Annotated in this window: 123 protein-coding genes, 1 riboswitch and 1 other annotated feature (2 of these 125 only partly in view); of the genes, 9 read left to right on the top strand and 114 right to left on the bottom strand. The window is 46.6% G+C overall.

Annotated features, from left to right (window positions below):
* The 13 genes from dinG to ACT89M_RS17730 form a co-directional block, all read right to left on the bottom strand.
* Positions 1 to 1,555, bottom strand: partial view of an ATP-dependent DNA helicase DinG gene (dinG, locus tag ACT89M_RS17670; protein ID WP_154890601.1) — the 5' portion only. 1,307 nt of this gene lie to the left of the window's left edge; only the first 1,555 of its 2,862 coding nucleotides appear in the window; its start codon is at positions 1,553 to 1,555; its stop codon lies off the left edge, out of view.
* A gap of 200 nt (positions 1,556 to 1,755) precedes the next feature.
* Complete coding sequence (locus ACT89M_RS17675) at positions 1,756 to 2,376, bottom strand: tetratricopeptide repeat protein (protein WP_487344768.1); 621 nt, start codon at positions 2,374 to 2,376, stop codon at positions 1,756 to 1,758.
* 116 nt (positions 2,377 to 2,492) lie between these two features.
* Complete coding sequence (gene panD / locus ACT89M_RS17680) at positions 2,493 to 2,876, bottom strand: aspartate 1-decarboxylase (protein WP_090917154.1); 384 nt, start codon at positions 2,874 to 2,876, stop codon at positions 2,493 to 2,495.
* Entirely contained in the window at positions 2,869 to 3,771 is a 903-nt protein-coding gene (panC, locus tag ACT89M_RS17685; RefSeq protein ID WP_090917156.1) for a pantoate--beta-alanine ligase, read from the bottom strand. The genes panD and panC overlap by 8 nt, the downstream gene beginning before the upstream one ends.
* A complete protein-coding gene (panB, locus tag ACT89M_RS17690) occupies positions 3,771 to 4,643 on the bottom strand; it encodes a 3-methyl-2-oxobutanoate hydroxymethyltransferase (protein WP_154890603.1) in 873 nt (290 codons plus the stop codon). The genes panC and panB overlap by 1 nt, the downstream gene beginning before the upstream one ends.
* A gap of 353 nt (positions 4,644 to 4,996) precedes the next feature.
* Positions 4,997 to 5,974 carry a biotin--[acetyl-CoA-carboxylase] ligase gene (locus tag ACT89M_RS17695; RefSeq protein ID WP_154890604.1) on the bottom strand — a complete coding sequence of 326 codons (978 nt, stop codon included), beginning with the start codon at positions 5,972 to 5,974 and terminating at the stop codon, positions 4,997 to 4,999.
* The gene (locus tag ACT89M_RS17700) at positions 5,961 to 7,259 is read right to left on the bottom strand and encodes a CCA tRNA nucleotidyltransferase (RefSeq protein WP_308723386.1); all 1,299 of its coding nucleotides are present in this window, start codon (positions 7,257 to 7,259) and stop codon (positions 5,961 to 5,963) included. The genes ACT89M_RS17695 and ACT89M_RS17700 overlap by 14 nt, the downstream gene beginning before the upstream one ends.
* Positions 7,260 to 7,300: 41 nt before the next feature.
* The gene (gene bshA, locus ACT89M_RS17705; protein ID WP_090917164.1) at positions 7,301 to 8,461 is read right to left on the bottom strand and encodes an N-acetyl-alpha-D-glucosaminyl L-malate synthase BshA; all 1,161 of its coding nucleotides are present in this window, start codon (positions 8,459 to 8,461) and stop codon (positions 7,301 to 7,303) included.
* Between the two features lie 339 nt (positions 8,462 to 8,800).
* A complete protein-coding gene (gene bshB1, locus ACT89M_RS17710) occupies positions 8,801 to 9,490 on the bottom strand; it encodes a bacillithiol biosynthesis deacetylase BshB1 (RefSeq protein ID WP_090917166.1) in 690 nt (229 codons plus the stop codon).
* Positions 9,487 to 9,927: a methylglyoxal synthase gene (gene mgsA / locus ACT89M_RS17715; protein WP_090917168.1), complete on the bottom strand. Its 441-nt coding sequence runs from the start codon at positions 9,925 to 9,927 to the stop codon at positions 9,487 to 9,489. Before mgsA ends, bshB1 begins: the two co-directional genes overlap by 4 nt.
* An 18-nt stretch (positions 9,928 to 9,945) precedes the next feature.
* Positions 9,946 to 10,749 carry a 4-hydroxy-tetrahydrodipicolinate reductase gene (gene dapB, locus ACT89M_RS17720; protein WP_090917170.1) on the bottom strand — a complete coding sequence of 268 codons (804 nt, stop codon included), beginning with the start codon at positions 10,747 to 10,749 and terminating at the stop codon, positions 9,946 to 9,948.
* A 100-nt stretch (positions 10,750 to 10,849) separates the two neighbouring features.
* Complete coding sequence (locus ACT89M_RS17725) at positions 10,850 to 11,374, bottom strand: tetratricopeptide repeat protein (protein WP_154890606.1); 525 nt, start codon at positions 11,372 to 11,374, stop codon at positions 10,850 to 10,852.
* 50 nt (positions 11,375 to 11,424) lie between these two features.
* Positions 11,425 to 11,754 carry a nucleotide pyrophosphohydrolase gene (locus ACT89M_RS17730; RefSeq protein WP_090917174.1) on the bottom strand — a complete coding sequence of 110 codons (330 nt, stop codon included), beginning with the start codon at positions 11,752 to 11,754 and terminating at the stop codon, positions 11,425 to 11,427.
* A 195-nt stretch (positions 11,755 to 11,949) separates the two neighbouring features.
* Between ACT89M_RS17730 and ACT89M_RS17735 the strand changes: the two genes are divergently transcribed.
* On the top strand, positions 11,950 to 12,819 hold the full coding sequence (locus ACT89M_RS17735; protein ID WP_253493399.1) for a YitT family protein: 870 nt from the start codon (positions 11,950 to 11,952) through the stop codon (positions 12,817 to 12,819).
* Positions 12,820 to 12,961: 142 nt separating this feature from the next.
* Here the strand turns inward: ACT89M_RS17735 and ACT89M_RS17740 are convergent, their stop codons facing one another.
* From ACT89M_RS17740 to mtrB, 32 genes are all read right to left on the bottom strand, one after another.
* The gene (locus tag ACT89M_RS17740) at positions 12,962 to 13,831 is read right to left on the bottom strand and encodes a sporulation protein YpjB (protein WP_308723387.1); all 870 of its coding nucleotides are present in this window, start codon (positions 13,829 to 13,831) and stop codon (positions 12,962 to 12,964) included.
* A 66-nt stretch (positions 13,832 to 13,897) separates the two neighbouring features.
* The gene (locus ACT89M_RS17745; protein WP_154890609.1) at positions 13,898 to 14,524 is read right to left on the bottom strand and encodes a DUF1405 domain-containing protein; all 627 of its coding nucleotides are present in this window, start codon (positions 14,522 to 14,524) and stop codon (positions 13,898 to 13,900) included.
* 128 nt (positions 14,525 to 14,652) lie between these two features.
* A complete protein-coding gene (locus ACT89M_RS17750; RefSeq protein ID WP_154890610.1) occupies positions 14,653 to 15,540 on the bottom strand; it encodes a menaquinol-cytochrome c reductase cytochrome b/c subunit in 888 nt (295 codons plus the stop codon).
* 22 nt (positions 15,541 to 15,562) lie between these two features.
* Positions 15,563 to 16,234: a menaquinol-cytochrome c reductase cytochrome b subunit gene (qcrB, locus tag ACT89M_RS17755; protein WP_017687726.1), complete on the bottom strand. Its 672-nt coding sequence runs from the start codon at positions 16,232 to 16,234 to the stop codon at positions 15,563 to 15,565.
* A gap of 15 nt (positions 16,235 to 16,249) precedes the next feature.
* Entirely contained in the window at positions 16,250 to 16,792 is a 543-nt protein-coding gene (locus ACT89M_RS17760; protein ID WP_090917182.1) for a QcrA and Rieske domain-containing protein, read from the bottom strand.
* A gap of 193 nt (positions 16,793 to 16,985) precedes the next feature.
* Positions 16,986 to 17,408, bottom strand: coding sequence for a DUF2487 family protein (locus tag ACT89M_RS17765; RefSeq protein ID WP_154890611.1), 423 nt, complete (start codon positions 17,406 to 17,408; stop codon positions 16,986 to 16,988).
* Positions 17,409 to 17,582: 174 nt separating this feature from the next.
* A complete protein-coding gene (locus ACT89M_RS17770; protein WP_090917186.1) occupies positions 17,583 to 17,762 on the bottom strand; it encodes an IDEAL domain-containing protein in 180 nt (59 codons plus the stop codon).
* Between the two features lie 23 nt (positions 17,763 to 17,785).
* Positions 17,786 to 18,292 (bottom strand): gamma carbonic anhydrase family protein, encoded by a 507-nt coding sequence (locus ACT89M_RS17775; RefSeq protein WP_090917188.1) that lies wholly within the window; start codon positions 18,290 to 18,292, stop codon positions 17,786 to 17,788.
* A 44-nt stretch (positions 18,293 to 18,336) separates the two neighbouring features.
* Positions 18,337 to 19,455: a hypothetical protein gene (locus ACT89M_RS17780; protein ID WP_154890612.1), complete on the bottom strand. Its 1,119-nt coding sequence runs from the start codon at positions 19,453 to 19,455 to the stop codon at positions 18,337 to 18,339.
* A gap of 235 nt (positions 19,456 to 19,690) precedes the next feature.
* Positions 19,691 to 20,293: a histidine phosphatase family protein gene (locus ACT89M_RS17785; RefSeq protein ID WP_308723398.1), complete on the bottom strand. Its 603-nt coding sequence runs from the start codon at positions 20,291 to 20,293 to the stop codon at positions 19,691 to 19,693.
* A gap of 44 nt (positions 20,294 to 20,337) precedes the next feature.
* Complete coding sequence (locus ACT89M_RS17790; protein WP_090917192.1) at positions 20,338 to 20,973, bottom strand: anti-sigma factor family protein; 636 nt, start codon at positions 20,971 to 20,973, stop codon at positions 20,338 to 20,340.
* A complete protein-coding gene (locus ACT89M_RS17795) occupies positions 20,970 to 21,563 on the bottom strand; it encodes an RNA polymerase sigma factor (RefSeq protein ID WP_090917194.1) in 594 nt (197 codons plus the stop codon). The genes ACT89M_RS17790 and ACT89M_RS17795 overlap by 4 nt, the downstream gene beginning before the upstream one ends.
* Positions 21,564 to 22,240: 677 nt before the next feature.
* Entirely contained in the window at positions 22,241 to 23,335 is a 1,095-nt protein-coding gene (locus ACT89M_RS17800; RefSeq protein ID WP_154890613.1) for a prephenate dehydrogenase, read from the bottom strand.
* 26 nt (positions 23,336 to 23,361) lie between these two features.
* Positions 23,362 to 24,462: a histidinol-phosphate transaminase gene (gene hisC / locus ACT89M_RS17805; RefSeq protein WP_487344769.1), complete on the bottom strand. Its 1,101-nt coding sequence runs from the start codon at positions 24,460 to 24,462 to the stop codon at positions 23,362 to 23,364.
* Between the two features lie 64 nt (positions 24,463 to 24,526).
* Positions 24,527 to 25,333 (bottom strand): tryptophan synthase subunit alpha, encoded by an 807-nt coding sequence (gene trpA / locus ACT89M_RS17810; RefSeq protein WP_308723388.1) that lies wholly within the window; start codon positions 25,331 to 25,333, stop codon positions 24,527 to 24,529.
* Complete coding sequence (gene trpB, locus ACT89M_RS17815; RefSeq protein WP_145331732.1) at positions 25,333 to 26,529, bottom strand: tryptophan synthase subunit beta; 1,197 nt, start codon at positions 26,527 to 26,529, stop codon at positions 25,333 to 25,335. The genes trpA and trpB overlap by 1 nt, the downstream gene beginning before the upstream one ends.
* Positions 26,526 to 27,209 (bottom strand): phosphoribosylanthranilate isomerase, encoded by a 684-nt coding sequence (locus tag ACT89M_RS17820; protein WP_154958040.1) that lies wholly within the window; start codon positions 27,207 to 27,209, stop codon positions 26,526 to 26,528. Before ACT89M_RS17820 ends, trpB begins: the two co-directional genes overlap by 4 nt.
* A 53-nt stretch (positions 27,210 to 27,262) precedes the next feature.
* A complete protein-coding gene (gene trpC / locus ACT89M_RS17825; protein ID WP_308723389.1) occupies positions 27,263 to 28,051 on the bottom strand; it encodes an indole-3-glycerol phosphate synthase TrpC in 789 nt (262 codons plus the stop codon).
* Positions 28,041 to 29,081, bottom strand: coding sequence for an anthranilate phosphoribosyltransferase (gene trpD, locus ACT89M_RS17830; RefSeq protein ID WP_154958041.1), 1,041 nt, complete (start codon positions 29,079 to 29,081; stop codon positions 28,041 to 28,043). Before trpD ends, trpC begins: the two co-directional genes overlap by 11 nt.
* Before the next feature lie 68 nt (positions 29,082 to 29,149).
* Positions 29,150 to 30,718 carry an anthranilate synthase component I gene (gene trpE, locus ACT89M_RS17835; RefSeq protein WP_090917209.1) on the bottom strand — a complete coding sequence of 523 codons (1,569 nt, stop codon included), beginning with the start codon at positions 30,716 to 30,718 and terminating at the stop codon, positions 29,150 to 29,152.
* Positions 30,719 to 31,238: 520 nt separating this feature from the next.
* Positions 31,239 to 31,607, bottom strand: coding sequence for a chorismate mutase (gene aroH / locus ACT89M_RS17840; RefSeq protein WP_154957578.1), 369 nt, complete (start codon positions 31,605 to 31,607; stop codon positions 31,239 to 31,241).
* A gap of 4 nt (positions 31,608 to 31,611) precedes the next feature.
* Positions 31,612 to 32,706 carry a 3-dehydroquinate synthase gene (gene aroB / locus ACT89M_RS17845; protein ID WP_221788185.1) on the bottom strand — a complete coding sequence of 365 codons (1,095 nt, stop codon included), beginning with the start codon at positions 32,704 to 32,706 and terminating at the stop codon, positions 31,612 to 31,614.
* Between the two features lies 1 nt (position 32,707).
* Positions 32,708 to 33,877, bottom strand: coding sequence for a chorismate synthase (gene aroC / locus ACT89M_RS17850; protein ID WP_308723390.1), 1,170 nt, complete (start codon positions 33,875 to 33,877; stop codon positions 32,708 to 32,710).
* Positions 33,878 to 34,045: 168 nt separating this feature from the next.
* The gene (locus ACT89M_RS17855; RefSeq protein ID WP_090917215.1) at positions 34,046 to 34,837 is read right to left on the bottom strand and encodes a CheR family methyltransferase; all 792 of its coding nucleotides are present in this window, start codon (positions 34,835 to 34,837) and stop codon (positions 34,046 to 34,048) included.
* A gap of 24 nt (positions 34,838 to 34,861) precedes the next feature.
* Positions 34,862 to 35,305: a nucleoside-diphosphate kinase gene (ndk, locus tag ACT89M_RS17860; protein WP_154890621.1), complete on the bottom strand. Its 444-nt coding sequence runs from the start codon at positions 35,303 to 35,305 to the stop codon at positions 34,862 to 34,864.
* Between the two features lie 136 nt (positions 35,306 to 35,441).
* Positions 35,442 to 36,416, bottom strand: a complete 975-nt coding sequence (locus ACT89M_RS17865) for a polyprenyl synthetase family protein (RefSeq protein ID WP_090917219.1) — start codon at positions 36,414 to 36,416, stop codon at positions 35,442 to 35,444.
* Between the two features lie 351 nt (positions 36,417 to 36,767).
* Positions 36,768 to 37,388 (bottom strand): UbiX family flavin prenyltransferase, encoded by a 621-nt coding sequence (locus ACT89M_RS17870; RefSeq protein ID WP_154957582.1) that lies wholly within the window; start codon positions 37,386 to 37,388, stop codon positions 36,768 to 36,770.
* Positions 37,388 to 38,254: a UbiA-like polyprenyltransferase gene (locus ACT89M_RS17875; protein ID WP_090917224.1), complete on the bottom strand. Its 867-nt coding sequence runs from the start codon at positions 38,252 to 38,254 to the stop codon at positions 37,388 to 37,390. The genes ACT89M_RS17870 and ACT89M_RS17875 overlap by 1 nt, the downstream gene beginning before the upstream one ends.
* Positions 38,247 to 38,975 carry a demethylmenaquinone methyltransferase gene (locus tag ACT89M_RS17880; RefSeq protein WP_090917226.1) on the bottom strand — a complete coding sequence of 243 codons (729 nt, stop codon included), beginning with the start codon at positions 38,973 to 38,975 and terminating at the stop codon, positions 38,247 to 38,249. Before ACT89M_RS17880 ends, ACT89M_RS17875 begins: the two co-directional genes overlap by 8 nt.
* 15 nt (positions 38,976 to 38,990) lie before the next feature.
* Entirely contained in the window at positions 38,991 to 39,854 is an 864-nt protein-coding gene (locus ACT89M_RS17885; protein ID WP_154957583.1) for a heptaprenyl diphosphate synthase component 1, read from the bottom strand.
* Positions 39,855 to 39,961: 107 nt separating this feature from the next.
* Positions 39,962 to 40,507: a hypothetical protein gene (locus tag ACT89M_RS17890; protein WP_154890623.1), complete on the bottom strand. Its 546-nt coding sequence runs from the start codon at positions 40,505 to 40,507 to the stop codon at positions 39,962 to 39,964.
* Between the two features lie 142 nt (positions 40,508 to 40,649).
* On the bottom strand, positions 40,650 to 40,871 hold the full coding sequence (mtrB, locus tag ACT89M_RS17895; RefSeq protein WP_090917232.1) for a trp RNA-binding attenuation protein MtrB: 222 nt from the start codon (positions 40,869 to 40,871) through the stop codon (positions 40,650 to 40,652).
* A 144-nt stretch (positions 40,872 to 41,015) separates the two neighbouring features.
* On the opposite strand from mtrB, the gene ACT89M_RS17900 reads away from it, so the two are divergent.
* A complete protein-coding gene (locus ACT89M_RS17900; protein WP_167375654.1) occupies positions 41,016 to 41,168 on the top strand; it encodes a hypothetical protein in 153 nt (50 codons plus the stop codon).
* Positions 41,169 to 41,260: 92 nt separating this feature from the next.
* Here the strand turns inward: ACT89M_RS17900 and ACT89M_RS17905 are convergent, their stop codons facing one another.
* The 22 genes from ACT89M_RS17905 to ACT89M_RS18010 all read right to left on the bottom strand — a co-directional run bounded on the left by ACT89M_RS17905 (position 41,261) and on the right by ACT89M_RS18010 (position 61,140).
* Entirely contained in the window at positions 41,261 to 41,533 is a 273-nt protein-coding gene (locus ACT89M_RS17905; RefSeq protein ID WP_090917341.1) for an HU family DNA-binding protein, read from the bottom strand.
* A gap of 216 nt (positions 41,534 to 41,749) precedes the next feature.
* On the bottom strand, positions 41,750 to 42,736 hold the full coding sequence (locus tag ACT89M_RS17910; protein ID WP_090917234.1) for an ABC transporter permease: 987 nt from the start codon (positions 42,734 to 42,736) through the stop codon (positions 41,750 to 41,752).
* Positions 42,733 to 44,250, bottom strand: a complete 1,518-nt coding sequence (locus ACT89M_RS17915; protein ID WP_154890624.1) for a sugar ABC transporter ATP-binding protein — start codon at positions 44,248 to 44,250, stop codon at positions 42,733 to 42,735. Before ACT89M_RS17915 ends, ACT89M_RS17910 begins: the two co-directional genes overlap by 4 nt.
* A 77-nt stretch (positions 44,251 to 44,327) precedes the next feature.
* Entirely contained in the window at positions 44,328 to 45,425 is a 1,098-nt protein-coding gene (locus ACT89M_RS17920) for a sugar ABC transporter substrate-binding protein (RefSeq protein WP_308723391.1), read from the bottom strand.
* 219 nt (positions 45,426 to 45,644) lie between these two features.
* Positions 45,645 to 47,123 carry a stage IV sporulation protein A gene (gene spoIVA / locus ACT89M_RS17925; protein WP_090917242.1) on the bottom strand — a complete coding sequence of 493 codons (1,479 nt, stop codon included), beginning with the start codon at positions 47,121 to 47,123 and terminating at the stop codon, positions 45,645 to 45,647.
* Positions 47,124 to 47,591: 468 nt separating this feature from the next.
* Positions 47,592 to 48,401: a hypothetical protein gene (locus ACT89M_RS17930; RefSeq protein ID WP_253493331.1), complete on the bottom strand. Its 810-nt coding sequence runs from the start codon at positions 48,399 to 48,401 to the stop codon at positions 47,592 to 47,594.
* 58 nt (positions 48,402 to 48,459) lie between these two features.
* Positions 48,460 to 48,813 carry a 2Fe-2S iron-sulfur cluster-binding protein gene (locus tag ACT89M_RS17935; RefSeq protein WP_154958043.1) on the bottom strand — a complete coding sequence of 118 codons (354 nt, stop codon included), beginning with the start codon at positions 48,811 to 48,813 and terminating at the stop codon, positions 48,460 to 48,462.
* The gene (locus tag ACT89M_RS17940) at positions 48,813 to 49,448 is read right to left on the bottom strand and encodes a hypothetical protein (RefSeq protein ID WP_308723392.1); all 636 of its coding nucleotides are present in this window, start codon (positions 49,446 to 49,448) and stop codon (positions 48,813 to 48,815) included. The genes ACT89M_RS17935 and ACT89M_RS17940 overlap by 1 nt, the downstream gene beginning before the upstream one ends.
* Positions 49,449 to 49,533: 85 nt before the next feature.
* Positions 49,534 to 49,713 (bottom strand): DUF2768 family protein, encoded by a 180-nt coding sequence (locus ACT89M_RS17945; RefSeq protein ID WP_090917248.1) that lies wholly within the window; start codon positions 49,711 to 49,713, stop codon positions 49,534 to 49,536.
* Positions 49,714 to 49,883: 170 nt separating this feature from the next.
* Positions 49,884 to 50,159 carry a stage VI sporulation protein F gene (locus ACT89M_RS17950; RefSeq protein ID WP_090917250.1) on the bottom strand — a complete coding sequence of 92 codons (276 nt, stop codon included), beginning with the start codon at positions 50,157 to 50,159 and terminating at the stop codon, positions 49,884 to 49,886.
* Between the two features lie 114 nt (positions 50,160 to 50,273).
* Positions 50,274 to 51,314: an NAD(P)H-dependent glycerol-3-phosphate dehydrogenase gene (locus ACT89M_RS17955; RefSeq protein ID WP_090917252.1), complete on the bottom strand. Its 1,041-nt coding sequence runs from the start codon at positions 51,312 to 51,314 to the stop codon at positions 50,274 to 50,276.
* Positions 51,307 to 51,930, bottom strand: a complete 624-nt coding sequence (gene plsY, locus ACT89M_RS17960) for a glycerol-3-phosphate 1-O-acyltransferase PlsY (RefSeq protein ID WP_090917254.1) — start codon at positions 51,928 to 51,930, stop codon at positions 51,307 to 51,309. Before plsY ends, ACT89M_RS17955 begins: the two co-directional genes overlap by 8 nt.
* A gap of 11 nt (positions 51,931 to 51,941) precedes the next feature.
* The gene (gene der / locus ACT89M_RS17965) at positions 51,942 to 53,264 is read right to left on the bottom strand and encodes a ribosome biogenesis GTPase Der (protein WP_090917256.1); all 1,323 of its coding nucleotides are present in this window, start codon (positions 53,262 to 53,264) and stop codon (positions 51,942 to 51,944) included.
* Positions 53,265 to 53,458: 194 nt separating this feature from the next.
* Complete coding sequence (gene rpsA, locus ACT89M_RS17970) at positions 53,459 to 54,673, bottom strand: 30S ribosomal protein S1 (protein ID WP_090917258.1); 1,215 nt, start codon at positions 54,671 to 54,673, stop codon at positions 53,459 to 53,461.
* 136 nt (positions 54,674 to 54,809) lie between these two features.
* Positions 54,810 to 55,397, bottom strand: a complete 588-nt coding sequence (locus tag ACT89M_RS17975; protein ID WP_145331754.1) for a lysophospholipid acyltransferase family protein — start codon at positions 55,395 to 55,397, stop codon at positions 54,810 to 54,812.
* The gene (gene cmk, locus ACT89M_RS17980; RefSeq protein WP_090917262.1) at positions 55,394 to 56,098 is read right to left on the bottom strand and encodes a (d)CMP kinase; all 705 of its coding nucleotides are present in this window, start codon (positions 56,096 to 56,098) and stop codon (positions 55,394 to 55,396) included. Before cmk ends, ACT89M_RS17975 begins: the two co-directional genes overlap by 4 nt.
* Before the next feature lie 103 nt (positions 56,099 to 56,201).
* Positions 56,202 to 56,381 (bottom strand): hypothetical protein, encoded by a 180-nt coding sequence (locus ACT89M_RS17985; protein WP_186812259.1) that lies wholly within the window; start codon positions 56,379 to 56,381, stop codon positions 56,202 to 56,204.
* Between the two features lie 108 nt (positions 56,382 to 56,489).
* A complete protein-coding gene (locus ACT89M_RS17990) occupies positions 56,490 to 57,143 on the bottom strand; it encodes a flagellar brake protein (RefSeq protein WP_154890629.1) in 654 nt (217 codons plus the stop codon).
* A gap of 149 nt (positions 57,144 to 57,292) precedes the next feature.
* On the bottom strand, positions 57,293 to 58,639 hold the full coding sequence (gene ypeB, locus ACT89M_RS17995) for a germination protein YpeB (protein WP_341181026.1): 1,347 nt from the start codon (positions 58,637 to 58,639) through the stop codon (positions 57,293 to 57,295).
* Positions 58,640 to 59,257: 618 nt separating this feature from the next.
* Positions 59,258 to 59,944 carry a glutamic-type intramembrane protease PrsW gene (prsW, locus tag ACT89M_RS18000; protein ID WP_154957591.1) on the bottom strand — a complete coding sequence of 229 codons (687 nt, stop codon included), beginning with the start codon at positions 59,942 to 59,944 and terminating at the stop codon, positions 59,258 to 59,260.
* 42 nt (positions 59,945 to 59,986) lie between these two features.
* A complete protein-coding gene (locus ACT89M_RS18005; RefSeq protein WP_090917274.1) occupies positions 59,987 to 60,601 on the bottom strand; it encodes a genetic competence negative regulator in 615 nt (204 codons plus the stop codon).
* 188 nt (positions 60,602 to 60,789) lie between these two features.
* Positions 60,790 to 61,140, bottom strand: coding sequence for a hypothetical protein (locus ACT89M_RS18010; protein WP_154957592.1), 351 nt, complete (start codon positions 61,138 to 61,140; stop codon positions 60,790 to 60,792).
* 94 nt (positions 61,141 to 61,234) lie between these two features.
* Here ACT89M_RS18010 and ACT89M_RS18015 point away from each other — a divergent pair, with 94 nt between their 5' ends.
* Positions 61,235 to 62,149, top strand: coding sequence for a polysaccharide deacetylase family protein (locus tag ACT89M_RS18015; RefSeq protein WP_154957593.1), 915 nt, complete (start codon positions 61,235 to 61,237; stop codon positions 62,147 to 62,149).
* Between the two features lie 65 nt (positions 62,150 to 62,214).
* Here the strand turns inward: ACT89M_RS18015 and ACT89M_RS18020 are convergent, their stop codons facing one another.
* The 3 genes from ACT89M_RS18020 to ACT89M_RS18030 are packed head-to-tail and all read right to left on the bottom strand — an operon-like array spanning position 62,215 to position 64,075.
* The gene (locus tag ACT89M_RS18020; protein WP_308723394.1) at positions 62,215 to 62,976 is read right to left on the bottom strand and encodes a metallophosphoesterase; all 762 of its coding nucleotides are present in this window, start codon (positions 62,974 to 62,976) and stop codon (positions 62,215 to 62,217) included.
* A gap of 56 nt (positions 62,977 to 63,032) precedes the next feature.
* A complete protein-coding gene (locus tag ACT89M_RS18025; protein WP_308723395.1) occupies positions 63,033 to 63,485 on the bottom strand; it encodes a hypothetical protein in 453 nt (150 codons plus the stop codon).
* The gene (locus ACT89M_RS18030; RefSeq protein ID WP_090917285.1) at positions 63,482 to 64,075 is read right to left on the bottom strand and encodes a type II CAAX endopeptidase family protein; all 594 of its coding nucleotides are present in this window, start codon (positions 64,073 to 64,075) and stop codon (positions 63,482 to 63,484) included. The genes ACT89M_RS18025 and ACT89M_RS18030 overlap by 4 nt, the downstream gene beginning before the upstream one ends.
* Positions 64,076 to 64,404: 329 nt before the next feature.
* Positions 64,405 to 64,635, top strand: a binding site (T-box leader).
* Between the two features lie 203 nt (positions 64,636 to 64,838).
* On the opposite strand from ACT89M_RS18030, the gene serA reads away from it, so the two are divergent.
* Positions 64,839 to 66,434, top strand: coding sequence for a phosphoglycerate dehydrogenase (gene serA / locus ACT89M_RS18035; RefSeq protein ID WP_090917287.1), 1,596 nt, complete (start codon positions 64,839 to 64,841; stop codon positions 66,432 to 66,434).
* A 79-nt stretch (positions 66,435 to 66,513) separates the two neighbouring features.
* Here serA and ACT89M_RS18040 read toward each other — a convergent pair whose 3' ends face one another.
* From ACT89M_RS18040 to ACT89M_RS18160, 25 genes are all read right to left on the bottom strand, one after another.
* Entirely contained in the window at positions 66,514 to 71,424 is a 4,911-nt protein-coding gene (locus ACT89M_RS18040) for a BclA C-terminal domain-containing protein (protein ID WP_487344770.1), read from the bottom strand.
* 194 nt (positions 71,425 to 71,618) lie between these two features.
* The gene (locus ACT89M_RS18045; RefSeq protein ID WP_308723171.1) at positions 71,619 to 73,016 is read right to left on the bottom strand and encodes an ATP-binding protein; all 1,398 of its coding nucleotides are present in this window, start codon (positions 73,014 to 73,016) and stop codon (positions 71,619 to 71,621) included.
* Positions 73,017 to 73,071: 55 nt separating this feature from the next.
* Positions 73,072 to 73,788: a response regulator transcription factor gene (locus ACT89M_RS18050; RefSeq protein ID WP_110894386.1), complete on the bottom strand. Its 717-nt coding sequence runs from the start codon at positions 73,786 to 73,788 to the stop codon at positions 73,072 to 73,074.
* Positions 73,789 to 73,927: 139 nt separating this feature from the next.
* A complete protein-coding gene (gene ccsA, locus ACT89M_RS18055) occupies positions 73,928 to 75,190 on the bottom strand; it encodes a cytochrome c biogenesis protein CcsA (protein WP_154888521.1) in 1,263 nt (420 codons plus the stop codon).
* The gene (gene resB / locus ACT89M_RS18060; RefSeq protein WP_154888519.1) at positions 75,187 to 76,860 is read right to left on the bottom strand and encodes a cytochrome c biogenesis protein ResB; all 1,674 of its coding nucleotides are present in this window, start codon (positions 76,858 to 76,860) and stop codon (positions 75,187 to 75,189) included. The genes ccsA and resB overlap by 4 nt, the downstream gene beginning before the upstream one ends.
* Before the next feature lie 14 nt (positions 76,861 to 76,874).
* Positions 76,875 to 77,402 carry a redoxin family protein gene (locus ACT89M_RS18065; RefSeq protein WP_145413182.1) on the bottom strand — a complete coding sequence of 176 codons (528 nt, stop codon included), beginning with the start codon at positions 77,400 to 77,402 and terminating at the stop codon, positions 76,875 to 76,877.
* Between the two features lie 134 nt (positions 77,403 to 77,536).
* Positions 77,537 to 78,286 carry a pseudouridine synthase gene (locus ACT89M_RS18070; protein ID WP_154888517.1) on the bottom strand — a complete coding sequence of 250 codons (750 nt, stop codon included), beginning with the start codon at positions 78,284 to 78,286 and terminating at the stop codon, positions 77,537 to 77,539.
* A 222-nt stretch (positions 78,287 to 78,508) separates the two neighbouring features.
* Entirely contained in the window at positions 78,509 to 79,327 is an 819-nt protein-coding gene (locus ACT89M_RS18075; protein ID WP_308723115.1) for a S1 family peptidase, read from the bottom strand.
* 63 nt (positions 79,328 to 79,390) lie between these two features.
* On the bottom strand, positions 79,391 to 79,924 hold the full coding sequence (locus tag ACT89M_RS18080) for a spore maturation protein (protein ID WP_090922318.1): 534 nt from the start codon (positions 79,922 to 79,924) through the stop codon (positions 79,391 to 79,393).
* A 6-nt stretch (positions 79,925 to 79,930) separates the two neighbouring features.
* Positions 79,931 to 80,557, bottom strand: a complete 627-nt coding sequence (locus ACT89M_RS18085) for a nucleoside recognition domain-containing protein (RefSeq protein ID WP_090922320.1) — start codon at positions 80,555 to 80,557, stop codon at positions 79,931 to 79,933.
* Positions 80,558 to 80,618: 61 nt separating this feature from the next.
* Positions 80,619 to 81,806, bottom strand: a complete 1,188-nt coding sequence (locus ACT89M_RS18090; protein WP_308723116.1) for a D-alanyl-D-alanine carboxypeptidase family protein — start codon at positions 81,804 to 81,806, stop codon at positions 80,619 to 80,621.
* Between the two features lie 138 nt (positions 81,807 to 81,944).
* Entirely contained in the window at positions 81,945 to 82,418 is a 474-nt protein-coding gene (gene ytfJ, locus ACT89M_RS18095) for a GerW family sporulation protein (protein WP_090922394.1), read from the bottom strand.
* 231 nt (positions 82,419 to 82,649) lie between these two features.
* On the bottom strand, positions 82,650 to 83,387 hold the full coding sequence (locus tag ACT89M_RS18100) for a DUF2953 domain-containing protein (RefSeq protein ID WP_487344771.1): 738 nt from the start codon (positions 83,385 to 83,387) through the stop codon (positions 82,650 to 82,652).
* Between the two features lie 231 nt (positions 83,388 to 83,618).
* Complete coding sequence (scpB, locus tag ACT89M_RS18105; protein WP_308723117.1) at positions 83,619 to 84,311, bottom strand: SMC-Scp complex subunit ScpB; 693 nt, start codon at positions 84,309 to 84,311, stop codon at positions 83,619 to 83,621.
* Positions 84,280 to 85,080 carry a segregation and condensation protein A gene (locus ACT89M_RS18110; RefSeq protein WP_308723118.1) on the bottom strand — a complete coding sequence of 267 codons (801 nt, stop codon included), beginning with the start codon at positions 85,078 to 85,080 and terminating at the stop codon, positions 84,280 to 84,282. Before ACT89M_RS18110 ends, scpB begins: the two co-directional genes overlap by 32 nt.
* 103 nt (positions 85,081 to 85,183) lie before the next feature.
* Positions 85,184 to 85,651 carry a 6,7-dimethyl-8-ribityllumazine synthase gene (gene ribH / locus ACT89M_RS18115; protein WP_090922403.1) on the bottom strand — a complete coding sequence of 156 codons (468 nt, stop codon included), beginning with the start codon at positions 85,649 to 85,651 and terminating at the stop codon, positions 85,184 to 85,186.
* A gap of 102 nt (positions 85,652 to 85,753) precedes the next feature.
* Positions 85,754 to 86,995, bottom strand: a complete 1,242-nt coding sequence (locus ACT89M_RS18120) for a bifunctional 3,4-dihydroxy-2-butanone-4-phosphate synthase/GTP cyclohydrolase II (RefSeq protein WP_308723119.1) — start codon at positions 86,993 to 86,995, stop codon at positions 85,754 to 85,756.
* A gap of 52 nt (positions 86,996 to 87,047) precedes the next feature.
* Positions 87,048 to 87,716, bottom strand: coding sequence for a riboflavin synthase (gene ribE / locus ACT89M_RS18125; RefSeq protein WP_090922407.1), 669 nt, complete (start codon positions 87,714 to 87,716; stop codon positions 87,048 to 87,050).
* Positions 87,717 to 87,728: 12 nt separating this feature from the next.
* Positions 87,729 to 88,832: a bifunctional diaminohydroxyphosphoribosylaminopyrimidine deaminase/5-amino-6-(5-phosphoribosylamino)uracil reductase RibD gene (ribD, locus tag ACT89M_RS18130; protein ID WP_090922409.1), complete on the bottom strand. Its 1,104-nt coding sequence runs from the start codon at positions 88,830 to 88,832 to the stop codon at positions 87,729 to 87,731.
* 344 nt (positions 88,833 to 89,176) lie between these two features.
* Positions 89,177 to 89,339: riboswitch (FMN riboswitch) on the bottom strand.
* A gap of 152 nt (positions 89,340 to 89,491) precedes the next feature.
* Positions 89,492 to 90,817, bottom strand: coding sequence for a hypothetical protein (locus tag ACT89M_RS18135; protein ID WP_308723120.1), 1,326 nt, complete (start codon positions 90,815 to 90,817; stop codon positions 89,492 to 89,494).
* A gap of 267 nt (positions 90,818 to 91,084) precedes the next feature.
* A complete protein-coding gene (locus ACT89M_RS18140) occupies positions 91,085 to 91,516 on the bottom strand; it encodes a peptidylprolyl isomerase (protein WP_154957640.1) in 432 nt (143 codons plus the stop codon).
* Between the two features lie 247 nt (positions 91,517 to 91,763).
* Entirely contained in the window at positions 91,764 to 93,095 is a 1,332-nt protein-coding gene (lysA, locus tag ACT89M_RS18145; protein ID WP_308723121.1) for a diaminopimelate decarboxylase, read from the bottom strand.
* Positions 93,096 to 93,198: 103 nt separating this feature from the next.
* Positions 93,199 to 94,872, bottom strand: a complete 1,674-nt coding sequence (locus ACT89M_RS18150) for a spore germination protein (RefSeq protein WP_373323283.1) — start codon at positions 94,870 to 94,872, stop codon at positions 93,199 to 93,201.
* A 24-nt stretch (positions 94,873 to 94,896) separates the two neighbouring features.
* Positions 94,897 to 95,319: a stage V sporulation protein AB gene (locus ACT89M_RS18155; RefSeq protein WP_308723122.1), complete on the bottom strand. Its 423-nt coding sequence runs from the start codon at positions 95,317 to 95,319 to the stop codon at positions 94,897 to 94,899.
* Complete coding sequence (locus ACT89M_RS18160; protein WP_253493265.1) at positions 95,306 to 95,962, bottom strand: stage V sporulation protein AA; 657 nt, start codon at positions 95,960 to 95,962, stop codon at positions 95,306 to 95,308. Before ACT89M_RS18160 ends, ACT89M_RS18155 begins: the two co-directional genes overlap by 14 nt.
* 68 nt (positions 95,963 to 96,030) lie before the next feature.
* Here ACT89M_RS18160 and ACT89M_RS18165 point away from each other — a divergent pair, with 68 nt between their 5' ends.
* Entirely contained in the window at positions 96,031 to 96,375 is a 345-nt protein-coding gene (locus ACT89M_RS18165) for a hypothetical protein (protein ID WP_308723123.1), read from the top strand.
* 573 nt (positions 96,376 to 96,948) lie between these two features.
* Here ACT89M_RS18165 and ACT89M_RS18170 read toward each other — a convergent pair.
* Positions 96,949 to 97,815 carry a helix-turn-helix domain-containing protein gene (locus tag ACT89M_RS18170; protein WP_373323284.1) on the bottom strand — a complete coding sequence of 289 codons (867 nt, stop codon included), beginning with the start codon at positions 97,813 to 97,815 and terminating at the stop codon, positions 96,949 to 96,951.
* Between the two features lie 149 nt (positions 97,816 to 97,964).
* On the opposite strand from ACT89M_RS18170, the gene ACT89M_RS18175 reads away from it, so the two are divergent.
* Positions 97,965 to 98,888, top strand: a complete 924-nt coding sequence (locus tag ACT89M_RS18175; RefSeq protein ID WP_373323285.1) for an EamA family transporter — start codon at positions 97,965 to 97,967, stop codon at positions 98,886 to 98,888.
* A gap of 120 nt (positions 98,889 to 99,008) precedes the next feature.
* Here ACT89M_RS18175 and sigF read toward each other — a convergent pair whose 3' ends face one another.
* The 4 genes from sigF to ACT89M_RS18195 form a co-directional block, all read right to left on the bottom strand.
* Positions 99,009 to 99,764 (bottom strand): RNA polymerase sporulation sigma factor SigF, encoded by a 756-nt coding sequence (gene sigF, locus ACT89M_RS18180; protein ID WP_090922432.1) that lies wholly within the window; start codon positions 99,762 to 99,764, stop codon positions 99,009 to 99,011.
* A 14-nt stretch (positions 99,765 to 99,778) separates the two neighbouring features.
* Positions 99,779 to 100,234 (bottom strand): anti-sigma F factor, encoded by a 456-nt coding sequence (gene spoIIAB, locus ACT89M_RS18185; RefSeq protein WP_090922434.1) that lies wholly within the window; start codon positions 100,232 to 100,234, stop codon positions 99,779 to 99,781.
* On the bottom strand, positions 100,231 to 100,584 hold the full coding sequence (gene spoIIAA, locus ACT89M_RS18190; RefSeq protein ID WP_090922436.1) for an anti-sigma F factor antagonist: 354 nt from the start codon (positions 100,582 to 100,584) through the stop codon (positions 100,231 to 100,233). Before spoIIAA ends, spoIIAB begins: the two co-directional genes overlap by 4 nt.
* Before the next feature lie 142 nt (positions 100,585 to 100,726).
* Positions 100,727 to 101,848 carry a D-alanyl-D-alanine carboxypeptidase family protein gene (locus tag ACT89M_RS18195; protein WP_276539828.1) on the bottom strand — a complete coding sequence of 374 codons (1,122 nt, stop codon included), beginning with the start codon at positions 101,846 to 101,848 and terminating at the stop codon, positions 100,727 to 100,729.
* 472 nt (positions 101,849 to 102,320) lie between these two features.
* Between ACT89M_RS18195 and ACT89M_RS18200 the strand changes: the two genes are divergently transcribed.
* Positions 102,321 to 102,872, top strand: coding sequence for a glutathione peroxidase (locus ACT89M_RS18200; protein ID WP_154888488.1), 552 nt, complete (start codon positions 102,321 to 102,323; stop codon positions 102,870 to 102,872).
* 132 nt (positions 102,873 to 103,004) lie between these two features.
* On the opposite strand, the gene ACT89M_RS18205 is transcribed toward ACT89M_RS18200, so the two are convergent.
* The 8 genes from ACT89M_RS18205 to ACT89M_RS18240 form a co-directional block, all read right to left on the bottom strand.
* On the bottom strand, positions 103,005 to 103,829 hold the full coding sequence (locus ACT89M_RS18205; protein ID WP_090922442.1) for a purine-nucleoside phosphorylase: 825 nt from the start codon (positions 103,827 to 103,829) through the stop codon (positions 103,005 to 103,007).
* A 183-nt stretch (positions 103,830 to 104,012) separates the two neighbouring features.
* Complete coding sequence (locus ACT89M_RS18210) at positions 104,013 to 104,903, bottom strand: tyrosine recombinase (RefSeq protein ID WP_154888486.1); 891 nt, start codon at positions 104,901 to 104,903, stop codon at positions 104,013 to 104,015.
* Positions 104,904 to 104,995: 92 nt separating this feature from the next.
* A complete protein-coding gene (locus tag ACT89M_RS18215) occupies positions 104,996 to 105,238 on the bottom strand; it encodes a DUF4227 family protein (protein ID WP_090922446.1) in 243 nt (80 codons plus the stop codon).
* A gap of 22 nt (positions 105,239 to 105,260) precedes the next feature.
* On the bottom strand, positions 105,261 to 105,410 hold the full coding sequence (locus ACT89M_RS18220; RefSeq protein ID WP_186809624.1) for a hypothetical protein: 150 nt from the start codon (positions 105,408 to 105,410) through the stop codon (positions 105,261 to 105,263).
* Complete coding sequence (gene fur / locus ACT89M_RS18225) at positions 105,400 to 105,867, bottom strand: ferric iron uptake transcriptional regulator (protein WP_090922447.1); 468 nt, start codon at positions 105,865 to 105,867, stop codon at positions 105,400 to 105,402. The genes ACT89M_RS18220 and fur overlap by 11 nt, the downstream gene beginning before the upstream one ends.
* A 107-nt stretch (positions 105,868 to 105,974) precedes the next feature.
* Positions 105,975 to 106,604: a stage II sporulation protein M gene (gene spoIIM / locus ACT89M_RS18230; protein WP_090922449.1), complete on the bottom strand. Its 630-nt coding sequence runs from the start codon at positions 106,602 to 106,604 to the stop codon at positions 105,975 to 105,977.
* A 160-nt stretch (positions 106,605 to 106,764) separates the two neighbouring features.
* Complete coding sequence (locus ACT89M_RS18235) at positions 106,765 to 107,991, bottom strand: endonuclease Q family protein (RefSeq protein ID WP_154983694.1); 1,227 nt, start codon at positions 107,989 to 107,991, stop codon at positions 106,765 to 106,767.
* 2 nt (positions 107,992 to 107,993) lie between these two features.
* A complete protein-coding gene (locus ACT89M_RS18240) occupies positions 107,994 to 108,587 on the bottom strand; it encodes an NUDIX domain-containing protein (RefSeq protein WP_090922453.1) in 594 nt (197 codons plus the stop codon).
* 156 nt (positions 108,588 to 108,743) lie between these two features.
* Between ACT89M_RS18240 and ACT89M_RS18245 the strand changes: the two genes are divergently transcribed.
* Positions 108,744 to 108,881, top strand: a complete 138-nt coding sequence (locus ACT89M_RS18245) for a Z-ring formation inhibitor MciZ (protein WP_154888482.1) — start codon at positions 108,744 to 108,746, stop codon at positions 108,879 to 108,881.
* A 118-nt stretch (positions 108,882 to 108,999) separates the two neighbouring features.
* Here the strand turns inward: ACT89M_RS18245 and ACT89M_RS18250 are convergent, their stop codons facing one another.
* Positions 109,000 to 110,139, bottom strand: coding sequence for a M20/M25/M40 family metallo-hydrolase (locus ACT89M_RS18250; protein WP_090922456.1), 1,140 nt, complete (start codon positions 110,137 to 110,139; stop codon positions 109,000 to 109,002).
* Between the two features lie 81 nt (positions 110,140 to 110,220).
* Between ACT89M_RS18250 and prli42 the strand changes: the two genes are divergently transcribed.
* A complete protein-coding gene (gene prli42, locus ACT89M_RS18255; protein ID WP_090922458.1) occupies positions 110,221 to 110,322 on the top strand; it encodes a stressosome-associated protein Prli42 in 102 nt (33 codons plus the stop codon).
* A 33-nt stretch (positions 110,323 to 110,355) separates the two neighbouring features.
* Here the strand turns inward: prli42 and lipB are convergent, their stop codons facing one another.
* From lipB to lpdA, 5 genes are all read right to left on the bottom strand, one after another.
* A complete protein-coding gene (lipB, locus tag ACT89M_RS18260; protein WP_154888478.1) occupies positions 110,356 to 111,063 on the bottom strand; it encodes a lipoyl(octanoyl) transferase LipB in 708 nt (235 codons plus the stop codon).
* A gap of 117 nt (positions 111,064 to 111,180) precedes the next feature.
* On the bottom strand, positions 111,181 to 112,656 hold the full coding sequence (locus tag ACT89M_RS18265; RefSeq protein ID WP_154888475.1) for a dihydrolipoamide acetyltransferase family protein: 1,476 nt from the start codon (positions 112,654 to 112,656) through the stop codon (positions 111,181 to 111,183).
* Positions 112,657 to 112,693: 37 nt separating this feature from the next.
* A complete protein-coding gene (locus tag ACT89M_RS18270; RefSeq protein ID WP_090922464.1) occupies positions 112,694 to 113,680 on the bottom strand; it encodes an alpha-ketoacid dehydrogenase subunit beta in 987 nt (328 codons plus the stop codon).
* 2 nt (positions 113,681 to 113,682) lie between these two features.
* Complete coding sequence (locus ACT89M_RS18275; RefSeq protein WP_154888473.1) at positions 113,683 to 114,711, bottom strand: thiamine pyrophosphate-dependent dehydrogenase E1 component subunit alpha; 1,029 nt, start codon at positions 114,709 to 114,711, stop codon at positions 113,683 to 113,685.
* A gap of 142 nt (positions 114,712 to 114,853) precedes the next feature.
* Positions 114,854 to 115,343, bottom strand: partial view of a dihydrolipoyl dehydrogenase gene (lpdA, locus tag ACT89M_RS18280; protein ID WP_154888471.1) — the 3' end only. Its footprint extends 935 nt past the window's final position; 490 of the gene's 1,425 nt are visible here — the last part of the coding sequence; its start codon lies off the right edge, out of view; its stop codon occupies positions 114,854 to 114,856.

A 115,343-nucleotide genomic window follows, 5' to 3' on the forward strand; every position in this document is an offset into this window, starting at 1 on the left:
TCTCGTGCCCTGACAACTGAGAGCGAAGCATGGGAAGCTGACCATTACGACTATCTTTGAACAAACGGGTCAGTGTGTGTACGAGCGTAAAATACTTCATGTGAAGCCCCAAATGTTTACCCGCTACATCTTCAAGATGGTGCGCTTCATCAATGACCAGACTTTCATAAGCTGGCAACAGCTGATGAGCAGCCTTCACGTCTGTAAACAGTTTGGAGTGATTGGTAATCACAATATCAGAAAGTCCCGCCTCATGTTTCGCACGATGATAGAAGCACTTGCGGAACCACGGACAGGATCTACCGAGACAAGACTCGGACTCGCTCTGCACCGTTTCCCAGAAATCTCCTCCGCGTGCACTGAGGTTCAATTCTTCATCGTCACCCGTTTCGGTTTGTGTGAGCCACACAATCATCTGTGCTGCCGTGAAGTAGTCCTCTTTCGGCGTAGCAAATTCACGTTTGTTGATTTTGTGCTCGAATTTGCGTAGACAGAGATAATGGCCTCTCCCCTTGAACACGGAAGCTTTGAACGGAAAAGGAACTACCTGCGTCAGCATCGGAATATCCCGTTCGCGCAGTTGTTCTTGCAAGTTAATGGTGTGAGTGCTTACCATCACCTTCTGTTCTTGTTTTACACTTTCATAAATAGCAGGTAACAAATATCCCAGGGATTTCCCTGTTCCCGTTCCGGCTTCCAGCAAAAGATGTTTCTCTTCATCCAGTGCCTGCCGTACGCTGCCAAACATCTGTGTCTGTGCTTCACGCTCTTCATAATGATCCAGTGTCTCTTTGAGGTTGGCGCGCACCTGATCCATAAACTGATCAAAGGTCACACCGTCCAGCGGATTCGCTTCTCTTTCATCCCGAGGAGCTCCAATTTCCGTCCAGTCACTAACGTTAAGCGCCAGCTGACGGTAATAGGTATGCCCATCCAGGTCCTGAATCGGTTCTGCTTCCTTCTCCGCACGTAGTCCGTCGAAAAACCATCCCAGATCACTGTCTTCTGGTGCAAACAGGTCGCTAAGCCGCTGAATTGTAATTAACGGCAGCTCTCTAAGTTCATCGAGACATTTGAGCAAAACATGAGCTGTTGCCAGTGCATCACTGTCAGCCTGATGAGGCCGGTCATGTTCAAATCCAAATTCGGCTGATACATAACCAAGCTGGTATGAACCCAGCGACGGAAAAGTTATTTTCAAGAAATCAATCGTATCCAGAATACGACCTGTAAACGGTAAATATCCACATCGATCAAGTGCATTCTGTAAAAAATGAAAATCGAATGCTACGTTATGGCCCACCAGAACCACATCGTCAAGAAGCGGTACCATCTCCATCATCATCTCTTCAAGAGATGGAGCATCCGCGACATCTTCTTCTGTAATTCCGGTCAACCCAGTGATGAATGGCGGAATTGGAACACCCGGATTTACATAAGAACTATATATTTGAGTTATGCTGAAGTCATGGTCTATGATGGCAAGTCCGGCCTGTATGATCTCACCGTCGGACTGCGTGCCGGTTGTTTCGAAATCCAAAACGGCAAATTTCATTGCAATATACGATCCCTTCCATTCCAGTCTATGTTACAGCATAGCAAAAAAAAGGACATTTGAAAATTAACTGACAAAAAAGCGGTGTTTCCGCCGCTATGTCAAAGGAGGAAACACCGTTCTTTTGTTGCCACATGTCTTTTTCAATTCAGGGCAATTTGGGCATGTCTTGAAACAGACTGAAGTGCAAGTGCAGATTTTCAGACACACCCTAGCTGGTTTGCGAATTGCAGTTTACCTCTGTTCAGCCTGCAAACTTCCATGTTGTACAGAGGTTCGGTCAACGTCGGGTCATACTGAAGGGCCTGTGCGAACAGGGAGCATGCTGCTTCTGGATTGGAGAGCTTCGCTTGGATACAGCCCAGAGCATTACATACAAGGCCTTTGAGTCTTGCTGATCCCTTAAGTAGCATAATTTGCTGTAAATGGGTTTCAGACTCATAAATCTGCTCCAGACTTAAGTGTGCGAGTGCCAGATAAAAACGGGCTAAGGCACTATCCGGGTAATCGTTCACAACCCGTAAGAATTGATCAATAGCCTGCGGATACATTTGTAGCTTAAAATATCCTTGGCCGCGGCTGAAGCATTCAAGATGAAGTTCAGGCAAAGCTGTCACTGCTTCCTGCTCCGGCTCAAGTGAAGCCGGTTTGTCCAGCTCCCTTTCCCGAATCTGACTCATCTTTTCTTCAAACATTAGCCATTCATCCAGCATCCCGTCACTCATTCGTTTGAGCAAATTCCATTTTTGTTGCAGCTCCTGTTTGTTCAGACCTTCAGCGGAAGGATAGCTCTTGATAATTTCATCTAACATGTCGTTCATTTCGGCGAAAACATGCTGGAACATCGATGCATCCCCACCCTTGGAAAATGAATTAGTGCAGTGACCTGTACTCATTTTTTGCTGGATGGGCCGATTTCATTCCCCTTCCCAGTCGATTACAAGATCGTGGCGTGAACTTCTTTCTTCATCGTCTGAACCGGTTTGTTCTGACTGTCCACAAACACCACAGTAGGTTTATGCGTATTCGCTTCTTCCTGTGACATCATGGCATAAGAAATGATAATGACTGTATCTCCAGGCTGTACAAGACGAGCGGCAGCACCGTTCAGACAGATGACGCCACTGCCGCGAGGTCCTGGAATTACATAAGTCTCCAGCCTTGCTCCGTTGTTATTGTTCACAATTTGCACTTTTTCATTTTCCATTAAATCCGAAGTTTCCATAAGGTCTTCATCAATGGTAATGCTACCCACATAGTTCAAGTTGGCTTCCGTTACCGTAGCACGGTGAATCTTGGATTTCATTAGAGTTCTAAACATGGGACAGCACCTCCATTTTTTGAATACGTATATTATCAATCAATCTTGTTTTCCCAAATTTCACGGCTAGTGCAATTAGCAGATCATCATATGCATTCAATTCCTCTTGGTCTGCAAGAGGCTCCAGACTTGGAAAAGCCTGAATCTCGGCATAATCAATGACAGCATGCGCAGATTTGCCAATATGTTCATGAAGCAGACGACGAATGTCTTTCGCTGTAACGGCTGTTCCAATCTCCACCGACTCCTGTGCGGCTCGCAGTGCCTGAGACAAGACCAAAGCTTCCTGACGTAGCTCTGCGCTCAAATAGACATTACGGGAGCTGAGCGCCAAACCGTCCTGCTCACGAACAATAGGACAAGGGATAATGTCCACTGGCATATTCAGATCATGTACCATTTGCTCAATAACGGCCACCTGCTGTGCATCCTTCATCCCAAAAAAGGCTTTCTGCGGTTGCACGATGTTAAACAGCTTCGATACTACGGTAGTCACTCCGTTAAAATGTCCTGGCCGGGATGCGCCACATAAGCGCTCTGTAATCCCGGATACTGCAATCGTCGTTTGCGTCGGCTGGGGATACATCTCTTCCACCGAGGGAATAAATACGATATCTACCCCTTCAGCACGAGCCGTTTCAAGATCGCGCTGTTCATCCCGCGGATAACTTTCAAAGTCTTCATTCGGGCCAAACTGTATCGGATTAACAAAGATGCTTAGAACAACGATGTGGCTCTGTTCTCTCGCTGCTTTCATCAGACTGGCATGGCCTTGATGAAGGTATCCCATGGTGGGCACCAGTCCAACGATCGTTTCTTCGGAATGGATCGCTTGCTTTTTTCGCATCAAGCTTAGTTCCCGTCTTAACTCTGTGATCGTGCGTATGACTTTCATCAGCGAATTTCCACCTTTTCTTTACGTTGTCCATACAATCCATCCAGCACGCCATCCGCTGCACTGAAAACATGCTCTTCGGCCGGGAAGGAGCGATCTTTCACTTCTTTTACATACGTTTCAATACTGCTGCGAATCACACTTCCTACATCACCATAGGTTTTGACAAATCGTTTAGGCGTGTATGGTGAAGCATATTGAACCACATCATGAAAAACGAGCACTTGACCGTCACATCCCCGCCCTGCACCAATGCCAATGGTCGGGATCGACAATTCCTTCGAGATTGCCTCGGCCACTTCTTCCGTCACGAGCTCGAGCACGATGCCGAAAGCCCCTGCGGCTTCAAGCGCTTTGGCTTCATCCATCAGACGTCTGGCATCTGCTGCATCCTTGCCCTGAATCCGGTAACCACCGATCTGATTCACCGATTGTGGTGTCAATCCAATATGTCCGAGCACAGGCACACCTGCTTGCACAACAGCCTTGACTGTCTCTGCAATCTCAATGCCGCCTTCCATTTTGACCGCATGAGCATGACCTTCCTGCATCAACCGGCGAACACCTCTCAATGTTTCATCAACGCTACCGTGATACGTCATAAAAGGCATATCTGTAACGATAAACGTGTGTTCCGCTCCACGCACAACCGACCGAGTGTGGTAGACCATATCATCAATCGTGACTGGCAAAGTTGAGTTATAACCAAGGACAACATTACCTAGAGAGTCGCCCACTAAAATCATGTCAATGCCGGCTTCTTCGGCGAGCAGAGCAGTTGGATAGTCATAAGCTGTAATCATGCTAAGCGGGATGCCGTCTTGCTTGTATTTTTTCATCTTCACAATGTTTAATGCTTGTTTGTTTGCCATTTGTCTTGTACCCCTCTCACCTTTTCAATTAAACGCAACAAAAAAACCTTTTAGTTTTCCACTAAAAAGTCCCGAAAAGTCAAAAAAGAGTCACTTGCGATCGTCCCTTCTGTCTCGGTCCTCTTCGGCTCAGAGCAGAATCCAACAACACATTTGTTCTTATTCCATTTTTTCCTTGCTATTGCTGTCCTACTTGTCTACGTAAAACGCATCAAGCAGAACTAAGGTTAATGCTCATCGGAGTGCAGCTCGGTCTTTACAGCCCGATACCGCCTCACGAAAACAGTATACCAAAGTTCTGCTCAAAGTTCACGTCTTATGTTCGAGATCATTCAAGAGTTTTCGACAAAATATCAGCTTTTCCAAGTCACTTCGCCAGATATGATCAGTTCGCGTACCCCATCCTGCTTCTCAACTACCAGTGCTCCCGAAGAGTCCAGCCCTACAGCTGTTCCCTCAATCACACCGTGAGGATTGGTAACAGTCACCTTTCGATTTAACGAAACGGACAACGCTTCCCATAGTGAAGATATAACTCCAAATCCCTCTTTTTGATATAAAAAATAAAGATGTTCCATTTCCGTTAAAATAGCGGCTGCCAGCCCCGTCCGATCAATAGCTTGCCCTGTTTCAATCTGAATCGAGGTGGCAATCTGTTGCAAGTCTTCCGGATAATCCTGAGAATCGAAATTTACATCTACGCCAATGCCCGCAATGCAATATCGAACCTGATGATCTTCCACCGCAGATTCAAGTAAAATGCCACATATCTTACGGTCATTAATCAACAAGTCATTCGGCCATTTGATGCCAGCCTCTGCACCAGTATAAGCTCGAATCGCTCGACATACAGCTACACCAGTCATAAGGGTAAGCTGGGGCGTATGTTGCAACGGTAATTCGGGGCGTAGCAGCACGCTCATCCAGATCCCTTTTCCAGGAGGGGAGAACCACTTGCGGCCGAAACGCCCCCTGCCGCCAGTCTGTTCTTCAGCGAAAACCACCGCCCCCTCACTCTCGCCCTCTTCTGCCAGCTTAAGAACATCAGCCTGTGTAGATGACGTTGAGGACAGCATGATCGCTTTACGGCCAAATGTCGTCGTCTTCAGAGCAAGTTGGAGAGCTGTCTCATCAATGCTTTCGGGTCTCGTGACCAGACGGTACCCTTTACGGGAAACGGCTTCAAACTCATAACCCATCTCCCGTAATTTATTGACATGTTTCCATACGGCGGTTCGGCTGATGGACAGATGCCGGCTAATCTCCTCGCCCGACACAAACTGTCCGTCAGCATGAAGTAACATATGTAATAAGTCCTCATGCTTGGTCATTCGCAGCCACCCGTTTCACTTCAGCACTTAGTGTTTCATACTGATTCTTTATATTTCCAATCGCCGTTTCCCTGAGCAGATGTTTCATGAGTTGTCCGAGCCAAGGTCCACCTTTGCGCTCCACTAATTGCAACACCTGTTCACCGGTGATTTCGAGTTCTTTTATTGCGTGGACTGGCATGGATCGGCTCCAGTCTGCCGCGAGAGTTTGAACTTTAACGAGTCGATCATGTGTCTGTTCAGAACCTTCACGCCACTGTTTCGGCAATTGCTCTTGCAAGAGCAGCCAGTCGTTAGCCGCCTGAGCACCACAATGGAGTACGGACACAATCCAGTTTTCCCGCAGCCCTTGATCATCTTCGCAATGCTCCACAAAATCAGTCACCAGTTGCTCCATCTGAAGCACACCCGTAATTCGAACACGTTGTTCATTGGAAAATGTCCACAGCCGCAATAACTTGTCTGCTTCTCCCCGGTTGTATCCACCAGCCAGCAACACACATGACCATCGGAGCAACACATGTTCTCCTGCCAAATGTTGCAAGCCAGTTAACAAATCTTTATTGAACCTGGAAGAATCCACTGGTGCTTTGACATACTCTAGCGCTCTGCTGCGAAATAACAATTCCAATCCCTTGAGCGGATGAGGACCTGCCATCATTTTTACCATCTCGGTACGAACCCGTTCCATCGCAATATGCCGGAGCAGTTCGCGTTGATCAACGAGTCCCTTCCAAGTATTGTACGCAATCCTGAAATTAAAGACGGAAGCGAACCGAACGCAGCGCAACATACGCAGAGCATCCTCACCAAAACGCTCAACCGCCAGGCCTACACAACGCACAAGCTCTTGTTTAATATCAACTTGTCCGCCAAAAGGATCCACTATAGCTCCCTTCACGTCCATTGCAAGAGCATTCATGGTGAAATCACGCCGCTCTAAATCTTCCTTGATATCCTGAACAAACTGCACTGCTGCAGGCCTGCGATTATCCTGATATTCCGACTCTGTCCGAAAGGTCGTCACTTCAAAGTAATAACCGCCAGAGCGGACCGTCACAGTTCCATGCTGTAATCCCGTAGGAATACAATCATCAAAGAGAGCCATAACTTGCTCGGGAGAAGCAGAGGTCGTAATGTCCATGTCGTCCACGGCACGCCCCAATATTTCATCCCGAACACAGCCGCCAACCCAATAAGCCTCGAAGCCATGTTCATTTAATCGAGTAAGGACATTCTCACTTTGTTTTGCCATTTCATCATCTGCTTGTGTCCATTGAACCACCACATATCACCTCTTCTCTTGCCAGTTGTGGTTTCCCACACTTAACCGCAAACGGGATTGAGACTGGGGATTTCTCTTCCAAGCACACGATAATATATCTTTTCATATTCCTGCCGAATGGAGTCATTGCAGAAATCATGATGTGCACGATGAAGGCAAGCCTCCCTGATATCGGCAGCCAAACGCTCATTCGTTAGAAGACGAATCGCATTCTCAGCCATAGATTGGGTATCCCCGATCGGAGAGAGGAATCCTGTCTTCCCATGCAGTACTAGTTCCGGAATACCGCCAGCCTGCGAACCAATCGTAGGCACACCACATGCCATCGCTTCAAGTGCTACCAGACCAAAGCTCTCTTTCTCGGATGGAAGCATTAAAATGTCGGCCATTGATATCACCTGAGCCACATCATCCTGTCTGCCCAGGAAATGAACCTTTTCACTCAAGCCCAGTTCTTTAATTTTACACTGAATTTTGGGCAAGTCTGGGCCTTCACCCACAAACAACAACTTCGCGGGAACCTGCTCCTGAACTTGACGGAATACTTCCACTACGTCTTGTGTTCGCTTGACTGGACGAAAGTTCGAGATGTGCATCAGTATTTTTTCATGAGGGGCAGCATAATCACGTCGCAGACTCGCTGCATCTCTTGGATAATAAACACGTTTATCAATAAAATTATAGGTCAGGTCAATCGGACGCTGAATATCCAGTAGTTCAACCGTCTCCCGAATCAAATCCTGAGAAACAGCTGTTACCGCATCACTTTCATTGATCGCAAGACGGATCAGATCTTTCAACGATTCATCCTGAGCAAGTACCGTAATATCCGTCCCATGCAGGGTTGTAACCACTTTCAGATTGTCTCCGACCATCTGTTTGGCTAGAAATGCACATACCGCATGCGGTACAGCATAATGCACATGTAGCAAGTCTAGCTGTTGAGCCTTTGCCACCTGAGCCATCTTGGTTGCTAAAGACAGGTCATACGGAGGATACCGAAACACGTAATAATCGTTAACCTCTACTTCATGATAAAAGATATTCTTCTGAAACTTTCCTAATCTGAACGGAATGCTGTTCGCAATAAAATGAACCTGATGTCCCTGTTCGGCCAGCAATTTGCCGAGTTCCGTTGCGACAACCCCGGATCCTCCGAGGGACGGATAACAGGTGATTCCGATTTTTAGCTTTTGATCCATCGGGTTGGACGCTCCTTTGATCTCCCGCATATTGCAGGTTGATATCATGCAACGGAAATTAATTGATGTCATGATTTGTTTATGGTCTGTTTATATAACTAGACCTATTATAATTCACACGTCCACTCCGATGACAGAATTACCTGCCAATCGCTGTTATCCCCAGATTTTTTGGATTCCCTTTTACTAAAAGGGGAAAATCCGGTGATAAGCCTATGCTTACAAAGTAGATCTCTTTCAGGAAGCTTTTAGGCGAGCGCTTCGCTTTTTCAGGTATTTTCTGTCCTCTCCGTTCAAGTGTGAATATATGGTTCTATCTATATACAGAGGTAGCGCCGTTTAGACGCCAAACTGTTTCACTACATAAGGCGTTATCGTTGCAAATCCTTCTGCAAACGGGATTAAGCTACGTTGTCCAAGTAAGGAATCACGTGCCCTCACTCGTTCGATATAACCTTGATTCAGCGGTGTAGATACGATACCTGCACCCTGCTCGAACTGAGATCGATAACAGCGAAGCGAGGCTTCCTTTTGTTCATAGTGTTCCGTAATATCCACAATCAAATCCGTAGGACCGATATCGTTGATAAAGTAAAAATAAGTTTCCTTCACTTGTACAGCTGGCATGTCCGGCATATAATTTCGAAGCTTCGCGTTAAATACCGCTTCTTGCACGAGTTTGCTACACATAATATGATCGGGATGCCGATCCTCCCAGTAAGGTGCAAAAACAATTCGAGGTGCATGTCTGCGAATCTCAGCGGTAACCGCTTCTACATGTTCTGGTGTAACATACAGCCCCCGGTCAGGTAATTCGAGATTTGTTCGACACGAAAGACCGAGGACGCGTGAGGCTTGCTCCGCTTCCTCGGTTCTGCGCTCCACGGTGCCATTGGAGGACATCTCGGCACGAGTCAGGTCACATACGCCTACCTTTAACCCGGCAGCCGTATGTTTCGCAATCGTTCCAGCCATGCCAATCTCGGCATCGTCCGCATGTGCACCGAAGATAAGAATATCTAGACTCATTGAGAGTCACCCGTATTCAATCCAGCGTCCGGCTTGTACTTATGTACGAGTTCCCTCCAAGCAAAATCACCACGGTCAAGAGCTTTAACAAGGATCTCGGCTGTTGCAATATTGGTAGCCAGTGGAATGCCCTGAACATCGCACAGGCGAAGCAGTGCATTAATGTCCGGCTCATGGGGCTGTGCCATTAATGGATCACGAAGGAAAATGATCAGATCCATCTCGTTTTGTGCAACCAACGCTCCGATCTGTTGGTCTCCCCCAAGCGGCCCTGATTCAAAACGATGAATCTGCAGGGATGTACCTTCCATAATACGAAGACCTGTCGTACCTGTTGAATATAATTGATGGTCTGTAAACACAGGCTCATAGGCCGTAACGAAGTTTACCATTTCTTCTTTTTTACGATCGTGGGCAATAAATGCGATTTTCAACATGACAATCTTCAATCTCCTTTAGTCGATAAAGTGGTCAAAGCCGTAAACGAGTCCTGTATATTCCATCACCTTTTGTACACCGATCTTGACTCCCGGCATATAACCAGCACGCTCATATGAATCATGACGAATTTTCAGCGACTGTCCGTAATCGCCAAATACAACTTCCTGCTGTGCGAATACACCTGGCAAACGCACGCTGTGAATGCGGAATCCGTTATAATATCCACCACGTGCACCCTCAATCGTTTCTTCTTCGTTCGGATTGCCTTGACGAATTTCTTCACGATTGGCTGCAATCAATTCAGCTGTTTTGATCGCTGTTCCTGATGGTGCATCCAGCTTCTGATCGCCATGGTATTCAATGATCTCTACGTTAGGCATATGTTTGGCTGCCTGTGCTGCAAAACGCATCATAAGAATGGCTCCAATCGAGAAGTTAGGCGCGATCAGTCCGCCAATACCTTTCTCCTGGCATTGCTTGTCCAACTGTTCAATCTGCTCCGGCGTAAAGCCGGTAACACCCATGACGGGTCTTACGCCATGGCGGATAGCAATCTCTGTATGAGCAAAAGCAAATTGAGGCACTGTAAAGTCAACCATGACCTGTGGTTTGGTTTCAGCAAAAGCCATCTCGATATCATCGGTTACCAATACGCCACACTCTGGCAGTCCTACCAGCGTTCCTGCATCCGTGCCTGCTCCGGAGCGATTGACAGCGGCAGCAAGTTCCAAATCCGGGTCTTGCAGTACCAGTTTCACAACTTCACGACCCATTCGTCCAGCCGCTCCGATCACGGCAACTCTTATCACTTCACTCATCTTGGCTGCATCTCCTTCACTATGTTAGTTCATCTAGTCGTGTTAACCCATGCATCTCATCCAGTCTGTATTTATTATAACACTCGACTGTGAATATCAATTACTGCATCGATTTCAACCGTTGCTTCGTTTGTTGTAACATCTGATACAACTGCCCGTTCTGCGGATCAAGCACAATTGCATCCTGTAACACCTGAAGGGCACTTTCGTATTCGTTCAGATCGCTGTGAGCAAGAGCCAGCATCACATGTGCCTCCACAGACAGTGGATCCAGCCTAATCGCTTCTTTAAGAAGTTGGGAAGCCTCGACATATGGCTTGCTTGATTCTGTTCCAGCCTGCTCAAGCAGTAATTTGGCTCTAACTGTAAGTTGCTTCGCTTCAAGTGTCTGCAGATGAAGCACATATTCTTCGGCACCTTCGGATAGTTCCACCGCCTTGCGGGCATATTCAAGTGCAGGAAGCAAATGTTTGCTTCGGGCGTGCGTTATGGAACAGCGATAATATAACTCGGCATGCTCCGGGTGAGCATGAATAGCCGCTTCGAACCAGCGAATGGCTTGCTCAAAATCATTTTGCAATATACAGCGGTAAGCCTGCTGCATATAATCTTCCGGTTTCATCATCAAGCTGACCCTCCCCGTGCGGGTGATGGTACAGCATATGTAATCTACGCCTAATCGGTGTTTTTTGGAGTCCACCGATTTGCGTCGCGGGTATTAAATTTATGCATAACTTTGTCATGCGCTTCAGCCAGATCAATACCGAGCGAGTTTGCAAAGCAGATAGTGATAAATAAAATATCACCAAGCTCAAGTTCAATTGAATTGGCAGCTTCGGAAGCTTTCTTCGGTTTCTCTCCGAACTCGTGATTCACTTCACGGGCAAGCTCTCCAACCTCTTCAGACATCCGGGCCAGCATGGCCAGAGGACTGAAATATCCCTCTTTGAATTGAGAAATATAGAGGTCAACCTCACGCTGCATTTCTGCCATACTTTTCTCCATGAGAGCAGGTTCTCCTTCTATTCTGATGTCGTGTTTGTTCCTAATAATATCAGTTATTGATGTTTACTTCCACCATCCTACGGTACAAATCATGATTAATGTCCGGCATAATCATTTTTAAAGACTATAGAAACAGGTATACTAAGATGGGAATGATGACTTCCTCATTCTAATTCAAGTACAGAGAGGGATCTTATGAGCACTACCAAAACGTGGATTCAACTAAAACTTGTACTCCCAATACTGTTGGGTACAGCTTTATACGCCTTTGGGCTTCTTTATTTTATTATCCCCAATCAGTTGATGGAGGGCGGACTTACCGGGGTTACCGTGCTGATTAACTATGCCTTCGGGGTTTCCCCGTCCCTTACCACTCTTATTTTAAATGTTCCGTTATTTCTGATTGGGCTTAAAGTGCTCGGTAGCAGACAGATGATTTATACCGGAGTCGGGATTGGGGCGTTGACCTTATTTCTGTGGCTGTTTGAGAAAATGATTCATCAAGGCTGGATTGAACCGTTACATACCGAGAATGATCTTCTCTTGGCCGCATTATATGCAGGGGTTACCTTGGGAGCCGGGCTTGGCATCGTGTTCCGCTGGGGCGGTACGACAGGTGGTTCCGACATTATCGCGCGTATCCTGAATCGAAAATATGGGTGGAGTATGGGACGAGTGCTGTTAGGTATCGACTTTGTGATCATTGGCCTTTCCCTCATTTACATTCCCAAGGAAAAAATTCTGTATACACTCGTCGCTGTGTTTATTGCATCGAAGGTTATCGATTTCATTCAGGAAGGTGCCTATTCAGCCCGTGCATTTATGATCATCAGCGATTATGCTCCCGAGATTGCCGATCAAATCACCAAAGATATGGATCGCGGCGTTACGCTCATTCCAGCCATCGGCGCTTACTCGAAACAAGCAAAGCATATGGCCTACTGTGTTATTTCCAGGCAAGAATTTCGCAGGTTACAAACGATTGTACGTTCCATTGATCCCAGGGCATTTGTCATTATCAGTGATGTACACGATGTGCATGGGGAAGGTTTTAAAGAAAGCTGAGACTTTATTTTTACGATAGTAAATATGCAAAAAAAGAAACCTCTTCCCACAGCAAGACGTCAGTCTATCGGCTGTCTTTGTGGTAAGAGGTTTTCGTTGTTCATTTTATGATACATCTATCATGATAAATAGGGAAAAATGACTAGCGGCGATATGTAAAAATATCCTGTTGCTCGGCACGATACTTACGGTACCCCGCATAACTCAGCGTAGCAACAATGACAGAACTAATTATTAGCCCTGCTGCCCGGCGGTCTGGCCCTTGTACATAGGGCACAAAGGCACTCTCATCCTTTTCACGTCCAAACAGTTGATTGACTAACTCCTCTCCATGTTCGGTCATGCTACGGAGCTGTGATCGATCAGACTGCTTTGCATGTGTCAGTCCTTTGAGATGGGATAACCAAGCATCCATTTGAGCGATCTGATACGGCTCAAGCCGAATGATCGCCGCTGGACGGATCGTTTCATAGTGCTCTTCAAGAACACTAAAGCGATTAGTCAGAATCGTTGCACTGTTGTTCTGATTAGCTGCCAGTGATAACGCATCGAGATCATTCTTCACAATTTTATAATATTGGAGCCAGAGCGGTTTAGCCGGATTGGCCAGACTGTCCGTAGCAAGTCTGAGTTTGGCTGAAGCTTGCTGAAGCAAATGTCTATCCCCTTTGAATTTAGCTGTAGCCTCCTTGACTTCTACCACCGTTTCGGACAACGCATGAATTCCCTCAACAGAGGTTTGACCCTCAAACGAGACATGCGCCAGACTATTCCCGATACGAGTAACGCTGGCACGTACTTCCTCCATGTTATTTTCAAGCACCTTGCGATATAGTACAGTAGCCTCTTCATTCAATTGTGCAATGGTATAAGTTGAGGAAACTTCCTGATTCACATTTGGTTTGAATTCACCACTTTGCGCGGATACCCTGTACGAAGCATTGGTCCAAAGCAGCAGAGCCATGAGTGATACCGTCAACCATCCCGCTAGACTCCTGAATGTTCTCTTCATGGACATCCCTCCCATCATCAATGTATGGCGAGGGATGGCTGGTTAGAACAAGCTAAGCTGGTATACTCAGGCTCTTTTGGCCTGCTTTAACGCAAGCCAAGCCGCAAGAATGCTCGCGATGGTCAACGTGACTGTAAAATTACGAACAGCCTGTACATGTTGGTACAGCGTTGCAGGCAACCACGGGTAAATATCGTATGTATAATCCATCGTATCATTCAACAATGTCCAGAGACCTGCCACAATCAATGACAACCAGCGGAAGCCGAAGAAGCGTACATATATCAGTGCTTCAATTGCCATGGCACTATGGGAAGCGATCAGCATCCAGTCCTGCCAGTGCTGTGCTCCTCCTTGAGACCAGCCAGCAAAAATGATAGATACAGCCCATACGCCATATTTAACAGAGGTAACTACAGCGAGTGCCTGGATAATATGTCCAATTCGTTGCAGGACTGCCGACTTTACAGGATACAGTACCCACAACAGCGCTAATGTAAAAAACAAGCTTGCTGTTGGGCTATCTGGCACAAATACGATCTGCCATACTGGCTGGTGGGCAAGAGTCCATTTCATTTGTTCACCATACCAGATATACCCGTAAACCGTACCAAGCGCATTACACCAGAACAAAAGCCACAGGAAATACCGATTGGTTAAAAACTCCCTGCTCCAAAAAAACGATAAAGCCACGACCACTGCACCTTCTTCCTTCACTCATTCTTGACACTTCATCTCGATTACCGAATTTCAGATATTATCAAAATAGACTTCAAAAAAACCTGACCGCATAACGATCAGGTTTTTTCATTAATTCGATTTTACTGTTCTGCCTTCTGTTTCGCAAGCCATTCGGCTAGATGAGTGATTTCGTCATCGGTAACACCCTGGGCTATAGCTTGGTCATACATTGGAGGCATTCCATTGTAGCCCTCTTTAATAATCGTCACAATCTCTTCTTGACTGTGCTTGTCACCGACGCCACGAAGAGAAGGTGCGTTGCCTTGGCCTTTCATATCGGTTGCGTGACAGCCAATACATCCAGCCTTTTTGTACGTTTCCATCGCAGAATCGTCCTTGTCAACAATCGCGACTTCCTCCTGCTGCTGTCCCGGTGCATTAGAAGTAGGCAAGCCCTGTTCATGTTTCTCCAGAGCCTCTTCCTCCCGCTGAATATGCTCCGGCTTCTGTCCTGACGCTTCAAGCTCGTGCTTGTAGTGTGTCCACGCTACGTTTGTCAGATAGAATACCGAGATAACGGACAGTAACATTAAAGCTGAGGCAATTGGACGTTTGTAGAAACGACGCTCTTTCCCCGTATCCAGGAAAGGAGCCAGCAGCAGAGCTCCGAATGCGACACCGCTGACACCCAGTACACCCAGCAGGACATAATCTCCAGATGCATAAGGATATTTCAAATACTGATACAGGAAAAGAAAGTACCAGTCTGGCATCGGGATAACCGATGCACTTGGATTAGCCGGATAACCGAGAGGTGCAGGTTCCGAGATGGTCAACACGAGAATGCCGACCAGAACAACAACCCCGACCATCCACTCTTTGAGCAAGAAGTTAGGAATAAATGCTTCCGATTTGCCGGGATATGCCGTGTAATCAGGTGGAGTAATGAACCCCGACCCTTTGCGGACGCGTGAATCACCGACAAAGATAACTTTTTCCTCATCATTGCCCTTGTGCCCGTGAGCCATTACGTTTCCTCCCTTCTTTGGTTTATAGTGGTCCCGAAATGCCCTGTCTGCGGATCATGATAAAGTGTCCGACCAGAAGCACCAGAAGCACCGCAGGGAGGAAGAAGACGTGCAATGCGAAGAATCGTGTCAATGTCTGTGCACCAACGATGGTTCCTCCTTGCAGGAATTCTTTGATAATTGGTCCAAGCCAAGGTACGGTGTTGGCAATCTCCAGCGTTACTTTTGTTGCAAAATACGCTTTGTTATCCCAAGGCAACAAATATCCTGTCAGACCGAGACCGAGCATGACGAAGAAAATCAACATGCCGACAACCCAGTTCATTTCACGCGGAGCCTTGTATGAGCCTGTAAAGAATACACGCATCGTATGTAGGAACATCATGACGATAACCAAACTGGCCCCCCAATGGTGCATACCGCGTACAATCTGACCAAAAGCTACTTTCGTCTGCAAATACTCAACACTTGCATACGCGTTAATAATATCTGGAACGTAGTACATCGTCAGGAACATACCTGACAGAATCTGAATAACTGTAATAAAGAACGTTAATCCGCCAAAACAGTATACGAATGCGGAAAAGTGATGCGCCGGGTTTACATGCTCTGGCACTTCATGATCCGCAACGTCCCGCCATATTGGCGTGATGTCAAGACGCTCGTCAATCCAGTCATAGACATTTTTAAACATCTGCGTTCACGCCTCCTATTTCACTCGGGTGTTCGGAACAATCTCGCCCAGATAAACCCAGCCTTGTTCCTCCTTAACCACATATTCATCCAATGGTTTCGGGGCTACGGCAAGATTCTTCCCTTCCTTGTCATAGTGCGCGCCGTGACATGGGCAATGGTACTCATTCGGGTAGTTTTTGTCACTGTTCCATCCCACTGTACATCCCAAATGCTTACAGATGGGTGAAAGCGCATAAATTTTCCCTTGCTCGTCCTTGCGAATCCAGGCCACCAACGAAGCATTACTCAAATACCAGCCATCCTGTTGTTTCAGTTCGAACGTAAATTCTTGAGGTTCATTTGTAATTTTGCTGATCTCAGCCACTTTGACAGAGGTTCCTTCTCCCTTGTGTTGCAAAATCGGGTCCACCGCAAAACGGACCATAGGAAGAATTGCACCGGCGGCCATGTAGGCTGTAGCTCCACCAAGCGTATACGTCAAAAACTGCCTGCGCGACATTTCCAATTTGCTTGGCGGTTTCATCGAGGCTTCGTGCTGGTCATGCTCACTGCTCATACTGTCTCCAACCCCCTTTTTCAGCCAACTCTCTCAATCGTTTTCATTATCATAAATTCCACGACTTACTAGAACATACATAATCATATAGTAGCCCTAGAACACCGTCAAGAATTTGTCACACATTTTTAAGGTTCAATTGTAAGCGTTGTTAAAAAACTGTTGGAAATTTGTCACATTTGTCATCAAGATGTCACCTTTTCCATAGGTCTCGAATGCATTCCCCGACATGTCGGGCAATTGTCCCTTCTTCGAGTTGCCCTGCTAGATCCTTTTGACTCAAAAGTAAATCCGCGGCTGGAATGTCCATCTCCACAAATGATCCATCTGCTGACATAATTACCACATACTTAAATCCAGAAGCTTTGAGTTCAGTCGACAAAGTATTTAATGTCATTGACATTTGCGAACTTGCGTAATGATAGGCTGGGTACGTCATAATTCTCCCTTTAAAAGGAATCTCCACCGTATCTAGAAAATCTCTCAGCCGTTCCAGCGCTTCAGTCGCTTCAACCGGTGACTGTTTGCCGCTCATAGCCGTGAACGGAACAAGGCAGGTATCCAGATAGAGTTGCAGTTCAGCCCAGCTGTCTTGATTCATCTCACTGAATTTCAATTCCCTATATCCCCTTCCTATCCATTTTATTCCCATATTATATATGAGCATATGTTATAAAGCCAGATATTCATTCAATTTTTAGGTTTATATAAAAAAATATTAAAAAAAGGAATGCGCGGTTGCGCATTCCTTTTTATCCACTATTCATTTAAATGGTTCTATATTGATCCGTTAATTGATCGTCCTCAGTTCATCCGTCAGACTCCGGAAAGCTACTTCGTCTCCGGTAGCTAACGCTTTGTCGATTTCCAAATAAAGCTTTTCACTCTTCTGTTTGCGAAGCGCCTCGTCCCAAACCATCTCAGCCGCCAGCCCCAACATGACTTCATACGTAACTTTCATTTTATCCAATAGGATGCACCTCCAAAACGGATTTAAGAGCTCCTATATTCTCTTCCTTTGATTACATAACCCAGTGAAGTTCTCGACATCCGCTGCAGATCAGCTTCAGTCAATTCACGAATCACTTTGGCAGGTGTCCCCAAAGCGAGAGTATAGGGCGGAATTTTACTATTTTCAGTTACTACAGAACCGGCTCCAATCAGTGAGTACTCACCGATTTCGCCACCATTGAGTACAATGGCTCCCATACCGATCAATGCCCCTGTTCCGATGGTACAACCATGAATGATTGCAGCATGTCCTACGGAGACATCATCTCCCAGAATAAGAGGTTGGTCGGTGTTTACATGTCCTACAGCATTATCTTGAATATTGCATCGCTTTCCAATAATAATAGGTGCCAAATCGGCCCGCAGAACTGCATTGAACCAAACGGTAGAATCTTCGTCCATTTGCAGATCACCTATTAATTTTGAACCCTCCGCCATATATATGGAAGGGTGTAGCACTGGCTTTATACCTTTGTATGGAATTATCATTCGTATCACTCCTTAATTTGGGAGTGATTGTAGCAACTTGTCCTTCACTTGTCAAACACAATAGGTGCAACATCAGCAGAGATGGAGCGGCAAGATGATGCGAGCTTTAATCCCCAAGCCGTCATCTGCACAACTCTTCCTTGTTCGTGCTCACCTGCACGAATCAAGCCTAGATGCATCATCATTTTAATGATCCGCTTATCATAGATATCTTCAGCGGTGTCATAGTAAAACGGCTGGATAAACGGGCCAATTTGCTGAAAAAGAGATTCCCTTGTAGACCAATTCTCGGCACATTCGCCTGTCCAGTACACAATCGAGGACAGATTTGGAACAGCACCTTTATAAAGTCTTAACCAAAACCGAAACAGCTGTATCATTTCGGCTGTTTTCTCGGCCCCCAGCTTCTCTTCACCAGACCCTGTCAGCCTAAGACACCCCTGCTCTTCACGAATCAATCGGTGATGAAACGCATAATCATACACCAATGCGAATCGATCCGGATAATCCTTGAACGAACGACCATATCCGAAGCGCCAACCGGCTTTGCCTACCAGTTCCTCAGAGATGTGCAGATGCTCCATAAGTTGCTGCTGTGAGCGTCGATACATCATGCCTTCGGCATTCACAGCGATCTCATGTCGTTGCACAAATTTCAGGAACAACTTCAGATCTTCTGCCATCAGATGATATTCTTCTCGATACATGGCCGGTTCTGTTGTTTTGACTATACCTGCTCGTAAATGGGTAGATAATACATCTCTGAACCTCAGTTTCAAATCTTTAGGCACTTGATAGAGATATCTGGTCTGTTGTGTAGTCCCATTGAACAGCCAGCCGCTTTTGGTAAAGCGAACAATGAGATCACGCGGACTCGAGCCTGCCTCACTCTCCTTTTTGTCCATCGATTGACGGGCTATGGCGATGAGCTCCTCCATACCATAAAATTGGCGGGGGTCAAATAACAGGTTGTTCAGAAACCGTTGATCGGCCTGGTTCAATTGACGTATCTGTTGCTCAAAGAAAGGTTTACTACCCAATGTTGTGAGGATGCTCTGGATGAGTTCATGTTTGGAATTAGGCTTGCATTCACATTGATAGTAGTCTGCTATTCGATTAAGCTGGCCAATATCAGCAAAAGTCAGCATGTCTGCTAGATTCATGGATCCATCGCCTCACCCGTTCACTGCTTTAGGTTGCTGATCTGGCCTTCAACAGTGTGGTTTTGTAAACATGGTTGACGGATTCTCCACAATCTAAACCTCTTCTTGCCATTTTTTTTGTTTTATCTCATCTTATGCCTCAAAACAATCAATCAGAAGAGAAACAGTAGAGTTTATCCGCAGTCCTGTATAATCTCTTAAATGTAGATGGTATAAAAAAAACAACCTGAGCTTATCACTCAGATTGTTTGGCGGTATCCATAGACAGATGTTGTGTGCAATTATATAAGAGTGGAGTCCAGTCATCTTCATGTTCTTTCTCCAGAATGGTCAGCGACAGATTGCCAATGCGTTCGGTGTATTTATCCTGATATAACGCCGTTAACAGGTTAGCAAGAAAAGCACCATGCGTTACAATCAGTACATTTTCTTTCGAGTGAGCAGACCATAAATCGTCCAAAAAAGCCAGCGCACGTACTTGAATATCCTCGATGTGCTCTTGCCCCAGATCAAGTGTATCCCAGGATTTCCCCCAACGCGCAACCCGTTCATCCGAAGTAAGGCCCTCAACCTGACCAAATGCTCGTTCTTTCAATCGTGCGTCCGGTTCAAGCATAGGTACATCCAGCATCCGTGAAAGAATCTTTCCCGTTTCCTGCGCCCTTGATAAACCACTCGTCACAATAAAATCCCACTGGTAGCCCTCAGACTGCAGACGTCTACCAAGGCATTCAGCCTGCTTACGTCCTTCCTCATTCAAAGGAATATCCGTCTGCCCCTGTATGCGGCCAGCCGCATTCCAATCTGTCAGACCATGACGAACAAGTCCGATCCGCACATTCATCCCTCATTTCTCCACACAGCGAACGCCAGGTTAGAAACCTACGCACCCACACCTTGTTTACGTTTAGTTGTTGATCGATGCATACGTCCAAGTGAAAACAAAGCCATTCCTATGGCAAGCAGAGACAATGCCATCCAGTATTGAGGATACGCAGGTCCCATACTTACAACAAAAGGTTCAATGATACTCCCTTTATTCGCTCCAGGGATGTCATACTTATATAATCCCGAAGATGAAGATGTACTTCCAGCAACCCCAGTCTCAAGGATGCCTGTTGTAATTACATTGGACTTCTCAGCTTCTGAAACCTCCGGCTTGAACATCGCCATGTACAGAAAGCTGCATAAAAAAATAGCCAGGAACGCCGCAATCCACAAAGACATATGTTTACGGATTGCCGCAGAGAATCGATTAACCTTTGCCTCTTCTGGTAATAGCCATGGAGACTCCGCGTAAATCCGGTCCATTACGTTTCGGTTGACCCTCTCTGCCTGTTGCTCTGTCACTGGAACCGGGATGCTGTGCAGCAACATCTGGGCTTCCTCCCAGACTTCAAACTGCTCCGAACAATCTTCACAACCAGCGAGATGTGCTTGAAAAGCAATTCGCTGAGGATGAGATTCCGGTAAGTCCCAGACCAATGCAAACAGTTCCTGGGCTTCATTGCAATTCATCGGTTCTTCATCCCTTCATATGGCTCGTACATCGGCTCGAAGAAATAAGGCTCCAACTGTGTTTTTACGCTTGATCTTGCCCTGAATAACAGCGATTTAACAGAACTAACGCTCTGCCCCAAAATACCTGCAATTTCCTGATAGTCGAGCTGATCATACTCACGGAGTATAATCGCAGAACGTTGCTTCTCTGGTAGATTGTTAATCGCATCTCTAACCAGCATCACCCGCTCGCTACGCAGTACAGCATGCTCAGGAGCGTTCTCCATAGGAGCAACAGGAACTACGCCGCTCTCTTCAAGCGGAACATTCCCACTACGCTGCTTACGAAGCTCACTCAATACCGTATTTCTAGCAATGGTATACAGCCAAGTGGAGAATGAAGCATCCACCTCACGGAAAGAGTGTAAACTGCGGAACGCCTTGTAGAATGTCTCAGAACAGAGATCTTCCGCAAGCAGCTCCATATTGGAACTTTTCAACATATGATATACGAAAGCCAGTATTTTACGCTGATAACGACTCATCAGCTCGGAATATAACTCAACGTTACCTTCCTTGATCTCTCGAATCAACTGGGAATCCGTCATTTGAGTGCGACCCCTCCTCGCCCATCCATGTGCTTCTCCCCGTTCGACTCTATCCATGTATTACCGAACAGGCGTAAAAAAGTTGCGGTTCAACCGCATAAAAAAAGCGTCCAGCACCGTTTTCGGCCCTTCCGCCAAATTCCCCTATGTAATGGCAATTTCCCCAACGTTTCTACATAACAGTAACATTGTACAACGGTCTGCATCATCCTGGCAAATCCATTGCTATCCACTTTTGTCCGACTTAACATTTATATGCCATTAATTTCGTTGTCATGACTTCCTAATACAGCATTTTGGAAAGCCTTGCATATATAGACGTGACCATTTCTAAAAAGGTTACAAAAATGAGATATTTTTTTCGGAATTTTTTTTGGCGCATTCTATCAACATTTTTTTTCGTACCTCACGAATGGTTTTGCTAAGATTAAAAGCCTTGATTGTACTGTTTTTCCTCGAAATCTAAGTTTATACAAATAAATTTGTCCAAAGTGTTGACAAAATGAAAACGTATACATATAATAAAAGTACAGTATGGTTTCTCTCCACTCCTATCCAATAACTGTATTGCTCCACGTGAGCAATGGCCGCTTATGTAAGCGGTCTTTTTTTTGTCTAAAAACATAATTCTCCCACTGGTTACAAAAAAAAGAGAGCTCTCGCCCTCTTTTGTCAACCTAAATCCACACCTGATAACCTAGTGATGCCAGCAGAGTCTTCGCTCGTTCCATATCCTCTTCCTGACGGAATGACAAACGCATAATCCCCGGCACGTCCACCCGATTTTCAATAATCTCAAGGTTACTCAAGTTGATATCATTTGTCCCGAGCTCTGTTGCTATTTTACCGATCATACCCGGAGCATCCTGCACATCTGTATACAGATCGAATAAAGGAGAGATCATGCCCTTGCGTCTCTCAGGCAATACACTGCGGAATTCCCGCGCCTGACGAAATGCATCCTCAATGCCTTCCCCGTTCTTTTGCTCTAACATCGTTGTAAAAGACGACATTTGACTATTCCAGTCCTTAAGCAACTCCAGCAGCACGTCACGGTTACTCAGCAGAATATCCCTCCAGACAATCGCATCACTGGACGCAATCCTCGTAATATCCCGAAAACCACCTGCTGCCAGCATTTTATACAGCGGATTAGATTCGTTATATTCACGTACCTGATTCACCAAAGCAACAGCAATAACATGGGGCAGGTGACTGATCGCACCTACAATATCATCATGCAACAGAGGCTCTACCCGAACAATCTGAGCACGAGTATACGCTAAAAGCTCGGATAAGCGGCCATACGCCTCCTCAGGCACATGCATGGAAGGGGTGAGAACGTAATAGGCGTTCTCAAATAATACAGCTGACGCTGCGTCTACACCCGCCCGTTCCGATCCTGCCATCGGGTGTCCTCCGATAAAGTAAGCCTCTTTTAACCGGATCTGTTCCGCACAAGCTGCAATGGAAGCTTTCGTACTCCCAACATCGGTAATGATGCAACCTTTTTTCAGCGGCAGTCTGGACAGTTGCTCAAAATACGATTCAAGCAAACCAACAGGCACACACAAAAAAATGAAGTCGGCATCCTGCACCGCTTCTTCCAGAGAGAGCGTCGCAGCATCCACTACTCCGCTCGCTATGTACTTGTCTTTTAACTCTTCCAAATGTGCGTAACCCATGACGGTAACCCCCGGCTTGCCTTTAAAGCAAAGCGCAAGTGAACCGCCGATGAGTCCGACACCAATCATTGCAATTTTTATGGTCATGGGTCCTCACTCTTTCATCGCCAGTATTAAGGGCGTGCTGCCACATTCTCCGCCAGTGTGTTCTCCAGCGCCGCTATAAAAGCACGATTTTGCTCCGCTGTTCCCACAGACACACGAATGTAAGTTGGATAGACGTGAAAGCCCGAGCGAACGATAATACCTTGTTTCAACAAAGACTGAAATGCTTCGACGGATGGCATGTTGACGTCAACCAAAATGAAATTACCTTGACTTGGGAAATAAGGCAAACCCAGTCGTGAAAATTCATTTTGCAGCCATTCCCGATCTTCAGCATTCCGTTTGGAACACTCCTGAACAAAAGCCTGATCCTGAAGTCCAGCCATTGCAGCAACCTGCCCAAAACGAGAGGTGTTAAACGGTTCCCGGACACGGTTAATCAGGTCAATAATCTCTGGACGCGCAATTCCGTAGCCTATGCGGAGTGATGCCAAGCCATAAATTTTGGAGAAGGTCCGCAGAACAACCAGGTTGGGGTAACGATCGATCAATGAAATGCTTTGCGGATAAGCTTCATCCGTTACAAATTCATAATAAGCCTCGTCCAGCACAACCATTACATTCGACGGTACCCGGTCCATAAAGCCAATCAGCTCTTGCTCGGAAATGATCGTACCTGTAGGGTTATTCGGATTGCACACCCAGACAGCTTTGGTCTTATCGTTGATTTGCGCCAGCATTGCTGGCAAGTCGTGAGTTCCATTTTTTAAAGGGACCTCTATCGTTACTGCACCTTCGATGTCCGCATTGTTTTTATACACGGAGAAGGTCTGGTCCGCCATAATGGTCTCATCTCCGGGAAGAAAGAACGCCCGCGTGATCAGCGCAATAATCTCATCTGATCCACAGCCAAAAATCAAATTGTCTCGCTCTACTTCCAAATGCTTGGCAAGCACCGCTGTCAGTTCTGCAGCACTTCCGTCGGGATAAATACTTACATTAGCCAATTCTCTCGTCATTGCCTCAAGTACAGCGGGAGAACTGCCATAGGGGTTCTCGTTGGAGGCCAGCTTGATGACGTGCTCCAGCCCCAGTTCACGTTTTACTTCTTCAATCGGTTTGCCCGGTTTATACACAGGCAGATTGACAATCTGGGATTTCGGTTTCAACTCGACCGCCTCCTGTTGTTCAAACTTAGAATAAAGTGCAAAATAAAAAGTTCAACTTATGTGATTATCCTTTTAATTGTGCCACAAAGTTGCGAATTTGCAACAGTCCTGCCTCACGAGTATCCGGATTTTCAAGTAGCGGGATTGCCTCTTCCACTTGACGCACAATAGCACTCCCTACAACGACACCATCACAGATGCGGGAGAAATGGGCTACTTGCTCATGACTCGAGATACCGAAGCCTACGGCAACGGGAAGGTCTGTCAGACCTTTTACCGTTTCAATAAAACTATCTACACCGTTAAAAAAGGATGCACGCTCTCCAGTTACACCAAGAGATGAGACACAATAGATAAATCCGCGCGCGCCAGTGACAATTCGCTCAATACGAGCATTGGACGTAGGGGCTACAAGCGGGACTAGATGAACACCGGCCTGATCAGCACGGCGACGCATATCCTCAGCCTCTTCGATCGGTAAATCCGGAATAATCATGCCGCTGATATCATGTTTGATCAACTCGTCAAAGAAAATATCCAGACCCGTTTGCAGCACCGGATTGTAATACGTAAACAGAACAAAGGGTAATTTCACACCGGCTTCACGAGCTTTAGCCGCCGTCTCCATCACCGTACGAATCGTGATTTGGCTTTTCAATGCACGCTCGGAAGCACGCTGGATCACAGGGCCGTCTGCGAGTGGATCGGAATATGGAACACCAAGCTCCAAAATGTCTGCTCCTGCTTGTTCAAGCTCCTTGATAATATCAATAGTGGTGTTCACATCTGGATCACCAACGGTAAGAAACGGAATAAGTGCCGTGCGATTTTGTTCTTTTAATTGCTGGAAGGTTTGGTCCATCAGATTCATTACAAGTTACCTCCCGTATACTTCATAATGGATTCTACGTCTTTATCCCCGCGCCCAGACAGACAGATCACAATGATATCATCAGCGGTCAGTTCCGGCGCCAGCTTCACGACCTGGGCAACCGCATGGGCCGACTCGAGCGCAGGAATAATGCCTTCCGTACGACTTAACAACTGCAAAGCATCCAAGGCTTCCTGATCCGTGATCGGAACATATTTAGCCCGTTCAATATCTTTAAGATAGGAGTGTTCTGGTCCAACCCCTGGATAATCCAGACCTGCTGAGATGGAGTGTGCAGGTTGCACTTGCCCATACTCATCTTGTAACAGATAACTCATCGAGCCCTGGAATACACCATGTGTGCCTTTGCTCATCGTTGCCGCATGGTACTCGGTATCCACACCTTTGCCTGCTGCTTCAACACCGACCAATTTAACATCCTGATCTCCGATAAAAGGGTAGAACATTCCGATGGCGTTACTTCCGCCGCCAACAGCCGCTACAATAACATCCGGAAGGCGTCCTTCAATCTCCTGAATCTGACGACGTGTCTCGTCTCCGATCACACGCTGGAAGTTACGCACCATCATTGGATACGGGTGAGGTCCGACAACAGATCCCAGCACGTAGAAAGTATCTTCTACATTACTGACCCAATAACGAAGCGCTTCGTTACCAGCATCTTTCAATGTACGTGTGCCGGACGTTACCGGAATGACTTCTGCTCCGAGCAATTTCATGCGGAATACGTTTAGTTGCTGGCGCTGGGTATCTTCTTCACCCATGAATACTTTGCACTCCAGTCCAAGCAATGCCGCCACGGTTGCCGTCGCAACCCCGTGCTGGCCTGCGCCGGTCTCAGCAATGACTTTCTTTTTTCCCATCCGTTTAGCAAGAAGCCCTTGTCCAATCGCATTGTTGATTTTATGTGCACCTGTGTGATTCAGATCTTCACGTTTCAAATAAATTTTGGGACCACCCAGATGACGTGATAATTGCTCCGCGTGATACAAAGGTGTTTCTCGTCCGGAATATTCACTGAGCAGATAATTCAATTCCTTGTTAAACTCTTCATCCTCAGAGAAGCGGCTGTATGCTTCTTCTAGTTCAATCAGAGCGTTCATTAGTGTCTCGGGTACAAAACGGCCTCCGAAAAGACCGAAACGCCCATGTTCATCCGGCAATTGGTGTGTCATGCCTGCTTCACCCTTTCTACAAATGCTGTAATTTTGGATATATCTTTCAGACCTTCCGTCTCCACGCCACTTGATACGTCTACGCCATAAGGTCTGTACGTTTGAATTAAATGTTGTACATTGTCCGTCTGAAGTCCGCCTGCAACAAACATGGCAATACCACGTTCAGTAGCCCATTCTGCGTATACAGGAATACGTTCCCAAGCAAATGTTTTGCCAGAACCGCCACCATACAATGGATCAAAAGTATCCAGCAAGATCGCATCAACGAATCCCACGTAATCATTTAACCGTTGCACAGCAACATAATCCGCATCCTGTTCTGTTTCGTCTTTTGGAAAAGAAACGACCTTGAACACCTCTGCATCCCAGAGCTCTTTCACTTGTTGACAGAATTCCGCACTTTCCTGGCCATGCAACTGGATCACATCCAAAGACACTGTTTCCATCACATGTTTCAGTTCTTGCATCGTCGGATTCACAAATACACCAGCAAGTTTCGGTCGTTCATGTAAAGACCATTCAAACAATACCGATCTCAACTCCGCTGCCTTCTCAGGAGTAATCTGTCGTCGGGACTTGGCAAATACGACACCAATATAGTCCACAGGCAAGTTTATCATCGATTTTAGCACTTCAACGTCCTGAAGTCCACATATTTTTACGGCCGCTGGCATCAAGTTCTCTTCTTTACGGGAACCTGCACCTGTATCGTCATATATCGGGTTATTCATTATTTTGGTCCCATCAGATCGTAAACAGCAGCTTCCACATCGTCTTTACGCATCAGATGCTCTCCAACGAGAATACCGTGCACGCCAGCTTCAATCAGAGGTTTCGTCGATTCCGCACCGTCAATCCCGCTTTCGCTAATGAGCGTCACACCTGGTGGAATCAGTCCCATCAGATCGAGCGTGGTATTCAGACTGGTTTCGAACGTTTTCAAATTTCGGTTATTGATACCAACAAGTGTCGCTTCAGGAATCTCTAATACCGTTTCCAGTTCTGCCCGGTCATGAACTTCAATCAAAGCATCTAGTCCAAGACTTTTCGCAAACGTTAGAAATTGACGAATCTGCACCGGCGTGAGAATGCTGGCAATCAGCAAGATCGCGTCTGCTCCCAGAAGTCTAGCTTCTGCAATCTGTGACTCATCGATCATAAAGTCCTTGCGCAAGAGCGGAATATTCACAGCCTGATGAATAGTCTGCAAATACTCGTTACTACCCTGAAAATAGGAAACATCCGTCAAAACTGAGATACAATCAGCACCCGCACGTTCATAGGCAGAAGCAATCTCTACCGGATGAAAATCCGGGCGAATTAACCCTTTGGATGGCGAGGCCTTCTTCACTTCGGCAATAAGCCCCAGCTTACGATTGCGTCTGCTTGACAGTGCCTGTTCAAACCCGCGTGCAGCCGGTAATTGTTCAATCTTTTTCATAGCTTCATCCATGTTAAACGTCTGTGCAAGAGCCTGCACTTCTTTATGTTTTGTCGCAACGATTCGATCAAGATACATGATTGTACGCCTCCGTTGTATGAATTAACTGTCCAAGCTTACTGGCCGCTTTACCCGAGTCCACTGCCTCTGCAGCGATTTTAACGCCATCTGCAATGCTGTCCGCAAGGCCGGATACATAAATACATGCCCCTGCATTCAGCAACACAACATCCCGGTAAGCACTGCGTTCACCCTGGAAGATCCGATGTATAATTTCGGCATTCTGCGCCGCATCTCCTCCAAGCACTGCTTCGAGCGGATGCAAAGACAGCCCCATATCGCGTGGGTCAATGTCATACGTGTGCACTACCCCGTTCCGCAACTCCGATACCTGTGTAGGTGCAGAGATACTGATTTCGTCCAGACCATCATGGCTGGCAACAACTAGCGCTCTTTTCAAACCGAGGCGGTTAAGCACTTCTGCAATCATCGGCGTACGGGAACGATCATACAAACCGAGCAATTGACGATCTGCACCGGCTGGATTGGTTAATGGTCCAAGCATATTGAAAATCGTGCGCACACCCAGCTCTTTTCTCGGAGCCGCCGCATGACGCATGGATGGATGGTATACCTGAGCAAAACAGAAACAGATTCCGATCTCATCCAGACATTGTCTGGCCTGCTCTCCATTCAGATGAATATTAACGCCGAGCGCTTCCAACACATCCGCACTGCCTGCTTTGCCAGAAGCTGAACGATTGCCGTGTTTGGCTACTCGAACTGAAACTGCCGAAGCAATAATGGCCGATGCTGTAGAGATATTGAATTTATGAATACCCGATCCGCCTGTACCGCATGTATCCAGCAGCCCTCTACCATCTGTCAGTATACGTCCACCTTGTCCGCGCATCGCCTGAGCAAAACCAGTGATTTCATCCACCGTTTCCCCCTTCATACGAAGAGCCATCAGCAACCCTCCGATTTGAGCCGGAGTAGCTTCACCTCGCATGATGGAATACATCAGTTCACGTGCCTCGTCCTGCTCCAAGTGACGGCCTTCGAGAATTTTAGCGAGTCCTTGTTTCATTCCTTCTTCCCGGGAAATCACTGTTTCAGGTAGCACCTGACTGTCATTCATGATTGGATTCAAGTTCATTTCCAGTCTCTCCTCTCTCAGTTTGTTGCCGAAGTTGGTGTAACAAAATAATCAGCGTTAGCCAGACTTAATTTGGGATCTGCAGCTTTTGCCGGAAACATCGCTTCAGCCGTACGAATGGCCTTTAACAATGCTTTGGCTTTGTTTACAGTCTCTTCATATTCCTTCTCAGGCACAGAGTCCCATACAATTCCGGCTCCGGCCTGTACATATGCTTTTCCTTTTTTGAAAATGATCGTACGAATGGTAATACATGCATCCATATTTCCGGAGAATCCAAGGTAACCGATCGCTCCTGCATAGGCACCCCGTGCCTCCTTTTCCAATTCTGCAATAATCTCCATCGCACGCAGCTTCGGCGCACCAGATACGGTCCCGGCTGGCAGACAGGAGAGGAACGCATCGAAGAAGTCTTTATCTTCTCTTAACTCACCTGTAACGTTCGATACCATATGCATAACGTGAGAGTAACGCTCGATCTCCATGAACATATCACACTTCACACTGCCAAAAGTGGATACACGCCCCAGATCATTTCTTCCCAGATCCACCAGCATCAGATGCTCTGCGCGCTCCTTCTCATCTTGTAGCAAATCTGCCGCAAGTGCGCGATCTTCTGCCTCTGTCGCTCCTCGTGGACGTGTGCCTGCGATAGGACGTGTTTCTACGCGATTGCCGTCAACCTTGACCAGCGCCTCAGGTGAGGTCCCTACGATAATCTCATCGTCCATTTTCAAATAATACATATAAGGTGATGGGTTCAGCGTCCGCAGTACGCGATATACATGTAACGGGGAAATTTCCGTATCAATGTGAAAACGTTGAGACAGCACCACCTGGAAAATGTCTCCTGCACGGATATACTCTTTGGCTTGCTCCACATTGCCGATAAATTGTTCTTTTGTCAGATTGGAACGAATGTCCCCAAGCTCCACATCTCCCGGAATCGAACGCGGGTTCAGGTTTTCACCTGGTCCTTGCTGCTGCAAACGCTCTGCCGCTTGTTCAAGCTTCTCGGAAGTGGCTGCATACGCCTGACGAATCTCTTCATCCGTTGCCCCATCTTTGACATGTACATTGCCAACGAGCAACATGTGCTGCTTCACATGGTCAAACACAACAATTTGATCACAAAACATAAAGCGTATGTCATCCATATTCAGATCATCCAGCGCATGAGCTGGAAGCTTCTCATAATATTGCAACAGGTCATATCCAAAAAATCCAATGGCTCCACCAGTAAAAGGAGGAAGATCATCCATCTTCGGACTCCGATATTTGCGTAGCAAAGCTTTCAGTTCTTCAATCGGTTTGCCCGGCAGTTCACGAGTCTTTCCTGCCTCTTCAACCACAATTCGGCCTTTCTTCCCCGAAATCATCAAAAACGGATCCGTACCGATGAAGGAATATCTAGCCCATTGAATGCCACCCTCTACACTTTCAAGCAAAAACGCACGGTCATTGTCCGCATAACGGCGGAAGATACGAATCGGTGTCTCCATATCAGCCAAAATCCGTTTAACAACCGGAATCAGATTATATTCATTTGACATTTTCAATACTTGATTAACGTTTGGCGTTATCATCAGATCACGTCCTTTCAGATTTAGGTAGAAGAAAGTTATGACGACAAAAAACCTCTACCATCAGGTAGAGGTTTGGTTATAAGCTGTATTCAAGCATGTTGCTCCATAAATAACAAGTCCCTATACTTTTGCGAAGGGCGAGTGACAGGCAACTGATCCATGTTCATCCATGTTTCAGATATTATAAGATAACATATACTTCGTAACATTTCGTTTGCATCATCTTCATCTCTTGAGAAATCAATTCAATTCCTCAATGATAGATAATGTGAAATGTTCGTTAGATATATGGGAATAAACGATGTCCTCTGACACGTCTACTCTCTTCTCCTGTACTTCTCCCTTAGCAAGACGTACCGTGTATGCGTTGACCGATTTCGGATGCATCGGCTACCAAACACTGGACTCTGCTATATACTAGGCTCAACTCAGCTGCTCTCAGCTCAATCTAAACTCTACTCAACTGTTTCTCACTATACATCATATTCACTGGTTTGACAACCATGATCATGGAAGAAACTTAACGCCCTGCCAGATCGGGACGTAATGCCTGTGCACCGTTAAGGTACACGTGATGAATTTCATTTTGTGCTTTGGTTGTGTTCACATGTACCATAAAACGAATACATTTCGCCAAAGCGCCTTTTACAGGAACCTCTAGTGCACACATCAAAGGCACAAGCTCCCATCCATCCAACTGACGAATCACTTTTGCTGGAAAAGCCGCATCCAGATCACCGGTCATCGTAATCCATACGCTGCATATATCTTCCGGTACAATCTTGTTCCGGTCAACAATTTCCTGAAGCAACACTGCTGTTTCTTGCAAAATCTCATCTTCACTGTTCTGGGTGACCGTGGTCGCCCCGCGAATTCCCCGTGTAACCATGCTGTTATTCTCCCTTCCTAAGCAGTTCAATGACTTCACGAACAACCGTAACCGGCACATCCTTCACGATTCTGGCAGATCCAATCCGATCAGGAACGATAAAGACCATATGGCCCTCACGGAATTTCTTATCATGCATCATCGCTTCCATCAAAGCATCCGTACTTAAATGTGCAGGTAGCGTCACTGGAAGACGAAGAGAACGCAACATACGAACAGTATCTTCATACAGCCCTGCTGGTGCTCCGAGTTTCTCACCCAGTAGTGCCGATCCAGCCATACCGATAGAAATGGCTTCTCCGTGCAGAAATTCACCGTATCCAGCAATCGCTTCAATCGCATGTCCAATCGTATGACCTAGATTCAGAAGTGCACGTTCTCCATTCTCACGTTCATCATTGGAAACAATCTCGGCTTTGATGCTGCATCCACGTTCCAGACCATATCCGAGTGTATCCGGGTCAAGCGCAAGCAGTGCCTCGGCGTTTTCTTCGCACCAATGAGCAAATGCCTCATCACGGATCAGTCCATGCTTCAGCATCTCGGATAAACCGGCCGATACATCTCTTGGCGGCAACGATTGCAGTGTGTCAACATCATACAGTACAAGCTCCGGCTGATGGAAAGCACCAATCATATTTTTCGCAAGAGGATGATTGACCGCCACTTTACCGCCGACGCTACTGTCATGAGCCAGAATGGTTGTTGGGATCTGCACAAACTTAACCCCGCGCATATATGTAGCTGCGACAAAACCAGCCAGATCGCCCACAACGCCTCCCCCAAGAGCGAGAATCGCCGAACTGCGGTCCAGTTTGCCTTCAATCGCTACCGTCATCATATCCTGATATACCGCAAGTGATTTCGAAGTCTCACCAGACGGCACGACTGCGGAGACGACGGAATAACCCGCCGCACGCAACGTTTGCTCTAATCCATGCAAGTATATCGGGGCTACATGATCATCTGTAATGATCAGAAGCGGACTTTTTTTAGTCAATCCATATTGTTCAAAATATTGCGGAGCTTGAGCCAGCAGGCCGCTGCCAATCAATATAGGATATGAGCGCTCTTCAAGCTGTACTGTCAACTGACGCATATTAGTAATTCTCCAATTGTGCTTGGTAGCTGGCAACGTTTGCCCGAATCTCCTCCATGGAATCCCCGCCGAATTTCTCCAGGAATGCCTTGGCAATTTCCCAAGCAACGATATGTTCCATAACGACGCTAGCCGCTGGAACTGCACAAGCATCGGAACGTTCAACCTGAGCCGAAAAAGCTTCTTTCGTATCGATATCTACACTTTGCAACGGCTTGTACAACGTTGGGATAGGTTTCATTACTCCGCGTACCACAACCGGCATACCGTTGGTCATACCGCCTTCAAACCCGCCCAGACGATTCGTTGCACGGTGGTAACCACGATCCTCCGTATACAGAATCTCATCATGTACCTGAGAGCCGCGAATCGTACCCGCTTCGAAGCCGATACCGATCTCCACACCTTTGAACGCATTGATCGACATTACACCTTGAGCGATACGAGCATCCAACTTGCGATCATATTGTACATAGCTTCCCAGACCGACAGGAACGCCTTCAACGATACATTCCACGATTCCACCGATGGAATCTCCTTCTTGCTTGATCTGATCGATATAGGCTTCCATTTTCTTCTCTGTCTCCGCATCTGTCACACGAACTGAAGATGCTTCTGTCACGGCGATCAGTTCATCAATCGGAAGCTCCTGGTATGGTGCTTCAATCTCCCCGATACGAATAACCCTTCCAGCCACTTTAATACCGAATTCAGCCAGAAACTGTCGTGCAATCGCACCACATGCTACACGTACAGTTGTCTCACGCGCACTGGAGCGTTCCAGAACGTTACGCAAGTCTTTGAGATTGTACTTCAACCCACCGTTAAGGTCGGCATGCCCAGGGCGTGGGCGATGAACACGGCGTTTTTCTTCATCAGTACCTTCAATCGGCTCAATGTTCATAATATTCTGCCAATGCTTCCAGTCATTATTCTGAACAACGAGCGCTACTGGAGCACCTGTCGTATATCCATGACGAATTCCGCCAACAAAATTAGCTTGGTCTTTCTCAATCTGCATCCGGCGTCCGCGGCCATACCCTTTCTGGCGGCGATGAAGCTGGAAGTTCAATTCTTCAAAATCAATATTCAAATTACTTGGCAGTCCTTCAATAATTGCGGTCAATTGGGGTCCGTGCGTTTCCCCTGCGGTTAAATAACGTAAACTCATAATACGTTCCCCCTTTAAACTGTTAAACTTCACATTGCTAAAATCCCATAATTTCTTTGCTTATTATAGTATAGCTGACCAGCTTTGACAAGAAAGCCTCTTTTTCTTATGCAAACAACCGCCTGAGCACATCTTCATGCACCTCAGGCGGTTGATCTATACACTGATTTATTTTTTCCGATAGAAAAACGTCTCTGCCGTCTCCAGCCCGTATTGTCCAGGGGAGAAAATCTGCTCTGTGCTGCCTACGAACAACATCCCACCTGGACGCAGACTGGCTGCGAATTTGTGATACAGCAGGTTTTTCGCTTCCTCTGTAAAATAAATCATGACATTCCGGCATACGATCAGATCGTATCCATCATCAAAACGGTCAACCAGCAAATTCTGCTTCTTGAAGTTGATCGAGCTTTTTAATTTCTCATCAATACGATACATCATACCGTCTTGCTTGAAATATCGACTCGCCGTTTCTGGAGGCACGTCCTTCAGCGAACGTTCCATATAACGGCCTTCCTTAGCCTTAGCGAGTGCACCTTCATCCAGGTCACTTGCCGTAATGGAACTTTCTTTCAAGATGCCTAGCGTATCCAAAATCATGGCAATCGTGTATGGCTCCTCACCAGTCGAACAAGCAGCGCTCCATACCTTGACCTTGCGTTTGGAACCCACGAGCTCAGGCAGAATCTCATCACGTAACACTTCCCAGCGATTCGGGTTGCGCCAAAATTCCGATACGTTAATGGTCATGCGATCCAGAAATTCGTAAAATAACGACTTCTCCTTCTGCATCGCATCAAAAAAGATAGAAAATGTATTAAACCCGTTTTTGTTACGTAGTGTGGTCAGCCTTCTTTTCATCTGGCCTTCTTTGTACTGAGCAAGATCAATGCCTGTGCTCTCTTTAATTTTACGAATGAATCCGGCATAATCCGGGTCTAGTTGTTCTTGCTCCAGCATCGTACATCACCCTTTGGCTAATAATTACAACCAGCCTGCGATGCTCTTCTCATAGGTTACCAGCTCGTCAGAACTAAAGAAATTAGCAGCTTCACGAGTAGCACTTTCCGGCGAATCTGCCCCGTGAATGAGATTATGTGGTGTATGGCTAGCGAAATCTCCACGGATTGTCCCTGGAGCTGCTTCCTTCACATTCGTTTTACCAATGACAATACGTGCAAGTGTCACAATATCGTCGCCCTCCCACACCATGGCAAATACAGGGCCAGAAGTGATAAAACGAACCAGATCATCAAAGAACGGCTTGCCCTCATGTTCAGCATAATGGCGCCTCGCCTGTTCTTCCGACATCTGCACCAGTTTTCCTGCTACCAGCTTAAATCCCTTGTCTTCCAGACGGCTGATAATACGGCCGATCAAACCACGCTGCACACCATCCGGTTTCACCATCAAAAAGGTACGATCCATTACCAGTTCACTCCTCACTCACGGTTCAAAGTTAATCACTATGTAAACGCAATCCCTTTGATTGTAACATACAAGTCCAAATCCTCCCAATGAGGATTTTCACATCCGTGTAGAGCATTAAACAACACAAGCAAGCTTAATGTGTACGTTTAACGACAAAGTGAGCAATGTCTCGCAGATTTTTAGTGGTCTTGATATTAGGCAGCTGATCGAGAGCATCGAGCGCTTTCTTCATATATCGGTCAGCAAGGGCTTCTGCTTTAGCAATTCCTTGACTTTGGCGAATCATTCCAATTGCATCCGATGCACTTGCACGTCCTTCTTCATGATGAACACGCGAAATTTCCTTGAGCAACGGCTCACGTAACTGTTCTTCTTCCAAAGCATACAGCACAGGGAGCGTGATGTTACCTTGTTTCATATCACTTCCCGGAGGCTTGCCAAGTTGTTTCTCCGTACCCACCAGGTCCAGAACATCATCCTGAATCTGAAAAGCCATACCCACATTGTATCCATAGGTATACAACAGAGATGAAATGTGCTCAGGTGCACGAGTAGCGAGCGCTCCAAGCTGACAGCTCACTGCAATCAGAAGTGCAGTTTTGCGACGAATACGTAGCAGATAGTTACGCACACTCTGACCTGTATTAAAAAAGTCCCGAATCTGTTCCATCTCACCAATGGACATCTGTACCATAGCTTTGGCAAGGATGCGGTGAATAGCCGGATCAGAAAGTCCTGCCGTCATCTCTAGCGCTTTGCCATAGATATAGTCTCCTGTATACATCGCAATCCGATTGTCCCATTTAGACTTGACGGTGGGTTTGCCCCGGCGAGTCTCCGCATTATCGATGACATCATCATGAACGAGGGAAGCAGAATGAATAAGTTCCAGTGGAACGGCTACGAGCTTCAAACGCTCGATATCGTATGTACCAAATTTGCCACCTAAAAGCACAAAAACAGGCCGCAGTCGTTTTCCACCTGCCTTAAGCAGATGAAGCGAAGTTTCACTCAGTAACTTTTGTTCGCCTTTTACGCTACGATACAACTCTTTTTCAACGTAATCCATGTCCTTTTTTAACAATCCGAAAATGTCCAATAGTTTCATTCGTTCACCCGTGTCAGCGTATTGTCAATCCAAAAATCCATGCTTACCTTCCCTTCCAGCAAGCCCGAGCCTACAGGCAAAAACGTCGCCTCAGGCTCGCCGTTCCTGCTTGTGTTCTTCTACAGCGTCCATCATGATGCCTATTCGAATGCCAGCACCGACATTCGGGATTTAAACGCTGCGACCAAATCTGAATCAACCAAAAGTACAGAAGTTGCCGGAGCATGGGTCAAGACTGTGGACACATTTATCTGGCCATCAGCACTCACCGATACCCCGGGAGTCAGGGGATCATGTCCATGTGTCGCACTTTTCTGATCCGGTTATTCAGAAAAGCGCGACCCGGCTACATTATCCCCGTTCATCCGGTTCTCCCCATCTAGTAAACAGTTGATGCGGGATGCGCAAGCTATCCAGCACTTTACCTACTAAAAATAAAATTAAATCCTCCATGCTCTGAGGTTTGTAATAAAAGGCAGGCATCGCCGGGATCATTCGCACACCAAGACGTGAAAGCTTCAGCATGTTTTCCAAGTGAATGGCATGCAAAGGCGTCTCACGAGGCACAAGAGTTAACATCCTGCCTTCTTTCATCATAACATCTGCCGCGCGTGACATCAGATTGTCTGAAGATCCGTTTGCAATCGATGAAAGAGTGCCCATGGAGCAAGGCATGATAATCATGCCTTCCGCCAGATAAGAACCGCTGGCAATCGAAGCCCCGATATCACTAACGGGATGATAGATTAACGATCCACCGCGATGACCGAATTTTTCTTGGAGCAGGCTCTCCCGGTTCGTCACATCCCAGTCCATTTCTTCCTTTAGTACACGCCAGCCAGCATTGGAAATAACCAAATGAACGGCATATCCCAGGTCAAGCAACGTTTCAATCAATCGGATACCATATATGCTGCCACTCGCTCCGGTGATTCCGACGACAAGTCGTTTATTCTCCGGTTGCTGCATCATTATTTCACCGCCAGATCAATGAATGTAAACGTAAATACGACTAGGCTCAGTACACTATTCATCGTAAAGAATGCCGTTTGTACACGGCTCATATCATTAGGTGACACAATATAGTGCTCATAAAGCAGGATACCATACGTAATCAGCATACCTGCGCCATACCACCAGCTCAGATCGGTCATTAGTAACAAGGCAAGGAAACCAATCGCCGTAATGACATGAAAGAACTTGGCAATCTGCAATGATTTCACAAGTCCGAAGCGGGACGGAATGGAATGCAAACCTTCTCCCTGATCAAACTCCAGATCCTGACATGCATAAATAATGTCAAAACCGGCAGTCCAGAATACAATCGTAACGTACAGAACAATCGCTGTCCAATCCATAGTACCTGTCACAGCCACCCATCCTCCCAAAGGAGCAAGGCCAATGGTCATCCCCAGTACGACGTGACAAAGCCATGTGAACCGTTTGGTGTACGAATATAGCACTAACATGAAGACTGCAATCGGCAACAACTGCATGGATAATACATTAAGATTGGATGATGCCCAGAATAATAAAATAAACGAGATGATGATAAAAATAATAACCTCGCCATTCTTCAGCAAGCCTGCTGGAATAGCTCTCATCGCCGTACGTGGATTTTTTGCGTCAATCGCCTGGTCAATAATCCGGTTCAAACCAAATGCGGCACTCCTTGCACCAACCATGGCAAGTAATACCCACATAATCTGCATCCAGCTCGGGAACGTGTTGTTAACAACCATCGATCCCAAGATAGCGCCCATAAAAGCAAAAGGTAAAGCAAAAAGCGTATGTTCAATCTTGATCATTTCTAAAAAGATGCGAATTTTCCTAAACATTCTGATTCTCCTTGGTTCCAATATGCAGTGCCGCGATGCCTCCGGTTAGAGGGTAGGCCTGCACCTGTTGCAATCCAGTTTCAACAAAAATGTCTGCCAGTTCCTTTCTACCCGGGAAAAGCGCCAGAGAGTCCGGCAGCCATTTATACTGCTCATAACGTTTGGCAAACAGTTTCGCCATATTTGGCAGCATATGCTCAAAATAAAAATAATAAATGCCTTTAAACGGCTGCCACGTTGGTTTGGACAATTCCAGACAAACCACCATACCGCCGGGTTTTACAACACGTTTCATTTCAGACAAAACCTGTCTTAGATCAGGCACGTTACGTAAACCGAATCCAATCGTAACATAATCGAACGTATTGTCTTCAAAGGGCAAAGACATGGCGTTCCCTTGAACGAGCGTAATCTGTTTTGAACGGTTCACCGCATCAATTTTCGTCTGGCCCACTTCCAGCATGTTGCTACTGAAATCCAGCCCGTGCATGTGCCCCGTTTCACTTGCCTGTGCCATAGCGAGCGTCCAGTCGCATGTGCCGCAACACAAATCCAGTCCCGTATCTCCCTTGGACATATTCATCTTCTTCATCGTGAATTTACGCCAAGCTTTATGCCTGCGGAAACTCAGAATATCATTCATGACGTCATACTTGCCGGCTATACTCTGAAAAACCGAATGGACAAATTCTTCTTTCGGTTTGGTCTCTCCGCTACCCATTCGTCTGTCTCCCCCTCAATCTTCCCTTACTGCCGCATGTGAAGGCTGCACATAGGACAGGTAAGGCTCAAGAATTGCCTCGAACTCATGCATATCTTGAAGACCTTCCTCATCTTGCAGCAAAAGCTGAATGCGGTGTGTGCACTCGCGAAGCTTGTCCAGCAACACCTCGCTTATGCTGTGTTTCAGCACCATAGAGCTCCACATACGTGGTTCGAGCTCCATTTGAGTCAAATGACCGCGTTCCTCGTCATTGCCGTTCTCGTACACATACCAGAACGCATAGCTATGAAGCATACGCTTCTCGTCACGCATCCGATCCATTTCTTCTATGATGGTTTCGCAAGTGCTGAACTCCATCAGCAAGCTGTTCCATAACGGCTTATCCTCAACAGGCATCATGTCTGTAAATGAAAGAAACAGCTGCATTCTCAGCTGTACCGTTTCACGCAAATATTCATCAGCCGAAACGAGAAGTTTTTTCATCCGTTCATACAGCGTCATCTTACGTGCGTTTACTTCGGAAACAGCACCGCTAAGCTTACCGATCATTTCTATTTTGCCTGCATGAGCAAGCAACTGATAGAAACGGCTACTCAGATAATCTCCAGCGAGAACATTTAATTGGCGTGAACGCATCTCCTGTTCTACCCGATCACCGGAAATCGTATCGATTCGATCATGCGTATCCATAGCCAACTGAACAAGCGAGGTCGCAAGAGCGTAAAGTTCCTGATGACCCTTTTCGTCTGTTCGGCCCACAAATACCTGTAACAGACGCGCCCGGCTATCCGGAAATGACGGGATTTCCGTATGTTGTCGAATCATGTCGTAATCCGTATATTTCTTTGCAAGTTGGGGTACACGATATGAATTCATTCTCATCCTCCGAGGCTTTGCTTTGTCAAACCATTTCTGCACTACAATCTTATATATTATAGCATATGTTTATTCGGCACGCACTGAATCCTGCTATTTGATTACCCCTAACTGGTCATTTCGAACTGCTTCTTCCACAGTTCCGTCTGCATCAGATTGAACCAGTCTTTTAAATCCTCCGAAAATGCCGCGCTTTTCCACGTGCGAAGCATGTCAATGGCATACATAGGCCATTCTCCTCGCCTGATATCTGCCGCAAGTAGCAGATGACGTCTATGCACCCATTCATCCTCGGCCATGACGCGAAGGAGCACCTGCTCCACGTTGTCTACACTGCGAAAACTCAGATCCACGACTGCCGCCATATTTTCATAAATTTCAGTATAACTCGTATCCGTTCCTTTGACTTTGAGGTCAAGTGTCAAAATAGACTGTTTCCACTCCACTCTAGCAATCGGCGTAGACATATGAAGTGAACTCAGTACATCAACCAGATTATCATTGGTCAACTGAATCGTTTGATGAGAAGCGGTTACAGGCTCTGCCCGGTCCCCGCCCCATGTACGTGTATGTAAGCTTTGGAAAACCACGAGCACGATGACTGCCGCAATCGTTGACAGCATGGACGCAGTCACAATCATTCCCGGTTTCATAAGCGCCTCCCTGCCTTTACCTGTTAGTGTAGTCTGTCCGGTAAAGGCTCATACCTCATTGTACAATCAAAAAAAGCAGGCTATGCCTGCAATTTTCATCTCATTCAACCTTTTTAATGTACCTAGTCAAACTCTTTCAAGACTATTCCGATTCAATCTCTCCATGCTTCGTAATTAGCGTAGCTTTTCCCCGGATTTTAATGGCTGAAGTATGTGTTGTAAATTGGGCAATCATCACTTCGCCTTTGTCCAGCTTCTCCGTGTGGTGAAATCGTGTGTCCTGCCCCCGGGTCAAGCCAATCACCTGTACACCGTTTTCTTCTGCTTTAATTACGATAAAGTCATTGCCCGTAGAGTGATCCATCCCGCACGTCCCCTTTTCTGATTTCATAGCGTTAATGATGATCAAGATTGTTTCATTTGTCAACAAGTCCTGGAGGGAATATACCGCAAGAAACCATAATTCCCGGGTCATACTATAACGATCAGCCAGGAAAGGAGAGTTTGCATGAAGTACACCCCCGCTGTGCTCAAGGATGAGCATGTACACCAGTTACAGGAGATTGAGCATCATCTGTCTGCCGTTACGGGCAAAGATCTGATTCTAATCGCTTACAGTGAGCAACCGGAACTTTCGGAAAAAAGTAAAGAGGTTGAGTAACAGATTACGAAAATTTCCTGTTTATAGGCAAAAGAAAAGGCCGTGAACAAGTCACGGTCTTTTTTCGTTGACATATGGAATATGTAGAAATCTTATTTAATTCCGTCTTTGAGCGCTTTACCTGGTTTGAACGCAGGAATTTTGCTCGCAGGAATTTCGATTTCTTCACCTGTTTGCGGGTTGCGTCCTTTACGTGCAGAGCGCTCGCGAACTTCGAAGTTCCCAAAACCAACCAATTGTACTTTGTCTCCGTTTTGAAGAGCCTCAGAGATCGCTTCGAATACGGCATCAACCGCTTTCGTTACATCCTTTTTGGACAATTCAGTAGCCTCGGATACGTGTGTAATCAAGTCTGATTTGTTCATTTGTTTTTCACCTCCTGAATCAATGTCCTGAATGTTATACTGTGTTTCCGTTTTATAAGGAAATATACGTTCATTCACAAAAAAACGTTGACCATTTTGAGCGATGAACATTCATCTCCGCCTGCGGCCCACAGTCATTTCTGGTAAAAGCCGCCTGAAACCTCGCGTGTTTCTGACGCCGAACAAATTTTATACTAATACAGACAGCACACAATTTCAAGTGCGGCTACGGTTTAAAACGTAAAATGTAACTGCCAGAGCCAGCACAAGCACTCCGCCTTTGACAATATCATGTGTAAAATACTGGACATTCATCATCGTCAATCCATTGACCAGGACACCAATCAGAACGGAACCGATAAAGGTTCCGATTACATTCGGCTTCCCGGCGCCAAAAACAGAAAAACCAACAAATACAGCAGCTACGGATTCCATTAACAATGGAGATCCGGCATCAATCTGTCCTGATCCCACTTTGGACGCATAGATGATTCCTCCAATAGCCGCGAAGATTCCAGCTGCCACATAAGCAAGTGTTCGAACCTTTTTCACCTTGATCCCAGAGAGCCTTGCCGCCTCCTCATTTCCGCCTGTGATATACATTTGCCTACCATATTTGGTGTATGTCAAAAAGATATGAACACCGATTACAGCAATAAGCAGCAGGATAACAGAAATCGGCATCCCCAGCCATTTCCCTTGCCCAATCAACAGAAACGTCGGGTCCATCTCTCCAGCAGCCTTACTTCCATCCGGGAACTGCATATGGTTGTAAATTGTATATCCCTGCGCATAGGTTTTGTGGATACCTCCGATAATGTACATTGTAGCAAGCGTTGCAAGCAGATCAGGAATACGCAGTTTTACAATCAACAGCGCGTTCAGCAGACCAATGATAGCCCCGATAACGAGAGGTACGATAATAACGACAGCAAGAGGCTGTTGATACCAGATCATTAATGACGCAGTAACAACGGTTGTCAGCGAGACGGTCGCTCCCACAGAGAGATCAAATCCATCTACAATGAGAGATAATGTTACACCAATCGCCACAAAGGTTACGATCGAGATCGAACCCAAAATATCCGTCAAATTGCTATACGTGAAGAAATAGGGCAGTTTTATGCCGAAAAAAGCAATAACGCCTATAATGACTATAATCGCCCCATACCGGAACGCAAAATCGAGTGATTTATCCTTCATGCTTCCACCTCTTGTCCACCGCTTGCATAGTAAAGCAGCTGTTCTTGGTTCGTCTCGCCACGCTGGAACTCTTTTACGATAACCCCTTCACACATGACCGCAATACGGTCTCCGATCCCCATTCCTTCATCCAATTCACAAGTGAAATAGATCACCGCTTTACCAGCCAACGCCAATTCATTGATAATGCGGAAAATGTCACTTTTCGCCCCGATATCCACACCTTTTGTTGGTTCGTCAAAAATAAATACATCTGCATCCGTACGCAACCATTTTCCTATGGCTACCTTTTGCTGATTACCGCCACTTAAATACTTCACTTCCTGTTTCACGGAAGAAGTCTTGATGCCGAGTTGTTCCACTAGTGAATCTGCATGATGACGCTCACGTTTGCGGTTAACAAAGCCCAGTCGACTAAGCTTGGAAAGCAAGGGCAGGCTCAGATTACGTTCCACGTTCTCCTGAATAAGAATGCCTTGTTTACGTCGTTCCTCCGGAACAGATACAATGCCTAGAGCCGCTGCATCCGCGGGTTGAGACAGACGGATATTCCGTCCGAGTAATCTTATCTCACCTGCCTGCAATCGATCAGCACCAATCAGCAGACGAGAGCATTCCGTTTTTCCAGCACCCACGAGCCCAACCACAGCCAGCACTTCTCCGCGGCGAACCTCAAGGTCCACCCCTTTCACCTTCAACCCCCGCCGAAGACCTCGGGCTTGCAGCAGCAGCTCTCCCACAGGTGCTTCGGTCTTGGGAAACTCTTCTTCGAACGGTTTGCCTAACATTTGCGTAACCAGATCGTTGATCGTCAGTCCATTTGTTTCACCGGTAAACACATGACGACCGTCCCTCATCACAGTAACCCGGTCACAGTGACTCGTTACTTCGGCAAGACGATGAGTGATGAAAATGCAGGCTACTCCGCGTTCCTTCAGCAGGTGTACAATGCGAAAGAAGGCATCAGTCTCCTCTTGACTCAGAGGTGCAGTTGGCTCGTCGAAAATAATAACCTTGGCATCCTGAATCAGGATACGCGCAAGCAAAATCATCTGTTTCTCGGCCAGGGTCAGCTCGGCCACTTTACGGTGAATCGAGATATGATCTGCCCCGAGCTGTTTCAATGCTTCCTTGGCACGTTGTTGCAACGTTCTTGGACTTTTCCACCATCCTCCAGCCGATGATGCCAACTGATCTAGCATAATATTCTCGGAAGCAGTCAGCTGCGGCACAAGTGCAGCATCCACTTCCTGATATACACAGTGAATTCCACTTGCCTTGGCTTCTCTCGGAGAATGGAGGCCCAGTTTATAGCCATTTAGACGGATCGTTCCCTCATCCAGTTGGTACGCGCCTGACAGTATTTTCATCAAAGTACTTTTGCCCGCCCCGTTCGCTCCAAGAAGGGCATGGATCTCTCCACCTTTTACAGAAAAATGTACGTCCCTCAGCGCAGGTATGCCTGAAAAATGCTTATGGATATGCTCCATATCCAGTGATATCGGGTCCTTCATGATGTTGCCTCCAATCAGCTGTATTGCCTGTCATCGCCTGAAAAAAAGCGCGCCTCGCGGCGCGCTTCTATCGCTGCTTACTTCGCAGTGATCCCGTACTCGCTCATCCAGTCCTTGATCCCTTGAGTACTGCCTCCCCAGCCTTTTACGTACTCAGACAGCTCAGATGTGGAGATTTGTTTATCAGGCAAAGCCTCGCGTTGTACGTACACCGGATTAAGAACAACCGCATCTTCAGTTTGGTCCCCATGCAACTTCTGGTATGCATATCGAACTTGTACACGTCCAATGTCTGTTGGATCTACAGCAGCGGAAGCAACCCAAGGATTTTTCGGGTCCTGAATCATTTGCAGATCTTCGTCACTCATGTCAATTCCATACACCTTAATCTCATCACGCCCTGCTTGCTGAATGGCACGCGCCGCACCTTTTGCAAACTCGTCCCACGCGGCCCAAACCGCTGTAATTTCACCTTTTGGATATTGTTTCAGGATGGCCTCCATTTTGGCTTGCGTATCCAGCGCGGGGTTCTGTGCAGAACCAAATGTCGCAATTTCTTTGATTTCTGGATTAGCCTTCAGGAATGCTCCGTAAGCAATCTGGCGACGTTCCATTGGAGCAAAACCGGCCACCCAGACTTTCACGATGTTACCTTTACCATTGATATCCTTTTTCATCTGTTCCAGTGTTAGTTCAGCCATCTTCTGGTCATCTTGTGACAACACCGTAGCGCCCGGCACACTGATCGCTGCATCAAATACAACGACTGGAATCTTTTGCTCAACCGCTTTTTTCACCCCTGGTTCCAGGAGCGAGTCACCGTGGTCTGTCAAAATGAGATCAAATTTCTGGTTGATTGCACTGTCAAGCAACGATACCATTTTGGCTTTATCGTTATCTGCAACAAAGGTGGTGAGTTCACCTCCGAATTTGGCGATTTCCTCTTTCACTCCTTGTACATACTGCTGTGAAAATGTCCCTGTATTAAATTCCATAATTAACGCAACCCGTTTACCGCTTAAAGGTCCTGTAACGGCTTCCGTCTTCGGTGTTTCACCTGCTGATCCTGATGCAGAAGAGGCCGCTGGTTCTTTTTTAATTCCGCAAGCTGACAACGCCAGTACCAATACGAGTAAAACGCTTAACCCAACCCATTTGAAATTTCTTTTCTTCATCTCGTTCTCCCCCTGTTTCGCTCGCTGTGACTTCAATCACAATAGTTGTTTATTAATATAACGACTAATCCCCAGTATGTAAATATGTTTTAGTGATTTAAAGCTGAAACTTACTACATTTTTCAAAAATAAATTATTTTCACATCCATTTCATCCATATTCAAGAAATAAACCCAAAGAAAAAGACCATGAGATCAAGCCTCACGGTCTTTTGAACAATTAAAGTATGATGGCGATCAATCCGCCTGATCCTTCGTTAATGATTCTACCCAGTGTCTCTTGCAGTTTATATCTTGCATTATCCGGCATCATCGCGATTTTACCCTGAATGCCTTCACGCACAATGGAGTGTAAAGAGCGACCAAACATATCTGAATCCCATACCTTGATCGGATCGTTCTCGAAATCCTGCATCAGATATCTCACCAGTTCCTCGCTCTGTTTCTCCGTACCGATAATCGGTGCGAACTCCGACTCCACATCGACCCGAATCATGTGGATGGACGGTGCCGTCGCTTTCAGGCGAACGCCGAATTTCGTGCCCTGACGAATCAGTTCCGGTTCATCCAGCGCCATCTCGGCAAGTGAAGGAGCAGCAATACCATAACCTGTTGTTTTGACCATTTCTAGCGCCTCTGCGAAGCGGTCATATTCTCTCTTCGCATGGGAGAACTCCTGCATCAGTTGCAACAGATGATCCTTGCCCCTGATTTCAATCCCCACAACTTCCACGAGAATCTGGTCATATAACTCATCCGGCGCGTAGAGATCTATCTCTGCTACACCTTGCCCCATATTCATACCACTAAGACCCGCACGGTCGATAAATTCATATTCCATGAATTGTGACACGACCCGATCCACGTCGCGCAACCTGCGAATATCTTTTACCGTATCCCGTACCGAATTCTCATAGTTGTTACGAAGCCAGTGTGTGTCATTCAGCACCATAACCCAGCTCGGGAGGTTCACATTCACTTCATGCACAGGGAACTCATATAATACTTCACGGAGTACACCAGTGACATCATCTTCCGTCATCGTCGCAGCACTTAGCGTCATGACCGGAATATCGTACTTGGCAGCCAGCTCGCTCCGAAGTTGCAACGCTTCTTCACTACGAGGCCGGGTGGAGTTGATGACCAGAACGAACGGTTTACCCACTTCTTTCAACTCTGCAATCACTCGTTCTTCTGATTCCACATAAGAACTGCGAGCGATTTCGGCAATGGTTCCGTCTGTTGTGACCACCACACCAAGTGTGGAGTGCTCCTGTATGACTTTTCGGGTACCAATCTCTGCTGCTTCCTGGAATGGAATCGGCTCCTCGAACCAAGGTGTGGAGATCATACGCGGACCATTTTCATCCTCGTATCCCTTTGCGCCTTCCACGGCGTAACCCACACAATCCACCAAACGTACATTGACATCCAGTCCTTCAGCCACTTTGATCTGAACTGCATTATTCGGTACAAATTTGGGCTCGGTTGTCATGATCGTTTTACCTGCTGCACTTTGTGGAAGTTCATCCACTGCACGGGCGCGATCAGCCTCGCTTGCGATGTTAGGCAATACGATCGTTTCCATGAATCGTTTAATAAATGTTGATTTCCCCGTCCGGACTGCGCCGACAACCCCGAGATAAATATCCCCTCCGGTCCGCTCAGCTATGTCCTTAAAAATGTCCACTTTCTCCAATGAAATCCCCTCCTTAAATTACTCCGAAGGAAAAATGCTAAAGAGCATCCGCTTCGTTTTTTCAATCAGAAGACTGAAATCCCTGCAACGGTAGAGCCGCCTTTGTGAGTGCCCGGAAGTCGTCCGCCGCCGAACGTTGCATTCTGATGAAACCGGCGAGAGCGGCGTTAACTCGTACATGCAATTGGACTAGTATCATCTTATGTACCTGTATGCGGCAATATGACGTGTTTTTTTGTTTTTTTATCTCATGATGGTGACATGAAGAGCATCCTCCGATCCCGGACTGCGCGTCTTTATTTCAATCTACTTTATGAGAACCCCTCTCTGTTTATGACACCTCTCACATCTTGAACCCTATTCTTTTCACAAAAAAGAGACACACCACGGAACGCGGCATATCTCTTTCGGGATTCTGTAGAGCCTTGAAATTGTACTTTTATTTAATAGTATACGTCTGTTCTTCACTTACTTACTTTGGTTTTGAACGATCTGTGCGACAGGTGTATTATTCTCCAGCGTATATGGAACAGATTTTACAGGTACGAAATAGGAGTGTGTAAGCAAATGATTACGTAAATCCGGGTCATCAGAGACAGCATGCTCATCATCGGATGAACCATCTGTTTTTTCCAATGCCTGCATAATATCAAAAGCATAATCCACAAACACTGTACCCTGTTCATTCATCATAAAAGGCAGTTCCTGACCCGAATATACACTTTTTAGCGTAATTGAAGGAGATCCCGGCTGTGCCGCTAAGTTCATATCCACCGCATGGAAGCCAGGATATAACTTTTCACCCGCAGGCAGTTGTTGATTATGTACAGATTTGTACTGATCCACCATGCGTTGCACATCATTTACTTTCTGCACCGTCTGGAGATCCATCACTTTCACTGTCGGTTTCACTTCCTCATTTTGTATCAAAAAGTAAGCGCTACCACCATTCTCAAAGGCCGTTCCAGGTATATCATCAAGATAACCCAGCTGCTTCAATTTAGACAGGTCTACTCTAAACTTTTCATACTTCGGCGTATCCGCGTCCGCGTTCAGAATTGGCAGTATGCCCTCGTCCTTTTGAAACGCTTCAATCGCACTCTGAATACGATTTACACTTTCGCGATAAGCTGTTTTGGGATCAGAATTACTCTGAGAAGGATACAAGCAACCACTCATTGTCAGCATGAGCAGAAGAAGTAAAGACAGACACTTCATCTGCTGTAACAAATCCAAGGGATGTCTTCCTTCCGCAGTTTTATTCTTCTTTTTATTCATTCGCACCCTCCTTAAACATTCAAAACATAGCTTGACATTCGATTTTCACTTCTTGTTATTATGCGAACCAGTCATCATCTTGCTGCTGACGCTCAAGCTGTTTCCTTATGGCGGCTTTCAGCGGATCTTCGGGAACCTGCACGGTCAGTTGTCCGCATACTTTCGCCTGACACGAGAGTCTTGTTCCATCGTCAAGCATTAGTCCGAGCTTCCGTCTCTCCGCATCCGTAGGTGGAAGCAGTGCATGCCGCTCCTCCGGCGCCACGTTAACTTTGCACATCAGACATGCCGCTTTGCCATCGCACCGGGTTGATATTCGAACACCAGCCCGACGCGCAGCTTGTAAAAGGGTTGTGCCGGGATGAACTTTGATGGATTTGTTCATCGGTAAAAATGTAATCATCTCTTGCATCATCGTTCCTCCCCAGCTTGATCCGACCAAGAAAACCCGATCAGTTCTTCCACTTCTGATCTGAAACGAGATCCCCATATGTTATGTTGACTTAACGCAATCATCGCAGGTCGATGAACCTCAGGCTCTAGACGAATTCGCGCTGCGATGGGGACATACCGATCTTCACGTCCGCGAAGCAGATTAAAAAGCAATTCATGCGCAAGCGGCATTAGTCGCAACCGGTATGCGTCCACCTGAGTCTCGGAAGCATAAAGAGCTAGCACATGTTCGATCTGGATACGATACCAACTTTCGCGCGCCCATACTTCAAAACCGCCTACCAGTTCCAGTGAGCATGCGCCCACCTGGTAATGACTCAGCAGGGAAGCATAAGGCCCCGTTTTGTCTATTGCAGGCTCATCAAGCTTGTTCCCGGGAGCACAGATATGCAGCTTTTTGGCATCAGCAATATCAGCATACACATCTATATCTCGAGGTGCTTGTTGCAACTCGACCCCTTGAAGCAGTAAACCGCAACTACCACCTAGTAACCAGGTATAAGGCTGACGATCCCATGCTTTTGCCGTATCCAGTAAAGCCTGGTGTAATTCCGGATATCGCGCAGTCCAATTCCCCATTTCATGCGGTACCATAGCTACACACTCCTCCCATCCGTATTTTCATTGTGTCCGTTCTTATGATGCGCTTATGCGGATGTTCTCTCTCCCATGAGGGAATTTAGGTCAGAGAAGCGATTCCACCAAAAAATCCGATGAGCATAATTAAAAAGGCAATAATCGAAAGAATCCCCCGCACGAATCCTTTTGTTTTGGCACGAGCAAATGTAATCAAAAATACAGATAACCCCATAATGAGGATAGCAACTAATGACAGCCACATCTTGTCCATTGCGCTCATAAACCAGCAGTCTCCCCTTCAATCCGATATTCATCACGAAATTGTGACAATTGCAATCATTATAACATGAAATCGAACGTATTTTTCCTATAAAAAGACAAAAAAGCAAGCCAGCATCTGCTGGCTTGCTTTCGTAATGCCCGATTCCTGCGTGAGCAGGCAACGAACGATTATTTTTTTATCATCATCTTCATTAACGATTCCATATTGCTTGGATTCAGCCCACTTTTCTTGACTGCACTCACAATATCCTGAACCGTATCCTCAGATACCGGTATTTTCGCCATGGCGGATACTTGTTTAATCAACTGGCGCAACTGAGCCTCATTCTGCATCGTTGTTGGTTTCACTGTGCTTGCCAGCTTTTTGACAGCTCCTTCAGTGATCGTTTTGCCTGTCTTTTTGTTGATGGCTTTCAGCGCTTCTTTCGAAATGTTGTTACCCATTCGTCTCCCCTCCTCCGGCAATACTCATGTGTATAATATGAGTGTGCCGGGGAAAAGGTGATTAAGCTGCATCATTTTAAACTAGGCCATCGTAACGATATTTAAACCATCAACTCAGGAATGCCATTGCTCCCAAGTTTCCAGCTTCATTACTTCCATCTCCGTTTTCGGATCACGTCCCATCAAGGCTTCAACGGCATCACGTGGCTGCCGATTCTGAAATAACACATGGTACAATTGATCCGCAATTGGCATCTGAACACCGTATTTTTGGGATATAAAATAGGCGGCCTGAGTAGTTCGAATACCTTCAACCACCATGCCCATGGACTGCAACACATCATCCAGCTTCTGTCCCTGCCCCAGCATAGATCCGGCTCTCCAGTTCCGACTGTGCTGACTTGTAGCTGTAACAACGAGGTCACCGATTCCCGCTAGTCCAGAAAACGTTAATGGATTAGCTCCCATCTCAACACCGATTCGAGTAATCTCGGCAAGTCCGCGGGTTAACAACGCCGCCTTGGCATTATCACCAAACTGCAGACCATCCGACATGCCTGCCCCGAGCGCGATGATATTTTTGAAAGCCCCCGCTAGTTCAACTCCAAGCATATCCCGGTTTGTGTACACACGAAAATAGGCATTCATAAACAATCCCTGAACTGCCTCCGCAGATGTTTTATCCAATGAAGCTACAACCACGGTGGTTGGACAGCGCTTCACCACTTCCTCAGCATGACTTGGACCAGACAATACAACAATCTGTCCTTCTTCACATTCAAGCTCTTCAGAGATCACGGTAGACATCCGTTTCAAACTTTCCGTTTCAAAGCCCTTCGTTGCATGAATAATCAGCATATCGGGTGTATAGAAAGGTTTAAACTGATGTGTAACCGCACGCATCGCAGACGAAGGCGCTACAATTAACACAGCCGCCGCATCTGCAACCGCAGCTTCCATATCGCTGGTTGCGCGAATGCGAGGAGACAGCTCTGCACCCGGTAGATAACGTGTATTCGTGTGCTGGGTATTAATCTCCGTTGCTTGTTCTTCGCTACGTGTCCACATCACCACATCCAGTTCGTTCGCGGCGAGGACACTGGCCAAGGCAGTTCCCCAACTGCCTGCGACCAGTACGGCAACTTTTTTAGACAACGCGTTTCCCCCCTCCAGGGTTCTTTGATCCCAATTTATTTTCCTGTCCTTTGGCGAGCTTCGCAATATTCGTACGATGTCTCCAGAATGCAAACAGACAAATAATCAGACTGCCCCAAAAGATACTCATTGAATACCCAGGCAGGATCAAGATGAAAACAGGAGTCAGTGCTACAAAAATTAAAGAGCCGAGCGAAACATAACGTGTCAGAACGATGGACAGGATGGCGATGATCCCGGCATAAAGCGCAGGCAGGAAAGCCAAGCTTACCAGTACTCCAATCGCAGTAGCAATGCCTTTGCCTCCGCGAAAATTGAAATAAAGGGGCCAGTTATGACCTGCGATGGCAGCAATACCGCTGAATGCAGCAATCCATGGAGACCCGTTACTTAACCATATGCCAATCCATACTGCAGCAATACCTTTGATTACATCAAGTAGCAGAACTGCGATAGCCGGCCCTTTACCCAGAATACGCAGCGTATTCGTTGCCCCGGCATTACCGCTTCCGTGTTGACGTATATCAATCCCCCGTATTGCTTTTGCAAGAAGAACACTAAAACTGATCGAACCAAGCAGGTAGCTCAGTACAATAGCTGCGATGGATAAAATCACAAACTTCTCCCCTAACCTTCGTCGGACTTCCTCCGAGTAAATATGCGAATTGGCGTGCCTTCAAAATCAAACGCTGCACGGATTTTATTCTCCAGGTAACGCTCGTACGAGAAGTGCATCAATTCAGGGTCGTTAACAAAGATAACCATAGTCGGCGGTTTGACCGCAACCTGAGTCACATAGTTAATTCTCATTCTCCGCCCTTTATCGGTTGGCGGTGGATTAATGGCTACAGCATCCGATACCACATCATTAAGCAGATGTGTCTGAACACGCAAAGAATGCTGTTCTGCTACACGCTGTACCACTGGCAACAATTTTTGTAAGCGTTGTTTTGTCAGTGCGGACAAAAAGACAACCGGAGCATAGGTCATAAAGAGGAAATGATCCCGAATCTTCGTCTCGAATTCCTTCATCGTTTTATCCGTTTTCTCTACAACATCCCACTTGTTTACCACGAACAATGAAGCTTTACCCGCTTCATACGCATAACCGGCAATGTGCTTGTCCTGTTCAATAATGCCTTCTTGACCGTTGATAACAATCAGAACAACGTCCGCACGCTCAATAGCACGCATCGCACGCATTACGCTGTACTTCTCCGTCGTTTCATATACTTTACCGCGCTTCCGCATACCCGCCGTATCAATCAGCACGTAACGTTGCCCGTCTTTTTCAAAAGGAGTGTCAATTGCATCACGTGTTGTACCGGCTACATCACTCACAATAACACGTTCCTCACCCAGGATGGCGTTCACAAGTGAAGATTTACCCACATTAGGTCGGCCGATCAGAGCTACACGAATTACATCCTCATCGTATGTCTCTTCCTCAAGTTCAGGCAATTTCTCCACAATCGCATCAAGCAAGTCACCAATTCCCGTACCGTGACTGCCAGATACCCCGATCGGATCACCAAAACCGAAGCCATAAAACTCATAAATCAGCTCACTGCGCCCAATGTTATCCACTTTGTTCACGGCTACCACGATCGGTTTACCTGAGCGATAAAGCATCTCAGCAACTTCTTCGTCCGATTGCGTAATACCCGCCTTGGCATCACACATAAACACAATTACATCTGCTTCTTCAATCGCAAGCTCCGCCTGCATGCGAATGGATTTCATAATGACGTCTTCGCCGTCAATTTCGATACCACCCGTATCAATAATACTAAATGCTTTTCCGTTCCATTCACCGATTCCATAAATCCGGTCACGGGTAATGCCCGGCTTATCTTCCACAATGGCCAGTCTGTCGCCGATAATCCGATTGAAAATGGTGGATTTACCCACGTTTGGTCGGCCGACAATTGCCACAACTGGTCTTGCCATACATTCCACTCCTCCTGTCCATACTTACGTTACTCATCATAGCAAAAAAGCTATGGCTTGGCTAACGTTTCGTAACGAACCGAAACGATATTCTCGCAATAACAACAATCGGCGAACCCGCTGGGGCTCGCCGATCTTGCTTTTATTGTTCAGCAAAATATGCAGTATATAACTTAGAACCATGCATGTATAACTTATTTGAATTTGCTGAGTTTGTCACCAAACAGTTCGCCGAGCGTAGTGCTCATACCTTGATTGTTCAAGGAAACGTTCGGATTGTTGATTTCTTCACGTGGAGCGTTGTTTCTTGCTGGGCGCTCTGATTTTTGTGGTTGAGCAGGAGCTTCTTCTGTTTCTTTGATGCTCAAGCTTACACGTTGTTCAGCAGGGTTCATGTCCAAGATTTTCACTTGAACTTCTTGGCCCTCTTTCAGCACTTCATGTGGAGTACCGATGTGTTTATGGGAAATTTGTGAGATATGCACAAGACCCTCAACACCAGGAGCGATTTCAACAAATGCACCGAAATCAACCAGACGTTTTACAACACCTGTTACGATATCACTTGTGTTGAATTTGTCACCAGCTGTTTCCCAAGGACCTGGTTGAACAGCTTTCATGCTCAGGCTGATTTTACCTTTTTCAGGATCAACTTTCAGCACTTTAACATTTACTTTGTCGCCTTCGGACAATACATCGGATGGTTTGTCAACGTGAGTCCAAGCCAGCTCGGATACGTGTACCAAACCGTCAACTCCGCCTACATCAACGAAAGCACCGAATTGAGTCAAGCGTTGAACTGTACCTTCAATGACTTGACCTTCTTGCAAACCAGCCATTACTTGAACTTTGTTTGCTTCGAATTCTTGCTCCAGAACGTCTTTTTGGGAAAGGATCACTTTGTTGTTCTCACGATCGATCTCTTTCACTTTAACACGCAGTGTGCGACCTTTGTAGTCGCTGAAGTCTTCAACGAAATGACGCTCAACCATGGAAGCCGGGATAAATCCACGAACGCCCACGTCTGCAACCAAACCGCCTTTAACTACATCACCTACAACAACTTCGAACACGTCTTGGTCTTCAAAATGCTTTTGCAATTGCTCCCAAGCGTTCTCGCTGTCGATCGCACGTTTGGACAGAACGAGTTTTTCTTTCTCGTCGTCGATGCTAAGAACTTTAGCTTCAACTTCTTGTCCAACTTCTACTGCTTCAGACGCGCTGTCTACGTGAAGCGAAGACAGTTCACGAATTGGAATAACACCGTCATATTTATATCCAATACTTACATAAGCTTGGTTATCTTCCAATTTGACGATGGTTCCTTTTACAGTATCTCCTTTTTTCAAGGAAACGAATTGATCCAACTCATCTTGGGTTGCTTCTTGATTTTTCATTTCTTCCGACATGTCAAATACCCTCCTCAATTCAAAAACCCCATTATATTCAAACCTGCCTTGGCAGAGTTCAAAACACTTTCATGCAAATGCACTTCACATAGCATTCCTCAAAAATATGGAAACATGCACTCACAGTAGACCTGCCTTACTTACTAGGCTCGCCTGTTTTCACCATTTCGTTAATTTTGGACATGATTTTCTCGGTAGCTCTTTCCAAAGCATCTCCGGAAGTGTCTTCCTTGAACTCGTCCAAATTGACCGGTGCGCCATATACTACTTTCATCTTATGAAAAAGCTTGTAGTTGCCGATAATAGCAGTAGGGATTACAGTAGCACCGCTGCGGAGAGCAAAACTCGCTGCTCCTTTTTTACCAATTCCACCATCATTGTGACGGCTTCCCGCTGGGAAAATGCCAAGCACTTCACCACCACGCAAAATATTGAGTGAGGTTTTGATGGATTCTTTGCTGACGCCTCCTCGCTTTACAGGGAAGGCACCGACAGCCTTGATAATCGGCCCTAGCACCGGAACATCAAACAATTCGCTTTTAGCCATAAATCTCACTTGACGGCGAATTTTGATGCCAACGGTTGGCGGATCAAAGTTACTGATATGATTGGAGCATAAAAGTACACCGCCGTCTTTCGGGATATTTTCCCGTCCAACTGCCTCCAGGCGAAAAAGAATGGTATACATGATCCGCAGTACAGTCTTGCAAAAGGTGTAAATCATAGACCGCTCTCTCCTCTGACCATTGTGCAATAAGATACGATTTTGTCAACCACTTCATGGATATTCATCTTCGTTGTATCCAGGACAATCGCGTCCTCTGCACAACGAAGCGGGGAGACTTCCCTGTTCTCATCCAGTTTATCACGGGTTGCAATATCTCGCTCTAGTTGCTCCAACGTCAGCCCATCGGATGGTTCCAGTTCTTTGAAGCGGCGAAGTGCGCGCTCCTGCACACTGGCAGTCATAAAAATTTTCACTTCCGCATCGGGCAATACAGTCGTTCCGATATCGCGCCCATCCATGACGACGCCCTTGCGCAAAGCCATTTGCCGCTGAGTATCCACTAATTGTGTACGCAGCCCCTCGATTTGCGCATATCGAGACACGATTCCCGTTACTTCACGGGAGCGGATTTCCGAGGTAACATCCTCGCCATTACAGAACACTTTCTGTCCACCCCGATCCGGTTGTAAATCAATAACCAAATCTTGAGCTTCCTGAAGTACCTGAGTCATATCTTCCGGAGATATATCTTTCCGAAGCATATGCAAGGATACTGCACGGTACATTGCGCCTGTATCGACATAAATGTATCCGAGTTCCTCTGCAACCAAGCGGGCCACCGTGCTTTTTCCGGCACCAGCAGGTCCGTCAATTGCAACGTTCATCTTCCCGTCTTCTGATGTGTTCTGGCTAGCCAACGGGGCATTCCTCCTCAAACGATAAACCTCAATAAAAAAACAGGCATTGCCTGCATCGTGAAAATTATACCACACTCTACACATGGATGCAAAAACAGACAAATCAGCCATTCCGGTCTTTGCTGTTACTTTGCATATGAACCGGGGTACCTTCTAACCGGTCAATCGTTGTCATTATTTTCTTCAAATCCGGGACAAGCAGTAACAATTGACAGAGAATAACGAGGATCAGGAGCAAGCCAATGAATAGCAACGCTCTTCGTTCCAACCGTTTTGACATCATACAATAAATATGTTCAATTCTCCATGCATCAGAGCGTTTCTTCATAGCAACATTCTCCGTTTTTGCCTTACGTTGCCCAGTACAATACTGTTTTATGCCTGCACACGTCTACTTCATACGATAATCCAGTTGCCGTTCAAAACAAAATTTGATGACCTTCTGACGTTCTGAATCCGTAATCTGTGAAAATTTTAGCATACCTAACTCACGGCCCGATTCCAGCTTTTTAATGCGAACTACCTCGGCTTCGAATTGAACATGGTCAATTGACCCATTGCGATAAGGAACCAATAGCCAGCATTTCAACTTTTGTTCTTCCTGCACTTTGACATCAGGCTCGATGTATACGGACAATCCTCCGCCTCCGATGTCTTCAGTCAGCACGACCGCACGTGTAAGGTCTTCACATTGAATCGCCAATTCAAGACTGGCGTGAACGCGAAGGAAGCTACGGCGCTGAATTTTGGAAATCTCATCAGGAAGCGGTTTTCGAATGCGGACCAGACGAACGACATCTTCCTCGAACCCTGTTACGTAAGTATTAAAATAATGGCGGACTCCACTCTCGTTCATATACGATATGGACAATTCTTCTCCGAAAAAGAGTCTTTTTAAACGACTGTTCCCCTGCTGCATCGGAACTTCAATCAAAAAACTGTCATCATCGGTATCTGCGATACGCGATTTGTATTCCTTATGTTCCTCTTTTTCGTCAGCCGATGCGATCTGGATATACAACACTTCATTTATTTTAGGAAACAATCGGTTCACCGCCACTTATGTATTTATCTTTGTCTCTGCAAGGACTATTATACCATGACCTTTCTCACATGGAACAAGAAAAAACAGACCATTGAAATGGTCTGTTTTCGCATGATTAATTTTGAGAATACACATTCTGCTAAACGCTTTTAGGAGGTTGCATTCACTGGCTTAATCTCTTCAACCGCCTCTTCCATTCCTGTATCGGCATTAATGTAAATTCGGTAACGCGAACCGTTGATTCGTCCCCCGAATTCATAACAAAGCACTTCTTTGCTGTATTCATTCTCGATCAACGATTTGCGAACATAATTTTCTTTGAAATCTGAATTCAGTTTTTTGCGAGCCTGATCAGCCGTAAGCTTTGCTTTTGGAATCTGACGTTTGTCGTTATGCTCATATACATAGTCGCTTGCCTGAAAACCGGTGACTTCCCCCGTATCCAGACCTACACGTACAGACATTTTTTCTGGATAAATCAACGTATCTCCTTGCTTGTGCACATACGTGAGGTTCGCCAAATTACCGAACTCATCGTAGTTGACAGCTTTCATATCCTTATATCCTTTATTGACAAGAAACTGATCCGCTTGTTTCATTGCCTCTTGACGGGACACTTTTTTAGCTCCAACCGTTCTGGTGTCACTGTACGAGATAAGCTTCCCACCGTTGCGTGTGAAATCCATCATCAGTTTCCCGTTTCTGGCATGCTGGATGGTGGCGGTATATGATTCCCAGTCCGTCCCTTTGCCGTTCTCCTGAACCTGAATCTTACCACTTTCCACATTCGAGAATTTGGCGGCCTTCTCCTGGATCTGCTCTCTGGAAACAGGCATTCCGCCAAGCTTCTTCACAGAGCGTTTGGTAAACATATTAGAGACGGAAGGGCCCCAATCCAGCTCCGGGTAGTCTTTTACTTTTTTATTTACGGTCCGGAAACCGTCCACGATGGAATTATCGTTTGTCTGCTCCTGAGTTGCCATAACGGTTTCAGCATCCATCCAGCGCAAACGATCAGCTAATACTTTCTGTTGAACTTCCTTCAGACTATTTTTAATCTCCGAAGAATTTTGATACAGTGTCTTTAAATTACCCATTTCCTTCTTACTGAGTGGCTCATTTGTCAGGTCACGCATGGATGCCTGATACGCAAATTTCGAGATACGCGAGAGGAACTCCTCAGTCTCATTGAAGGGAAGCATGCCGAGCGGCAGTTGATTAATTTCATTCTGAGCTTCGCTAGTAAGCCTCCACACATTCATCAACCCTTTGCGATGCATCCCCTGTGAACTTGAATGTACAGCAAGCGTGTTCCCAATCTCCGAATGTAATTTATCCATATGGAATGATAGGTCGTGAAATGCACGCTGATATTGATTTTCCGCCTTGATCAGTATCGCATTCTTCTCCTGATTCTCCTGATAACCCCACACGAGTGCGCCGATCAGGAGAACTGCAAATATCGGAAACATGACTGAACTTAATCGTTTATACACGGTAGATTCTCCTTTCTTCTAGGGTGTGTCTGAAAACAATGGAGGAAGCAGATTTTGCCGAATTTTCGTTCCAAGCCAGGAAGTTTACCGCAGGCGTGCCGGGGCACGTCAAGGGAAAGTGACGCAGCAGGGAGCGAAAAGGTGGTAAAAGATGCACTTCAGTGGATTTCAAGACACGCCTTGATCACTGCCTTTATTGTGGGTCGAAGAAAGTCCTCTTATGCATGCGATTTCCAGCCGGAACGAAATTTGCCTTTAACGAATGAAGCTAAGACTTTTTTGAGTAAGGCTTGTTGACTTCACTTTAATCGAACATATAGCCGACTAGTGCAACATATAGCTCGTCGCCATGCCCTCTTCTTCAATGTCAAATTGATCCTTGTTATCACAAAGGCACTGTTTAAACCCAGTATCAATGCGCCCACGTTCTTTCTTGCCTCTTAACGTGAAACGTTCACCACATTGTTTGCATCTAATTTTAATCTTGATTCTTGTCATTGGATATCCCCGTTTCATATCGTCGTACCCTTGTTTTCTAGAACACAAAAAAGACACACCAGGGTCTGCGTTTTAAACGCTTTATGTCCACCAGTGTGTCCGTATTTTTATAATTTAATCTCATCCCTCTCGTTTCACGAAGCGAAAAGGAGAACGGTTGTTAGCCCGTGTAATCTTGCCTATTGCTCCATACCACAGACCCGCCATCAGAGGCGCGATGAACCACAGCCAGTGATTCACCATCATATTCATAATAACATCATACAATGCGTGCCAGAAAAACGGAAGAATCAGAGACAGACTGAGATACCACCGTTTCTTCTTCGTATCATCAATGAATTTGGCTTTGCCCATGTAATATCCCATAATAACGGCAAACATCGCATGACCTGATACAGGCAGGAGGGCCCTTAGAAACATACCTGATACGGAGGCATTGCCTGCAAATGCGTACAGCACATTTTCCACTGTAGCGAAGCCCAATGATACCGCAACGGAATATAAAATTCCGTCATATGGCTCGTCAAATTCGGTGTGATTATAGATAATGTGGTAGATCACAAACCATTTAACAAACTCCTCAACTCCGCCCGAGATTACGATGGATTCGAGAAGGGGACTATCTCCAAGCCACAACATCATGCCTCGCTGAATAATCATCACGGGCAGAACGATCAGAATCCCCATGAGAAATACTCTCAGAACCATGTGAAGTGGTTCATAATCATACCGGTCTTTAAGATAAAAGTATGTTAACAAGGCGAGACCCGGAGCAACTGCTGCAGCTAGAAGCGATAACAAAAGCACCGAAATTCCCTCCCCTGAATAGTGACGCGATGATAACGATGTTTAATCCTGACGTTTGAAGTGTGTGCAGATGACATCAATCGCTTGTTCAGGAATAACGACCTTTCCATACTCCTCCATAACAGCTGGAGTGACCGAAGAACCTTCTCCAAATTCAGCCAGCAAAGCAATCAATGCGGCATGTTTGGCGGTGTCTACATCATCCGGTTCAAAATGTAAGAACCATTTATTTTTATAAGAATACAGTTTCCCCGCATCCGTAACATGTTGACGTAACATATGGGCAGCTTCAATCAGCACCTCAAAATCCTTAAATGCGTATACGATGGAGTCACTTTGCTCCAGTGTAACTTCCATTTCATATACTTCTTCAGGAAGATCATCTTCATGACCTGAACCATATTGTTGCGGATCATATTTTCCACGAGTAACAATGACAACCATCCCTTGAGCGGGAAGTGCGAATACTTCAACAGCCAGCGGACCTGTAGCATCAAAGCCAAGTTCAGAATAAGCCTGGTCCATCATTTCAGTGAACAGTTCATGTACCTTCGGTAATTCCTGCCACATATCTTCTTTTTGTATTCCGCGCTCGCTCAGATCGTCAAAGGTCAGGAAAATCCGTATCTTATCGTGACTTAGTCGTTCTATTTTCATACAGGATCTCCCCTTTATAAGCAAGTCTTATAACAGATTATGAAGCACAAAACAATATGTGCTGAAAATAAATCTATGTAGTTATGTTATCATTTTATACCTATAAATGCACGCAGTAAAATCAACAAAAAAAAGAATCAATCCACATCAAATCAAGACTGTGGATGATTCTTAATGGATGTTACGGGTTACAAACCCGGTACTGATGTATTGGTTTGACTTAAAATCTGCTCTACTTCATGTTTAACATCCGGGTTCGTCCGAATAAAATCTTTAAGCATATTCATGTTTTCTTCTTTTTCTTTTGGTGAGATCACTCTGCTGGTTTTTGATGCCGACTTGTGCGGTTCACCATGATGATCCGGTTTGCTACTGAAGCTATCCATGCCTGGAAAAGTCATTTCCATCATTTTATGTCTGGCCTGGTCAACCATGTTTCGAGATGAACCTGAAGACAACATGGGCATTCTGCCCTTAGCTAACCAAGAACTGGCTGCAACACCAACGACTATACCCCAGAAAAAGGATGACGCCTTCATTACACCAACCTCCTTTAAGTGTTAAAATCAAAAGTAGTGTTTGCTGTAGAAGACAATCTCATTCCGCATAAATACAGGAAAGTGAGCTGAGAAAATGTTGAAACGCGCCACCTCGCTGTTACTCATAACCAGCATATTGCTATCTGCATGCAGTGCACAAAATCAATCTGCATCTGATGCCAAGGATATGAAAGACGATACTGCTGTCATTCTTACGGAGAAAAAAACCGAAGAAAACCCAAGCGCAGAATCCCAGATTGAAAATAACGAGACAGATACTGAAATTCATCCTAAAACAGACACAAATATAACTGGTACTAAGCCAAAAATTCCATCCACGGACGGAACCTCAAGGGAAGTGCTCGTTAAAAAGACGTATCATATGAATTCGAGTTATGTTATTAAACCTAATGATGAATCCAGCCCTGCTAAAGTGGTCTTGTTAACCTTTGACGACGGACCAAAGGACGAAAAGATGATTAATTCACTTATGGATACTTTGGATAAACATCACGCCAAAGCCATATTCTTTGTAAATGGAGACCGTGTCAAACGTCAGCCGAAGTTGTTGAAAATGATTCATGACCGAAAACAGATCATCGGTAACCACGCTTGGGATCATGAAGATTTGAAGAAAATGTCAAGTTCAGAAGCTAAGAAACAGGTCACCGACGTTCAACAAATTGTGAAAGACATCACCGGGGAAAAACCTCAGTTTTTCAGACCCCCTTTTGGCTCCGGAAATGATGCATTGAAAGATGCCGTCAAAGAAGAGGGAATGTTGTATATGACATGGTCCAACGGCTCACTGGACTGGGATAAGAGCACTAAAAACAGACCTGACAAAGTGATCCAGAATGTCCTGGATCAGCTTCACCCTGGAAGTAATATTCTGATGCATGAATTACCTTGGACGGTCGATGCTCTGGACGAGTTGTTAACGTCGCTTGAGAAGAAGGGTTATTCCTTTGTTGATCCACGCGCGATCGAATTGCAGTCCCGAAAATAGATGCCAATGCTAGGGCTACTGCACCACTGCGAGAAAAATGTAATGTGCGACAAACAGCCCTGATCTTATTGATCAGGGCTATTTGTTGCAGGAACACGTAAAGTGATGAGATGTATCTCTGCGGGACAACCTAACCTGAAGGGAAGATGGTTTGTACCAAATCCCCGGCTTACAAGCAATTTTCCTGAACGAATATCTTCATCGCTACGTTTCAAGGAAAACCAGCCGCTCTTTACAGCCCGATAAGCCTTACTTAGCAATACAGGTCCTAACAATGGAACAACGATTTGTCCTCCATGGGTATGTCCACTCAGTATCAGATCTACATCAATGTCTAACCGCAATACTTCCAAAGGATCGTGAACTAATACGATTGTGGAGCAGCCATCCTTCGTATTTCGCAACAATTTCTCTGCCTGTTTCGAACGATAATCTAATCCGACCAATCGGACGTGTTCCGTTCCTTTTTGCAAGTATACATCCTGATCTTGAAGGAGCTGCACGCTCGAATCATCCAAAAGTCTAGATAAATGAGTCACGCCTGCTTTTTTGTCATGATTTCCATAAACGGTATAGGTTGGAGCCAAACTCGACAAAAGCTTCATATTTTGTCTGACAATCGACCAGGATATTCCCTCTTCAGCTATATCGCCCCCGATGAGTACCCAATCGGCTTTCCCCTTCAACTGCTCAACTTCTTTTGTTTTCAACAATCGTGAATGGGTATCTGATAAAAAAATAATCCTCGCTCCGTTGAAAGAGGCTGGTAGATGCACAAGTTCGACTTCGTCCTCTGTAATCACAGTTGTATGAGCCTCTCGCCACATATGAAAAAGAAGTAATAAAGCTACCACTAATGTGAGAAAGGATAAACTGACTAATATTACCACGGTAATGGGAGGAAGGTGTTCAAAGGAGGAGCTCCCTTAATCCCCCACCATACCAGACCAACGGTTAACATTATGAAAATAAAAATAAGTGAATTGACAAATCTTTTGCTCAATCTCAAACGTCGTGAAGGATGAAGTTCAGTTCGAGTGGGTAAAGAACCCGCTTCGGAAACTGAGCTTTCCTTCTGGTTTGCCGTTTTCTTAGAGCGACTAGGCGCTCGTTCCGGTAATACCGGACTTTCCAGTGCGGATGCACTCGACCCACGTTGTGATCTTGGTAAAGAAATTGAAGTAATTGGTGGAAGCCCCACTGTTTCGGTAGCAACTGCCGTTTCAGCAACGAAACTTGTCTGTGAAGCTGAGTTCCGCCCGGTTTTCTCTTTATTGTCCGAGCGACGCTGACGTTGGCTGCCATATGTTTTCACCCTGCTTAATGGCTGACTCATGATCCCCTCCGAAAACGTATCGCTAATCCAGATACTAGGTCAATGATAAAATGACACAGAATCGGTGCCCATAATGTGCCTGATTGCAAATAAATATAGCCCAATCCATAGCTCGACACAAACACCCATCCTGTAGGAATCCAGTGGCGCAGATAGCGAATATGAATAACTGCAAATAAGATACTTGTCCAGTATGGACCAATTGCATGTTGAATTGCGCCGCGGAAAAGCAACTCCTCACATACAGCCACCAAGGCTGCTATACATACAATATGCCAGATTGGACGTCCGCGAAACAACAGCTCGTTAATGCCACCATCATCCATACTTTCCTGAGGTATGACATAGGACAGTACCAAATCCATGACTAGCATAATCGCAGCGAGCCCAAGACCCCACCATAAAAACTGAAGATGATCAGGCAAGGCCAGAACTTCGAATAGATCCCTTTTCTGCAACAAAATCCATACGATCCCTACGATTAAAGTTAGCCCTTGGGTAAAGTAAAGGTTGATCAAGAGCAGACGTTCTGTTAATTGCTGCGGCTCGGCCTTCTGAATTTTAAACTTCGGAAATTTCTTTTTTTTCATTGCATGCGTCTGTCCTCTTAAGTTATTTGATAAAAATTTCATTGACCAATCCGATAGTATACTAAATGATAGCCAAAAAACCAATCCGGTTCAAGACCTGTCCCAAGTCCCGGTTGATCACATCAAAACGTTACTTCATTAATGCAGTGAACTTTCTTTCACGAAACAGTATGTTTAAAGCATTTAAATCTCAATAAAAATAATTCTAAGTAGATAGATTACACTCTCTGAAGGTCCGGAAATCACGGCCTCCAACCTTAAGAATTAAAACATTTAAGCCTATTGACATGCTCATGTAAGCCATGATACATTATGAAAAATTAGTTACGTCAAACACGATGATGGAAAAAAGACGTTGCTTTGTCTTTCAGAGAGCCGATGGTTGGTGTAAATCGGTGGCAGGCAGATGATCTTGAGCGCTCCTGAGTTATTGCATTGAAATTGGAGTAGGTGCAATCGGTTTAGACCCGTTATCCTCTTCGGTCTTCATTGACCGCTAAGACTGTCGTTGCGAAACGGCGGTGAATTAGGGTGGTACCACGACAACTCTCGTCCCTTATTGCGCAAGCAGTATGTGGATTGAGAGTTTTTTTGATTGTTTTTGATAAAAGAATCCTGTGGAATCACCCTGTTAGTTTACCCTACTCCTCTGCTACGACACCGCGTTGTTGGAGGGAAGAATCACTTTGGTTTTAAGGAACGTCTCCTGCCGGAGAACAAACCTTGACGATTATAGATATACAAACCTAAGGAGGAAGAAACCATGTACAAAGTGTTAGTGTCAGATCCAATCAGTGATCTGGGAATTCAGCAGCTGGTCGATGCAAGTGATGTCGTTGTCGAGAAGAAAACCGGACTTAGTGAAGATGAGCTTGTTGCCATTATCGGAGATTATGATGCCCTACTCGTTCGTAGCCAGACCCGTGTTACTGAACGTATTATGACGGCTGGCACCAATCTTAAAGTGATTGGACGCGCAGGAGTTGGCGTAGATAATATTGAACTGGAACCTGCTACACAACGCGGTATCATTGTCATTAATGCACCTGACGGTAATACCATTACGACTTGTGAGCACACTTTTGCCATGATGATGGCACTGGCACGACACATTCCGCAGGCATATGCCAAAACGATTCAAGGTACATGGGATCGTAAAACGTTCCTCGGTGTGGAGTTAAGAAATAAAACACTCGGTGTACTCGGTATGGGAAGAATCGGTAGCGAAGTAGCCAAACGTGCAAAAGCATTCGGAATGGACATTCTCGCTTATGACCCGTTCCTCACAGAGGAGCGTGCCGAGAAACTGCAAGTCAAGCTGGCAAGTGTTGATGATATTATCCGTAATGCGGATTTTATGACTGTACACACTCCACTCACCCCAGAAACACGTCATATGATTTCCCGTCCGCAGTTCGAAGTCATGAAAAAAGGCATGCGTATTATTAACTGTGCACGCGGCGGTGTAGTTGACGAAATGGCGCTTGTAGAAGCGATTGATGAAGGAATTGTTGCTGGAGCAGCATTCGACGTATTTGAAAGTGAACCACCTGCAGCAGATCATCCATTCCTGAATCATCCAAGCATTATCGTTACACCTCACTTGGGTGCATCAACCGTAGAGGCTCAGGAGAACGTAGCGATTGACGTATCTGAACAAGTTCTTCACATACTTCGCAATGAACCATTTAAAAATGCGGTTAATATGCCAGCTGTCGCACCTACCGTTATGAACAAACTGCAACCATACTTTAAATTGGGTGAAACGCTAGGTAGTTTTGCAGCACAAATCACTCAAAATGCAGTACAAGAGATTCGGATTGACTACGCGGGTGATCTGTCAGAAGTGGATACATCACCGCTCACACGTTATATAGTGAAAGGAATTCTGGCAAGACATCTGGGCGGAGAAGCCAATATTGTCAACTCCATGCACTTGGCCAAAATTCGTGATCTGAATGTTGTTGTGAGCCAAACCTCTGCTACAAAGGGATTCACAAACCTAATTACCGTAACACTCGTAACAACACAAGATGCTGAAGAACGCCGCGTGGCAGGTACGCTTCTTGCAGGATACGGCGAACGGATTGTTCGTCTTGATAAATTCCCTGTAGATATTGCACCGGAAAGCCATCAAATTTTGATCTCGCACAACGATAAACCGGGTATCATTGGACGTGTAGGTACTTTGCTTGGTCAAAATGACGTAAACATCGCATCCATGCAGGTTGGACGTAAAATTATCGGTGGTGCTGCGATCATGATTCTCACCGTTGATAAAGAAGTGCCAAAAGATGTGTTGGTTCAGCTTACATCTCTGCCTGAATTAAATACAGCTGTTGAGATTGTGCTCGGTTAACGGCATCATCAATACTTTGAAAAAGACGACGAGACCCACTAAGGATCTCGTCTTTTTTTGTACAAATGCATATTCGGATTTAACTTAATTGAATAATGGTCAATGTTGCACCTGGAGGCGAGAGGACGGCTGCGCCGGCGAGACCAAACAATTGGAGCTGGATTGAAGATCCCGCTGTTACAGTAACAATAAACTCCGACTGTAATTGATTAAGTGAGAGTGTTGGCGATACCACGCTCGCCGAAATAGCTGTCCCGTTAAGCAACACGCGAGATTGTATTGCCAACGCAGCAGTCAGATTGATTCGATAAGAGATAAAATAGCGACCGGCATTAGCCAGTGTAAAGGTATCACTTGTACCGTTGACAGTTATACCCGTGCCAAAATTCTGGTTGCTTGGTAATGCTATAAGAGTACCGCCCAAAATAACAACAATTGTACCGTTAATGTTCTCAGCAAATGCTGAGTTAGCAGTTACCGAAGTTCCTGTTACTCCGGTGGCTCCAGTCACACCCGTCGCTCCTGTTGCACCTGTAATACTTGCGCCGGTGGCGCCGGTTACTCCGGCTATACCCGTTGCACCAGTCACCCCGGTTTCACCCGTCGTTCCCGTTACTCCCGTGGCTCCTGTTGCACCCGTAATGCTTGCACCGGTGGCGCCGGTTACTCCGGCTATACCCGTTGCACCAGTCACCCCGGTTTCACCCGTCGTTCCCGTTACTCCCGTGGCTCCTGTTGCACCCGTAATGCTTGCACCGGTGGCCCCGGTTATTCCGGCTATACCCGTCGCTCCGGTCACCCCGGTTTCACCCGTCGTTCCCGCTACTCCTGTGGCTCCTGTTGCACCCGTAATGCTTGCACCGGTGGCCCCGGTTATTCCGGCTATACCCGTCGCTCCGGTCACCCCGGTTTCACCCGTCGTTCCCGTTACTCCTGTGGCTCCTGTTGCACCCGTAATGCTTGCGCCGGTTGCTCCAGTCACTCCGACGATACCCGTTGCACCAGTCACCCCGGTTTCACCCGTCGTTCCCGCTACTCCTGTGGCTCCTGTTGCACCCGTAATGCTTTCGCCGGTGGCTCCGGTCACTCCGGCGATACCCGTTGCACCAGTCACCCCGGTTTCACCCGTCGTTCCCGCTACTCCTGTGGCTCCTGTTGCACCCGTAATGCTTTCGCCGGTGGCTCCGGTCACTCCGGCGGTACCCGTGGCACCCGTTATTCCTGTTTCCCCAGTTACACCTGTCGCCCCTGCACTTGCAATCAAGGTGTAATCCGGCGAGGTGCCCGGCGTGCCCGTTGGCGAGGCCACATTCGTGATGTACGTGCTGCCATTGAACGTCACCACTTGACCGGCTGGATACGTCGGCGCTACTGCTGGATCAAACGCCACGATTCCGCTTAATCCTACACCCGTGGCCCCCGTTGTACCCGTAATACTTGCACCAGTTGCTCCAGTGACTCCTTCTATGCCCGTTGCTCCCGTAGCTCCAGTCACTCCAGCAATACCGGTCGCGCCCGTTATTCCCGTTCCCCCAGTTACACCGGTCAACCCGGCACTTGCAATCAAGGTATAATCCGGCGAGGTGCCCGGCGTGCCCGTTGGGGAAGCCACATTCGTGATGTACGTACTACCGTTAAACGTCACCACTTGACCGGCTGGATACGTCGGGGCTACTGCTGGATCAAACGCCACAATGCCACTTAGCCCTACGCCGGTGGCCCCCGTTGCACCCGTAATGCTTGCGCCAGTTGCTCCGGTCACTCCAGCAATACCGGTCGCGCCCGTTATTCCCGTTCCCCCAGTTACACCGGTCAACCCGGCACTTGCAATCAAGGTATAATCCGGCGAGGTGCCCGGCGTGCCCGTTGGCGAGGCCACATTCGTGATATACGTGCTGCCATTGAACGTCACCACTTGACCGGCTGGATACGTCGGCGCTACTGCTGGATCAAACGCCACGATTCCGCTTAATCCTACACCCGTGGCCCCCGTTGCACCCGTAATGCTTGCGCCGGTTGCTCCGGTCAATCCAGCAATACCGGTCGCACCCGTTATTCCTGTTTCCCCAGTTACACCTGTCGCCCCAGCAATTGCTAATAACGTATAATCCGGCGAGGTACCCGGCGTGCCCGTTGGGGAAGCCACATTCGTGATATACGTACTGCCATTGAACGTCACCACTTGACCGGCTGGATACGTCGGCGCTACTGCTGGGTCAAATGCCACAATGCCACTTAACCCTACGCCGGTGGCCCCCGTTGCACCCGTAATGCTTGCGCCGGTTGCTCCAGTCTCTCCGGCAATACCGGTCGCACCAGTTACACCAGTGCCTCCTGTGACTCCTGCACTTGCTAGTAACGTATAGTCTGGCGAGGTGCCCGGCGTGCCTGTGGGCGAAGCCACATTCGTGATGTACGTACTACCGTTAAACGTCACCACTTGACCGGCTGGATACGTCGGAGCTACTGCTGGGTCAAATGCCACAATGCCACTTAACCCTACGCCGGTGGCCCCCGTTGCACCCGTAATGCTTGCGCCAGTTGCTCCGGTCTCTCCAGCAATACCGGTCGCGCCAGTTATGCCCGTTCCCCCAGTTACACCTGTCGTCCCGGCACTTGCAATCAAGGTATAATCCGGCGAGGTGCCCGGCGTGCCCGTTGGGGAAGCCACATTCGTGATATACGTACTGCCATTGAATGTCACCACTTGACCGGCTGGATACGTCGGGGCTACTGCTGGATCAAACGCCACGATTCCGCTTAATCCTACACCCGTGGCCCCCGTTGCGCCCGTAATGCTTGCGCCGGTTGCTCCAGTCTCTCCGGCAATACCGGTCGCACCAGTTACACCAGTGCCTCCTGTGACTCCTGCACTTGCTAGTAACGTATAGTCTGGCGAGGTGCCCGGCGTGCCTGTGGGCGAAGCCACATTCGTGATATACGTGCTGCCCTCAAACGTCACCACTTGACCGGCTGGATACGTTGGCGCTACTGCTGGGTCAAATGCCACAATGCCACTTAACCCTACACCCGTGGCTCCTGTTGCACCTGTAATGCTTGCACCAGTTGCTCCAGTCTCTCCTGCTGTACCCGTTGTGCCAGTCACCCCGGTTTCACCCGTCGCTCCCGTTACTCCCGTGGTTCCCGTCAGTCCAGCAATACCGGTCGCACCTGTTATTCCTGTTTCCCCAGTTACACCCGTTACACCAGTAGCCCCTGCACTTGCTAGTAACGTATAGTCTGGCGAGGTGCCTGGCGTGCCCGTTGGCGAGGCCACATTGGTGACGTACGTGCTACCATTGAACGTCACCACTTGACCGGCTGGATACGTTGGGGCTACTGCTGGGTCAAACGCGACGATTCCACTTAATCCTACACCCGTCGCTCCAGTTGCACCAGTAATTCCTCTCGATCCTGTAGCTCCTGTTGGTCCTGCTCCAGCAAGTAATGTATATTCTGGTGAACTTCCAGGTGTACCCGTTGGTGAAGCCACGTTGGTGATATACGTACTACCATTGAACGTCACCACTTGGCCTGATGAATATGTTGGCGCAACAGCCGGATCAAATGGTATAACTCCCTCTAAACCTATACCTGTTGCTCCGGTTGAGCCTGCTCCAGCAAGCAACGAATAGTCTGGTGAACTTCCAGGTGTACCCGTTGGCGCGGCGACATTCGTAATATATGTGCTACCATTAGACGTTACAATCTGATCTGCTGGATATGTTGGCGCTTGAGCAGGATCGAATGGTACAATCCCAGTGAGCCCCACACCTGTAGCGCCGGTAGCCCCCGTCGGTCCTGCACCAGCGATTAATGCATAATCAGGTGAACTTCCAGGCGTGCCTGTCGGTGAAGCGACATTGGTAATATACGTACTACCATTGAACGTCACCACTTGGCCTGATGAATACGTTGGCGCTTGAGCTGGGTCAAAGGTGATAGCACCGTTAAGGCCCACCCCAGTAGCTCCTGTCACTCCTGATGCAGCGATCAATGTATAGTCCGAAGATGTACCCGGTGTCCCTGTCGGACCTGCTACACTGGCAATATAAGTACTGCCATTATAAGTAACCACTTGACCTGCAGCATATCCCGGCGCAAGAGCAGCATCAAAAGGAATAGCTCCAGAAAGTCCTACACCTGTAACCCCAGTTGCACCTGTAGAACCGGCGGCAAGCAAGAGCGTGTAATCAGGTGAACTTCCAGGTAAACCCACCGGGCCATTTACGTTAGCCACAAAAAGACTTCCATCATAACTAACTACCTGGCCTTGCGCATAAGTTGATCCAGCTGCAGGATTAAACGTTGTAATATTGTTTAACCCTACACCTGGAATTCCTGTCGCTCCTTGTGGTCCTTGTGGACCCTGCGGGCCTATAGGGCCGACAGCACCCGCAGCACCCACAGAACCAGTTGGCCCTGCTGCACCTGTTGGACCAGTAGCTCCTCTCAATCCAGGAACTCCAGGGACCCCTGGTACGCCTGGAACACCGGGAGGACCTGCAGCACCTGTAATCCCCCCCGTACCGAAAGTCGTTGTGGCTCTGCTTAACGAGATAGATATGGAACGAATTAATCCGACTAACCGATCTTTTACTTCGGGAGGTACCTCCAAAAGCAATGTTAAACTTAACAAGTCATCCAACAGATTTTGCAAATTCCCTGCGAGATTAATTAAAGCAACAGGAATGACTTCAGAAGAAGCAATGGTCAGTTCTAATACAGCTTGAAGCTCCGCTTTTACCCCAGCTCGGAACTCAGATTCATTAACAAAAGTAAGTAACTGACGTAATCCGTTCTGCAACGCAAGTATATTTGATGCACTCGGCTGACTAATTGCACTGGGAATGGTTACAGCAAGAGAACGAAGAATCGACTCATATTGCTCAAGTTCACTAGCTGTTATGGGTATAAACGGCGAACCTGCCCGGAATGATCTCCCTTCCAAAAACGCTTTAATATTTACTCTTTTACGTCCATCGGACATACTTTAATCAATCCTCCTTAGACATCTTATTTTTCAATCTTATGAAGGAGGTGTTCAAAAATTATCTTGGACATTTTTTTGCGGACAAAAAAGGATACGACCTTGTTCCACGTTGAACAAGATTAAACGGAATACTTCAACAAAAAAACACCCTCTATCAGAGGGTGTTTCGGCACATTTTGTTTAAAATCAACCTATTTCGAAGATTCTACCGGAAATTGTAATATAAACTCCGTTCCTTCACCAAGCACACTATTGACATGAATCGTGCCCTGATGAGCATCTACGATGTTTTTTACGATCGCCAAGCCAAGCCCGGTTCCCACACTTTCTCCCCGAACGCGAGCTTTATCCGCTTTATAAAAACGTTCAAAAATAAAAGGCAGGTCTGATGTAGGAATACCCACACCCTGATCTTTTACACTCACTCTGGCAAAAGGAGCACGCAAGTTAGTAACAAGCTCAGCAGAAATTTTCACACTTTTACCAACAGGTGTATGTCTGAATGCATTATCCAGTAAATTCGTGAATACTTGCTCCAGCCTGTCTTCATCTGCTTGTTGAAGTGAGATCATCTGCTGTTTGCATTCGAATTGAAGTTGAATCCCCTGTTCCTTCGAACGCACCATAAATTTGCGATAAATACGTTCGAGAAGTTCACCGAGTTCAACTTCCTTCATGTTCATGTCAGTATGCCCTGCATCCATACGGGCCAGATCAAGTAAATCCTTGACCAGTCTACCCATCCGCAGTGACTCATCGTGAATGACCTGAATCAGTTCTTCACTCTCTTCGGGCGATGTTGCCATCCCGTCAAGTAAAGCCTCGCTGTATCCCTGCATCATTGATAACGGTGTACGAATTTCATGAGATACATTAGCAACGAAGTCCCGGCGCATCTTCTCCATCTTCACTTCTTCGGTAACATCTCTCAAGACAGCCACCGCACCCCGTACCACACTATCTGCATACAAAGGGGCCATTTGAACAGACCATACTCCTTGTTGCACATGAACATTGGAACTCTGGTCCCCACCTTGCTCCATCACCAGTCTGAATAAGGTTACAAGCGGTTCGGGAACATCACGGGACGGGTTTGCAGAAGGATGACCATCCAAACCCTCATCCTCCTGAGCCCAGTCTAGAGCATACCAGGCCTGCATAATTTTCTCACCAAGCGGATTCGTCAAAATGACCTTGCCTTCACCATCAAAAGTAATCACGGCATCCGTCATGCTTCGCAGCACGCTCGCCAAATGTTCCTTCTCATGATTCAAATTTCGAATGGTATCTTCCAGTTGAACAGCCATGTGATTAAATGTATTTGCAAGTTCACCTATTTCATCATTGGTACGGAGAGAAAGTCTCGTGCCATAGTTCCCTTTACGGATGGCATTAGCTGCCTGAATTAATTGTTGCATAGGCTGTGTAATTTTGGTGAACAGAAATAATGCAAAAAACGTTGTTAGACTGAATCCAACAATGCAAATATAAGTAAACAGCCTTTTGATGTCCCTTGATTCTGACTCAGCAAAGTTGGTATCGATATAGGGTAACAGAAAGAGCCCTAGCGCAATCAGCACACAGCCCACAAGGCATATAATTGTGATCCATAACTTTCCAACCAGTGATCTCCAGAAAGCAAAGTTATTTCGGTACTTCCAGTTTATAACCGACACCCCACACGGTTGTTATCATCGCTGCCGATTCAGGTGATACCTTGTTCAGCTTCTCGCGAAGACGCTTCACATGGGTATCTACGGTACGAAGATCACCGAAAAATTCGTAGTTCCATACATCCTTAAGCAATTCTTCTCTGGAGAAAACCTTATCTGGCGATGTTGCAAGGTAATGCAACAACTCATATTCTTTAGGTGTCAAACTGATCTCTTCACCACCCGCAGTCACGCGGTGTGCATCATGCTCAATAACAAGATGTGGAAATACAATATTGTTGCTTGAATTGCTCTCCTTCGAAAGATACGCTGTTGCAGAAGAGCGGCGCAGAATAGCCTTCACCCGATAAATCACTTCACGCGGGCTGAATGGCTTTACCACATAATCATCTGCCCCTACTTCAAAACCTTGTACACGGTTAATCTCTTCCCCTTTTGCGGTAAGCATTAATACAGGGGTAGATTTGACCTGACGAAGCCGAGTGCATACCTCAACACCATCCATACCTGGTAGCATAACATCCAGCAAAATCAGGCCGTAATCTCCGGCCGTTGCTTTACGAAGCGCTGTTTCGCCATCCTCTGCTTCATCAATTTCGTAACCTTCTTTTTCAAGATACATTTTAAGTAGCCTGCGGATTCTTTCTTCATCATCCACAACCAAAATACGATTCTCATGTTCTGACATGCCCACTCAAGCCCCTTTACAATAACTCCTCATCACTTCTATTATGTTCGATCTTGCGAACAATATTTGAATACCCGTTTTACTGGAACGGGTATATCATGAATTACCGTTGTTTTGCCACTACTTTTAACTGACTTTACTAGTCTGCTCCAGCATAGGAATGCAATCCTGCAATGATCAGATTTACACCAACCAGTGTAAACATAACAACCAGGAAACCGAGCACAGCAAGCCAAGCGGACTTCTGTCCCTGCCATCCTTTGGATAAACGCAAGTGCAAATACACACTATAATACAGCCAAGTGATCAGTGCCCACACTTCTTTAGGGTCCCAGCCCCAGAAACGACTCCAGGCAATTTGTGCCCAGATCATAGCAAAGATCAGAGCTCCCAGCGTAAAAATAGGGAATCCAATCGCAATAGCGCGATAACTGATCTCATCAAGGTCATCCGCGTCAATTCCGTTCATCATCGGCTGTAACGCTTGTCCAAGCGGTCTGCGTACAATTAAACGAATGATTCCATATAAAATCAGACCCGTAATGATTGACCAGATGACTGTATTCAGCTTACGTCCTGCATTCACGCCATTCATCCATGAAGGCGTCTCAAGCAACGGCTCCTTCATTCCAAGGAACGGTTTCAAGCTCTCCACTTCACTATTATATGGAGCAAAAATAGGAGGCATGCGATAAATCACTTTCTCTATTGTACTATTTTCTTCTCCCTTTGTGTCAATGGTGACTGTTTTCTGTACAAAAACGGCCTCATAACCGGATGCACGGAAGGCAAACACGGTTCCAATAAATCCGATCACCACAACGATGGTAATGAGCGTAAACTCCACCCAGCCGCGCTGACGACGAGAAGATTTGTCTTTTCCACTAAAATCAACGGTACGAAGCAGATACATAAATCCCGCAGCAAAACCTACTGCAAAAAACGCTTCACCCAAAGCAGCCAGCGTAACGTGGATCTTCAACCAAATTGATTGTAATGCGGGAATCAATGGCTGAACTTCCTGCGGAAATACGGCTGCATATGCCATAATGATAATCGTGAGCGGAAGTGCAAACAAGCCCAGCAGAGATTTGCGGTAAATTGCGTACACAACGATAAACGCTACCATAATCATCATGGATAAAAAGGACATGAATTCGTACATATTACTTACCGGAATATGGCCTGCACCAATCCAGCGGGTGATAAAGAAAACAAAATGTGCTGTCAACGCAACCGTAGATGCGATAAACGCCCGTTTACCCCAACGATTCAAATGATCGATCGGATCGCGGTTACTCCATTTCTTGCCCATGACGGCCACTGCATATAATAAAAACGCAGCACAATACAGAAAAAAAGATACGATAAATGCGTCGCTGCTGAAATCCAGTATATTCATGCTTGGTTCCCCCCGTTATCCAACGACTTCTCATCCACTTCCAGATTCATCTGTTTCAAAATGCCAGCAACTTCTCGTCTGAAGCCAAACCAGTTTTTGTTGGTATGCCCGCCAAGCGTAATTCGCTCATCATCGAACCGAATCCAAATGCGTCTATGATGCCAGTAAAAGCCCATGACAAGACCCAGCATTACAATGCCTGCCCCTACCCATACAAAAGGCATCGCTTTGTCCACACGTATATTCAGGTAGCTTACCGATTGAATAAGATCTACCTTGTCCATACTGTCGACCTCCAGTTGTAATGGAAGTTCCCCTCCTACAAGCTGGCGGTTGATTGCATCCTGTTGAAAACGTTGCTTGTCAATTTGTTTGGCAAAATATAAGTATTGAATCCCCTTCTCTGGTAGATCCGGACCTTCAATATGAAAAAGAAATGCAGGTGCATTGGGTGAAGGTGATTTTGATTTTGGTTCTCCCTTATCATCCAGAGCAAAATCCATAAATTTTTCTTTCACCGTCAATGTATATGGTCCTGCCTCAAAGGTGCGTTGCGTGTCCATCATGTCAATCTTCAAAGAACCGTATACTTCGCCCGTTTTCACATTGACCAGATCCGGTGTCACCGAGCGAATCGTCGGGGTTAGATCGTAGTCAAACTGGTATGCCTTAAGACCTTGGTAATTCAGTGGCTGGTTCACCCGTACGTCATGTCTTGCAACCTCTACAAGCTGAGGTTTTTTGGAGAGATCCGAACAATCGGCTGTGCATTCGTACAAAACAACCTTGGTTTCAAACAACTTGGGAACTGTTTTATTCAAATTTTTGAACTGCTCAGGAACCTCGTCGTCACTATAAAACTCCACATTAAACTTCTCATTTTTCAGATACATGGACGTGTTTGGAATTTTTTTAATTTCCCCTTCGGGAAAAGCAACATGTTCGTCCAGATTAAGACCTGGAAGTCCGCGAGCGAGTACAGCGAGCAGAAAAATAATAAGTCCGATATGAATCACATAAGGACCCCAACGGCTAAAACGTTGCTTCTCCGCAAGCAAAGCATCCCCTTGTGTGTGAACACGATATCCTTTCTTACGAAGCGGCGTAACCGCTTTCTTAATCCACTCTTCAGGTGCCTCTTCAATAGAACCTTGATACACAAGTCGCTGCCGCGTCAGGAATTGCAGATGTTTCCGTATCCGCTGCTTGTTCAGCGCTTTGTACAGTGGAAGCACACGATCCAGACTACAGATCACAAGCGATGCTCCGATCATTACCAGCAGTAGAATAAACCACCAGGATTCATATGTATGAGACAGTCCGAGAAGATAATAAATATGGCCTAACTGACCATAGGTTTCTTTGTAATAAACCGAAGGATCAATATTCAGAAATGTACTTTCTTGCGGGTAGATCGTACCTAGCATGGAACCAACGAGCGTGAGCACAATCATATAAACTGCAATTTTGACAGATGAAAAGAAATTCCATATGCGATCAATAATATTGGGATTACTTCGCTGTGAACGCCGGGCCATCCCATCATAACGCATCTCTAACACGTCATTCGATTGAGCGGTTTCCTCCAGAAGCGGCTTACCACACGCCTCGCACAATACGGTTCCTACCGGATTCTGGTGACCACACTCACATTTCGTATTTTGGAACACAAGTAGACCTCCTGTCAGGGCTGCTTCGCCAGCTGTGAGATTTGAGCGTCAAGTGTGTCCAAATCCAATTGCCCGATATGAATCGTGGAGATTTTTCCCGTTTCAGATACGAAAAACGTTGTTGGCATCGGAGAGATCCCATAGTCTCGAACGGAGTTTTTATCCCGGTCTAACATAATCGGAAATGTAACACCCACCTGCCGTACAAAATTATCTACCGTCATCTGATCTTCTCCAACGTTGATTCCAACAAATTGCACACCTTTATCTTTCCATTTGTCAGCCTGCGCTTGAAGAGCAGGCATCTCTTTCACACAAGGCTCACACCATGTGCCCCAAAAATTGATAACCATCGCTTTTCCTTGATACTCATCAGACGTATGAACTTGACCATCCAGGCCCAGCAGTTCAAAAGAAGGGGCTCGATCCCCTTCCTTTGGCTTGCCGTTCGAGCCGGATACCGATGTTGTAATCGCGTATCCACCCAACACCAGGATCAAGCACAAAATAACGATTTGCACCGTTCTTCTTGATTTTCCCATGTGCTGCTCCCCTTTAAAGTGACGATATTATTGATTTGCCTTCTTGTTATAGAAACTGTGAACACTCTATGAACAATTATAGCGAATTTCGTCACAAATCTGCGGCGGTTTTATGAAAATTATGTGTCCTCACATTACCTTTTTTTCATTTTTTTGGCGGGTTCCGATTTTGCGAGCGTAATCAGATTGTTAACTTCCTCTTTGGTCAGATTACGTGTCAGCCCTCTTTTCAGATTTTGCAGCAAAATGCCTCCAAACGAAATCCGCTTCAGACGTGTTACCGGATGATTGATTGCCTCAAACATACGTCTTACCTGACGGTTTCGTCCCTCATAAATCGTAATCGAAATAACAGCTTCATTGTTTGCTGTGTCCACATCTTTGTACTCGACCTCTGCTGGCGCTGTCATACCGTCTTCAAGCATAATTCCATTTTTGAGCTTTTCCAGTTCCGTACCATGTGGTACCCCTTTAACTGTTGCCAGATACGTTTTGGGTACGTGATGTTTAGGATGCGTCAGCAAGTGCGCAAATTCGCCATCATTGGTCAGAATAAGCAGCCCTTCGGTATCATAATCAAGACGTCCTACCGGATAAACACGTTCCTTAACGCCTTTCAGATAATCCGATACGATTTTCCGGCCTTCCGGGTCTGATGCGCTTGTAATAACCCCTTTAGGTTTATTCAGCATCAAATACACTTTTTTCTCACTGCGGATCGGTTTTCCATTGACCGTAATGATATCCTCTTCGGGGTTTGCTTTCGTACCCAGTTCGGTTACGACCTCCCCGTTAACTTCCACTTTGCCGGACAGGATCAGTTCCTCACTCTTGCGGCGGGATGCAATGCCTGCCTGCGCGATAATTTTTTGTAATCTTTCCATGTTTGTCATGTCACCTCACACTAATGATACCCATCCAACCGGGAAATCACAAGGATTATCCAATGTTTTTGTGAACGTTCGAGCTTTATCGCTAATTTGTGCGTTGTAGAACAGATATTTTATAGTCTCGATATACAAAAAAAGCTTACCCTCGCCACGGCTGATTTCGTTCAGACCACGCAAAGGTAAACCCTTATCATCTATTTAATTCGTAGTTCATTTCTAATTCGCAACTTTGCCTGCCACCACAACCGGCTTTTTCGCTGGAACAGCTGCTTCTTTCACAAATGTCTGCAATGTCTTTGAAGAAATAAAATACGTCCGTCCACCATATACAAACGTCATCATGCCAATGACCTGTTTATTCTGATCAAGCACTGGTCCACCTGAATTGCCTTGAGCCATTGCTTTGACGATGCTTCCAATGCCTACTTTTCCCGGTACTTCACTCGCCAGAGCACTAAATACCCGACTCTTCGCTATCGTGTTGTATGTCGAAGGAAAATCATCATCTAATATGACAAGATCTCCCGATGGGTTTTTAGGAAATCCAATGGTATAAACAACCTGATTGTCCCTCGCATCAGCAAACTTCACCGGTTCAGCGTCAATCGGTTTGTCCAGCTTGAGTAAAGCCATATCCGTTACAGGATCAGTTTTAACAATTTTAGCTTTAACCGCCTGATTGAGCGCACCTGGGCTCGCAACCGTCAACGTCCCTTTATCTCCGCCAGACAGCTCAGCGAATTCCTGAACAACATGGTAATTGGTTAATACTTCATCTTTCGATATTAGAATCGAAGTTCCCACGTCATAATAAACCATATCCGGTTCATTTGCTTTAACCAAACGCACATTAACAACCGGAAAAGAATCGGCCGTAGTCGCCATTTGAGCACGTAATGATTTGTCAAAATAACCTGTAAAATGAATCGTCTGTTCAGCTTGAGCACCTGCTAACCCTGTCGAACCTGCAAGCATCGTTATAGCGAGCATACTTGTCAACACGTAACGGAGCATTCGTTTCCAACTCTTCTGCATGTCTCACTCTCCTCCGTTATTATTCTAGCATAACTAGTATATCGGTAGGAAAGGAGTAATAGTTTAACCAAAAACGATCAAACAAATGGCAAGTGCAGCTATGAATCCAACGACATCCGAAAACAATCCAACCTTAAGCGCGTACCGTCCGTTCCGAATACCAACTGCTCCGAAATACACAGTTAGCACATATAACGTCGTATCCGTACTGCCTTGAATGGTAGAGGCCATCCGGCCAATCATGGAGTCAGGGCCATACGTTTTGATCAAATCCGTTGTAAATGCAAGCGAGCCTGTCCCTGTTAATGGTCGTAATATCCCTAGCGGAAGGACTTCTCCAGGCACACCCATCCACGAGACGAGAGGAGTGAAGAACTGAATCACAAAATCCAGTGCTCCCGAGGCACGAAAAACACTAATGGCAACCATCATTCCCACCAGATGTGGGATGATGCTGATTGCAGTCGAGAAGCCGTCCTTGGCCCCATCAACAAAGGATTCATAGACCGGGACCTTTTTGGTAAACGCATATAATGGAACAAACGCGATAATAACCGGAATGGCCCAGACAGATATCCAGTTAATGAAGGTTAACAAGGTAGCTCATCCTTTCATGCCGGGATTACCGCTCTTGGATATACGCGGCGATCTGCGGAGAGTTCTATTTCGATACCAGCGATCAGCCATAATGGCAGCAAGCGTAGCTATAATGGTAGCCATTAAAGTTGTGCCTACAATCTCCGTGGCGTTCGCAGAATGATAGTTCAACCTGATCGCTATCAGCGTTGTTGGAATAATCGTAATACTCGCGGTATTCAGCGCCAGCAGTGTACACATAGCAGGGGATGCAGTCTGCTTGTCAGGATTCAGTTCCTGCAATTGTTGCATCGCCTTAATTCCCATGGGCGTAGCCGCATTCCCTAGTCCAAGCAAATTTGCACTCATGTTGGATAAGATGTAACCCATAGCCGGGTGGTTTTTGGGTACATCGGGAAATAGAAATCCGACCACCGGGCCAAGAAGTTTTGCAATCCGTCCAAGAAGGCCGGCATCTTCGGCCATTTTCATCATTCCCATCCAGAATACGAGTACACTGATCAGACCGAAACATACCGTCACACCGGTTGCCGCACCATCAAATGCTGCCTGGGTGACCACTTCAATCTTCCCGTTCACTGCCGCAAAAACAAAGCCGATCAAGATCATCATTAACCAGATCAGATTGATCATTGGAATCATTCCTCCCAGTAACAGCAAGCACAAGAGCGATCTTTCTATCCTTAAATCAAAATCAAGGTGATAACAGTCGACTTAGCACTGCCTTCCAGGCGGAAACCCAAGTCGTGACCTCTCCTATTCCACCTATAGTAGCATCTGCGATGGGTGGCTCTGGCGGAATATAGCTACCTTTGTAATACACAGGTATCGAGCCGATTGGTTCGCCTTTCAACTGCATTTCAATTCGCCCGGCTAGTCCAAACGAAGGATCTGTTGATTGTTTATTCTCTGTCACAGCGTCCTGTGTACGTTTATCCAGCAGAACCAATGTCTTGGTTATGTCTTCCTGTTCTCCTTTGGCGAGCGGGTATTTAAAACCACGCCCTGTTACGAGTTCCATGTTCTGAACAGGCTGTTCCTGTTTGGCAATCTCGATTAGTGGGAAATGTTCAAAGCCGAAATCCAGCATCTTCGCATGATCGTTCCAGTCATCGCCATCGTTAAGTGTCACCGCGGCCAGCTGTTGCCCGTCACGAGTCGCTGAGCTGACCAGGCATCTGAATGCCTTTTTGGTGTATCCAGTTTTCACCCCATCCGCACCTTCATACAAGCGAAGCATTTTGTTTTTGTTATGCCAGGAGTACTCCCAGCTTTCATTCGGATTGGGGGCGGATTTATTTTCTGTTGCCACGATGCGTTTGAATACCGGGTTATGGAGCGCGTAAGCCGTTAACCTCGCCAGATCGTTTGCGGTAGAGTAATGACCTTCGGCATCCAGACCATGTGGGTTCATAAAATGAGAACGAGTCAAACCGATCTGCTCTGCCTTTTTATTCATAAGCAAAACAAAACCTTCTTCCGAACCGCCGACATGCTCAGCAATTGCCGAAGCCGCATCATTACCTGAGCGAAGCATAAGACCGTATAACATATTTTCTAGTGTCATCTCCTCGCCCAGTTTAAGGTATAGCGAAGATCCTTCTTTGGCAAAAGAAGATGGTGTAACCTTGACCTTTGCATCTAACTTACCTTCTTCAATCGCAACGATGGCAGTCATGATTTTAGTCAAACTTGCGATGCGCGACTCTTTGTCCCCATCTTTACTATACAGAATTCGCCCTGATGTCACATCGATGAGCGCTGCACTTTGCGCATGAGTAGACGGTCCAGCAATGGTCGCCTGAACTGACGATGCACCCATAGTTGAAAGTAACAGTACAGGCAAGAGCGTACCTACAATAACCTTCATTAATTTTCGCATCCACATTCCTCCGGGTCGCTTGGAATCTTGTACTATCCTATGTCTGGACAACCCGGAGTATGTCCCGCACAGGAAAAAACAGCAAAAATCCCCCTTGCACCTTAAAGTGCCAGAGGGATTACGAATTAATCATATGACTCAGCTATACGTTGTATGATCCGTTGTCACCCGCACATCATGTTCTGTTGTGCCATGATTACGGTGGCGGAACATTTCCTGAATGCGATCGAGTACATAAGGTGTTGAATCAATCAATTTTTCAAACAAGTGCGTCGAATTGTCAAGCGGCACGATGTGCACACCTTGCTTGCCAACAACCAGAAAAGCGATTGGACGGATGGATACACCCCCACCACTACCACCGCCAAATGGGGAAGCAACCTTTGCGGAATGAGCATGTTCCGTTGTGCTTGATGCGTTGTTACCTTTTCCATCACTTACATTAAAATCACTTCCGCCTGCCGCGAAGCCAAATCCAACTTTACTAATCGGCAGAATGACCGTACCATCCGGTGTTTCTACAGGATCGCCAACGATTGTATTGACATCCACCATGCCCTTGATATTTTCCATTGCAGTTTCCATTAATCCTTGAATTGGATGATCTGACATGTGACTTCCCTCCAGTTTCAATAATAAACTATATCCGTTGAGCTTAAGCAGATTAACACAAACAAGTTGTGTCAATGATTAATCAACTTATATAGGTTTTTGATCTAACCATATCATCCCCAAACTTGCAGGACTTATGTAATCAATACAGGGAATCGTTATCGCATGTTCTCGTCGCAGAACCTTAACACCAATACAGTGGATTCAATCTCAGGCTAGTTAAGTTCTGCTTTAACGAGCTTCCTTTTCCGCAATGTGCCTATGCTTCTTCTTTTGCTTTGATTTGCGGCGTTGCTCCCGAAGGAGTTTAATCCACATTCGCCAGCCACCCTCGACCTGCAGCACGCGGGTAAGCAGTCTCATTCCAGCAATTAAGATGGCCGTCATGCGGATTCGCAGTTTGAAATCCAGTTCTGTTCGAAATTCCATCTCGTCGGACCATACCGGAAGAACCTCAAGGTCAGGCACCGTTTTGAAACGCATTTGGTACGTTAAGAAGCCAACAATCATGGACTTAATACTCCATAACCAACCTGTTAGCATTGCTGTGTAAGCAGCATCACCTACACCAACCGCAGTAGACCAGAACAGATTCGTTATATATACTCGTCTGAGCGTCTGTCTGACCCATACTTTCAGAGCCTCTGTTGCTCGAAGCATCACCTTGACTTCTTTTACCCAGTTTTTTACTTTTCGTTTGTTCACCTGCTCGCTACCCAAAACTTCTCCTCGGGAATGGTTCATGGACTGTTCTGTTTTAAGCAAGAAGCCTTCTTTCATATTTCGGAAAACAATGCTCGGAATTTCGTAATTCATCCGCACGAAGCCATACAGCAGTCGAACATTGATATTTGCGTAGTCATCGCTCTTATGTTTGCGAAATATAACATGAACATGAACATTTGAGATGAGGACTGCGGCAATCAGCAGTGCGATGAACAAACCGATTCCTCCAAGCCAGATCCACACAGGCCTTACCTCCAAGCCCTCGATTCTTATCATGTCTAGTATGGCATTCCTTGCTGGAAAAAATTCACGAATGCCATGAAATTCCCCAATTTTTGCCGAAATCACCATCGAAATGCTCGATATCGTATACATCTTTCCAGACAACTTCACCGCTGTTCTGGAGAAAATACAAAAAGACAACGTGGATCGATCTCCACATTGTCCTTATATGGCTTTAACTATTAGCATTTATTAGGAGGAGGAACCCGAAGAATCATCCTCTGGATCTACAGCGATATCTTCTTCCGGGAATGCTGCTTCCTCTTCAAAATCAAACACGCTTTGTACGTCAGTATCCGAGACATCCGGCTGATTCATGTCCAACTTGTTGAATAACAACTGCGTTTCTTCCTCCAAGTTTTCCGAATCTTCAAACAAACCCGGTTCGGGAAGATCTTTAATCGAAGCTAGTCCGAAATAATCAAGGAATGACTTCGTTGTTCCGTACAATATCGGGCGTCCAATCGCTTCCGCTCTCCCCACTTCAACAATGAGATCCTTGTTCACGAGTGTATGGATGGCACGCTCCGATTTCACGCCACGAATCTCCTCAATCTCTACCCGTGTAATGGGCTGACGATAAGCTACAATGGCCAAAGTTTCAAGCGCCGCTTGGGATAACGATGTACGTGCAGGAGAGTAAGCAAGCTTCTCAAAATAGGCCGCATGTTCCGGCAATGTTCCGAGTTGCACGACACCTGCAATCTTCAGAATCTGCACACCTCGCCCTTGCCTTGCAAAATCGACGATCATGTCCTCAATGGCATCCGTAACCAGTTCTACCCGCTGGTCCACAATTTCAGCAATCTGTTTGACACTTAGACCTTCTTCTCCGGACAAAAACAAAAGGCCCTCAATAATCGACTTCAATTTCGGAAAATCCATGATTCGTTGTTTCCCCTCTCCACTCCATAACGATATCCTCAAACAACCGTTCCTGGTAACAAACAATCTGCTTCATCTTCATCAGCTCCAGCACTGCTAGAAACGTAACCACGATCTCATGGCGATATATCTGATCATCCATAAGCTTGGAAAATAACAACCGCCCCCCAGGACCTAAATGCTCCAAGGCACCAATAACTTCACGTATGCGATCCTTGACCGAAATTTCGTCCCTTTTGATCCGGGTGACCGTTGTACGCTTCTCAGCCTTTCGAAGTGCTTTCTGAAACGCCGCGATGAGATCAGAAGTATGCAGACCTTGCACCGGATTCGTTTGTTCCTCCATAGGCATATAAGGTCGCAAATCTTCGGGCTCTTTAGAAAAAATAAGACTGCGTTCCCATTCCCGTTCATGCAGATGCCGCGCTATTCCTTTATATTTGCGATATTCGATAAGGCGTGCAATCAGTTCGGCACGCGGATCATAATCCTCATCTTCCATATAATCATAATCCTTGAAATCCTCGATTACCGGCGGTTTGGGCAGTAAAAGTTTGCTCTTGATGGACAGCAGCGTAGCTGCCATCACCAGAAATTCACTTGTTATATCCAGTTCCAGCTCCTGCATGGAATGCAGATACGCCATGTACTGATCGGTAATATCGCTGATGGGAATATCCTGGATGTCGATCTCAGCCTTATCAATCAGATGCAACAACAGATCCAAAGGCCCTTCAAAAGTCTCCAGTTTGTATGTAACTACCGTCACTAGACGAATCCTCCCGCCAGAAAAATACAAAACCCTGCCAGCCGTCCGAAACCGGTATCCCGATTTCGTCTGCGCAAAGCAGGGCACTACTATTAAATAAGCACTATTTTAGCTGTTTCGTCAAGTTCGCCATTTCAATTGCAGCTGTAGCAGCATCCCAACCTTTATTGCCGGCTTTCGTTCCTGCACGCTCAATCGCCTGTTCAATGTTCTCCGTAGTAACCAATCCAAAGATGGTCGGCACCCCTGTTTTCAGATTAATTGCCGCTACCCCTTTAGCCATCTCGTTGCAGACATAATCATAATGTGTTGTTGACCCACGGATAACCGTTCCGAGTGTGATGACTGCATCGTATTTGCCGCTTTCGGCCATTTTCTGAGCGATAAGCGGGATTTCGAAAGCTCCCGGTACCCAAGCTACATCTACTTCATTATCTTGCACACCGTGACGTTTGAACGCATCCAGCGCCCCGCTAAGCAACTTGCTCGTAATAAATTCATTAAAACGTCCAACTACCACGCCATATTTTAAACCTTCCGATACCAAATGTCCTTCAAAATAGTTAGGCATTATCGTCATCTCCCTGTCGATATATAATGTTATAGGTGCTGCAATTGAACATGTGAAATCTCCAATATTTACATATCAGAAAAATATCGTGAGTAGCTGAAATCACTGTTCATTCTGCTCGATATCATCAAACTTGAGCATATGGCCCAATTTGGCTTGCTTGGTGTGAAGGTAAGCTGTATTATCTTCATTCTCCTGCATCTGAATCGGTACACGCTCTACCACTTCCAGACCATATCCTTCCAAGCCTTTAATTTTCCGTGGATTATTCGTTAATAATCGAATCTGACGAACATTAAGATCCTTCAAAATTTGTGCACCAATCCCATAATCGCGCAGATCAGCAGCAAAACCAAGCTTCAGATTGGCATCCACTGTATCCAGACCTTCTTCTTGCAGCTTGTAAGCCTTGAGTTTGTTGATTAAACCGATCCCACGGCCTTCTTGTCTCATATAGAGCAGTACGCCATTACCTTCATCATGAATCTGCTTCAGCGCCGCATCAAACTGCGGGCCACAGTCACAACGGTGAGAGTGGAACACGTCGCCAGTCAAACATTCGGAGTGAACACGAACCAATACAGGTTTGGAACCGTCAATATCCCCTTTGACCAAGGCAACATGTTCTTTATTATCCACTGCATTCGTATACGCCACTGCCTGGAATTCGCCAAAGTCCGTCGGCATACGCACGGAAACTTCACGTTGCACCAGCTTCTCCTTCTCATTCCGGTAACGAATCATGTCCTGGATACTAATCAGTTTCAGATCATGCTTACGTGCAATCTCCTGCAGGTCAGGAAGTCTGGCCATCGTACCATCCTCCTTGATCACCTCACAGATGACACCTGCGGGGTAAGAGCCGCACATGATCGCCAGATCAACTGCCGCTTCCGTGTGTCCGGCACGACGCAACACACCGCCGTCTTTGGCAATGAGCGGAAACATGTGACCCGGCTTGCGAAAATCACTGCTTTTCGCATTCGGATCAATCAAACCTTTAACGGTAATGGAACGCTCATGCGCCGAGATTCCCGTCGTTGTATCTTTGTGATCCACAGAGACCGTAAAAGCTGTCCCATGGAAATCTGTATTCTGCTGAACCATCGGTTTCAAATTTAATTCATCTGCCCGCTGCTGCGTAATGGGAACACAGACGAGTCCTCGACCTTCGGTAATCATGAAATTGATGACCTCAGGGGTTGCTTTTTCAGCCAAAGCAATAAAATCCCCTTCATTTTCCCGATCTTCGTCATCGACCACAATTACGGGTTTACCCCGCATCAAATCATAAATAGCTGCCTCAATTGAGTCCAGAATGGATGGCTCGGATTGTTCTGACATCAGCTGCACCTCCTGTTTCCAGTTCTATGTTTTATCCCTGTCTTTCCTATGTTTATGCAAACCCGTGATTGGAGAGAAACTCTTCACTAAGACTGCTTGGCTTGCCTGTTCTCGTTTCCGCATGGCTCTTGCCGTATTGCAACAGATGATCTACATATTTCCCCAAAATATCACATTCAATGTTGACGGTATCTCCTGTCTTTTTGACATTCAAAACCGTTTCCCCAATCGTATGGGGAATAATCGAAACCGTGAAGGAACTTTGAGTCGTCTGTACCACTGTCAAGCTAATCCCATCCAAAGTGACCGAACCTTTTGGAATTAGAAATTTGAAAAGTTCATGGTCACCCGGTCTGATCTCAAAAACAACTGCATTCTGATCCCGAGTAATACTACCGATAACCCCAGTCCCATCCACATGTCCCTGCACGATATGACCGCCGAATCGTCCACCGGACAACATGGCCCGCTCCAGATTAACCTTACTGCCGGACTGAAGCTGATTGAGATTGGTGTGTCGATACGTTTCCGGCATGACGTCTGCGGTAAAACCTCCGCCTTCCAGCGTAGTCGCGGTAAGACAAACCCCGTTAACCGCAACACTGTCACCAATTTTTAGATCGTCCATAATGACAGAAGCAGCGATGTTCAGAACTAGGGCCTCACCTTTACGGCCAATGCGCCGGATCTGACCGACTTCTTCCACCAAACCCGTAAACATGCTATCTTCCTCCTATTCTGGCCAAATCGGAATACCGCCAATGCTAATATTATCTCCAACTTGCTCAATTTCCAGCTGATGCAATTGGATTGCCTGACTCATGCGCTCTACGCCTTCAAAACGGAAACTTCCCGGAGTATCATATCCACCCACAATCTTGGGAGCGATAAACATCAGTAAACGATCTACGAGCCGTGCTTCCAGCATTGCACCATTTAGTGTACCGCCGCCTTCTAGCAGAATCGAGCCAATATCCCGCTCTCCCAGTTTGCTCAGCCCATGTAGCAAATCTACGCGTGGTCCAGGCCCACAGCGAATAATTTCAACACCGTAAGCTTCGAGTCGCTCAGCCGCTTCCTGGCTAGCCTCATCGGTTGTAAGCACCCAAGTTGGCGCAAGTCCATCCTTGACCATTTTGGAGCCTACAGGCAACCTCAGCTTGGAATCCACAACGATCCGTACCGGACTGATGCCTTCTACCTGCAAGCGGGTAGTCAGCTCCGGATTATCGGCGATTACCGTATCCACGCCAACCATAATGCCTTGATGACGATGACGAAGCGCATGCACGATCTCACGCGCCAGTTCGTTGGAGATCCATTTGCTGTCCCCGCTACGCGTAGCAATTTTTCCATCCAGCGTAGAAGCTGTTTTGAGGGTAACGAAAGGAAGACCTGTTGTAATAAACTTGATAAACTTTTCATTCATACGTCTTCCGCGTTCGCGCAAAACACCCACTTCAACTTCGATGCCTTGTTGACGCAACATACTAATGCCTGTACCAGAAACCTGCGGATTCGGATCTTCACAACAAACCACCACCCGTTTAACCTTCTCATGGATCAAACGTTCGCTACAGGGTGGCGTTTTGCCATAATGACTGCAAGGTTCAAGCGTTACGTAAACGGTACTACCCTCCGCGTCGCTTCCAGCCATATTCAGCGCATGCACCTCTGCATGGCCTGTGCCTCGTTTCAGATGGCTTCCTAGACCAACAACACGTCCTTCTTTAACAACGACACATCCCACGACAGGATTAATTCCAGTCTGTCCTTGTGCCCGTTCTGCCATATCCAGTGCTAACGCCATATAAAATTCATCATTGATCATTTCCATATCCGTTCACCCCACGGTTATAATCTCGAACTAAAAAATCCCCACCGAACAATCTGTTCAGGTAGGGATGATGGAAGACTACTGTCATCTGCAGGAGAGATGAAACACACCAATACCGACACTTCACCAAAACCAGTTAACAGGTAAGTGAAAATAAACACATACCTTATTGCATACCCATTCGAGCTATAGAATGATATACAAAAAAATCAGGTGAAGAGTTTCTATATACGGTATTATGTACCAGAAAACTCATTATAAACAAGCCTTCCACACATATCATCCAAACGAGCTGAATGCTATGCGACATCACTCCTGCGGAGTGCAACCACACCGGCTTACACCCACTCCTTCTCCCATCCAGACTATACTGTCGGTTCTGGAATTACACCAGATCAGCCATCTGCTATAAGCAGACAGGTCACGGACTTTGCCATATCGGTGGAAAATAAATCCCCAACACGCATCACCGCCGGTAGGGAATTACACCCTGCCCTGAAGGATCGCTTTCGTTATTAATTGGATGTTAGCACTTTAATGTCAAAAAATCAATTCATTTTTGTTTCTTTTTGTCACATACTAACTTTTAATAAGCATTTATATTACAAAATCCGCATCTCATACTAGACACGGACTTCATCAATATTGGAAAATAAATTCTAAAGGTCTGGAAAACACCAGCTTGCCATGTGCCTCAAATCCTTTGCAGCATGGAACGGAACACTCTCAGGTTTGGGCTGGGAAGCATTAGGAGCTGGCATATCGCGGGCTACTCTTCTAACCCAACTGGTCGAGTCGATTCCAATGGCCGAACACTGCCAGCGCTCATCCGGCCTTGGACGAACGGTCAGAATAAGGTCTTCTTTTCCCGGCATATCGGGGAACACGCCATCCAGATATTCAACAATGGTACGTTTGTCCTTCACTTCATGACAATATACAGTAACCCAAGAACCACTAAGTACTTTCACTGCATATACGTCTCCAGGCTGCACTTCACCTGTACCGGCATCCGGAGATTTTTTCGGCACCTTCGCCTTGGTACCTACACCTCGTCTGCTTTCAAATGCACCAATAACGGTCTCACTCGCCAGTGGATTCGGTTCAGGCTTGTTCTCAAGCGATACATCACTGCAATCGAATTCACCAAAGATCAGGTTCAAATTGTGCTCGTTGATTCCTACAGATGAATCCCACCATGCCAAGGGAGCTTGTACCTCAACGCGGGTATTAGGTCTCTTGTCGCGTTCTGCATATGAGGTGAAGGCTGTAATCATTCCTGGCTGTTCTGGCGTGTCCAGAATGCCGATCAGCGCCAGCGTTTCAAGCAGTTCGCGGTAAACATATACTTTTTTCGTAGGCAGGAGTTGTTCTTTTTTGAGCGCATCCGCTGCCTTGCTGTACCGAGTCTTGGGCGGCAAATTGCGCAATACCGTTAACACCGCGCGTAACGTCCAGCGATCATACTCATTAGGAACAGGAGGCTCCTGCGAAGCAGCCATCTCTCTCAGAGCGAGTACATGTCCAAAGATATCTCCATCAAGCGGTGTACCGTTGGTCATTCGCCAGTACCACTGAAGCGAAGTATCTACTCCGTCATTCACATCCAAACCACAGATCTGGCACTTACGACTGGAAGGATATGGACTATATTCATGGTCAGGTATGCTGGTTGCAATCAGTTTTCCTGTAAGAAGTGAACGCCAGATCATTGGTGCTGACCATAGAGAAGCCACAAAAGCCTGAGCAGCCTCCTGAAGTATCCAACGCTCAGCCAATGTTCTCAGTTCTCGGATCGTATCCTCATGCTGCGGTCTTTCAAAGTGATTAGGCTCATGTCCAGTAGCCTCTAGTGCCTGTAATTGTTCCGCCGATACGTCCTCTGGTACATTGTGTCTTGAAGCACGTAACTCCTCGTCCCAAATCGTGCTCTCACTATAAATATGTTGAAGTAATTTCAGTTGCTGTACAACATCTAAAGTCAAAGTAACAACATCCTTTCACAGTAGTTCTGAAAACATGCAAACTCAGTATAGTGCGCTGTCAAACCTCATGTATTCGGTTTCAACAGTCTGTACCTAGCTAGAATAACCTACAATCAACTCGTCCCGCCAGTTCCTTTAAGCTTATTTTAATAACACTTTGCAAGGCAATCACGCAAAAAAGTTGTACAATGCACAAAACCCCTGGTACTTCCGTAATAGGAATGTACCAGGGGTTAACTTGACGCCGCCGAGCAGATTCAGTTGAAATTAAACTTCTACAACTTCAACAGTTTCCATTTTGTCGCGGCCTTCGAATGCATCAACAAACTCCATACCTTTGCTTACTTTACCAAATACAGTATGTTGTCCATCCAAATGTGGCTGTGGTTGGTAGCAGATGTAGAACTGGCTTCCGCCTGTGTTGCGGCCAGCATGTGCCATCGCAAGTGTTCCACGCTCATGTTTGTTCGGGTTGATCTCACAGTTGATTGTGTAACCAGGACCGCCAGTACCGGAACCGCTAGGGCATCCACCTTGAGCTACGAAGCCCGGGATTACACGGTGGAAAACGAGTCCGTTATAGAAACCGGAGTTTGCTAATTTTTCAAAGTTTGCTACGGTGTTTGGCGCTTCTTGATCGAACAGGTCAATCAGAACTTCTCCGCCGTTTTCCAATTTAATTTTCGCTTGTTTCGCCATATGTAAATGACTCCTTTCAATTTTGAGCAAAAGTAATTGTGATGCAATACCAAACTTGTGGTCAAGCATTACAGCACTTTTCTTAGTGTACACCGAAAAGGGCCGAATCGCAAAAGAAAGAGCTATATTTTTGATTTTCTACTCTCAAATACAAGCCTTCAAGCGAGCCAAATAGCTACAATGTCCATGACAAAGGACGGAAGGAGCAAGCCCATTCCGTCCTCATCTAGCGCTATAGGAACTTGAATTAACGAGTAACCGGCTGTTTGCCAATACGCGCTGGCACGAGGTCGTTTTGGATAATGTCCTGATATGACTCACGGCGTACAACCACATCGCCTTGACCGTCTTTGACAAACACAACCGCCGGACGACGAATCCGGTTGTAGTTGCTTGCCATGGAGTAGTTATATGCCCCTGTGCAAGCTACGGCAAGCAGATCACCGCTCTCCACTTTTGGCAGATCCAGATCCCATATCAACATGTCACCGCTCTCGCAGCATTTACCCGCTACAGATACCGTTTCTGTTGCCGCTTCGTTTGCACGATTTGCCAGTACGGCCTCATATTTGGACTCATACAATGCAGGGCGCGGGTTATCCGTCATCCCGCCATCTACTGCTACGTATTTACGCACGCCGGGGATGTCTTTGCTCGTTCCAACGGTGTACAGCGTTGTGCCTGCTTCACCTACGATGCTACGGCCTGGCTCAACCCAAATTTCAGGCACTGCATAGCCGATTTGCGCAAAATGATTTTTTACCGCATCGGTAATGGCCTTCACATACTGAGCCACTTCAAGCGGTGTATCACCGTCAATATAACGGATTCCGAATCCGCCGCCCAGGTTTACAACTTTGAATGCCACATTCAGGCGCTCGTATACACTTGCTGCAAATTCAGCAACACGTTGAACCGCCATCTGGAATCCTTCAACCTCAAAGATCTGGGAACCGATGTGAGAATGCACACCAAGCAATACCAAGTTGGACTGTTTGGACGCGAGTTCAATAGCTTCGAATGCTGTACCGTTGCCGATATCGAAACCGAACTTGGAGTCCGTTTGTCCTGTCGAAATATATTCATGCGTATGCGCCTCAACACCTGGCGTTACACGCAGGAGGATGTTAACTTTACGGTTTTTGTCCGCTGCGAAAGCTTGGAGCAGATGCAACTCGTTAAAGTTGTCAACCACGAAGCATCCAATTTCAGCGTCAAGCGCCATTTCGATCTCTTCGATCGTTTTGTTATTGCCGTGGAAATGAATGCGTTCTGCCGGGAACCCGGCTTGCAATGCAGTGAACAGTTCGCCGTCAGAGACAACGTCCAGAGAAAGACCTTCCTCTGCTGCCAGAGCACACATTGCCATAACACAAAATGCTTTGCTTGCATATGCAACTTGGAAGCCCAAACCTGAAGCGCGGAATGCTTCCATGTACTCTCTGCAGCGCTCGCGAACCAATTGCTCGTCCACAACATAGAGCGGTGTTCCAAATTGCTCTTTCATATCCGTAACGTCTACTCCACCAATCTCCAGGTGGCCTTGCTCATTTATTCTACTTGTACCGTGTAAATACATCGTTTGCATTCCTCACTTTTTGTATACTGGAACAGTTACTATTCCATTGATTTTACACCAGTATATCAAATTAAGCCGGGAGATGAATGGATTTTTCGGCACATCATTTGTGTTTTTTACCTTTTCGCAATTCACCGTCGGGATCTTCGGACATCTTGGTGTTGTCACGCGTTTTGTTGAACGATGGACGTTTCTTGCTGACAAGCAATGGAACCCTGAACAAAAAGTTGCCAAATGCCTTTGCATTAAAAGGTATAAATGGCCAAAGATACGACGAGTTATATGAACGGTGAATGGTCAACGCCACAACAAGCAAAGTCGTTCCAACGACCAAACCTGGTACTTTAAATATCGCAACTGCAATGAGCAGTAGCAGCCGGACCAGTCGATTGGCGAGTCCTAACTCGTAACTCGGTGTAGCAAACATTCCGATTGCCGCAATCGCCATATAGAGCACAACCTCATTGACAAAATAGCCCGTTTTCACCGCGATATCTCCGACCAGTATTGCCGCAATTAGACCCATGGCGGAAGCCAGCGGCGTAGGCGTATGAACCGCAGCCATCCGTAATAAGTCTACACCCAGCTCGATGAGTAGAAATTGCAAAATAATCGGTAATTTCACATTTTCCTGTGGGCCGATGAAATCGAAACCGATCGGTTTGAGCGAAGGTTCGATGACCATCAGCATCCATAGCGGCAGTAGAAACAGAGAGATCAGGATGCCTGCAAAACGTACCCAGCGCAGATAGGTTCCCATTAGAGCCGTCTGCCTGTTCTCCTCCGCATGTTCGCATAGATCAAAAAAGGTTGTCGGCAAGATCATTACGCTGGGGGATGTATCTACAAAAATAACGACTCGTCCTTCCAGCAAGTGGGATGCTGTAACGTCAGGGCGTTCCGAATAACGAACAAGGGGAAATGGATTCCATCCTTTGTTGATGATCGCTTCCTCCAACTGTTTATCGGCAGCCGGAATACCGTCGATATCGATTCGTTGTATTTTTTCCTTTACCGAATCCACCTGCACCTTATCCACTATATCGTCAATATAAACTACACATACATCGGTTTGGGTTCTCCGTCCTACCTGCATAAGTTCAAACTTTAGTCCGGGGTCCCGTATTCTACGGCGCACCAGCGCTACATTGGTCAGTAATGTCTCGGTAAAACCATCCCGTGAACCACGAACCACGCGTTCAAGCGAAGGCTCTTCGGGCGATCGAACCGGATAACTCCGAGTGTCCATAATAAGCACAGACCGGTCTCCCTCGACAAACATGGCACTCATGCCCATGAGCACCTTGCTAATGACAGCACTCATCTTCTCCACTCGTTCTACCTGTATATGAGGAATATAACATTCGAAATAGGACTTGAGTGCATGCTCTGATACTTGATCCGGCGTCAGATAGGTTAATCTTTTCAATACTTCGAGCAAAATCTCATCTTTGGCAAAACCCGTGAGTAACAGTAATCCCACATGTTTGCCGCCAAGTACCATTTCCCTCATATCCACATCAAACGACTCGCCAAGACCGATCACTTGTTTTAACGTGTTTTTGTTATCACTCATGCGCGGGGAGATGTTATCGTTATGTTGCCAATAATGAACAGATTCTTCAATACTGTCGGACATCTCGTTTTGCTTTTTTTTCTGGTACGCCTTCTTTTCTTCTTCCTGCCGGATCTCGTAAGCAGACTTGTGCAACATGTCTTCCGTTATACCGTCACTTTGTTCATGACTCGTTTGATCCGTATGTTCGTCCATGTCCATCCTCCTTTAACCTGTCACGTTGCTTTACCGTTGGTATATAAAAAAGTCAAACAAGGAACCTGTCATTTTCCCCAAAATCATCGCGAGCAACAGTCCAAACAAGTATGATCTCATACCCAACCTTTTAGCCAGAACGGGTAGCACGTTTAATACTTCTGTCAGAGCGGCAGCCAGCAGACCAATAAAAACGCCGCAGAACAGCCCAACAATCGGGCTGAGCAAAATAACACCATGCATTTTCCAATGCCAGAAATCGGCTACCGTGCCCAGTAGCGAACCTCCAATGAGAGCACCCTCGTACCAATGCGTTTTGTCATAGGACTGTGTGACTTGAGCCAGTCTCGGAATCATGTCGAGTACAAGAATAAGCGCAATAACACCACTCCCCACAGCGATTCCCCCGGCAATGCCAAGCACAATGCTGATCGCTCCGTTAAGCACGCTCATCGCCTTTCAGCTCCCTTTGATTCTGCTTATGCATACGTTCGGTTTCTTCGATGACGACAAATTGGTCTACATTTTGCTGGTAAAGGAACATTTCCACTTCGAGCGGTGTTGGCTCTTCATTCCACTTTTTCTTAAATAGATGGTTGAAAAATACCGCCATGCCGAAGCCGATTCCAAGGGAATAGGCCAGCTGAAATAAGTACGGATGCTCATCCCGGTGTCCTGTCAGCATCTCTACGATGCGAATCTGTACTTCCTGCATATTCACGTCTGCGTGAAAATTCATAATGGTCAGTGCTGAACCGAAGAACAGCAGCAACCATACCAGAATAAACAAGGATTTCGAAGCCTTACCACTACCTGCCATTACTTCAACTAACGTATGCCCGGACCCCATCAGCTCCACATTCACATCCGGCAGAAGCTGCCGAATCCGGGGAATAATCTGCAAGATGTCAATAAGGATCAGGTTGCCGTCCTCCGGTCCGGGCTGCAGCAGTTCAAGTTCCAGTAGCCTGTTTTCCTGTTCCTCGGATGAGGCCAGGACGTGGGCAATATCCCGCAGTTTGACCGCTCGCCCTCTCTGAATGCGAATCCGGCTGCGCATGCGGACGTAGACCGTGGGAGTGGGTGTCTGGGACATCCACAGCACTCCTTTACTGCGTAATTTAGGTTAGTATTTGAAGAATGTGCAAATTTATTACATTTAAGTTGGAAAAGAGTGTGGAGGGGGCACTGGACGCTCCGGGATGGATCGGTATCGGGCGCTGGTTATCCCCAGATTTCTGGTTCTCTCCTTTTCAAGGAGGAAATCCCGGGATAAACGCGCTCGCTTCGCTCCTTTTACCGATTCCTTCCCTCCGCTGGCTTGCCTCCCTCTTGTTCCAAACGAAATGTAAGAATCTTGCGGGGGTGCGCAGGGGGATAAAAGCTGGAAGTCTGGTCGTGGATGAAAAGAGTATGGAGCGGCACTGGACGCTCCGGGATGGATCGGTATCGGGCGCTGGTTATCCCCGGATTTCTCGTTTTTTCCTTTTCAAGGAGGAAATCCCGTGATAAACGCGCTCGCTTCGCTCCTTTTACCGATTCCTTCCCTCCGCTGGCTTGCCTCCCTCTTGTTCCAAACCAAAGGAAAGAAACTTGCGGGGGTGGGCAGGGGGGAGAACTTGTAGCATATTCGACGAAGGGTACTGAGTGTGAAGGGGGGCACTGAACGCTCCGGGATGGATCGGTATCAGGCGCTGGTTATCCCTGGATTTCTCGTTCTCTCCTTTTCAAGGAGGAAATCCCGTGATAAACGCGCTCGCTTCGCTCCTTTTACCGATTCCTTCCCTCCGCTGGCTTGCCCCCCCCTCTTTTTTCCAAACGAAATGTAAGAATCTTGCGGGGGTGGGCAGGGGGATAAAAGCTGGAAGTCTGGTCGTGGATGAAAAGAGTATGGAGGGGCACTGGACGCTCCGGGATGGTTCGGTATCGGGCGCTCTAGATGGGGTCGGCTTAGGAAGAAATTAAAAAGGCAAGCCGATATAGTTCAGCTCGCCCTCTTCTAAGTATGCTTGGCCAGGATTATACTTGTTTGATTCATTAGATGATGCTCCTGTCTGACAATTCATGAACCCTAACCATTAACTACGTATCTCTTTCTTGCCTCCCCTTCTGCTCCTCCCTTCGATACTGTAAAGGCGTTCTTTTCATCATTTTTCGGAACTGTTCGATGAAGTAGCTGGTACTGTTGAACCCAACCTCGTAAGCGATTTCGGTGACACTGCGCTGTGAGAAACGTAGCAACTCTGTACTTTTTCGAATTCGATAATCCAGCACATATTGCATCGGAGTCGTACGCAGTATTTGCTTAAAGGTTCTGCATGTCTCTGCACGACTTAACTGACCTACCTTTGCGATATCCTCCAGCCTGAGCGGTTCAGTATAGTTTTGATGAATCCACATCAGCATCTGCTTTATACGCCGACTTCGGATCATCTCTGTTTCGTTATGTTCCAGAAAGTAACCATTCTTGATTAGGCCTTTCCAGATTTCCAGCACAGCTGCTGCAACGTTCAATTCATAGTAAGGAGCCTGCTTTTCAATCTCCTGTCTCACAGCCGAGATGTTTCCAAGTACCTGCTCTCCCCATGAGTTAGATTTCTCAATCATTAGAAATGGTAAATTCGTTGCAGTTACATATGGATGTACGTATTTCATGTAAAGCTCAGCAGATACCAGTGATTGCGGAGCCACATTCAAACAAAGATACATACCCTGCTCCTCCGCACTAAAATTCTCTGCCATGTGCATCATCCCGCTGTTGATAAACAGTCCATTCCCTTGTGAGACCGCTACTTGCTGTTCATTAATATGAAATAACACCTTACCTTGAACGACAGCTACAAACTGCAATTCATCATGCCAGTGCAATGGAATATACCCTTGTACATGCTCGGATATAGTTGTCTTGTAACAAGCGATAGACAGATCATCAGTACGATGTTCTGTCATTTCCTTTAGCTGTGGATTGATGTCAAATTTTATTTTTCTCATCATTCTCATCTCAATATTGTTATATTTTTGTGTAATTTTTGATATTAATCAAATCAATTCTGTCTTACTATATCACTATTCTTATATTTAAGGCGAGGCGGATAAACATGAAATCAATAGTGTCAACACCCAAGTTCAAAGGTATACTTCTGGTTTTGACAGGAGCTACTTGTTGGGGTGTCGGAGGAACGGTGGCTCAGAATCTATTTCACATGCACCATATCGATCTTAATTGGTATGTAACCGTGCGATTGGTATGTGCCGGCATCCTTCTCCTTTTCCTGCAATTATTTACACCTAGCCGTTCACAGATTCTTGAAGTTTGGAAATCGAAACAAACAGCCCTGCCATTTATTATCTTTGGCTTGGTCGGCATGTTGGCTGTACAGTACACTTACATGGCTTCCATTGATCACGGCAATGCGGCTGTCGCCACACTTTTGCAATATCTTTCTCCTGTCATGATCATGGTATATATGGTACTACGTAAACAATCTCCACTTACATCCAAACTTATAATCTGCGCTACTCTTGCGCTTGTGGGATGTTTTCTTCTGCTTACAAATGGCTCTCTGAATCAGTTATCCGTCTCGCAGCCAGCAGTGATCTGGGGATTGTTGTCTGGTGTATCTGCTGCATTTTATACATTGTATGCGGTCAGATTGCTTAACGAATTTGATTCTCTCGTGGTCGTTGGCTGGGCCATGGTGATTGGTGGAGTGGGTATGAGCTTTGTTCATGCGCCATGGAAGATCCACCAGACATTGCTGACACCAGATACCTATAGTTATTTGTTGTTTTCCATATTGATTGGAACGTTACTCGCATTCTGGTTCTACATTGCCAGCCTGAAATACCTCACGCCTCAGGAGACCAGCTTGTTAGGGAGCGCCGAACCTTTGGCGGCAGTGGGTACCACAGTTCTTTGGCTGAATGAACCCTTCGGTATCTATCAATGGTTAGGTACTGGCTGTATTATCCTTTTAATTGTCATTTTACAGTTCAAACGTTCGTCCTCCGTGTCCGCATAAAATATTAAAACGACAAATAACCTCATCGCTAAATAACGCGAATTGAGGTTGTTAGTTGTCGTATTATGATGAATCCATATCCATACCGGTGGATGGAATCAGCCCTGAATCAATCCTGAATCACTGCGCGATTTGATCGCGAATAGATTGCAGTATTTTTTTCTCCAACCTTGAGACCTGCACTTGGGATATACCCAGCCTGCTTGCCACTTCGGATTGAGTCTGATCCCTGTAATACCGAAGGTATACGATAAGTCGCTCCCGTTCACTCAGGCCGCCGATTGCTTCATTCAGCGCTAGCTTGTCGAACCACTTCTCCTGAGACTCATCCGCGATCTGATCCATCAGTGTAATCGGATCACCATCATTCTCGAATACCGTCTCATGAATGGAGGTTGGCGGTTTGTTAGCCTCCTGTGCGAATACCACTTCCTCCGGGGTAACCCCGAGTTCAGCGGCAACTTCCTTAATTGTGGGCAATCGATCCAGATGTTTCGAGAGTTCGTCCCTCTTTTTGCGTACTTTATTGGCCATCTCTTTCAGCGAACGACTGACCTTCAAGGTTCCGTCATCCCGCAGGAAACGCTGAATCTCACCAATAATCATCGGTACCGCATACGTCGAGAACTTCACGTCGTAACTGAGATCGAACTTGTCCACTGACTTGAGCAGGCCGATACAACCAATCTGGAACAGATCCTCCGGTTCATATCCCCTGTTCATAAAACGCTGCACGACGGACCAGACGAGTCTGATGTTGCAGTTCACCAGCGTATCCCGTGATTCATGGTCACCCGACTGACTGAGCGCAATCAGCCGTTTGACCTCGGCATCGTCCAAATAGGTCTGTGAAGATGGTTTCACTTCAGCATCCATAAGAACACCAACCCCTAATTATACAATGCTTTCTTGGATTCAATCCTTTTTTTCATCTTGATGGAGGTGCCTCTGCCGGGCTCACTGCTGACTTCGAATTCATCCATAAAATTTTCCATGATCGTAAATCCCATGCCCGACCGCTCAAGTTCGGGTTTGGACGTATACAGCGGCTGTTTGGCCAGTTCAAGATCCTCGATGCCTTCACCGCGGTCCTCTACAATGATCGTGATCATATCGTCACGAATCTCGGCCTGAATCGTCACAACACCTTCGGGATTGTTATTGTATCCGTGGATGATGCTATTGGTCACCGCTTCCGAAACAACCGTTTTGAGATCACTAAGCTCGTCCATCGTGGGATCAAGCTGAGAGATAAAAGCCGCAACGGTAACCCGTGCAAACGATTCGTTCTCCGACTTGGCCGCAAATTGCAGATTCATGAAATTTGCCCCTGTTCCTTCATTCATGAGACGACCTCCAGACCTGAGAGAGCAGTGCCCTCATTTTCGTAAATCGGCATGATCTTGAACAATCCCGACATTTCCAGCAAACGGTATACCGGCGGATTTACATCACAGACGACCATTTTGCCGCCTTTATTTTTGATCAACTTGTATCTTCCCAAAATAACACCTAGGCCTGAACTGTCCATAAATTCGAGGTCTTTCAAACTCAGCACCAGATGTTCACATTGTCTGCGCTGTATCGCTTCATCCATCTGCATACGTACCATGTCAGCTGTATGGTGATCCAGCTCCCCGGATAATCGCACAATCAAAATCCCGCGGTGATGCTCCATGTCCACATTCAAATTCACGTTTGCCCACTCTCCTCCCTGTCTTAGAACAAGGTTTTCTACGTTGCCAAAGGCTTTTCCTGCCCCCCGACAAAACTAGAAGAAAACTCCTATTTAACTACAAAAACCGTTCCAGCCCCAGGGAGAATGGCGTTTCCTGCAACTAATTGAACAAGTTCGAGGTTGTGCGTTTAAACAGCTTCCACCAGCCTGCCTTACCCACGTCTTGCGGAGCCTGAATATCAAACTCTTTAATTACCTCGTTGCCTTGATATACGACGAGTTTACCTACACTCTGACCCGCCTTAATCGGAGCCTTCACTTCTTTGGCTACAATCAGCTCATGCCGGATATCTGTCGACTTGGCTCCTTTGCGCATCAGAACGCTGTAGTTTTGTGCAGCATTCAGCGGCATCTCCGCGACATCACCTTTTTCAATCTTCAGACTGCCCAGCAGATCACCTGCTTTGTACAGCGCCTTCATCGTGTATTGAGCAAATGCATAATCAAACATGGAAGATACTTCACTGTTCCGTGTTTTCGTATTCGGCTCGCCAAGGACTACCGCAACGACACGCAGCCCATCTTTAGAAGCTGTAGCCGACAGACAGAATTTCGCTTCGGACGTGTACCCCGTTTTCAAGCCGTCTGCACCCTGATAGAAACGCACCAGTTTGTTGGTATTCACGAGCCAGAACGGCTTTTCGGAATCTTTACGCAAGTAGTCCTGATATGCACCCGTGTACTTCGTAATCCCCTGATGTTTTAGCAGTTCGCGGCTCATCACCGCGATATCGTGCGCAGAGGAATAATGATTATCCACCGGCAGCCCATTCGCATTGGCAAAACGTGTATCCTTCATGCCCAGCTCCTGCGCACGCTCGTTCATCATCTGTACAAAAGCCTCTTCCGAACCAGCAAGCTTCTCGGCCATGGCTACAGATGCATCATTGCCGGAGGCCATGGCAATACCTTTTAACATATCATCCACGCTCATCTCTTCCCCAGGCTCCAGAAAGATCTGTGAGCCCCCCATAGACGCCGCATATTCACTCGTTCTTACCTTATCCGTTAACTTCAGTTTTCCTGAACTAATCGCTTCCATGGTAAGCAACATGGTCATAATTTTCGTTATGCTCGCCGGAGGCAGCTGATCATGACTGTTTTTCTCATAAATAACAGTTCCCGTATCTGCATCCATCAGAATGGCTGAACGTGCTGATGGAGCCAAATCCGCCCCGCCAGCAGCCTTGGGTGTTTCCTCAGCCAAAGCAGAAGATGCCATTACGGGTAGCAGCATACAAAGGGTCATGAACGATGCCATTATTCTTTTTTTCACTAGGTTCCCTCCTCAAATGAATAGCGCGGTGGTAAGTCCTCGCATGTACTGCTATCCATTGTCGGCGGGTTTGAAGTAAATTATTCCAATCTCAGCAGGTTTTCCCTAACTTTTTTTTACTATATAAGTTGAACTAAAAATTTTACACGGTCCACTCCGATGACAGAATAACTTGGAGAGTAGCGGTTATCCCCAGATTTTTTGGATTCCCTTTTCCAAAGGGGAAAATCCGGTGATAAAGGCGAAGCCTATGCTTCCGATGTAGCTTTCTTTCAGAAAGCTTTCAGCTCCGCTTTTTCAGGTTTTTCATTTATAGGATTTACCTATGTTATTTATCATTTATATATATTTCCCCTATGAGTGATATCAGATTATGATGTATATGTCACAATTGAAATAACTTAGGAGGATGATTCCAATGTCTTTATATAATAAAAAAGTCCATTTCATAGATGGCAGGCTAGCTGATCTAGCTATATACCGAGGAAAGATACTGCTTGTTGTAAACACGGCCAGTAAGTGTAGCTACGCTCGTCAATTTGAGACCCTTCAACAGTTGTACGAAAAGTACCAGCGTTACGGTTTCGAGATTCTAGCGTTTCCGTGTAATCAGTTTAATGAAAAAGAGCCAGGGGACAATTCGGAAGTGAAAGCTCATTGTGAAAATCGATTGAAGTTAACGTTCCCGTTATTTGAAAAAATTGAAGTCAGGGGGCTGAACGCTCATCCGATCTTTCAATTTTTAACCGAACAAGCACCATTTCTAGGCTTTGACACCGAAACGGCTAGCGGAGAATGGATGGACCATTTTCTAAACGAAAAATTCCCTGATATCTACAAGGGTGATGGGATCAAGTGGAACTTCACTAAATTTTTGATCGATCAGAACGGTCAGGTGCGAGGAAGATTTGAGACAACGACGGAACCATTTGACATTGAACCAAGCATTCAATCATTGCTCTCCATCTAAAGTGAATATCATCATTCTCATCTTTCATATTATAAAAAAAGGAACAGCTCATTGAGCAAACATCATTCAATGAATTGTTCCTTATTAGGTCCTTCAAACTAAAGATCGCTTTTGTTCATCTTCGGTTCAACATTACATCTTAGGAATAACCGCCAGCACGAGCGCCAAGAAAGCTTCACGTACACGCTCCGTCGTTTCCATTACCTCATCATGAGACAAAGGTTGATCCAAGATCCCCGCTGCCATGTTACTGATGCAAGAAATGCCGAGCACTTCAATGCCCGCATGACGCGCTACGATCACTTCGGAAACGGTGGACATGCCTACTGCATCGGCACCGAGGGTACGAAGCATTCTGATCTCTGCTGGAGTTTCGTAATTAGGGCCAAGCAGACCTGCATACACACCTTCCTGCACATTAAAACCTTGAGTTGCCGCTGTATCTTTAGCAAGTGCACGCAAACGACGGCTGTAGGCTTCGGATAAATCCGGGAAGCGTACGCCAAGCGCAGCATCATTCGGACCAATTAGCGGGTTTTTGCCAGTCATATTCAAATGATCGGAGATGAGCATCAAGTCGCCTGCTTGATAAGAAGTATTTACGCCACCAGCTGCATTCGTTACTAGCAGACTGCTCACGCCCAGCTCTTTCATGACACGTACCGGGAATGCCGTTAATTCCGGGCCGTATCCTTCGTACATATGAAAGCGGCCTTTCATCATCACAACCGGACGGCCTTGAATCGTACCAAGCAACAGTTCGCCTTCGTGTCCTTCTACAGTGGACACCGGAAAATGCGGAATATCCTGGTACGCAATGTTAACGCCATCCTCAATTAGTTCAGCCAGAACGCCGAGCCCTGACCCGAGAATCAAACCGACTTCCGGTTTGATGGAGCTTTTGCTTTGAATGTAGGCTGCCGCCTCTGCAATCATCTGTTGGTTTAGTGTTGTCATAAGATGTTGTTCCTCCTTGAGTAGTAACGAACCGTTTAAGATTCAGCAAGGTTGTCATGTCTACGCCTGTGTTGGCGTAAGAAATCAGAAATTAACATGCAACCCGCGTATGTATAACGGCGTTGGTTGGTTTCAAATATAAGTTAACTTAAAACGCTAAAGGTGCAAACCATGCGTTAAGCTTTATTTTGCACGTGGATGATGGGTCTCATAAATTTCTTTCATCGTCTTGCGCCCATGCTGACTGTATTGCTGTCCGGGCTGTTCGACATGACCAAGCATGTCCTGAACCGCACGAGTGTCAGCTCCGTTTGCAATGAGATGAGCCGCAAATGAATGGCGAAGTGTGTGCGGTGTAATCTCACCCGAGATCCCCGCGTCCACAGCAGATTTTTTCAGCAACTTCCAGAATCCCTGACGGGTTAATCGTCTGCCGGATACATTCACAAATAATGCCTGCTCGTCCGTTCCTGCTTTAAGCAATTGTTCACGGAACTCGTCTATATATACGCTCGCCCAGTGGGCAGCCGGTGCACCAATCGGAAGAATGCGCTCTTTACCCGCTCCGCCGCAACGAATGAAGCGCATACCAGGCTGTACATCCCGTACATCCAGCGCAATCAGTTCCGATACCCGAATGCCCGTAGCGTATAACAACTCCAGCATGGCTCGATCTCGAACGCCTTGGGGTGAGCTGACATCTGGAGAAGCAAGCAACAGTTCGATCTCCGGAATCGTAAGAACTTGGGGAGGTGTCTTGTCGGCCTTGGGTGCTTCCACATCAAACGTAGGGTCCTGTACAATCTCGCCACGCCGCATCAGAAAATGGAAATACGATCGCAAAGACACGATGCTGCGAGCAATCGTTGCATTCGCACGGCCGTCCTGTTTGAGCTGACCCACAAATAACACAACATGTGTTCGTCTAACCTCACTCGCCTCGCGGATTCCATATTCCTTTTTCACAAATTCAACGAACTTGTCCACATCTCGAAGATAGGATTCCAGCGTACTGCTCGACATCCCTTTATCTTCTTCCAGGTATAAAGCATAGGCGTGTATGGTCTGATTCATGTACAACACTCCTCATCTGACAGCAATGCCAAACGGCAGGCTGCTTCCGTATTTGCATCCTTGACTGTCGGAGCTACTCTCCACGCCTGCAGCTACTCACCGTACCAATAGAAGAGACGAAGGCGCTCCGCCATCGTAGGACGTGCTTCTCCCGTGCCTGGCCAATCCGTTTCCTGAAATACCTTAACCGCATTGCCCGTTGGCATCTGATACTGATCCACAGGTGAAATCCAGCCGTTAAACAGATCGAGTACGTGGTAGAAAAGATACACCAGCGCAGCAAAAAACACTATAAATCGTATAAAACGGAGCCCTCTCCGCACAGATATAATCATTGGAACTGTCCCCTCCCGTATTTCAAGTCCAGTATCGTTCTTGAAACAGGGTATGTCCAAATGTCCGGGAATATGCCTTGACGAGTGAAGCATAAGCCAGGTTCGTGACCAAAAAAGCTCCCCCGTCAAAACCGCCGGTGAGAGCTTGAAGATAGGCTATGTTATTCTTCATCTTTGGGCTTTTGTTCATTTTTAGCTTTGCAACGATAACAAATTCCATGAAAGTCCAGTCGGTGATCTACTACCGAAAAGTTAAATTCCCGCTCCAGTCGTTCTTCAAGCGGTCCAAGCCAGTCCTCACGTATTTCATCCATACTTCCGCATTGCACGCAGATTAAGTGATGATGGTGATGCTTGGATGTATCTCCGCGCAGATCATAACGCGCTACACCGTCGCCGAAGTTGATTTTCTCTACAACATGCAACTCACTCAATAGTTCGAGGGTACGGTACACGGTTGCCAGACCGATTTCGGGAGCCTTTTCTTTAACGAGCATGAATACATCCTCTGCACTCAGATGATCTTCTTCATTCTCTAAAAGTACTCTTACGGTGGCTTCCCGCTGGGGCGTTAATTTATAACCTTGGGACTGTAGTTGCTGCTTAATTTTATCGATCCGTGCTTCCATTTTCTCCCTCCCCCTAGGAAATCATTGCACACTGCAACTTAACCCACTCTTTTCATTATAGGGGGAGTTCAATATCAAAGTCAACATTTTAGGACATGTAGTACAAGCTAGACAGGAAGTAGCATCGGCGTGACCCAGCGCATCATTGCGGGGGTTATCCAGGTTTCAAAAGAGGCCACCCCAAGCAGCAATACCGCCATAACCACCGTCAAAATAACATAGGAAGCAAACGGTCTTTGGCGGCCTGGTGCGCGTTGCATCAAAACGCGATTACGTATGATATATAACGAGAACGTCATCGCAGCCACACTGCAGATCAGCAGGATTGGGATGACGAACAGATTATGCGGCGCTACGGATACAAGTGCAAACAGCAGCCCTTTCCACGAATACTGTCCAACGAGGTAACCTACGGTAAAACCGATCAGCACCCCTTTTAAAAAATCCAGAACCAGTATGCCTGGTAAACCTACAACAGACAAACCGAGAATAAAGATTAAACCGACCCATTTTAGATGAAGCATGGCAATATCCCAATAAGCGGTGTGCTCTGTCCCTTGCGAACTATGTTGCACCGTCATGAAAAAATTGCCCAAATAGGCTTCGAGATCCTGGCGCTGTTCCAAGGAAAGAGCATTGACCATCAATGCGCCAAAGATGACACCGACCAGAAACAAGACAGCGACGAATACATATAACGAGGTTTGCCCTTTGAACGTAAAATAAGAAGAACGCATACAGGTACGAGTCCCCTTTCCGGTTATCCTGCTGCAAGGAGATATAAGACATATCAAACGTTAGACTTAATCATCCTTATGATTCAGCTTATGAACCTGGGCTCATCTGTATGACTTCTTGTCCGAATTATAACAACCCGCTCTACACATCATGCTCGTTCTACATTTTCTGAGATGTCTGCTCTTTGGTTGCGACCTTACCATATGTGCCCCCACCGCCAGAGGACAATGTCAGTCCACCATTACGAGCCGCTACGATCAATTCGGCGAGCACCGGACCAACGACCTCGGCTAGTTGAGTTTCATCTGTATGATGCAGGACAGCCATCTCTGTTCCAAAACGATCCAGCAGTTGACGCAACTTGGCTTTACCAAGCCCTGGAATGAACTCAAGCGGAACCTGATAATAGTATGGTGGCCTATCAGCAGGAAGCTCCGGTTGCTCACGGTCAGCAATAGCCAGAATACGATCCAGCACCCCTTGAACCAGCTTGGGGCTACCACAAAGAGGACAACGTTCAGCAGACAGATCCTTTTCATCCATGACGCTACCACATGCTGCACAATAGGTTCGGTGATACTTACCGAGTCTTGGATTCAAACCATAATTGGCCGCAATCCTTCTTCCCTCTTTCCCTAGCAATGCCATACGGAATTCGTCAAACGAAGGCGATGCAATCTGTAACTCATTGTATTCCCGCCCGATTTTACCTAGCGAATGTGCATCCGAATTCGTTAGAAACGGAACCTGATCCAGTTCCCGAATGTAACTCGCCATAGAGGAATCAGAGCTTAGACCCAGTTCAACCGCATCCACAAGGCTCGTGTCCAGCACATCTCCCATACGTGGCGCTGTGCTACCATAAATGCCCTTGTGCGGTGTAAACACGTGAGCGGGTACAATCAACCCGCCGCGTGCCTTGATCTCCGCTTGCATCTCAAGAGCAGGTACATATACCCGCTGGGAGCTGAGATTTACATTTTTCATATAACGTGCCATCCAGGTTGTAAAAGACTTCATGGTACCCAGATCCCGGAAGTAGGCGAGCATGTGGAACTCACGCATCTCAGGCTCGCGAAGCTCGATTTCGGTTCCGAGCAGAATGGTGGTGTCCTGATACGCAATACCGCCGCCCTCAACCTCAGACATCGTACCGTTCTCCAGCAGATCCTCAATATCCCTCTGCACAACCGGAGAATGGCAATCAATGACCCCAAGCAAATGAATTCCTTTACGAGTGGAGGCCTCCCTGGCTATATTCTCAAAGGTTAAGTCACGGCTGCCGCTGATTTTAACTGCCTCACCACGGGACGTGCGTCCGATGTGGATATGCAGATCCGCATAACACGGCTCCCACAGCGGTAGCGTTCCCTTTTGATTTTGCATGATTAAAACCGTCCTGTCGTTTTGTAAATATCCCAGGCATACACAGCCATCATCGTTTTGGCATCACTGATTCGATTTTCGTCCATCAGCTTGTACGCTTCCTCTAGCGTGATCTCCGATACTTCAAGAAACTCATCTTCGTCCAGAGCCATCTCTCCAGCTTCCAGCTCTTCGGCGATATACAGGTGAATGATCTCATCCGCGAAGCCTGGTGAGGTGTAGAAAGACCGCAGATGACGGAGCGACTTGGCTTCATATCCCGTTTCTTCCTTCAGTTCACGCGCTGCTGCCACCTCCGGCTCTTCACCCGGATCAAGCTTGCCCGCAGGAATTTCCACTTCGGTACGTCCCATCGCCTGACGATATTGATCCACGACCAACATGCGATCTCCCCTCAATGCCAGTACCGCTACCGCTCCTGGGTGTTTGATAATCTCTCGGGTCGCCGTCTGTCCGTTTGGTAGCTTTACTGTATCTACCTGAAGTGAAATCACTTTGCCTTCAAAGATCGGCTTGGTGGATACCGTCACTTCGTCAAGCTTTGGATTCGCAGGTTGAGGCGCATAGATGGATGCAGCAGATGTTTTGGATTTCATGTGTACTTCAGCTCCTTTTAAATGTGTAAAAAACTCGTTCAATTGAACTGAGATGTAGTATATAACTGTGATTTCAGGCATATGGTGAGCCTATAAGAATTTAATCGTGTGTACAAGTCTAATGCGTACAGCGAGAACCAAGGGGGATTCACCAAAATGAAAAGTTATCTCACACCTCAGTCTGCGCATGTGGTCGGACAAGCCAGACAAGTACAGCTTATCCTTAGACAGTGGATGCGTGAATGGGGCCCTGATACCAAACTCAGCGACATGCTTGCGCGACGCAAAGGCTAAAGCTTCACCATTGTTCAAAAAGTCCGAACCCGGTCTGCACCGAATTCGGACTTTCATTTCTTTTTTCAACCAACGCTCCAATTACATCATCTCATGGACTATCAAATATCCCAATCACTTATTTGCCTTTTGCCGTTTCCTGCACAATCGCGATAACGACCTGGGACAGTTTCACAATGTCTGCTGCGCGAATGCGTTCTTTGGTCGTGTGGATATCTTCATACCCTACAGCCAGATTCGCCGTCGGAATGCCGAACCCGTTAAAAATGTTCGCATCACTGCCACCGCCAGAAGCAAACGTGCTTGTTTCCAGACCCAGGCTTCGAATCGCACGCTGGGCAAGTTGCACTACCTCATGGTCGTCATGGAAGCCAAATGCAGGATATTTAATCTCACTGCGGAACTCTGCGGTTGCGCCATATTTGCGACATGTCGTCTCCAATGCTTCACGCATTTGGGCAATTTGCTGTTCGATTTTCTCTTGCACAATACTGCGAGCCTCCGCATCGATCTGAACAAAGTCACATACCACGTTCAGTGCAGAGCCACCTTGGAACTTACCAATATTCGCTGTCGTTTCGTCGTCAATGCGTCCAAGCTTCATAGCCGCAATCGCTTTGGCTGCAACCTGAATGGCACTGATTCCATCTTCCGGATTCACTCCGGCATGCGCCGACTTACCATAGATTTTCATCTCAATCTCTGCTCTTGCTGGAGCAGCCACACAGATCGTACCCACCGCTCCGTTAGAATCCAGCGCATAACCAAAGGAAGCATCGATATCTTTCGGATTCATTGCTCGTGCACCGACAAGACCCGACTCCTCTCCGACCGTAATCACAAACTGAATTTTGCCATGCGGAATGTTGTTCTCCTGAATAACACGAATGGCTTCAAACAGAGCTGCAATGCCCGCCTTGTCATCCGCTCCCAGAATTGTTGTGCCATCACTGCGAATCCATCCGTCCTCACCAAGCTCCGGTTTGATTCCCTGTCCGGGGGTTACGGTGTCCATGTGACATGTGAAGAGCATCGGCTCTACACCTTCTACACCTGCCACACCTTCAGCTTCCAGTGTAACGACCAGATTGCCCGCTCCATGCCCTGTCTCGTTCATTGTATCGTCCTCATAGACATGAAGACCAAGACCCGCGAATTGTTCTTTTAACACCTTGGATATATTCTGCTCATTTTTTGTTTCGCTATCAATCTGCACCAGATCCATAAAATGCTGAATCACACGCTGTTCATTAATCATTAGACTTTCCTCCCTATCGTAGATACGGTACAATACAGGTACTATGGCTTGTTCAAAAGTTCTGAAAGGAGTTCTCTCTTCATGCAAAATAAGAAATGGTTCAAAATTGTGATCTATCTCATGCTGGCAGCTATGGTTGGCTCCACTCTTTTCATCGCACTGGAACCGTTGCTGTTCGGGTAGTCACCCTGATCTGAAGCTCTTCTAACGCGCTGTCTACAGACGCTGGAGGGCTTCTTTTTCTGTACTCCATATCAGATCATATGGGAATATACGCTGAAAATAAGGTACAATATCCCGGGCTACCTGCTCAACCGTGTATGAATTCCCCGTGATATCCTCCAAAGAAGTCACACCATACTGTTCAATTCCGCATGGAATGATACCCTGAAACCCAGCATGTTGAATGCCTGAGGTAATGTTAAAAGCAAACCCGTGACTCGTCACAAATCCACGTCGATGCTTACACCGATTAAACTTAATGCCGATGGCCGCAATCTTCAGATCACCGATCCATACGCCCGTATATCCTTCTTTGCGCTCGGATTCAACGCCCTGATCAGCGAGATAATCGATCATCACCTGCTCCAGCTTACGCAAGTAAGCATGCAGATCCAGCTCCTCATCCCGACCAAGTACTAACAAAGGGTAACCTACCAATTGACCCGGTCCATGATAAGTAATATCACCGCCGCGATCAATTTGAAACAAGGAGATGCCCTGTGCTTTCAACTCTTCCTCACTCCAAAGCAGATGCTCCGGATGGTTCTGTGAACCAATGGTATAGGTTGGTGGATGCTGTAGAAGCAACATCTGTTCAGGGCCTTCGCCTTCGTCCAGTTGCTGCACAATTGATTTCTGAAGATTCCATGCCGCCTCATAATCCAGCATCGGTATGTATGCCACATTCAGCGGTTTACCCATGTTTCCTCACATCCTTCTGCCCATGGTTTAATATATGAAGATATATTCGTCTCTAGACAGCCAGAAAAGTGCACGGCCCGAGGCACATACACTTTCCCGTCTTTCTATAATATAAACTTAATACACTTTCGTTTCCATGTTGTAGCCTTCCAGGTTCTCCTTAACACGCTGCAGGAACCGGCCACAGATGACCCCATCCAGAATCCGATGATCCAGAGAAAGACACAAGTTAGCCATGGACCGCACCGCGATCATATCATTAATGACCACCGGTTTCTTCACAATGGATTCAAAGGTAAGAATAGCGGCCTGTGGATAGTTGATAATAGGCTGGGACAAGATCGAACCAAATGAACCTGTATTGTTCACTGTAAATGTACCGCCTTGCATATGATCCAGCTTCAGCGTACCTTCACGGGTCTTGCGAGCCAGATCATCAATCTCGCGAGCGAGACCCGCGATATTACGCTGGTCAGCCTGTTTGATGACCGGTGTAAGCACCGAATCCTCTGTACCTACAGCCATGGACAAGTTAATATCCCGCTTCACAATAATTTTATCAACAGCCCATACTGAGTTCATAATCGGGTAATCTTTAATCGCATTGACGACACCCTTCATCATAAACGAAAGATAGGTCAGGTTAATGCCCTCTTTCCGTTTGAACTCATCCTTCAATTTGTTGCGCAACATGACGAGGTTGGTTACATCCACTTCAATCATGGTCCACGCATGAGGGATTTCAGATACACTTTGACGCATGTTACGCGCTATGGCATTACGCACAGGGGTAACATCGATAAAATATTCTGATCTTCCTTGTCCGCCGCCTTCCACTTCAATCTGTGGAATTTTCGGACTTTCGGTCAGGTGGATTCCGGAATGACGCACAGGAACGCCTGCATCGGATGCAGGAACTGTCTGTCCAGTTACACCGTTCATAGATATCGATGACGTAGTTGCACCGGTATCTCTGATTCCACTGAACGGAGAAGACGATGAAGCCTGTGCAGCCTGAGTACCAACATTAGATGTTTGTACGGACGCTGATTCTGTGTTTGCCTGGCCGCCCTGTGCAACATAAGAAAGCACATCTTTACGTGTAATCCGGCCGCCTGCCCCTGTTCCCTGAACATGCTGCAGATTCAATCCATGTTCTGCTGCCAAGGACTGCACCGCAGGAGAATAGCGATGGCGCATCGGCTGATTCGGATCAAACGCAGCTGCGTGTGTACCCGTAGTTGCAGATTGACTTGCATTACGCTGAACCTGAGCTTGCTGCGATTGTTGCTGCTCGCTCGCGACAGGTGTAACTTGTTCCGCCGTATCTTCATCCGTAGCAACGACTTGCATACGGCAGATGGCCTCACCCACCGCAATGGTCGTTCCTTCTTCCACCAATAGATCACCCATAATGCCATCCACCGTAGACGGTATCTCGGCATTCACTTTATCCGTAATGACTTCGCAGATCGGCTCGTACTGCTCCACACGGTCACCCGGTTTTTTCAACCATTTGGCTATGGTAGCCGAGACCAGAGATTCCGCGAGCTGCGGCATAATGACCTCGATCCATTTCATACGTTCAGCCATTGATTTATCACTCCAAACTTTTTTCTATCTTTATCGATTAATACGCTGCAAGTTCACGCATGGCTGTTTTGGCTTTATCCTTGCTCAGCATATAAAATTTCTCCAGCGTAGGACTGATTGGCATAGCTGGTACATCTGGACCGCACAAACGCTGAATAGGGGCGTCCAGATCAAACAGACATTCCTCACTGATGATCGCCGCCACTTCTGCGCCTACACCACCGGTTTTGTTATCTTCGTGCACGATCAGCACCTTGCCTGTCAACCGGGCAGAATCGATAATCGCTTCACGGTCGAGAGGTTGCAGCGTACGCAGATCCAGTACGTGTGCCGTGATACCTTCTTCCCGTTCCAGCTCCTCAGCGGCCTGCATAACAAAATGCAATGGCTGACTGTACCCGATAACTGTAATATCGGCACCTTCACGAAGCACATTGGCCTTACCGATTGGAACGATGTAATCATCTTCAGGCACATCTTCCTTGATCAGCTTGTAACATTTTTTATTTTCGAAAAAGAGTACCGGGTCCGGGTCGCGGACAGCCGCTTTCAGCAAACCTTTCGCGTCATACGCCGAGTAAGGAGCAATGATTTTAAGTCCCGGTGTACCAAAGAAGATGGATTCCGGACATTGGGAGTGGTACAAGCCGCCGAAGATCCCGCCACCGATTGGCGCTCGAATCACAATTGGACAGCTCCAATCATTGTTGGAGCGATAGCGGATTTTGGCCGCCTCACTAATAATCTGATTTGTTGCCGGCAACATAAAGTCCGAATATTGCATTTCCGCAATCGGCTTCATGCCGTACATTGCTGCACCGATAGCCACACCGGCAATCGCCGATTCAGATAGTGGCGTATCCATGACACGCATCTCGCCAAATTGATCCTGCAACCCTTTGGTTGTGGTGAACACGCCACCTTTTACACCGACGTCCTCGCCAAGAACAAAAACATTCTCGTCCCGTTCCATCTCTTCTTTCATTGCGAGACGGATTGCATCAATATATTCCATCATAGCCATGATTACCGTCCCCCTTCTTCGCTGTCTGCATAGACATGCGTCAGCGTGTCCTCAGGTTTGGGATATGGCGCATTGTCTGCATATTCAGTTGCTTCTTTCATTTCCAGCGCAAGCTGGGAAGCCAGATCCGCATCCCGGGCTTCGTCCCAGATGCCGCATTCAATCAAATAATTTTTCATCCGAAGTACGCCGTCTTTCTTCCAGTTCTCCTCAACTTCTTCCTTCGTCCGGTAGGCCAAATCATTATCCGAAGTCGAGTGTGGAGACAAACGATACATCATCGCTTCAATCAGTGTCGGACCTTCACCGGCGATAGCACGCTGACGCGCTTCCTTCACAGCCGCGTACACTTCGAGTGCATCGTTGCCATCTACGCGAAGTCCCGGGAAACCATACCCCAATGCACGATCAGAGATTTTGCCGCTGAGCTGTTTGTGAATAGGAACCGAAATTGCATATTGATTGTTCTCACACATAATGATGACAGGCAGCTTATGCACACCTGCAAAGTTTGCGCCTTCGTGAAAATCCCCCTGGTTGCTTGAACCTTCCCCAAAGGTAACAAAAGAAACAAACTCTTGCTTCTGCATTTTGGCAGCAAGAGCAAATCCGACCGCATGAGGAACTTGTGTAGTCACCGGGCTGGACCCAGTAACGATACGCAGTTTCTTATGACCAAAGTGGCCTGGCATCTGCCGGCCGCCACTGTTTGGATCTTCGGCCTTGGCAAAGGCAGACAGCATCAGCTCACGCGGTGTCATACCTACGGCCATAACGAAACCGTAATCCCGGTAATAAGGCAAAAAGTAATCATGATCACGGTCCAAACCAAAAGCCGCCCCGACTTGCGCTGCCTCCTGGCCTACACCGGATACGTGAAAGTTAATTTTGCCCGCCCGCTGCAAGAGCAAGCAACGTTCGTCAAACTTGCGTGCAAGCAGCATGTATTTGTACATATCTAAAACTTCTCCATCAGTAAGTCCCAGTTGTTGATGTCGATGAACCGCATCTGCAGTACCTTGTGAACTCATATGAGGTACCTCCTTTTAATCAAAGCCTTTTGCAAGTCCTACTACCCGATCTTATAACCTGGTACTAAGACTTGGCTTAACCTTATTATAATCCCTTTTGCCCAAAAAAGGAAAGTACCTTTCTCACCCAGGGTTGTCTGACTTACATTCCAATCGCTTTTCCATCCACGGCTAACATCGCTTCGCCCATAATTTCCGACAATGAAGGATGCGGATGTATGGTCTGTCCGACTTCCCATGGCGTTGCATCCAGCATTTGTGCCAATGCAGCCTCAGCGATCAATTCCGTAACATGGGTGCCAATCATATGTACCCCTAAAATATCATTCGTTTTGGCATCCGCAATAACCTTCACGAATCCATCGCGACTTCCGTGAATCAAAGACTTGCCGATGGCCTGGAATGGGAACTTGCCGGTTTTGATCTCGTATCCGCGTTCCTTAGCTTCTTTCTCGGTGAATCCAATGCTGGCAGCTTCCGGGCGTGTATACACGCAGCGCGGAATCCGATGTGCTTCAACCGGATGCACGCTCTCACCAGCAAGATGATTGACTGCAAGGATGCCTTCGTGACTTGCGGCATGAGCAAGCTGTAACCCGCCGATACAATCACCAATCGCATAGATATGGCCT

The sequence above is a fragment of the Paenibacillus sp. NN59 genome (genome assembly GCF_057597225.1).

Coding starts and splice junctions, on each gene's coding strand:
- ACT89M_RS17760 (WP_090917182.1), bottom strand. CDS start 16,792: ATGAGCAGTGAGCATGACCAGCACGAAGCCTCGATGAAACCGCCAAGC.
- ACT89M_RS18120 (WP_308723119.1), bottom strand. CDS start 86,995: ATGTCAGAACAATCCGAGCCATCCATTCTGGACTCAATTGAGGCAGCT.
- ACT89M_RS18215 (WP_090922446.1), bottom strand. CDS start 105,238: ATGATTATATCTGTGCGGAGAGGGCTCCGTTTTATACGATTTATAGTG.
- ribH (WP_090922403.1), bottom strand. CDS start 85,651: ATGCCTAACTATTTTGAAGGACATTTGGTATCGGAAGGTTTAAAATAT.
- ACT89M_RS17930 (WP_253493331.1), bottom strand. CDS start 48,401: ATGAATAAAAAGAAGAATAAAACTGCGGAAGGAAGACATCCCTTGGAT.
- ACT89M_RS18195 (WP_276539828.1), bottom strand. CDS start 101,848: ATGGCATCTTCTGCTTTGGCTGAGGAAACACCCAAGGCTGCTGGCGGG.
- panD (WP_090917154.1), bottom strand. CDS start 2,876: ATGTTTAGAACTCTAATGAAATCCAAGATTCACCGTGCTACGGTAACG.
- ACT89M_RS18030 (WP_090917285.1), bottom strand. CDS start 64,075: ATGAAAAAAAAGAAATTTCCGAAGTTTAAAATTCAGAAGGCCGAGCCG.
- ACT89M_RS17865 (WP_090917219.1), bottom strand. CDS start 36,416: ATGAAACTATTGGACATTTTCGGATTGTTAAAAAAGGACATGGATTAC.
- ACT89M_RS17875 (WP_090917224.1), bottom strand. CDS start 38,254: ATGTTTAGGAAAATTCGCATCTTTTTAGAAATGATCAAGATTGAACAT.
- ACT89M_RS18150 (WP_373323283.1), bottom strand. CDS start 94,872: ATGGACATGGACGAACATACGGATCAAACGAGTCATGAACAAAGTGAC.
- ACT89M_RS17935 (WP_154958043.1), bottom strand. CDS start 48,813: ATGCAAGAGATGATTACATTTTTACCGATGAACAAATCCATCAAAGTT.
- ACT89M_RS18140 (WP_154957640.1), bottom strand. CDS start 91,516: ATGGCGAAACAAGCGAAAATTAAATTGGAAAACGGCGGAGAAGTTCTG.
- ACT89M_RS18275 (WP_154888473.1), bottom strand. CDS start 114,711: ATGAGTTCACAAGGTACTGCAGATGCGGTTCATCGACATCAACAACTG.
- rpsA (WP_090917258.1), bottom strand. CDS start 54,673: ATGTCGGAAGAAATGAAAAATCAAGAAGCAACCCAAGATGAGTTGGAT.
- scpB (WP_308723117.1), bottom strand. CDS start 84,311: ATGGATTTTCCGAAATTGAAGTCGATTATTGAGGGCCTTTTGTTTTTG.
- ACT89M_RS17695 (WP_154890604.1), bottom strand. CDS start 5,974: ATGACCAAGCATGAGGACTTATTACATATGTTACTTCATGCTGACGGA.
- bshA (WP_090917164.1), bottom strand. CDS start 8,461: ATGGATCAAAAGCTAAAAATCGGAATCACCTGTTATCCGTCCCTCGGA.
- ACT89M_RS18090 (WP_308723116.1), bottom strand. CDS start 81,806: ATGCGAAAATTAATGAAGGTTATTGTAGGTACGCTCTTGCCTGTACTG.
- lysA (WP_308723121.1), bottom strand. CDS start 93,095: ATGTATTTACACGGTACAAGTAGAATAAATGAGCAAGGCCACCTGGAG.
- ACT89M_RS18040 (WP_487344770.1), bottom strand. CDS start 71,424: ATGTCCGATGGACGTAAAAGAGTAAATATTAAAGCGTTTTTGGAAGGG.
- ACT89M_RS17915 (WP_154890624.1), bottom strand. CDS start 44,250: ATGAAGGACCCGATATCACTGGATATGGAGCATATCCATAAGCATTTT.
- ACT89M_RS18025 (WP_308723395.1), bottom strand. CDS start 63,485: ATGAGTCAGCCATTAAGCAGGGTGAAAACATATGGCAGCCAACGTCAG.
- ACT89M_RS17870 (WP_154957582.1), bottom strand. CDS start 37,388: ATGATGCAGCAACCGGAGAATAAACGACTTGTCGTCGGAATCACCGGA.
- ACT89M_RS17855 (WP_090917215.1), bottom strand. CDS start 34,837: ATGCTGGAGCAAGAACAACTAGACCCGGATTATGCCGGATTCATTCGT.
- ytfJ (WP_090922394.1), bottom strand. CDS start 82,418: ATGTCAGATCATCCAATTCAAGGATTAATGGAAACTGCAATGGAAAAT.
- ribD (WP_090922409.1), bottom strand. CDS start 88,832: ATGGAAATGATCAATGATGAATTTTATATGGCGTTAGCACTGGATATG.
- ACT89M_RS18220 (WP_186809624.1), bottom strand. CDS start 105,410: ATGAAGAATAACATAGCCTATCTTCAAGCTCTCACCGGCGGTTTTGAC.
- ACT89M_RS17740 (WP_308723387.1), bottom strand. CDS start 13,831: ATGAAGAGAACATTCAGGAGTCTAGCGGGATGGTTGACGGTATCACTC.
- ACT89M_RS18205 (WP_090922442.1), bottom strand. CDS start 103,829: ATGACAACACTAAACCAACAGATGATTGCAGAGGCGGCAGCCTACATT.
- ACT89M_RS18265 (WP_154888475.1), bottom strand. CDS start 112,656: ATGGCTGAACGTATGAAATGGATCGAGGTCATTATGCCGCAGCTCGCG.
- ACT89M_RS17725 (WP_154890606.1), bottom strand. CDS start 11,374: ATGATGAAACCGGAAGATTATATGCAGCAGGCTTACCGCTGTATATTG.
- ACT89M_RS18155 (WP_308723122.1), bottom strand. CDS start 95,319: ATGAGCGTGCTTAACGGAGCGATCAGCATTGTGCTTGGCATTGCCGGG.
- qcrB (WP_017687726.1), bottom strand. CDS start 16,234: ATGTTTAAAAATGTCTATGACTGGATTGACGAGCGTCTTGACATCACG.
- ACT89M_RS18170 (WP_373323284.1), bottom strand. CDS start 97,815: ATGACAGAACATCGTACTGATGATCTGTCTATCGCTTGTTACAAGACA.
- ACT89M_RS18085 (WP_090922320.1), bottom strand. CDS start 80,557: ATGATCAATCTGATCTGGTTAATGATGATCTTGATCGGCTTTGTTTTT.
- ACT89M_RS18020 (WP_308723394.1), bottom strand. CDS start 62,976: ATGTGGCGAGAGGCTCATACAACTGTGATTACAGAGGACGAAGTCGAA.
- ribE (WP_090922407.1), bottom strand. CDS start 87,716: ATGTTTACGGGTTTGGTGGAAGAAGTCGGTCAGATCCGGCGCATTGGC.
- ACT89M_RS17780 (WP_154890612.1), bottom strand. CDS start 19,455: ATGAATCTAGCAGACATGCTGACTTTTGCTGATATTGGCCAGCTTAAT.
- ACT89M_RS17920 (WP_308723391.1), bottom strand. CDS start 45,425: ATGAAGAAAAGAAATTTCAAATGGGTTGGGTTAAGCGTTTTACTCGTA.
- ACT89M_RS17890 (WP_154890623.1), bottom strand. CDS start 40,507: ATGAAACCGGGAATGATTGTGACTGCGTCCATGCTGTCAACGATTGCG.
- trpC (WP_308723389.1), bottom strand. CDS start 28,051: ATGTATCTTGATCGAATCGTTGCGACAAAACATAAAGAAGTGCAGGCT.
- ACT89M_RS18070 (WP_154888517.1), bottom strand. CDS start 78,286: ATGGAAAGATTACAAAAAATTATCGCGCAGGCAGGCATTGCATCCCGC.
- ACT89M_RS17900 (WP_167375654.1), top strand. CDS start 41,016: ATGAAGTACACCCCCGCTGTGCTCAAGGATGAGCATGTACACCAGTTA.
- aroH (WP_154957578.1), bottom strand. CDS start 31,607: ATGGTTACACGGGGAATTCGCGGGGCGACCACGGTCACCCAGAACAGT.
- ndk (WP_154890621.1), bottom strand. CDS start 35,305: ATGGATCGTACCTTTTTGATGGTGAAACCGGATGGTGTGCAGCGTGGT.
- mgsA (WP_090917168.1), bottom strand. CDS start 9,927: ATGTTGAAAATCGCATTTATTGCCCACGATCGTAAAAAAGAAGAAATG.
- ACT89M_RS17775 (WP_090917188.1), bottom strand. CDS start 18,292: ATGATAATTCCATACAAAGGTATAAAGCCAGTGCTACACCCTTCCATA.
- ACT89M_RS18075 (WP_308723115.1), bottom strand. CDS start 79,327: ATGCAGAAGAGTTGGAAACGAATGCTCCGTTACGTGTTGACAAGTATG.
- ACT89M_RS18240 (WP_090922453.1), bottom strand. CDS start 108,587: ATGAAATCCAAAACATCTGCTGCATCCATCTATGCGCCTCAACCTGCG.
- ACT89M_RS17885 (WP_154957583.1), bottom strand. CDS start 39,854: ATGAATTCATATCGTGTACCCCAACTTGCAAAGAAATATACGGATTAC.
- spoIIM (WP_090922449.1), bottom strand. CDS start 106,604: ATGCGTTCTTCTTATTTTACGTTCAAAGGGCAAACCTCGTTATATGTA.
- ACT89M_RS18270 (WP_090922464.1), bottom strand. CDS start 113,680: ATGGCTATGATGGAATATATTGATGCAATCCGTCTCGCAATGAAAGAA.
- ACT89M_RS18175 (WP_373323285.1), top strand. CDS start 97,965: ATGAAATCAATAGTGTCAACACCCAAGTTCAAAGGTATACTTCTGGTT.
- ACT89M_RS17790 (WP_090917192.1), bottom strand. CDS start 20,973: ATGAATTGCAATGAAGCCCAGGAACTGTTTGCATTGGTCTGGGACTTA.
- ACT89M_RS18200 (WP_154888488.1), top strand. CDS start 102,321: ATGTCTTTATATAATAAAAAAGTCCATTTCATAGATGGCAGGCTAGCT.
- ACT89M_RS18015 (WP_154957593.1), top strand. CDS start 61,235: ATGTTGAAACGCGCCACCTCGCTGTTACTCATAACCAGCATATTGCTA.
- ACT89M_RS17750 (WP_154890610.1), bottom strand. CDS start 15,540: ATGGCTCACGGGCACAAGGGCAATGATGAGGAAAAAGTTATCTTTGTC.
- ccsA (WP_154888521.1), bottom strand. CDS start 75,190: ATGAATATACTGGATTTCAGCAGCGACGCATTTATCGTATCTTTTTTT.
- ACT89M_RS17675 (WP_487344768.1), bottom strand. CDS start 2,376: ATGAACGACATGTTAGATGAAATTATCAAGAGCTATCCTTCCGCTGAA.
- trpB (WP_145331732.1), bottom strand. CDS start 26,529: ATGACACACCAATTGCCGGATGAACATGGGCGTTTCGGTCTTTTCGGA.
- ACT89M_RS17940 (WP_308723392.1), bottom strand. CDS start 49,448: ATGGTACCGCATGAAATGGGGAATTGGACTGCGCGATATCCGGAATTA.
- aroB (WP_221788185.1), bottom strand. CDS start 32,706: ATGCGTCAGTTGACAGTACAGCTTGAAGAGCGCTCATATCCTATATTG.
- dapB (WP_090917170.1), bottom strand. CDS start 10,749: ATGAGTGAAGTGATAAGAGTTGCCGTGATCGGAGCGGCTGGACGAATG.
- ACT89M_RS18160 (WP_253493265.1), bottom strand. CDS start 95,962: ATGTCCCAGACACCCACTCCCACGGTCTACGTCCGCATGCGCAGCCGG.
- ACT89M_RS17950 (WP_090917250.1), bottom strand. CDS start 50,159: ATGGGTAACAACATTTCGAAAGAAGCGCTGAAAGCCATCAACAAAAAG.
- ACT89M_RS18235 (WP_154983694.1), bottom strand. CDS start 107,991: ATGCAAAATCAAAAGGGAACGCTACCGCTGTGGGAGCCGTGTTATGCG.
- ACT89M_RS17910 (WP_090917234.1), bottom strand. CDS start 42,736: ATGAAGGATAAATCACTCGATTTTGCGTTCCGGTATGGGGCGATTATA.
- fur (WP_090922447.1), bottom strand. CDS start 105,867: ATGGAAGCACGGATCGATAAAATTAAGCAGCAACTACAGTCCCAAGGT.
- ACT89M_RS17795 (WP_090917194.1), bottom strand. CDS start 21,563: ATGACGGATTCCCAGTTGATTCGAGAGATCAAGGAAGGTAACGTTGAG.
- ACT89M_RS17905 (WP_090917341.1), bottom strand. CDS start 41,533: ATGAACAAATCAGACTTGATTACACACGTATCCGAGGCTACTGAATTG.
- lipB (WP_154888478.1), bottom strand. CDS start 111,063: ATGGGTAAACCGCTGAATGTGGCATACATACCGATGCTGGATTATGAG.
- ACT89M_RS17880 (WP_090917226.1), bottom strand. CDS start 38,975: ATGGGTAGCGGAGAGACCAAACCGAAAGAAGAATTTGTCCATTCGGTT.
- serA (WP_090917287.1), top strand. CDS start 64,839: ATGTACAAAGTGTTAGTGTCAGATCCAATCAGTGATCTGGGAATTCAG.
- ACT89M_RS17735 (WP_253493399.1), top strand. CDS start 11,950: ATGAGCACTACCAAAACGTGGATTCAACTAAAACTTGTACTCCCAATA.
- prli42 (WP_090922458.1), top strand. CDS start 110,221: ATGCAAAATAAGAAATGGTTCAAAATTGTGATCTATCTCATGCTGGCA.
- trpA (WP_308723388.1), bottom strand. CDS start 25,333: ATGAATCTGATGGACCAAACCTTCCAGCAATTAAAAGAACAAAATCGC.
- sigF (WP_090922432.1), bottom strand. CDS start 99,764: ATGGATGCTGAAGTGAAACCATCTTCACAGACCTATTTGGACGATGCC.
- ACT89M_RS18010 (WP_154957592.1), bottom strand. CDS start 61,140: ATGAAGGCGTCATCCTTTTTCTGGGGTATAGTCGTTGGTGTTGCAGCC.
- bshB1 (WP_090917166.1), bottom strand. CDS start 9,490: ATGAGTCTAGATATTCTTATCTTCGGTGCACATGCGGACGATGCCGAG.
- ACT89M_RS17945 (WP_090917248.1), bottom strand. CDS start 49,713: ATGAGCGCAATGGACAAGATGTGGCTGTCATTAGTTGCTATCCTCATT.
- aroC (WP_308723390.1), bottom strand. CDS start 33,877: ATGAGTTTACGTTATTTAACCGCAGGGGAAACGCACGGACCCCAATTG.
- der (WP_090917256.1), bottom strand. CDS start 53,264: ATGGCAAGACCAGTTGTGGCAATTGTCGGCCGACCAAACGTGGGTAAA.
- ACT89M_RS18245 (WP_154888482.1), top strand. CDS start 108,744: ATGAAAAGTTATCTCACACCTCAGTCTGCGCATGTGGTCGGACAAGCC.
- ACT89M_RS17730 (WP_090917174.1), bottom strand. CDS start 11,754: ATGGAGAAAAGTATGGCAGAAATGCAGCGTGAGGTTGACCTCTATATT.
- ACT89M_RS18250 (WP_090922456.1), bottom strand. CDS start 110,139: ATGATTAATGAACAGCGTGTGATTCAGCATTTTATGGATCTGGTGCAG.
- spoIIAB (WP_090922434.1), bottom strand. CDS start 100,234: ATGAATGAAGGAACAGGGGCAAATTTCATGAATCTGCAATTTGCGGCC.
- trpE (WP_090917209.1), bottom strand. CDS start 30,718: ATGATAACGCCAAACGTTAATCAAGTATTGAAAATGTCAAATGAATAT.
- ACT89M_RS17985 (WP_186812259.1), bottom strand. CDS start 56,381: ATGATGTCAAAACGGTTGGAACGAAGAGCGTTGCTATTCATTGGCTTG.
- ACT89M_RS18065 (WP_145413182.1), bottom strand. CDS start 77,402: ATGGGAAAATCAAGAAGAACGGTGCAAATCGTTATTTTGTGCTTGATC.
- panC (WP_090917156.1), bottom strand. CDS start 3,771: ATGAAAGTCATACGCACGATCACAGAGTTAAGACGGGAACTAAGCTTG.
- ACT89M_RS18005 (WP_090917274.1), bottom strand. CDS start 60,601: ATGAAAATAGAACGACTAAGTCACGATAAGATACGGATTTTCCTGACC.
- ACT89M_RS17975 (WP_145331754.1), bottom strand. CDS start 55,397: ATGATTTACACCTTTTGCAAGACTGTACTGCGGATCATGTATACCATT.
- mtrB (WP_090917232.1), bottom strand. CDS start 40,871: ATGGATCACTCTACGGGCAATGACTTTATCGTAATTAAAGCAGAAGAA.
- panB (WP_154890603.1), bottom strand. CDS start 4,643: ATGGCAAACAAACAAGCATTAAACATTGTGAAGATGAAAAAATACAAG.
- ACT89M_RS17800 (WP_154890613.1), bottom strand. CDS start 23,335: ATGACCATAAAAATTGCAATGATTGGTGTCGGACTCATCGGCGGTTCA.
- ACT89M_RS18210 (WP_154888486.1), bottom strand. CDS start 104,903: ATGAATCAGACCATACACGCCTATGCTTTATACCTGGAAGAAGATAAA.
- ACT89M_RS18050 (WP_110894386.1), bottom strand. CDS start 73,788: ATGTCAGAACATGAGAATCGTATTTTGGTTGTGGATGATGAAGAAAGA.